This is a genomic window from Ectothiorhodospira sp. PHS-1 (genome assembly GCF_000225005.1).
Classification (GTDB): Bacteria; Pseudomonadota; Gammaproteobacteria; order Ectothiorhodospirales; family Ectothiorhodospiraceae; genus Ectothiorhodospira.
The window spans coordinates 55,309-142,643 of record NZ_AGBG01000004.1; the positions used below are offsets into that span (position 1 = coordinate 55,309).

The 87,335-nt window shown below is 65.4% G+C and carries 75 protein-coding genes, 1 tRNA gene and 1 pseudogene (1 of these 77 running past the window's edge); 22 read left to right on the top strand and 55 right to left on the bottom strand.

All coding sequences use genetic code 11. The annotated features are described in order from the left end of the window. The 3 genes from ECTPHS_RS02690 to ECTPHS_RS02700 form a co-directional block, all read left to right on the top strand. Positions 1 to 377: the 3' portion of a 5-formyltetrahydrofolate cyclo-ligase gene (locus tag ECTPHS_RS02690; RefSeq protein WP_008931140.1), read on the top strand. The gene continues 256 nt to the left of window position 1, outside the view; 377 of the gene's 633 nt are visible here — the last part of the coding sequence; the start codon falls outside the window, past its left edge; the stop codon is at positions 375 to 377. Next, positions 362 to 817 (top strand): EVE domain-containing protein, encoded by a 456-nt coding sequence (locus ECTPHS_RS02695; protein ID WP_008931141.1) that lies wholly within the window; start codon positions 362 to 364, stop codon positions 815 to 817. The genes ECTPHS_RS02690 and ECTPHS_RS02695 overlap by 16 nt, the downstream gene beginning before the upstream one ends. A 102-nt stretch (positions 818 to 919) precedes the next feature. Then, complete coding sequence (locus tag ECTPHS_RS02700; protein ID WP_008931142.1) at positions 920 to 1,249, top strand: hypothetical protein; 330 nt, start codon at positions 920 to 922, stop codon at positions 1,247 to 1,249. Between the two features lie 15 nt (positions 1,250 to 1,264). Here the strand turns inward: ECTPHS_RS02700 and ilvA are convergent, their stop codons facing one another. Beyond that, positions 1,265 to 2,782 carry a threonine ammonia-lyase, biosynthetic gene (gene ilvA, locus ECTPHS_RS02705; RefSeq protein ID WP_008931143.1) on the bottom strand — a complete coding sequence of 506 codons (1,518 nt, stop codon included), beginning with the start codon at positions 2,780 to 2,782 and terminating at the stop codon, positions 1,265 to 1,267. A 105-nt stretch (positions 2,783 to 2,887) separates the two neighbouring features. Here ilvA and rpiA point away from each other — a divergent pair, with 105 nt between their 5' ends. After that, positions 2,888 to 3,547: a ribose-5-phosphate isomerase RpiA gene (gene rpiA, locus ECTPHS_RS02710; RefSeq protein WP_008931144.1), complete on the top strand. Its 660-nt coding sequence runs from the start codon at positions 2,888 to 2,890 to the stop codon at positions 3,545 to 3,547. 62 nt (positions 3,548 to 3,609) lie between these two features. Here the strand turns inward: rpiA and ECTPHS_RS02715 are convergent, their stop codons facing one another. The 8 genes from ECTPHS_RS02715 to ECTPHS_RS02750 form a co-directional block, all read right to left on the bottom strand. Then, on the bottom strand, positions 3,610 to 7,452 hold the full coding sequence (locus ECTPHS_RS02715) for a DUF3683 domain-containing protein (protein ID WP_008931145.1): 3,843 nt from the start codon (positions 7,450 to 7,452) through the stop codon (positions 3,610 to 3,612). A 175-nt stretch (positions 7,453 to 7,627) separates the two neighbouring features. Next, positions 7,628 to 8,731: a porin gene (locus ECTPHS_RS02720; RefSeq protein WP_008931146.1), complete on the bottom strand. Its 1,104-nt coding sequence runs from the start codon at positions 8,729 to 8,731 to the stop codon at positions 7,628 to 7,630. Between the two features lie 236 nt (positions 8,732 to 8,967). After that, positions 8,968 to 10,287, bottom strand: coding sequence for a sigma-54-dependent Fis family transcriptional regulator (locus ECTPHS_RS02725; RefSeq protein WP_008931147.1), 1,320 nt, complete (start codon positions 10,285 to 10,287; stop codon positions 8,968 to 8,970). Positions 10,288 to 10,617: 330 nt separating this feature from the next. After that, a tRNA-Gln gene (locus tag ECTPHS_RS02730) sits at positions 10,618 to 10,691 on the bottom strand. A 137-nt stretch (positions 10,692 to 10,828) separates the two neighbouring features. Continuing rightward, positions 10,829 to 11,221 carry a 30S ribosomal protein S9 gene (gene rpsI, locus ECTPHS_RS02735; protein WP_008931148.1) on the bottom strand — a complete coding sequence of 131 codons (393 nt, stop codon included), beginning with the start codon at positions 11,219 to 11,221 and terminating at the stop codon, positions 10,829 to 10,831. A 58-nt stretch (positions 11,222 to 11,279) separates the two neighbouring features. Further along, a complete protein-coding gene (gene rplM, locus ECTPHS_RS02740; protein ID WP_008931149.1) occupies positions 11,280 to 11,708 on the bottom strand; it encodes a 50S ribosomal protein L13 in 429 nt (142 codons plus the stop codon). 84 nt (positions 11,709 to 11,792) lie between these two features. After that, positions 11,793 to 12,434, bottom strand: a complete 642-nt coding sequence (gene coq7 / locus ECTPHS_RS02745) for a 2-polyprenyl-3-methyl-6-methoxy-1,4-benzoquinone monooxygenase (protein WP_008931150.1) — start codon at positions 12,432 to 12,434, stop codon at positions 11,793 to 11,795. A gap of 101 nt (positions 12,435 to 12,535) precedes the next feature. Further along, positions 12,536 to 13,765 (bottom strand): (Fe-S)-binding protein, encoded by a 1,230-nt coding sequence (locus ECTPHS_RS02750; RefSeq protein ID WP_008931151.1) that lies wholly within the window; start codon positions 13,763 to 13,765, stop codon positions 12,536 to 12,538. Between the two features lie 107 nt (positions 13,766 to 13,872). On the opposite strand from ECTPHS_RS02750, the gene ECTPHS_RS02755 reads away from it, so the two are divergent. From ECTPHS_RS02755 to ECTPHS_RS02775, 5 genes are all read left to right on the top strand, one after another. Continuing rightward, positions 13,873 to 14,598 (top strand): YdiY family protein, encoded by a 726-nt coding sequence (locus ECTPHS_RS02755; RefSeq protein WP_008931152.1) that lies wholly within the window; start codon positions 13,873 to 13,875, stop codon positions 14,596 to 14,598. Between the two features lie 44 nt (positions 14,599 to 14,642). After that, positions 14,643 to 14,948 carry a ferredoxin gene (locus tag ECTPHS_RS02760; protein WP_040404944.1) on the top strand — a complete coding sequence of 102 codons (306 nt, stop codon included), beginning with the start codon at positions 14,643 to 14,645 and terminating at the stop codon, positions 14,946 to 14,948. Positions 14,949 to 15,232: 284 nt separating this feature from the next. Continuing rightward, positions 15,233 to 16,810, top strand: a complete 1,578-nt coding sequence (gene purH / locus ECTPHS_RS02765; RefSeq protein WP_040404888.1) for a bifunctional phosphoribosylaminoimidazolecarboxamide formyltransferase/IMP cyclohydrolase — start codon at positions 15,233 to 15,235, stop codon at positions 16,808 to 16,810. Between the two features lie 26 nt (positions 16,811 to 16,836). Next, positions 16,837 to 18,117: a phosphoribosylamine--glycine ligase gene (gene purD / locus ECTPHS_RS02770; RefSeq protein ID WP_008931155.1), complete on the top strand. Its 1,281-nt coding sequence runs from the start codon at positions 16,837 to 16,839 to the stop codon at positions 18,115 to 18,117. 167 nt (positions 18,118 to 18,284) lie between these two features. After that, positions 18,285 to 20,756, top strand: a complete 2,472-nt coding sequence (locus ECTPHS_RS02775) for a glycogen/starch/alpha-glucan phosphorylase (RefSeq protein ID WP_008931156.1) — start codon at positions 18,285 to 18,287, stop codon at positions 20,754 to 20,756. A 123-nt stretch (positions 20,757 to 20,879) separates the two neighbouring features. On the opposite strand, the gene rho is transcribed toward ECTPHS_RS02775, so the two are convergent. Further along, positions 20,880 to 22,139, bottom strand: coding sequence for a transcription termination factor Rho (gene rho, locus ECTPHS_RS02780; protein WP_008931157.1), 1,260 nt, complete (start codon positions 22,137 to 22,139; stop codon positions 20,880 to 20,882). Positions 22,140 to 22,369: 230 nt separating this feature from the next. Continuing rightward, positions 22,370 to 22,696, bottom strand: coding sequence for a thioredoxin TrxA (gene trxA / locus ECTPHS_RS02785; RefSeq protein WP_008931158.1), 327 nt, complete (start codon positions 22,694 to 22,696; stop codon positions 22,370 to 22,372). A gap of 144 nt (positions 22,697 to 22,840) precedes the next feature. Between trxA and rhlB the strand changes: the two genes are divergently transcribed. After that, positions 22,841 to 24,292 carry an ATP-dependent RNA helicase RhlB gene (rhlB, locus tag ECTPHS_RS02790; RefSeq protein ID WP_008931159.1) on the top strand — a complete coding sequence of 484 codons (1,452 nt, stop codon included), beginning with the start codon at positions 22,841 to 22,843 and terminating at the stop codon, positions 24,290 to 24,292. A 43-nt stretch (positions 24,293 to 24,335) separates the two neighbouring features. Here rhlB and ECTPHS_RS02795 read toward each other — a convergent pair whose 3' ends face one another. The 6 genes from ECTPHS_RS02795 to ECTPHS_RS02820 all read right to left on the bottom strand — a co-directional run bounded on the left by ECTPHS_RS02795 (position 24,336) and on the right by ECTPHS_RS02820 (position 31,871). After that, positions 24,336 to 25,274 carry a DmsC/YnfH family molybdoenzyme membrane anchor subunit gene (locus ECTPHS_RS02795; RefSeq protein ID WP_008931160.1) on the bottom strand — a complete coding sequence of 313 codons (939 nt, stop codon included), beginning with the start codon at positions 25,272 to 25,274 and terminating at the stop codon, positions 24,336 to 24,338. A 6-nt stretch (positions 25,275 to 25,280) separates the two neighbouring features. Continuing rightward, the gene (locus tag ECTPHS_RS02800) at positions 25,281 to 25,976 is read right to left on the bottom strand and encodes a 4Fe-4S dicluster domain-containing protein (RefSeq protein WP_008931161.1); all 696 of its coding nucleotides are present in this window, start codon (positions 25,974 to 25,976) and stop codon (positions 25,281 to 25,283) included. Positions 25,977 to 26,012: 36 nt separating this feature from the next. Beyond that, positions 26,013 to 28,913 carry a molybdopterin oxidoreductase family protein gene (locus tag ECTPHS_RS02805; RefSeq protein WP_040404893.1) on the bottom strand — a complete coding sequence of 967 codons (2,901 nt, stop codon included), beginning with the start codon at positions 28,911 to 28,913 and terminating at the stop codon, positions 26,013 to 26,015. Between the two features lie 149 nt (positions 28,914 to 29,062). Continuing rightward, on the bottom strand, positions 29,063 to 30,841 hold the full coding sequence (gene aspS, locus ECTPHS_RS02810) for an aspartate--tRNA ligase (protein ID WP_008931163.1): 1,779 nt from the start codon (positions 30,839 to 30,841) through the stop codon (positions 29,063 to 29,065). A gap of 91 nt (positions 30,842 to 30,932) precedes the next feature. Further along, on the bottom strand, positions 30,933 to 31,577 hold the full coding sequence (locus ECTPHS_RS02815; RefSeq protein ID WP_008931164.1) for a DUF502 domain-containing protein: 645 nt from the start codon (positions 31,575 to 31,577) through the stop codon (positions 30,933 to 30,935). A 6-nt stretch (positions 31,578 to 31,583) separates the two neighbouring features. Next, entirely contained in the window at positions 31,584 to 31,871 is a 288-nt protein-coding gene (locus ECTPHS_RS02820) for an FmdB family zinc ribbon protein (protein ID WP_008931165.1), read from the bottom strand. A 143-nt stretch (positions 31,872 to 32,014) separates the two neighbouring features. On the opposite strand from ECTPHS_RS02820, the gene ECTPHS_RS02825 reads away from it, so the two are divergent. Both ECTPHS_RS02825 and ECTPHS_RS02830 read left to right on the top strand, forming a co-directional pair. Then, positions 32,015 to 32,392, top strand: a complete 378-nt coding sequence (locus ECTPHS_RS02825) for a DsrE family protein (RefSeq protein ID WP_008931166.1) — start codon at positions 32,015 to 32,017, stop codon at positions 32,390 to 32,392. A gap of 10 nt (positions 32,393 to 32,402) precedes the next feature. After that, positions 32,403 to 33,254, top strand: a complete 852-nt coding sequence (locus tag ECTPHS_RS02830) for an SDR family oxidoreductase (protein WP_040404896.1) — start codon at positions 32,403 to 32,405, stop codon at positions 33,252 to 33,254. Positions 33,255 to 33,283: 29 nt separating this feature from the next. Here the strand turns inward: ECTPHS_RS02830 and ECTPHS_RS02835 are convergent, their stop codons facing one another. Then, positions 33,284 to 36,553, bottom strand: coding sequence for an efflux RND transporter permease subunit (locus ECTPHS_RS02835; protein ID WP_008931168.1), 3,270 nt, complete (start codon positions 36,551 to 36,553; stop codon positions 33,284 to 33,286). After that, positions 36,550 to 37,599 (bottom strand): efflux RND transporter periplasmic adaptor subunit, encoded by a 1,050-nt coding sequence (locus ECTPHS_RS02840; RefSeq protein ID WP_040404948.1) that lies wholly within the window; start codon positions 37,597 to 37,599, stop codon positions 36,550 to 36,552. Before ECTPHS_RS02840 ends, ECTPHS_RS02835 begins: the two co-directional genes overlap by 4 nt. 209 nt (positions 37,600 to 37,808) lie before the next feature. On the opposite strand from ECTPHS_RS02840, the gene ECTPHS_RS02845 reads away from it, so the two are divergent. Continuing rightward, the gene (locus ECTPHS_RS02845; RefSeq protein WP_008931170.1) at positions 37,809 to 39,527 is read left to right on the top strand and encodes a proline--tRNA ligase; all 1,719 of its coding nucleotides are present in this window, start codon (positions 37,809 to 37,811) and stop codon (positions 39,525 to 39,527) included. A 192-nt stretch (positions 39,528 to 39,719) separates the two neighbouring features. Here ECTPHS_RS02845 and ECTPHS_RS15355 read toward each other — a convergent pair whose 3' ends face one another. From ECTPHS_RS15355 to ECTPHS_RS02875, 7 genes and pseudogenes are all read right to left on the bottom strand, one after another. Then, complete coding sequence (locus ECTPHS_RS15355) at positions 39,720 to 40,424, bottom strand: ABC transporter ATP-binding protein (RefSeq protein ID WP_040404950.1); 705 nt, start codon at positions 40,422 to 40,424, stop codon at positions 39,720 to 39,722. A gap of 210 nt (positions 40,425 to 40,634) precedes the next feature. After that, positions 40,635 to 41,066 (bottom strand): annotated as a pseudogene (locus ECTPHS_RS15360) (hemerythrin domain-containing protein); the annotation flags it as partial. 37 nt (positions 41,067 to 41,103) lie between these two features. Continuing rightward, entirely contained in the window at positions 41,104 to 41,913 is an 810-nt protein-coding gene (locus ECTPHS_RS02855; RefSeq protein ID WP_008931172.1) for an ABC transporter ATP-binding protein, read from the bottom strand. A gap of 4 nt (positions 41,914 to 41,917) precedes the next feature. Continuing rightward, positions 41,918 to 42,934, bottom strand: a complete 1,017-nt coding sequence (locus ECTPHS_RS02860; protein WP_008931173.1) for a branched-chain amino acid ABC transporter permease — start codon at positions 42,932 to 42,934, stop codon at positions 41,918 to 41,920. Further along, positions 42,934 to 43,809, bottom strand: coding sequence for a branched-chain amino acid ABC transporter permease (locus ECTPHS_RS02865; RefSeq protein ID WP_008931174.1), 876 nt, complete (start codon positions 43,807 to 43,809; stop codon positions 42,934 to 42,936). The genes ECTPHS_RS02860 and ECTPHS_RS02865 overlap by 1 nt, the downstream gene beginning before the upstream one ends. A 76-nt stretch (positions 43,810 to 43,885) precedes the next feature. Next, positions 43,886 to 45,046, bottom strand: coding sequence for an ABC transporter substrate-binding protein (locus tag ECTPHS_RS02870; RefSeq protein WP_008931175.1), 1,161 nt, complete (start codon positions 45,044 to 45,046; stop codon positions 43,886 to 43,888). 98 nt (positions 45,047 to 45,144) lie between these two features. After that, complete coding sequence (locus ECTPHS_RS02875; RefSeq protein WP_008931176.1) at positions 45,145 to 47,514, bottom strand: DUF1631 domain-containing protein; 2,370 nt, start codon at positions 47,512 to 47,514, stop codon at positions 45,145 to 45,147. Positions 47,515 to 47,648: 134 nt separating this feature from the next. On the opposite strand from ECTPHS_RS02875, the gene ECTPHS_RS02880 reads away from it, so the two are divergent. Next, positions 47,649 to 48,530, top strand: a complete 882-nt coding sequence (locus ECTPHS_RS02880; RefSeq protein ID WP_008931177.1) for an HDOD domain-containing protein — start codon at positions 47,649 to 47,651, stop codon at positions 48,528 to 48,530. Positions 48,531 to 48,533: 3 nt separating this feature from the next. On the opposite strand, the gene ECTPHS_RS02885 is transcribed toward ECTPHS_RS02880, so the two are convergent. The 3 genes from ECTPHS_RS02885 to ECTPHS_RS02900 form a co-directional block, all read right to left on the bottom strand. Next, complete coding sequence (locus tag ECTPHS_RS02885; RefSeq protein WP_008931178.1) at positions 48,534 to 48,821, bottom strand: acylphosphatase; 288 nt, start codon at positions 48,819 to 48,821, stop codon at positions 48,534 to 48,536. A gap of 76 nt (positions 48,822 to 48,897) precedes the next feature. After that, the gene (locus tag ECTPHS_RS15070; protein ID WP_008931179.1) at positions 48,898 to 49,485 is read right to left on the bottom strand and encodes a LysM peptidoglycan-binding domain-containing protein; all 588 of its coding nucleotides are present in this window, start codon (positions 49,483 to 49,485) and stop codon (positions 48,898 to 48,900) included. Positions 49,486 to 49,614: 129 nt separating this feature from the next. Continuing rightward, the gene (locus ECTPHS_RS02900) at positions 49,615 to 49,920 is read right to left on the bottom strand and encodes a DUF4398 domain-containing protein (RefSeq protein ID WP_246828299.1); all 306 of its coding nucleotides are present in this window, start codon (positions 49,918 to 49,920) and stop codon (positions 49,615 to 49,617) included. A 142-nt stretch (positions 49,921 to 50,062) separates the two neighbouring features. Between ECTPHS_RS02900 and wrbA the strand changes: the two genes are divergently transcribed. Both wrbA and ECTPHS_RS02910 read left to right on the top strand, forming a co-directional pair. Beyond that, positions 50,063 to 50,683 (top strand): NAD(P)H:quinone oxidoreductase, encoded by a 621-nt coding sequence (gene wrbA / locus ECTPHS_RS02905; protein ID WP_008931181.1) that lies wholly within the window; start codon positions 50,063 to 50,065, stop codon positions 50,681 to 50,683. Then, positions 50,680 to 51,021 (top strand): DUF2069 domain-containing protein, encoded by a 342-nt coding sequence (locus ECTPHS_RS02910; RefSeq protein ID WP_008931182.1) that lies wholly within the window; start codon positions 50,680 to 50,682, stop codon positions 51,019 to 51,021. The genes wrbA and ECTPHS_RS02910 overlap by 4 nt, the downstream gene beginning before the upstream one ends. A 9-nt stretch (positions 51,022 to 51,030) precedes the next feature. Here the strand turns inward: ECTPHS_RS02910 and hda are convergent, their stop codons facing one another. Genes hda through ECTPHS_RS02925 form a run of 3 tightly spaced genes read right to left on the bottom strand, consistent with a single transcriptional unit; the run spans position 51,031 to position 53,358 of the window. Continuing rightward, on the bottom strand, positions 51,031 to 51,726 hold the full coding sequence (gene hda, locus ECTPHS_RS02915) for a DnaA regulatory inactivator Hda (protein WP_008931183.1): 696 nt from the start codon (positions 51,724 to 51,726) through the stop codon (positions 51,031 to 51,033). 34 nt (positions 51,727 to 51,760) lie between these two features. Beyond that, on the bottom strand, positions 51,761 to 52,318 hold the full coding sequence (locus tag ECTPHS_RS02920; RefSeq protein WP_008931184.1) for a CDP-alcohol phosphatidyltransferase family protein: 558 nt from the start codon (positions 52,316 to 52,318) through the stop codon (positions 51,761 to 51,763). Further along, positions 52,315 to 53,358: a DUF2066 domain-containing protein gene (locus ECTPHS_RS02925; protein ID WP_008931185.1), complete on the bottom strand. Its 1,044-nt coding sequence runs from the start codon at positions 53,356 to 53,358 to the stop codon at positions 52,315 to 52,317. The genes ECTPHS_RS02920 and ECTPHS_RS02925 overlap by 4 nt, the downstream gene beginning before the upstream one ends. A 279-nt stretch (positions 53,359 to 53,637) precedes the next feature. On the opposite strand from ECTPHS_RS02925, the gene purM reads away from it, so the two are divergent. From purM to ECTPHS_RS02945, 4 genes are read left to right on the top strand one after another with little or no spacing between them, the layout of a single operon-like run. Next, positions 53,638 to 54,693, top strand: coding sequence for a phosphoribosylformylglycinamidine cyclo-ligase (gene purM / locus ECTPHS_RS02930; RefSeq protein WP_008931186.1), 1,056 nt, complete (start codon positions 53,638 to 53,640; stop codon positions 54,691 to 54,693). Then, positions 54,693 to 55,355, top strand: a complete 663-nt coding sequence (purN, locus tag ECTPHS_RS02935; protein WP_008931187.1) for a phosphoribosylglycinamide formyltransferase — start codon at positions 54,693 to 54,695, stop codon at positions 55,353 to 55,355. The genes purM and purN overlap by 1 nt, the downstream gene beginning before the upstream one ends. After that, positions 55,306 to 56,103 carry a DUF3108 domain-containing protein gene (locus ECTPHS_RS02940; RefSeq protein ID WP_008931188.1) on the top strand — a complete coding sequence of 266 codons (798 nt, stop codon included), beginning with the start codon at positions 55,306 to 55,308 and terminating at the stop codon, positions 56,101 to 56,103. The genes purN and ECTPHS_RS02940 overlap by 50 nt, the downstream gene beginning before the upstream one ends. Next, positions 56,090 to 57,514, top strand: coding sequence for an NAD(P)/FAD-dependent oxidoreductase (locus tag ECTPHS_RS02945; protein WP_008931189.1), 1,425 nt, complete (start codon positions 56,090 to 56,092; stop codon positions 57,512 to 57,514). The genes ECTPHS_RS02940 and ECTPHS_RS02945 overlap by 14 nt, the downstream gene beginning before the upstream one ends. A gap of 24 nt (positions 57,515 to 57,538) precedes the next feature. On the opposite strand, the gene ECTPHS_RS02950 is transcribed toward ECTPHS_RS02945, so the two are convergent. The 3 genes from ECTPHS_RS02950 to pmbA all read right to left on the bottom strand — a co-directional run bounded on the left by ECTPHS_RS02950 (position 57,539) and on the right by pmbA (position 61,244). Beyond that, positions 57,539 to 58,555 carry a peptidoglycan -binding protein gene (locus ECTPHS_RS02950; RefSeq protein WP_008931190.1) on the bottom strand — a complete coding sequence of 339 codons (1,017 nt, stop codon included), beginning with the start codon at positions 58,553 to 58,555 and terminating at the stop codon, positions 57,539 to 57,541. Positions 58,556 to 58,599: 44 nt separating this feature from the next. Continuing rightward, entirely contained in the window at positions 58,600 to 59,751 is a 1,152-nt protein-coding gene (locus tag ECTPHS_RS02955; RefSeq protein WP_008931191.1) for a flagellar motor protein MotA, read from the bottom strand. A 149-nt stretch (positions 59,752 to 59,900) separates the two neighbouring features. Further along, positions 59,901 to 61,244: a metalloprotease PmbA gene (gene pmbA / locus ECTPHS_RS02960; protein WP_008931192.1), complete on the bottom strand. Its 1,344-nt coding sequence runs from the start codon at positions 61,242 to 61,244 to the stop codon at positions 59,901 to 59,903. 68 nt (positions 61,245 to 61,312) lie between these two features. On the opposite strand from pmbA, the gene yjgA reads away from it, so the two are divergent. Further along, positions 61,313 to 61,828, top strand: coding sequence for a ribosome biogenesis factor YjgA (gene yjgA / locus ECTPHS_RS02965; protein WP_008931193.1), 516 nt, complete (start codon positions 61,313 to 61,315; stop codon positions 61,826 to 61,828). Here yjgA and tldD read toward each other — a convergent pair. The 13 genes from tldD to leuS are packed head-to-tail and all read right to left on the bottom strand — an operon-like array spanning position 61,822 to position 77,370. Next, positions 61,822 to 63,267 carry a metalloprotease TldD gene (gene tldD, locus ECTPHS_RS02970; RefSeq protein WP_008931194.1) on the bottom strand — a complete coding sequence of 482 codons (1,446 nt, stop codon included), beginning with the start codon at positions 63,265 to 63,267 and terminating at the stop codon, positions 61,822 to 61,824. The genes yjgA and tldD overlap by 7 nt on opposite strands. A gap of 26 nt (positions 63,268 to 63,293) precedes the next feature. After that, positions 63,294 to 64,115, bottom strand: a complete 822-nt coding sequence (locus tag ECTPHS_RS02975) for a carbon-nitrogen hydrolase family protein (protein ID WP_040404900.1) — start codon at positions 64,113 to 64,115, stop codon at positions 63,294 to 63,296. A gap of 24 nt (positions 64,116 to 64,139) precedes the next feature. After that, positions 64,140 to 64,487 (bottom strand): hypothetical protein, encoded by a 348-nt coding sequence (locus ECTPHS_RS02980; RefSeq protein WP_008931196.1) that lies wholly within the window; start codon positions 64,485 to 64,487, stop codon positions 64,140 to 64,142. 43 nt (positions 64,488 to 64,530) lie between these two features. Beyond that, positions 64,531 to 68,364 carry a YhdP family protein gene (locus ECTPHS_RS02985; RefSeq protein ID WP_008931197.1) on the bottom strand — a complete coding sequence of 1,278 codons (3,834 nt, stop codon included), beginning with the start codon at positions 68,362 to 68,364 and terminating at the stop codon, positions 64,531 to 64,533. Between the two features lie 37 nt (positions 68,365 to 68,401). Further along, entirely contained in the window at positions 68,402 to 69,880 is a 1,479-nt protein-coding gene (gene rng, locus ECTPHS_RS02990; RefSeq protein ID WP_040404905.1) for a ribonuclease G, read from the bottom strand. 10 nt (positions 69,881 to 69,890) lie between these two features. Continuing rightward, a complete protein-coding gene (locus ECTPHS_RS02995) occupies positions 69,891 to 70,472 on the bottom strand; it encodes a nucleoside triphosphate pyrophosphatase (RefSeq protein WP_008931199.1) in 582 nt (193 codons plus the stop codon). A gap of 59 nt (positions 70,473 to 70,531) precedes the next feature. After that, positions 70,532 to 71,002 carry a 23S rRNA (pseudouridine(1915)-N(3))-methyltransferase RlmH gene (gene rlmH, locus ECTPHS_RS03000; protein WP_008931200.1) on the bottom strand — a complete coding sequence of 157 codons (471 nt, stop codon included), beginning with the start codon at positions 71,000 to 71,002 and terminating at the stop codon, positions 70,532 to 70,534. A gap of 6 nt (positions 71,003 to 71,008) precedes the next feature. Beyond that, entirely contained in the window at positions 71,009 to 71,407 is a 399-nt protein-coding gene (rsfS, locus tag ECTPHS_RS03005; protein ID WP_008931201.1) for a ribosome silencing factor, read from the bottom strand. Beyond that, on the bottom strand, positions 71,389 to 72,051 hold the full coding sequence (gene nadD / locus ECTPHS_RS03010; protein WP_008931202.1) for a nicotinate-nucleotide adenylyltransferase: 663 nt from the start codon (positions 72,049 to 72,051) through the stop codon (positions 71,389 to 71,391). The genes rsfS and nadD overlap by 19 nt, the downstream gene beginning before the upstream one ends. 18 nt (positions 72,052 to 72,069) lie before the next feature. Continuing rightward, positions 72,070 to 73,344, bottom strand: coding sequence for a glutamate-5-semialdehyde dehydrogenase (locus ECTPHS_RS03015; protein WP_008931203.1), 1,275 nt, complete (start codon positions 73,342 to 73,344; stop codon positions 72,070 to 72,072). Positions 73,345 to 73,349: 5 nt separating this feature from the next. Continuing rightward, positions 73,350 to 74,381 carry a DNA polymerase III subunit delta gene (holA, locus tag ECTPHS_RS03020; RefSeq protein ID WP_008931204.1) on the bottom strand — a complete coding sequence of 344 codons (1,032 nt, stop codon included), beginning with the start codon at positions 74,379 to 74,381 and terminating at the stop codon, positions 73,350 to 73,352. Further along, on the bottom strand, positions 74,378 to 74,854 hold the full coding sequence (lptE, locus tag ECTPHS_RS03025; RefSeq protein WP_141565247.1) for an LPS assembly lipoprotein LptE: 477 nt from the start codon (positions 74,852 to 74,854) through the stop codon (positions 74,378 to 74,380). Before lptE ends, holA begins: the two co-directional genes overlap by 4 nt. A 59-nt stretch (positions 74,855 to 74,913) precedes the next feature. After that, the gene (gene leuS / locus ECTPHS_RS03030) at positions 74,914 to 77,370 is read right to left on the bottom strand and encodes a leucine--tRNA ligase (protein WP_008931206.1); all 2,457 of its coding nucleotides are present in this window, start codon (positions 77,368 to 77,370) and stop codon (positions 74,914 to 74,916) included. 295 nt (positions 77,371 to 77,665) lie between these two features. Here leuS and ECTPHS_RS03035 point away from each other — a divergent pair, with 295 nt between their 5' ends. Beyond that, a complete protein-coding gene (locus ECTPHS_RS03035) occupies positions 77,666 to 78,190 on the top strand; it encodes a zinc ribbon-containing protein (RefSeq protein ID WP_008931207.1) in 525 nt (174 codons plus the stop codon). Here ECTPHS_RS03035 and lnt read toward each other — a convergent pair. From lnt to uvrA, 7 genes are all read right to left on the bottom strand, one after another. Beyond that, entirely contained in the window at positions 78,187 to 79,749 is a 1,563-nt protein-coding gene (gene lnt / locus ECTPHS_RS03040) for an apolipoprotein N-acyltransferase (RefSeq protein WP_008931208.1), read from the bottom strand. The two genes, ECTPHS_RS03035 and lnt, sit on opposite strands and share 4 nt — an antisense overlap. A 4-nt stretch (positions 79,750 to 79,753) precedes the next feature. After that, on the bottom strand, positions 79,754 to 80,632 hold the full coding sequence (locus ECTPHS_RS03045) for an HlyC/CorC family transporter (protein WP_008931209.1): 879 nt from the start codon (positions 80,630 to 80,632) through the stop codon (positions 79,754 to 79,756). A 21-nt stretch (positions 80,633 to 80,653) separates the two neighbouring features. Beyond that, on the bottom strand, positions 80,654 to 81,100 hold the full coding sequence (gene ybeY, locus ECTPHS_RS03050) for an rRNA maturation RNase YbeY (protein ID WP_008931210.1): 447 nt from the start codon (positions 81,098 to 81,100) through the stop codon (positions 80,654 to 80,656). Further along, positions 81,100 to 82,086: a PhoH family protein gene (locus ECTPHS_RS03055; RefSeq protein ID WP_008931211.1), complete on the bottom strand. Its 987-nt coding sequence runs from the start codon at positions 82,084 to 82,086 to the stop codon at positions 81,100 to 81,102. The genes ybeY and ECTPHS_RS03055 overlap by 1 nt, the downstream gene beginning before the upstream one ends. Before the next feature lie 78 nt (positions 82,087 to 82,164). Then, on the bottom strand, positions 82,165 to 83,535 hold the full coding sequence (gene miaB / locus ECTPHS_RS03060) for a tRNA (N6-isopentenyl adenosine(37)-C2)-methylthiotransferase MiaB (protein WP_008931212.1): 1,371 nt from the start codon (positions 83,533 to 83,535) through the stop codon (positions 82,165 to 82,167). Between the two features lie 181 nt (positions 83,536 to 83,716). Then, positions 83,717 to 84,202 carry a single-stranded DNA-binding protein gene (gene ssb / locus ECTPHS_RS03065; RefSeq protein WP_008931213.1) on the bottom strand — a complete coding sequence of 162 codons (486 nt, stop codon included), beginning with the start codon at positions 84,200 to 84,202 and terminating at the stop codon, positions 83,717 to 83,719. Positions 84,203 to 84,302: 100 nt separating this feature from the next. Beyond that, entirely contained in the window at positions 84,303 to 87,137 is a 2,835-nt protein-coding gene (uvrA, locus tag ECTPHS_RS03070; protein ID WP_008931214.1) for an excinuclease ABC subunit UvrA, read from the bottom strand. Positions 87,138 to 87,335: the final 198 nt, after the last annotated feature.

Here is an 87,335-nt window from a genome sequence, read left to right on the forward strand (position 1 = left end):
TCGTGGCCTGGGAACCCCATACGCCCCTGATTCCCAATCGCTTCGGCATTCCCGAACCCCCCGTTCGCCGCCGCCGCTGCCTGCCGGCCCGTCACCTGGATCTGGTCATCACCCCCCTGGTGGGCTTCGATCGCCGGGGAAACCGGCTGGGCATGGGTGGCGGCTTCTATGACACCACCTTCCGCCATCTCAACCGCCACCGTCACTGGCGCCGCCCCCATTTGGTGGGAATGGCCTATGCTTTTCAGGAAGTGACGGCGCTGCCCCATGCGTCCTGGGACGTGCCCCTGCACGCGGTGGTGACCGAACAGGGCCTGATCACCTGCCGGCCCCACCCCGAATTGAACACTAAGGATTGCCCATGTCCTACTGGCTGATGAAGTCCGAACCGGATGTCTTCGGTATCGACGACCTGGAACGGGTGCGGGTGGAACCCTGGGAAGGGGTGCGCAACTACCAGGCCCGCAACATGATGCGGGACGAGATGCAAGAAGGCGACCTGGCCTTTTTCTACCATTCCAACTGCAAGGTCCCCGGCATCGTCGGCATCCTGAGGATCGTGCGGGCCGGCTATCCGGACGACAGCGCCTGGGACCCGGAACACACCTACCATGACCCGCGCAGTACCCCGGACAACCCCCGCTGGTATCGGGTGGACGTGGGCTTTGAACGCAAGTTCAGGGACGTCATTCCCCTGGCGGACCTGAAGGCGGCCCCCGCGCTGAGCGACATGCCCCTGGTCAGGCGGGGCAACCGGCTCTCCATCATGCCGGTGACCGAGGCGCAGTGGGAATTCATTCTGTCCATGGCGGACTAACATCCTGCTGTTCTCACAACCTGCTTGCCCTCTCGTCCCCGGCCCTTCTTTCTCCCCCGGGAAACAGAAGATCGACATGACCCATTCAGGAGGCCGATGCCCATGACCCTGAACGAACTCATCATCTACCTGGACGCCCACGCGGGATTCGATCTGCTGGACGGCATGCCCGAGGACACCCTGGAGCGGGCGCGGCGCGGGACGCACAGGCACGCCATCGCCGGGGAGATCATCGCCGCCCTGGGCACCCTGGACGCGGCGGGCACGGGACAGGGGGAGGTGGAACGCAGCGCCGCCGTGAAGGTGCTCAGCCCCCTGCGCCTGAAATACATGGCCGACGACGCCCCGGTGGCGGGCTTTCGCATGGTGGAGAAGATCATCACCACCATCGATGAGGCCTTCAACGAGGAGGCCCTGGGCAAGCGCGGGTAAGACCCGGCCGGCGGATCAGCCCAGGAACAGCCGGTAGACCGGGTTATCGGTCTCCTCCCAGTGGACATACCCCAAGTCCTTGAGGAACCCCTCAAGCCGGGCCTTGTCCTGGTCCGGCACCTGCATGCCCACCAGCACCCGGCCGTAGGCGGCGCCATGGTTGCGATAATGGAAAAGACTGATGTTCCAGTCCTGCCCCATGTGGGCGAGGAAGTTCATCAGTGCCCCCGGGCGCTCGGGAAACTCGAAGCGGTAGACGATCTCGTCCCCTGCCCGGGCCGAGTGCCCGCCCACCATGTGGCGCAGATGGACCTTGGCCACCTCGTTGTCGCTCAGATCCTCGATGGGGTAGCCCTTGTCGCGCAGATCCTGCAGCAGGGTCCGGCGTTCCGTCTCGCCGCCGCTGAGTTGGACCCCGACGAAAATGTGGGCCTGCTCGGTATCCGCGTAGCGGTAGTTGAACTCGGTGATCCCGCGCTTGCCGATGGCCTTGCAAAAGGCCCGGAAACTGCCCGGCCGCTCCGGAATGGTGGCGGCGAACAGGGCTTCCCGCTGCTCCCCCAGTTCGGCCCGTTCGGTCACGTGACGCAGGCGATCGAAGTTGATGTTGGCGCCGCTGAGCACCCCGGCCAGACAGACGCCCCTGAGCCCTTCCCGTTCCACATATTTCTTGATGCCCGCGATGGCCAGGGCACCGGCCGGCTCGGCCATCACCCGGGTGTCATCGAAGATGTCCTTGATGGCGGCACAGATCTCGTCGGTGGAGACCAGCAGGATCTCGTCCACATGGTCCCGGGCCAGGCGATAGTTCTCCTCACCCGCCTGACGCACGGCCACCCCGTCGGCGAAGATGCCCACCTGGTCCAGCACCACCCGCTGCTGCTTTTCCAGGGCCTGCTGCATGCAGGCGGCATCCTGGGGCTCGACCCCGATCACCCGGATATCGGGCCGCAGGGCCTTGATATAGGTCGCCATGCCGGCGATCAGGCCGCCGCCGCCCACGCTGACGAACACCGCCTCCAGGGGGTCGGGATGCTGACGCAGCAGTTCCATGGCGATGGTGCCCTGGCCGGCGATCACATCGGGATCATCGAAGGGATGGACGAAGGTGTAGCCATGCTTCTCGATCAGTTCCAGGGCATGGGCATAGGCATCGTCGTAGGAATCCCCGTGGAGGATGGCCTTGGCCCCCAGGGCGCGGACCGAGTCCACCTTGATGGAGGGAGTGGTGGCGGGCATGACGATCACCGCCTTGATGCCCAGGGTCTTGGCCGACAGGGCCACCCCCTGGGCATGGTTGCCGGCGGAGGCGGCGATGACCCCCTTGCGGCGGGCTTCCTCGGACAACTGGACGATCTTGTTATGGGCGCCGCGCAACTTGAAGGAGAAGACCGGTTGCAGGTCCTCGCGCTTGAGCAGGATGCGGTTGCCCAGGCGCCGGGAGAGCGTGGGCATCAGGTCCAGTGGGGTTTCTCGCGCCACGTCGTAGACCCGGGCGGTGAGTATCTTCTGCAGGTAGGGATAGGCTGACATCATCTGAAGATACAGGGGCGAGTCCATCCCCGGCAAGATGCCCGCGGGGGCGCGGTGCCGGCCCACTCATGTAGAATCCCCCCCGACAACCAAGGAGGCATCCTCATGAGCAATCAAGATCAGATGAAGAAGGCCGCCGCCGAAGCGGCCCTGGAATACGTGGAAGACGGCATGGTCGTCGGCATCGGCACCGGCTCCACCGCCAATCATTTCATCGACCTGCTGGCGAAGATGAAGGGCCGCATCGACGGCACCGTGGCCTCCTCCGAGGCCAGCGCCGAGCGCCTGCGCGGTCACGGCATCCCGGTGCTGGACCTGAACGCCGTCGGCCCCATTCCCCTGTACGTGGACGGCGCCGACGAGGCCACCCGGCACCTGCACCTGATCAAGGGGGGCGGCGGCGCCCTCACCCGGGAAAAGATCGTGGCGGCCGCCAGCGAGCGCTTCGTCTGCATCGCCGACGACTCCAAGCTGGTGAACGTGCTGGGCACCTTCCCCCTGCCGGTGGAGGTCATTCCCATGGCCCGCAGCCACGTGGGCCGGGCCATGCTCAAGCTGGGCGGGCAACCGGAACTGCGTCACGGCTTCACCACCGACAACGGCAACCTGATCCTGGATGTGTTCAACCTGGACATGACCGATCCGGTGGCCCTGGAGACGGAGATCAACCAGATTGCCGGCGTGGTCACCGTGGGCATCTTTGCCCGGCGCCCGGCGGATGTGCTGATTCTGGGCGGCAAGGACGGGGTGAAAACCCTGACCTGAGGGGGTTTTCCGTTTTCCCCTCACCCCAACCCCTCTCCCGCAAGGGGAGAGGGGCTTTTTTGTCAGAGCAGTACCTTCTCGATACCCCCGCTGCGGGCCTGCTCGATGAAGCGGGCCTGCCACTGGTCTCCCAGCAGGGCATTGGCCATCTCCACCACGATATAGTCCACCTCGGTCCCGGTATCTTCCCGGTAGCGGGACAACCCCTGCTGACAGGCCGGGCAGGAAGTCAGCAACTTCACATTGCCGCCGGCGGCCACCGGCGCGCCGGTCAGCGACGTGATGCCCTTGTGGATTTCCTCCTGCTTGCGGAACCGCACCTGGGTGGCCACATCCGGGCGACTCACCGCAAAGGTCCCCGCCTCGCCGCAGCAGCGGTCCGACAGGGTCACCGGCCGGCCCAGCAGATTCCCCGCCACCTGCAGCGGCGCGTGGGTCTTCATGGGGGAATGGCAGGGATCGTGATACAGGTATTCCACCCCCGGCGCGGCTTCCAGCGTCACCCCCTTCTCCATCAGATACTCATGGATGTCCAGCAACCGGCAACCGGGGAAGATGCGCTCGAACTCGTATTTCAGCAGCTGATCCATGCAGGTGCCGCAGGACACCACCACCGTCTTGATGTCCAGATAGTTCAGGGTGTTGGCCACCCGATGGAACAGTACCCGATTCTCGGTGGTGATCGCCCTGCCCTTGGCCTCCTCGCCGGCGGATTCCTGGGGGTAGCCGCAGCACAGATACCCCGGCGGCAGCACCGTCTGGGCACCGGTGCGGTAGAGCATGGCCAGGGTGGCCAGGCTCACCTGGCTGAACAGGCGCTCCGAGCCGCAGCCGGGGAAATAGAACACCGCCTCGCTCTGCTCCGGCGCCACCGCCGGGTCCCGTACGATGGCCACGTGACTGGGGTCTTCCAGCCCCAGCATGGCCCGGGTGGTGCGCGAGGGCAGACCCGCCGGCAGGGGCTTTCTCACCATGTGGATGACCCGGGCGGGGATCGGTGCCGGTCCCGTGGTGGCGGCGGGCCGACCATCGTCCAGCAGGCCCAGGCGCTGGAACATCCGGTGCCCCAGGCGCTGTCCGGCAAAGCCCCACTGGGCCAGGGCCGTGCGCATCAGCTTGATGGTGGCCGGGTCCTTGATGTTGAGGAAGGCCATGGAGACCTTGGCCGCCAGACTGGTCCGGCGCTGGCCGCGGGCCTTGAGGATGCGTCGCATGCGGGCCGTCACGTCCCCGAAATCGATATTCACCGGACAGGGCTTGAGGCAGCGGTGACAGATGGTGCAGTGGTCCGCCACGTCGTTGAGTTCATCGAAATGACGCAGGGACAGGCCGCGACGGGTCTGCTCCTCGTAGAGGAAGGCCTCGATGATCAGGCCCGTGGCCAGGATCTTGTTGCGGGGCGAGTACAGCAGGTTGGCCCGGGGCACATGGGTGGTGCAGACGGGCTTGCACTTGCCGCAGCGCAGGCAGTCGCGGATGTCGTCGTTGAGTGCCCCCAGTTCGCTCTGCTCCAGGATCAGGGCCTCCTCCTGCACCAGGCGCAGGGAGGGGGTATAGGCCCGGGACAGCCCGGAACCGGCCTGCAGCTTGCCCCGGTTGAAGCGGTCCATGGGGTCCACCCGGCGCTTGTAGTCGGCAAAGGCCTTGAGCTCTGGTTCCCCCAGGTACTGGATCTTGGTCAGGCCGATGCCGTGCTCCCCGGAGATGACGCCGCCCAGCTCCCGGGCCAGGGCCATCACCTGATCCACGATGCGCTCGGCCTCGTGCATCATGGCGTAGTCGTTGGAATTGACCGGGATGTTGGTGTGCACGTTGCCGTCACCGGCATGCATGTGCAGGGCCACGAACAGCCGGCTGGTGAGCACCCGGTCGTGGATGGCCTGGATGCTCCGGCGCACCGGTTCCAGGTCCCGACCGTCGAAGATCTCCCACAACCGAGCCTCGATCTCCCGCCGGTAGGAGATCACCAGACTGCGACGCAACAGCAGCTGGATCAGCCGGTCGCCGGGGCGGCGGTCCGCCCGGGACGGCGCGTCCAGCAGGTCGTCCATGGCCACGGCGTCGCTCTCCAGGTGGTCCAGGATGGCCTGCCAGCGCCCCCGCACCGCCTGCACATGGTCTTCCGCGGCCCGGCGCAGCCCCTCGAACCAGCCCCGGGCCTCCTCGCTGCCCAGGGCCAGGGATTCCAGCAGTGCGCGGTGATCCTTGCCCAGGCAGGCCAGGATCTCGTCGGCCATGCGCAGCTTGTTGGTGAGGGACTGGTGGATGTTGATGCGCTCGATCCCCTCGCTGTACTCCGCCAGCCGGTCCAGGGGGATCACCACGTCCTCGTTGATCTTGAAGGCGTTGGTATGGGCGGCAATGGCGGCGGTCCGGCTACGGTCGGCCCAGAACCGCTGGCGGGCCTCGGGGCTCACGGCGATGAAGCCGTCGCCGTTGCGGGCATTGGCCAGACGCACCATCTTCGAGGCGGCCAGGCCCACCGCCTCCTCGTCATCACTGGCGATGTCCGCCAGGAGCACCATCTTGGGCCGCTCCCGGCGCGCCCCCTTCGGGGTATAGCCCACGGCGCGCACATAGCGCTCGTCCAGGTGTTCAAGCCCGGCCAGCTGCACCTTGGGGTCGGCCTCCAGGGCGTCCTTGATCTCGACGATGGCGGGCACCGCCTCGTGCAGATCGGTGCCGTAGAACTCCAGGCTGATGGTGCGCATGTGGGCCGCCATGCGATGGACCACGAACACGGCGGAGGTGATCAGGCCGTCGCAGCCTTCCTTCTGAATCCCCGGCAGATCCTGCAGGCGCTTGTCGGTGACGTCCTTGCCCAGCCCCACCTTGCGGCAGGCCCGGCCCGGGAAGGAGATGACCTGGGGTTCTCCGTCGGGGGTCACGCCGTCGGCCTGGAACCGGGTGATGCGAAAGCTCACGGTCTCCTGATCGTGGATCTTGCCCAGGTTGTGGTTGAGGCGTTCCACCTGGATCCAGCGGGCCTCCGGGGTGACCATGCGCCAGGACACCAGGTTGTCCAGGGCCGTGCCCCAGAGCACCGCCTTCTTGCCGCCGGCGTTCATGGCGATGTTGCCGCCGATGGTGCAGGCATCCTGGGAGGTGGGGTCCACGGCAAACACATGGGCGGCGCGCCCCGCGGCCTCGGACACCCGGCGGGTCACCACCCCGGCCTCGGCGCGGAGGGTGGCCACGGGGCCTTCCACCCCGGGCAGCTCCACGAACTCCACCTCGCTGAGGGCTTCGAGCTTTTCCGTGTTGACGACCGCGGCATCGGCGGTCAGGGGCACGGCGCCGCCGTTGTAGCCGGTGCCGCCCCCCCGGGGAATGACGGTCAGACCCAGTTCAAAGCAGGTCTGGATGACCCCGGCCATCTCCGCCTCGGAATCCGGGGTGATGACCACGAAGGGCAGTTCCACGCGCCAGTCGGTGGCGTCGGTGACATGGGAGACCCGGGCCAGGCCGTCGAAGTGGATGTTGTCCTTGCGGGTGACCTTGCCCAGCAGGCGGCGGGCACGGGCGCGCAGGGCCTTTTGTTCCGGGAACCAGGCCTCGAAGCGGCGTACCGCCTGACGGGCCTGTTCCGCCAGGTCCAGGGCCAGCTGATTGCCCTCGGCCCGGGCGATGATCTGGTCCACCCGGTGATCCAGGGCGTGGATCAGGGCGGTGAGTCGCTTCTGGTTACCCAGCAGGTCGTCCTGGATATAGGGGTTGCGGGTGACCACCCACATGTCCCCCAGCACCTCGAACAGCATCCGGGCGGAGACGCCGGTGCGCCGGCGGGCGCGCAGTTCGTTGAGCACGTCCCACATGCCTTCGCCGAGGAAGCGGATGACGATCTCGCGGTCGGAGTAGGAGGTGTAGTTATAGGGGATTTCGCGGATGCGGGTACTTGCGGTCATGGCTGGCGGGGATCACTGCGGGAGGGGCACCTATTCTAGCACCCCGGCCGGGATGAGGTGAGAGGCGGGGAAAAGCAAAAAGGGTGCGGAGGTTTCCCTCCGCACCCTTTGAACTTCCAGTGCATGCCTTCCGGTCAGGCGACCTTGGGCAATGCCATCGGTATGGGACCGATGATTAGAAGTTGTGGGTCACGCCGACCTGGAAGCCCCAGGCGTTTTCACCAGCAGCGGCAGGCACCACACCCTTACTCTTGCCGGTGGCGTTGCCACCCAGCTCGTACACAGCATTGTCATCATTGCGCACGGTGGCGTAGGTGGCATACAGGCCGGTGCGGCGGGTCAGATCGTAGCCGGCGCCGATGGCGAACAGCTGAGCGCCGCTATCGTCACGATCGTCGTCGCCCGCATTGGCGTAGGTGCCCATCACATAGGCCTGACCGAACTGGTACTTGGCGCTCAGGAAGAAGGCGTCACGATCACCCAGCCCAGTGATACCGGAGTCGATGTTTTCATACATGGCGCTCAGGGTCAGGGCGTCGATGGTGTAGGCGCCGCCGACCTTCCAGGCCTTGCCGTCATCGCCGGTGCCGGCCCAGTCATTCAGCTGCTCATAGGCCACGGCCACGTACATCGGACCCTGGGTGAAGGTACCGGCCAAGGAGAAGGCGTTTTGCTCGTTGGCTTCATCAGCAAGAACGCCGGTAACAGGATTACCAGCCGGGTCCAATCCGATGACTCCAGTGTTACCAAAACGGGTATCGCCATTAGCGCGAGTATCCGTGGTGTAGGAAGCCATGAACTGCAGGCCGTCGAAGTTGGGGCTCAGGTAAATCGCGGTGTTACGATGGCGATTTTCAAAGGCCGTGGGGGCGCCATTGAAGGAACCCATGATGGAGTTGTAGTCACCCAGGGTATCGGCGAAGGGGTCCAGACGCAGGGTGGAGATCTTGTAGGGGGTGTCGTGACGGCCCAGGCGCACTTCACCGAACTCGCTGGCCACACCCAGATAGGTATTACGGGTAGCCAGTTCACCACCACCGTTGGCGGCATCAAAGCCAGCTTCCATCTGGAACACGCCGCGCAGGCCCGCGCCCAGGTCCTCGGAACCGCGCACACCGATGCGGGAGGCGTTGGAGGCAATCTGGTGGCTGGAGGCGTCACCATCGTTGACCCGGTCCATGGACACATTCAGACGGCCGTACAGGGTGGTGTCGGCCATGGCGGCGGCGGGCAGGCCCATGGCCGCGGCTACTGCGAATACGAGCACTTTCTTTTGCATGTTTACGTTCCTCTGCAGAGCTTTGTTGTATAAGGGTCTGACCGTGTCAGCCGATTACCACTAAGCAGAAGCCGTGCCAAACACTAACCCACTGATTTTAATAGTGTAAAAAAACAACACACCATGACATAGCGCATGACAATGTCATGACACGTCATGACAGAAATGGAGATTGTTGTTTTTTTGAAACATCCAAGCGGATGCCCCCGGTCGCGGACGCCGCCCGTGCCCCCCCCCTACACCCGGATCTGAAATTTTTCCAGATAGCGATAGAGGGTGCGCTCACTGACGCCCAGGTGCCGGGCGGCTTCCGCACGGTGGCCACCGGTGGCCGCCAGCGCCGCGCGGACACCGGCTTCGGTGCAGACGCCACGGGAACCACGACGCGGGGAGGCCACCGACACCGCTTCGCCGGCCTGAGACTGGAAAGCGATGTGTTCGGGCAGCAACGGCCCGGTACCAGCCAGGATCGCCGCCCGGGTCATGATGTTCTTCAGCTCGCGCACATTGCCCGGGTAGTGATAGGACACCAGCAGATCGGCCACCGGCACGGACAGGGGCAGATGCAGTGCCCCACCGTCCGCCTGCCGCAGAAAATGTTCCGCCAGGGCGATGACGTCTTCCCGCCGCTCCCGCAGGGGGGGAATGAAGACCGGAAAGGCGGACAGGCGGTAATAGAGGTCTTCCCGGAACCCACCCTGGGCCACCATGGCCGCCAGGTCCCGGTGGGTGGCGGCCACCACCCGGGCATCCACCGGGATGTAATCGGTGCCGCCCACCCGGCGGATACGGGAGGTTTCCAGCACCCGCAACAGCTTGCTCTGCATGGACAGGGGTAACTCCCCCACCTCGTCGATGAACAGCGTCCCCCCCTGGGCCGCCTCGAACAGGCCGACCTTGCGCCGGTCCGCGCCGGTGAAGGCGCCCTTTTCATAGCCGAACAGCTCCGCCTCGATGATCTGTTCCCCCAGAGTGGAACAGTCCACCACCACCAACGGCCCCTGGGCGCGACCGGAACAGTGGTGCAGATAATCCGCCACCCGCTCCTTGCCCACGCCGCTCTCCCCCAGCAGCAATACGGTGGCACTGGTGGGTGCCACCCGCTCCACCATCCGCATCAGCTCCAGCATGGGGAGGGACTGCCCCACCAGGCGCGCCCCCTCCGGTGATGCGGGGGCCGCTTCCGGGTCGGGATGCAGCAGCAGACCGAAAAAGTCGCCGTGCTCGCCCCGCCCCCGGGAAATCCGGACGCTCAGACGCCGGCGCCCCCGTCCGCCCGGGATCTGCACCGAAAGAGGCTCCGTCGCGGATCCCGCGGTGATCAGTGGACAGTCCCCCTCCCCGGCACAGTCACCCGGCACCCCCTGAAAGAATTCATGACAGCCCATCCCCCGCAGATCCTCGCGGGAGAGGGACAGACAGCGCAGGGCCGCCGCATTGGCGGCCAGCAGGCGATGGTCGCCGTCGAAGATTACGAAAGCATCGGGGATCAGTTCGACCACTTGGTCGAGGGTGGGCGCGGCAGCGGGGTTGGGGCGGTTATTCAGGGTCAGCATGCGGGGTTTTGTTCCATCGGATGCCCGGGTATCGGGCAGTCTATCATCCACGGCCAATGTTCAGACGGCATCGGCAGCAGAGGACGCGTCCCTTGGACTTCGTCTCTTGAGCTTCGTCGTTCCCCCGTAGGCGGGAATCCAGTTCCCGGGCTGCGTCCATGGACTCCCGCTTTCGCGGGAGTGACGGAATAGCGCTATTCCGTCCGCCGCGCTCCGCGCGACGTTCGGTGCGGCTGCGCCGCACACGTCGAACCTTCCAGACTCGAACCTGGTGACGCCCTGAATCACATCCACGAAAAAGGCCCCGCATGGGGGCCTTTTTCGTGGATATGGCTGGGGGACCAGGATTCGAACCTGGGTTGACGGAGTCAGAGTCCGTAGTCCTACCGCTAGACGATCCCCCAATAAAACCGAGGCGTAAATCTACAGCATGACGGGGTGTTGAATCAAGCCCCGAAATAAAAACCGAAAAACCATCCCCCACGAGACTATCCTGATGGATAGCCCCGGGGTGACTGCAAGCCGTTCCCGTCGTCGGGGATCAGCGCTTGCTGAACTGAGTCGCGCGACGTGCCTTGCGCAGACCGACCTTCTTACGCTCGACCTGACGGGCGTCGCGGGTCATGAAGCCGTGGGTGCGCATGGCGCCGCGCAGCTTCTCGTCGTATTCCACCAGAGCGCGGGCAATACCCAGACGGATGGCACCGGCCTGACCGTTGGCACCGCCGCCCTTCACCGTGGCCACGATATCGAAACGATCCAGGCTTTCGGCCACTTCCAGCGGCTGACGGACCACCATGCGGGAGGTCTCACGCCCGAAGTAGACGTCCAGGGGCTTGTTGTTGACGGTGATCTCGCCCTTGCCGGGGCGCAGAAAAACCCGCGCAGAAGCCTCTTTGCGGCGTCCGGTTCCGTAGTTCTGGGTTGTTGCCATCTCTTGACCTGCTCTATGTGCTGCCCGGCCACGCAAGGCGGCCGGATCAGGGTGTTGTTCAGATTTCCAGCGGCTGGGGCTGCTGGGCGGCGTGGCTGTGCTCGGCTCCGGCATACACCTTGAGCTTCTTGAACATGGCCCGGCCCAGGGGATTCTTGGGCAGCATGCCCTTCACCGCGATCTCAATGAGGCGCTCGGGGGCGTTCTCACGGATCTGCTGCGCGCTGGCGGACTTCATGTGACCGACGTAACCGGTGTGCCGGTAGTACATCTTGTCGGTTTCCTTGTTGCCGCTGAGGCGCACCTTGGAGGCATTCACGATCACGATGTAGTCACCGGTATCCACGTGCGGGGTATACACGGGCTTGTGCTTGCCGCGCAGGCGGCGAGCCACTTCGCTGGCGAGCCGGCCGAGGGTCTTGCCGGAGGCATCAACCACGTACCAGTCGCGGGTGACTTCAGCGGGCTTGGCGCTAAAGGTCTTCATTCCTGAACTCCAGGGTGCACATGAATCACGGAAAGCGCGCAATGATAACGGGGAAGTGCCCGGGTGACAAGGGGTGTTTCCGTTTCAAATCCACCAGGTCGTCCCGGTCATCACCTTGGCGGTCACCGGCATCACCAGCTTGCGCAGGGGCCAGGGCAGGACTGCCCCGCCCAGGGACATGGCCAGCTCGCCATGATGGGCCTCGTCGATCTTCATCTGCTCCAGTACCGCCCGGGTCGGCGCGTCCTCGGGGACGACCCGGGCCAGATGTTCATCCAGATGACGGATCACCTGCTGCTCCGTCTCGTGCACGAAACCCAGGCTCCACTTGTCGCCCGCCACTCCGGCCAGGGCGCCGATGGTGAAGGCGCCGCCATACCACAGGGGGTTGAGGAAGCTCTTGTGGGTGCCCAGGGCCGCCAGACGGCGTTCGCACCAGAGCAGATGATCGTTTTCTTCCCGGGCGGAGCGTTCCATGCGCTCGCGCACTTCGCCGCTACGGGCAGTGAGGGCCTGCCCCTGGTAGAGCCCCTGGGCGGCCACCTCCCCCGCATGATTGATGCGCATGAGGCGACCGGAGAGGACGCGGGCGTTGTCATCCAGTTCCGGTTCCACCACCGACCGGGCCGGGTCCGGGCGCTCGGTGGCGCGGGGACGGCCGAACAGGGTGCACAAACCTTCATCGATGGCGGACAGCAGACGGTCGGCGGGGCTCAGTTGGCGCATGGCGGGCTGACATGGACGATGGGCATGATGATGAAGATACTGGAAGTACGGCAATCTTCAAACCCGGTAAATATCAGGGGTTTTCAGGATGGGAGCGGGCGTTATGCACCGGGCGGCGATGCACAGCGACTGTCGATGAGCCGGGCCAGGCTCATGACCGATATCGCCAGCCCCCGGCGCCGGATACCGGCCGCCAGGTGCAGGCCGCAACCCACATTGGCGGTGACGAGCACGGCCGGCGCCAGCGCCGCAAGGGCATCCAGCTTGGGAGCCAGCAGCCGGTCGGCCATCCGTGGATGGGTCAGCATGTGACTGCCGGAACCGCCGCAACAAAAGGCGTTGTCCGGCAAGGGAGTCAGTTCCACACCGGGCAGGCGCCGCAGCAGGGCCTCCATCCATCCGTGCTCGCGCAACCCGTACCGCAAGGTACAGGGCGTATGGAAGACCACCTTGAGGGGAGTCTCGATCAGTTGCAACGGCGCCAGGTCCACGTCCGCCAGCAACCGACACAGGCCGGTCACCCGCTCACCGAATCCGTCGCCGCCGCCGGCCCGCAGATGGACACGACAGCCGCTGTTCAGACTCAGGACAGGCCCCTCACGCCCGGCGAAGACCGCCCGATTGCGGCCCGCAAGCTCCGCCGCGTCCCCGGCACGACCGGCATGATGATCCAGCGCCCCGCAGCATACCTGCCCTTCCGGCAGCACGACCCGGTAACCCAGGCGCCCGAGCAACCGGGCGGCGGCCTCCAGCGAAGGCCCGTCAAAGGTCTCCGCGGTACAGCCGGCGAACAGGAACACCGTGCCCCGCACGTCGTCCACCGCAGCATCCGCCGCGGCCGAACGCCCCACCAAAGACGGCCGCGGCGGGAGCGCCACATCCGGTAGAAAGGACGCCGCGCGGGCCGCGCCCGGCCGATCATCCGCGCCCAGGCGGGCGGCCAGCCTGCCCAGACCCAGGCGCCCGGCCACCCGCAGCCCCCCGGATGCCGCGCGTCTGGCACCCCCATGGCGCAGCAGATACCCACCCACCAGACCGGCCCCTCGCGGCGGCGGGATCAGGCTCGCCCGCGTCGCATCCATCAAACTGCCGAAGGGCACGCCGGAAGGACAGACCGCCTCGCAGGCACGACAGCCCACACACCCTTCCAGGTGTCGGCGCACTGCCGCGTCATCTCTCAGGGCGCCGCTCATCAGCCCCTGCATGAGGGTGATGCGGCCACGGGGGGAGTCGCCCTCATCCCGGGTGACCCGGTACGTGGGGCAATGGGGCAGGCACAGACCGCATTTCACGCAGCGGTCGGTATCCCGCAGGATATCGTCATGGTTCATGGCGGAGCGCACTTGAAAAGCGGCGGCATCAGGGCCGTCCTCCAGTGGGTGAGGCGGGATCTGTTAGAGTGTCCGGCCAGATTCACCCACGGACACTCCGATCAATCATGTTTTTCAGAACACTGTCGCCCTATTGTATCAGCCTGCTCCTGTTCACCCTGCCGCTCCAGGCTGGAGAATGGGGTGACAACGAGGGCTGGAGTGGACAGGCGGAACTGGGGGCGATCCTGACCAGCGGCAATACCGACTCCGACAGCTTCAACGCCCGCACCAGGATTCGTCACGAGCAGATGCTGTGGCGCCACACCCTGCAACTGGAGGGACACCTGGCCTCGGAGGACGGCACCACCACCAAGGAGCGCTATCTGGGGGCCTTCCAGAGCGATCACAAGGTCTCGGACCGGGATTACCTGTTCGGTGCCCTCAGGGCGGAACGGGACCGTTTCAGCGGCTACGAGTATCAACGCAGCCTGGCCGCCGGCTATGGCCGCCAGGTGTTGGATTCCCCGCGCACGCGCCTGAATCTGGAGGCCGGCGCCGGTCTGCGTCAGGACAAGTTGGAGGACGGCAGACAGGAAGACGAAGCCATCCTGCGCCTGGTGGGCGCGCTGGACCATCGCATCGGCGACAATACCCGCCTCACCGAAGACCTGCTGATCCAGGCCGGCGACGACAATACGGAAATCGAATCCGTGGCCGCCCTGCGCATGCGCATCAATGCCAAGTTTTCCATGCGCCTGTCCCTGACGGTCAGGCACAATACGAACGTACCGGAAGACCGCAAGAATACCGACACCACCACGGCGGTGAATCTGGTCTATGACCTGTGGTAGGAATCCCGTTGACCGTCCCTCCTGATATGGAACCGGAAAACAAGATGAGCCATTTCAAACGACACATCTTCTTTTGCACCAACTGCCGCGAAGACGGCAACTGCTGCGAACATTTCGAGGCCTCCCGACTGCGCGATCATGCCAAGAAGCGGGCCAAGGCCCTGGGCATCCATGGCCAGGGCGGCGTGCGGGTGAACGCCGCCGGCTGTCTGGATCGTTGCAATGAGGGGCCGGTGGCCGTGGTCTATCCGGAAGGGGTCTGGTACACCTTTGTCGATGAAAAGGATATCGACGAAATCGTGGACGAGCACCTGCAACATGGTCGGGTGGTGGAACGCCTGCGAATCTAGATCCCGCCGGTCGGACCGAGACTTAAACCATTGGTCCTCGACGGAACACCGCCCGTCGTCCTGCATGAAAAAAATGTCCGTCCGCCTTGACATGTGCAGTGCAGCATACGATATTAGAACCATATCGTCTCGCGGATCCCTCCGCATTCGGTATACTCCTCCATCCTCCTTTGGTGGTTTTGGCGCGGCCCCCTCAAGCCGCGCTTTTTTTTGCCGGTGGCCTTGGGTTCCCGCGGGCGCGTATAATTCCCAGTCTTTTTGTCATCACCAGACTGGCCGAGCCCATGACCCAAGCAATTTCCCGACCCGTGACCCGCGCGCTCATCAGCGTTTCCGACAAGACCGGCCTGCTGCCCTTTGCCCAGGCGCTGGCGACGCGGGGCATCGAGATCCTCTCCACCGGCGGCACCGCGAAACTCCTCATGGAAGAAGGCATCCCGGTCAAGGAGGTCTCCGCCCATACCGGTTTTCCCGAGATGATGGACGGCCGGGTCAAGACCCTGCACCCGAAGATCCACGGCGGTATCCTGGGGCGTCGGGGCATGGACGACGAGGCCATGCAGACCCACGACATCCCCCCCATCGACCTGGTGGTGGTAAACCTCTACCCCTTTGAAGCCACCGTGGCCCGCCCCGGCTGCAGCCTGGAAGACGCCATCGAGAACATCGACATCGGCGGCCCGGCCATGGTACGTGCCTCGGCCAAGAACCATGCCCATGTGGGCATTGTGGTGGACCCATCCGACTACGACCGGGTGCTGGAAGCCCTGACCGCCGGTGACGGCAACCTGCCCCATGCCCTGCGCTTTGAACTGGCGGCCAAGGCCTTTGCCCATACCGCCCGCTATGACGGCGCCATCGCCAACTACCTGACCGGCGTGCAGGGCGAAAAGACCCAGGCCCCCTTCCCCGGCACCCTGTCCCTGCAATTTGAAAAAAGCCTGGACCTGCGCTACGGCGAGAATCCCCATCAGTCCGCCGCCTTCTACCGGGAACGTCATCCCGCCGAGGCCGGCGTGGCCACCGCCCGCCAGATCCAGGGCAAGGCCCTGTCCTTCAACAACATCGCCGACACCGATGCCGCCCTGGAATGCGTGAAGCAGTTCGAGGCCCCGGCCTGCGTCATCGTCAAGCACGCCAACCCCTGCGGCGTGGCCGTGGCCGCCGACATCCTGGCCGCCTATGACCTGGCGTTTGCCACCGACCCCACCTCCGCCTTCGGCGGCATCATCGCCTTCAACCGCCCCCTGGACGGCAAGACCGCCGAGGCCATCGTGGCGCGTCAGTTCGTGGAGGTGATCATCGCCCCCGAGGTCTCCCCGGAGGCCGTCAAGGCCGTTTCCGGCAAGCCCAACGTGCGTCTGCTGGCCTGCGGCCAGTGGGGTGAAGCCGGCGGTGGCTGGGACTTCAAGCGGGTCAACGGCGGCCTGCTGGTTCAGGACCGGGACCTGGGCCAGGTCAGCGAATCCGACCTGAAGCTGGTTTCGGAACGCGCCCCCACCGACCAGGAGAAGGCGGATCTGCTGTTCGCCTGGCGGGTGGCCAAGTTCGTCAAGTCCAACGCCATCGTCTACGCCCGGGACGGCCGTACCATCGGCGTCGGCGCCGGCCAGATGAGCCGGGTGTACTCCGCCCGCATCGCCGGTATCAAGGCCGCCGACGAGAACCTGCAAGTCTCCGGCTCGGTGATGGCCTCGGACGCCTTTTTCCCGTTCCGCGACGGCATCGACGCCGCCCACGAGGCCGGTATCACCGCCGTGATCCAGCCCGGCGGCTCCATGCGGGACGAGGAAGTGATTCAGGCGGCCAATGAGCACGGCATGGCTATGCTGTTCACGGGCATGCGACATTTTCGGCATTGATTCTTGGGGCTAACGAGGTGAACACGATGAAAATTCTCATCATCGGCGGCGGTGGCCGCGAACATGCCCTGGCCTGGAAGGCGGCCCGGTCGCCCCGGGTGGACACGGTCTTCGTGGCCCCCGGCAATGCGGGCACGGCCCGGGAAGCGGGCTGCCGCAACCTGGACATCGGCGCCGAGGACATCCCCGGTCTGCTGGCCTTTGCCCGGACGGAAGGCATCGACCTGACCATCGTCGGCCCCGAGGCCCCTCTGGTGGCCGGGGTCGTGGACGCCTTCAGGGCCGAGGGCCTGGCCATTTTCGGCCCGACGAAGGACGCCGCCCGCCTGGAAGGCTCCAAGGCCTTCTCCAAGGACTTTCTCGCCCGCCACCGGATCCCCACGGCCGCCTACGGCAGCTTCACGGATCTGGACGAGGCGCTGGCCTACCTGCGCGCCCAGGGCGCGCCCATCGTGGTCAAGGCTGATGGACTGGCCGCCGGCAAGGGCGTGATACTGGCCCGGACCCTGGAGGAAGCGGAGGCCGCGGTGCGCGACATGCTGGCGGGCAACGCCTTCGGCGAGGCCGGTCACCGGGTGGTGATCGAGGAATTCCTCACCGGCGAGGAGGCCAGCTTCATCTGCATGGTGGACGGCGAGCATGTGCTGCCCATGGCCACTTCCCAGGATCACAAGGCCCGGGACAACGGCGACCAGGGTCCCAATACCGGCGGCATGGGTGCCTATTCCCCGGCCCCGGTGGTCACCCCCGAGATCCATGAGCGCATCATGGACCAGGTGATCCTGCCCACGGTGCGGGGCATGGCGGCCGAAGGCACCCCCTACACCGGTTTTCTCTATGCCGGGGTGATGATCGATGCCCAGGGCATCCCCAAGGTGCTGGAATTCAATTGCCGCTTCGGCGATCCGGAAACCCAGCCCATCATGATGCGGCTACGTTCGGACCTGATCGAACTGGTGGAGGCCGCCCTGGCGGGTCGCCTGGACCGGACAGAGGCCGACTGGGATCCCCGCGCCGCCCTGGGCGTGGTGCTGGCGGCCGGCGGCTATCCCGCCGATTACCGCAAGGGGGACGTGATCCGGGGCCTGCCGGACACCGATGCCGAAGACGCCAAGGTGTTCCACGCGGGCACAGCCCTGAAGGACGGCCAGGTAGTCACCCAGGGCGGACGGGTACTGTGCGCCGTGGGACTGGGCGAGCGGGTCAGTGATGCCCAGGCCCGGGCCTACGCGCTGACGAAGCAGCTGAACTGGGATGACGTCTACTACCGGACCGATATCGGGTATCGGGCCGTGGCCCGGGAGTGATGCCGTAACCTCCACACACCACCTCCGTCGGCCAGACCCAATCTGGCCGGCCGGGGTGCCCGGCGGCGATCGGCCCGTTCGCGATTTTATTTTTTACTCAGAATGGGTTACTAAATAGGAATACCAGACAGATCGATCAAAGCTTCAGCTCAGGAACAGGATCCCCGATGAAAACCCTGGAAATGGTCCACGAATACGACCCCCGCCCCCTGCCCTGCGACAAGGACTCGCTCAAGGAGTCCATTCGTGACGCCCTGATCCACATCGTCGGCAAGGACCCCCTCACCGCCACCCCACGGGACTGGCTACACGCCGTCTCCTTCGCCGTCCGGGAACGCATCATCGAGCGGCGCATGTTTACCGAGCGCCTGTTCGACCAGGAACAGGTCAAGCGGGTCTACTACCTGTCCATGGAATACCTCATCGGCCGCATGCTGGTGAACAGCCTCATGAACCTGGGTTTCTACGAAGCCTGCTGCGAGGCCCTGGAAGAGATGGGGGTGAGTCTGCACGAAATCATCGACATGGAGTCCGACGCGGCCCTGGGCAACGGCGGCCTGGGCCGGCTGGCCGCCTGCATCCTGGACTCCATGGCCAGCCAGTGCCTGCCCGGGTACGGCTACGGCATCCGCTATGAGTTCGGCATGTTCCACCAGGGCATCGAGAACGGCGAGCAGGTGGAGCATCCGGACAACTGGCTGCGCTACGGCAACCCCTGGGAATTCCCCCGGCCGGAAAAGATCTTCCCCGTGCATTTCTACGGCTATGTGGTGGAACACCGGGAGCGGGGACAAACCCGCTATCACTGGGAGGACGGCGAAGAGGTCATCGCCATGGCCTATGACTACCCGACCCCCGGCTTCGGCAACAAGAACGCGAACAACCTGCGGCTCTGGGCCGCCAAGGCCACCCGGGACTTCGATCTGGACTATTTCAACGAAGGCGACTACATCCGCGCCGTGCGGGAGAAGATCGAGTCCGAGACCATCTCCATGGTGCTCTACCCCAATGACGCCACCGCCATCGGCCGGGAACTGCGCCTGAAGCAGGAGTACTTCTTCGTCTCCGCCTCCATCCAGGACATCCTGCACCGACACGCTGAACTGGGCTATCCCATCGAGTCACTGCCGGACAAGGTGGCCATTCAGCTCAACGACACCCACCCCGCCATCGCCATCGCCGAACTCATGCGACTGCTGGTGGACAGCCATCAGCTTCCCTGGCAAAAGGCCTGGGAGCTGACCCGGGGCGTGTTCTCCTACACCAACCACACCCTGATGCCCGAGGCCCTGGAAACCTGGCCGGTGACGCTCATGGAGCGGGTCTTGCCGCGCCACATGCAGATCATCTACGACATCAATTTCCACTTCCTCAACGAGGTCCGTCACAACTTCCCCGGAGACAACGACATCGTCCGTCGCTTGTCCATCATTGATGAAAACCATGGTCGCCAGGTACGCATGGCCCATCTGGCCGTCGTCGGCAGTCACATGGTCAACGGCGTGGCGGCCCTGCATACGGAACTGCTGAAAAAGCACCTGTTCAACGACTTCTACCGTCTGTGGCCGGACCGATTCGTCAACATCACCAACGGCATCACACCCCGGCTCTGGCTGAATCAGGCCAACCCGGCGCTGGCGGACCTGATCACCCGGCATATCGGCAACGACTGGACCATGGATCTGGAACAGCTCAGGAGGCTGGAACCCCTGGTGGACAACAGGGACTTCCGCCGCGAATTCCAGCAGGTGAAACGACGCAACAAGGAACGTCTGGCGGAACTGGTGAAGCGGCAGATGGACATCACCATCAGCCCGGACGCCCTGTTCGACATCCAGATCAAGCGGATCCACGAGTACAAGCGGCAGCTGCTCAACGTGCTGCATGTGATCACCTTCTACAACCGGATACGGGAAGGGCGCGCCGAGGAGCAAGTACCGAGGGTCACCCTGTTCGCCGGCAAGGCGGCCCCTTCATATACCCGGGCCAAGCAGATCATCCGGCTGATCAATGACGTGGCCGACGTGGTGAATCATGACCCCATGAACCCCAAGCAGCAGGTGGTCTTCCTGCCCAATTACGACGTGAGTACCGCCGCCGTGATCATCCCGGCAGCCGATCTTTCGGAGCAGATCTCCACCGCGGGCACCGAGGCATCCGGCACCGGCAACATGAAACTGGCCCTGAACGGCGCCATGACCATCGGTACCCTGGACGGGGCCAATATCGAGATCCGGGAAGCGGTGGGCGAGGAGAACATCTTCATCTTCGGCATGAATGCCGAGGAAGTGGAGCAGCTCAAGCGGGAAGGCTACCGACCCCGGGATTTCTACGAATCCAACGACGAACTGCGTCGGGCCCTGGACATGATCCGTGACGGTTTCTTCTCACCCCAGGAGCCGGGGCGTTACCGGGATCTGGTCAATAATCTGCTGACCGAGGACCAGTACATGGTGCTGGCGGATTATGCGGACTATGTCCGCGCCCATGAGGCGGTGGATGCCCTGTACCGCGATCCGGAGGCCTGGATGCGCAAGGCGATGCTGAACACGGCACGGATGGGGTATTTCTCCATCGACCGCACGGTGATGCAGTATGCCCAGGAGGTCTGGGGCATCTCCCCGGAGGGGTGGGTCTGAGGGGATGCTTCACTGGATCCCCGCTTGCGCGGGGATGACCACATCCGTCACTCCCGCGAAAGCGGGAGTCCAGAGCGGGCCGCCCAGGAAGCACGGAGGCGGCAACAGCCCTGAAGTGCAGCCTCAGCTGCGCTTCATCATGTCGAAGAATTCGTTGTTGGTCTTGGTGGACTGCAGACGACCCAACAGGAAATCCATCGCTTCCAGTTCGTCCATCGGGTGCAGGAACTTGCGCAGGATCCACAGCTTCTGCAACTCTTCCGGATCGGTGAGCAACTCTTCGCGACGGGTGCCGGAGCGGTTGATGTTGATGGCCGGGTAGACACGCTTCTCGGCAATCCGGCGGTCCAGATGGACTTCCATGTTGCCGGTGCCCTTGAACTCCTCATAGATCACCTCGTCCATCTTGGAGCCGGTATCGATCAGGGCGGTGGCCAGGATGGTCAGGCTGCCCCCTTCCTCGATATTGCGGGCGGCACCGAAGAAACGCTTGGGACGATGCAGGGCATTGGCATCCACGCCGCCGGTGAGCACCTTGCCGGAAGACGGCACCACGGTGTTGTAGGCCCGGGCCAGGCGGGTGATGGAGTCCAGCAATATCACCACGTCCATCTTGTGCTCCACCAGGCGCTTGGCCTTCTCGATGACCATCTCGGCCACCTGCACATGACGACTGGCGGGCTCATCGAAGGTGGAGGACACCACCTCGCCCTGCACCATGCGCGACATCTCCGTCACTTCCTCGGGACGTTCGTCGATCAGCAGGACAATGAGATAACATTCGGGATGATTGGTGGTGATGCTCTGGGCAATGTTCTGCAGCATCAGGGTCTTGCCGGCCTTGGGCGGGGAGACGATCAGACCGCGCTGGCCCTTGCCGAAAGGCGCCACGATGTCGATGACACGGGCGGTGATGTCTTCGGTGGAGCCGTTGCCCCGCTCCATGCGCATGCGTCGAGAGGCATGCAGAGGGGTCAGATTCTCAAACAGAACCTTGTGCTTGGCGGCTTCCGGCGGCTCGAAATTGATCTTGTCCACCTTCAGCAGGGCAAAATAGCGCTCGCCTTCCTTGGGTGGGCGGATCTTGCCGGAGATGGTGTCGCCGGTGCGCAGGCTGAAGCGGCGGATCTGACTGGGGGAGACATAGATGTCATCCGGCCCGGCCAGGTAGGAACTGTCCGCCCCCCGCAGAAACCCGAAACCGTCCTGAAGGATCTCCAATACCCCGTCCCCGAAGATGTCCTCGCCGCTCTTGGCGTGGGACTTCAGGATCGCAAAGATGATGTCCTGTTTTCGTGCCCGCGCCATCCCTTCAAGTTCCATGGACTGCGCGAGTTCTATCAGCTCGGAGGCCGATTTACGCTTGAGTTCGGTGAGGTTCATATAGAGGTTCGAGGGAGGGGTTGTCTATGAAAGTTTTCAGGCGGACAGGGCGGACCCACAAGGAATGGCCTGGGAAACCGGTTTCAGGTTCGGTCGGATCTGAATTCGAGAAGGGATGCCACCCGAGCGGGCGGCCGGCAAGACATGAATGACTTTTTATGTCCGTTACGTTAACACGCAATCCACAGGGCGTCCAGCCCGTTTTATACGGGTTGGACGCCGGGGGGCTCTCAGATATTCTGGTCGATGAAGGCGGTGAGCTGGGACTTGGACAATGCCCCCACCTTGGTCGCCTCCACATTGCCGCCCTTGAACAGCATCAGGGTCGGAATGCCACGAATGCCGAACTTGGGAGGGGTGGCCGGATTTTCGTCAATGTTCAGCTTGGCCACCTTGAGCTTGCCGTCGTACTCCGCGGCAATCTCGTCCAGAATCGGGGCGATCATCTTGCAGGGACCGCACCACTCCGCCCAGTAGTCCACAAGTACCGGTTGCTCGGACTTGAGGACATCGTCCTCGAAGCTTGCGTCCGTGACATAGGTGATGTTTTCACTCACTACAATTGACCTCCGGTTAGAATGTCGGCGTCGTCCCACGGGGTATCAGGTTCCGGACGGCACGACGCGCCGCTAAATTGAATCCCATTCGGATCGGCATTTCAAGTCTACTTCAATGATATCGCGAGGAAAGGCCCCATCTCCATGACGGACCAACATCTTTCCGAGACCAGTTTCTCAAAACTCGATCTTCCCGAGCCGGTACGCCAGGGCCTGGAAGACGCCGGGTTCTCCCATTGCACCCCCATCCAGGCCCTCGCCCTGCCCCACGCCCTGACGGGCAAGGACGTGGCCGGCCAGGCCCAGACCGGCACCGGCAAGACCGCGGCCTTCCTGATCACCGTCCTGACCCATCTGATCCGGCATCCCGCCCCGGCGGACCGACGCCCGAATCAGGTCAGGGCCCTGATCCTGGCCCCCACCCGGGAACTGGCCATCCAGATTCACAAGGATGCCCAGGTGCTGGGCGCTCATACCGGCCTGACCCTGGGACTGGCCTACGGCGGCACCGATTACGACAAGCAACGCAAGCAACTGGCCGACGGCGTGGACATCCTCATCGGCACCCCCGGGCGCATCATCGACTACTTCAAGCAGAAGGTCTTCGATCTCAGACGCTCCCAGGTCCTGGTGCTTGACGAGGCCGACCGCATGTTCGATCTGGGCTTCATCAAGGACGTGCGTTTCCTGCTGCGCCGCATGACTCCGGCCACCGAGCGCCAGTCCATGCTGTTTTCCGCCACCCTGTCCTGGCGGGTGATGGAACTGGCCTACGAGCACATGAACAACCCGGTGAAGGTGCAGACCCGGGATGAGCAGGTCACCGCCGAACGGGTGCGCCAAGTGATCTACTACCCCGGTAACGAGGAGAAGATCCCCCTGCTGCTGGGGATCATGAAGCGCTCCAGCCCGGACCGTTCCATGGTGTTCGTCAATACCAAGCACATGGCGGAAAAGGTCACGGCCTGGCTGCAGGGCAACGGCATCCGCGCCGCCCTGCTGTCCGGCGATGTCCCCCAGCGCAAGCGCCAACGGTTGCTGGCCCAGTTCGAGACCAGCGAATTCCAGGTCCTGGTGGCTACCGACGTGGCGGCCCGCGGGCTGCACATCCCCGATGTGTCCCATGTGTTCAATTTCGATCTGCCCCAGTCCGGCGAAGACTATGTCCACCGCATCGGCCGTACCGGCCGGGCCGGGGCGGAAGGCGACGCCGTCAGCTTTGCCTGTGAAGACTCGGCCTTCTACCTGCCGGAGATCGAATCGTATATCGGCTTCAAGATCGTCTCCGAGGCGGTGGATCCCGACCTGCTGCTCAAGGACCTGCAGCCGCCGGCGAAGATCGAGCGCAAGCGCGGCGGTCCGGGCGACCGGGGCAAGGACGGCGGCCGCGGCGAGCGCCGCCCCCGTTCCGATGCCGGCAAGTCCAGGGGTGGCGGACGCCGCAAACCCGGACCGAAAACCGAAGGCGACACACCGGCATCTTCCACGAGGACCGAGGACGCACCCGCGCCAACCACCCCGGCGGCGGAACCCCCCCGCAAGCCCAGGCGCCACAGACGGCGCACGCCGGCCGGGGAAGGCACCCCGGAGCGTTGAGAGGCTGAGGGAGGCTCGTGGCCGAGCCTCCCTCGAGCTTGCCTCAAGTCCGCTGCAACCCGTGATACAACATCACCCCATGGCGGGCCTCGGCAAAGAACAGCCATCGCTCCAGCCCGATCCCGCCCAGGGCCGATACCAGCGCCAGGGCCAGCCAAAGGGATGACCCACCCGCCAGCACCATCCCCATCAGCAACAACGGCAGCAGGAAACCGAAGCCGAATACCCCCAGTCGTACCCGGAAAATACGCCGCGCCCCCGGATCAAAACCGAATTCACGGGTCAGGAACGTGCCCGCCGTATGCCCCTGGTCCAGCAGCCGGACCCGCGCCTGGGTAAACCCGGTGGCGGTATTGAGGCTGGGACCGGTCACCTCCCGAATCCACAGGTAATACAGCCCCTTCATCACCCCGGCCAGCAGCAGGAGCCCCAGGGCCAGCAGCACCAGACCCTCGCTGCGCCCGCCGAAACCGGCATGGACCGCCGCCAGGGCCGTCGCCCCCAGGGCCAGCCCCAGCAGCAGGTAATTCGCCGGTGTCAGGGCGGTATTCCACTGACGGATGGTCTTGAGGCTGGCGTAGATCATGCCGGTGGTGAACACGGTCAGCAGGGCCAGGAACAGGGCCATGCCGCCGACCACTACCGTCAGGGCACTGACCTCCACGCCGGCCCGCAGGATCTGCCACAGATAGAGCAGGGCAAAAGGATAGAAGCTCAGGGCGCAGACCGCCTCCCGCGACAGCCAGGAGGTGCGCACCCGCATCACGGCGCGCCAGGCGTTCTTCGGGTTGTGCAGATGCAACGTGGACGAAAACAGGCCGAAGGTGATCAGGGCCAGGGCCAGCCCCAGCTGGGTCATCAGTTCACCATGCCCCGGCACGGGATACAGACCGGTGAGGTGCAGCAGCGTCACCAGACTGAACAGGCCGTACCCGGCCCCGGAGAGAACGGTGAAGAAGATCACTGAAAGTGCGGGATGCATGGGGGTTCACCTGGCAATGGCCTTGTTGACCCAGTCCTTCACGCTGGACATGAGACTGCCGCGCCGGACATCCGCCGTGGGCACGGCCGGGGCGCTGCGGGGCGGCAGATAGGTATTGGTGGGCTCGTAGCCCAGTTCCGGCATCAGTTTGCGCCCGCCCCGCTCCCGGGACAGACGGCTCACGGTGGAGTCCGGGTCATCGAAGTCACCGAAGTGTCGGGCATGGGCCGGACAGGTGATGACGCAGGCGGGCTGACGGTCCTCCGGCGCCAGGGCGTCATCGTAGATGCGGTCGATGCACAGGGTGCACTTCTTCATCACCCCGTCCCGGGGATCCAGTTCCCGGGCGCCGTAGGGGCAGGCCCAGGCGCAGAGGCTGCAACCCATGCATTTGTCCTGATCCACCAGCACGATGCCGTCTTCCCCGCGCTTGTAGGAGGCCCCGGTGGGACAGACCGTGACGCAGGCGGCATCGTCGCAGTGCATGCAGGAGAGGGGCATGTTGACGGTCTTGGTATGGGGGTAGTCGCCCACTTCATAGTGACGCACCCGGTTGAACCATACGCCGCTGGGGGCGGCTCCGTAGGGGGACTCATCGGTCAACGGCCCCGTGGTGCCGGAGGTGTTCCACTGTTTGCAGGCCACGGCGCAGGCATGACAGCCCACGCAGGTGTCCAGGTCAATCACCAGGCCGAGTCGCATGTATCGGGTACTCCTGAACAAAATCGCACAACACAATCACGCCCTTCCCTTCCCACGGGTCAGCACATCCCACAGACTGCGCCGCAGGTTCACCCGCCGATGGGTCTGATATCGCACCTGATCCGGTGAATCGGGCATCCCCGGCAGCGGTCTGACCGGCTCGAACTGGGGCCAGGCACCGACCTCTCCCGGCTTGGCCGGCGTGATCCTGACCCGCAGGTCATACCAGGCGGCCTGCCCGGTGATCGGGTCCGAGTTGGTCACGTTGTCCAGCCCGTCCCCCCGTTGCGGGAGCAGCTCCGAGATCAGGTGATTGAGCAGGAAACCCTTGCGGGATTCGTCCGCATCCCTCGCCAGTCCCCAGGCCCCGGACTGCTTGCCCAGGGCGTTCCAGGTCCAGACCGTATCCGGCTCCACCCCCTCCATCAGCTTCACCTGCACCCGGATGCGCCCATGGTGGGATTCCACCCACACCCAGGACTGGTCCGCGATGCCCATGGACGCCGCCCGGCCCCGGTTCATATAGAGAAAATTCTGGGCACAGATCTGGCGCAGCCAGGCATTCTGGGAGTCCCAGGAGTGGTACATGAACATGGGACGCTGGGTGATGGCATGGAAGGGATAGGCCTCCAGGTCCACCCTGCCCTGCTCCAGCGGGGCGTACCAGATGGGGAGCGGATCGAAATGGTTCACCAGACGGGCCTTGTGCTCCGGCCGCTTCGGCATGGGGCCGTCATACAACCCCTGCCCCGCCAGCTTGAAACGCTGCTGGGTCTCGGAATAGAGCTCCAGGACAATGGGGTCGGTGGATCCCACCCAGCCCGCGTGGCGGGCCAGTTCGAGATAGTCCCGGTTACAGAATCGGTAGTATTTCTGACTGTCTTCCAGGTGATGGACAAAGAAGCACTGATGATCCGCGTACTCCTGCCACTGGTTCGGGTTGGGGTCGCCCCGCAGGCTGTTCTGACCCTGGGCACCGCGCCAGCCGGCCAGAAAACCGATGCCCGGCTCTTTCTGGAAATTGACGATGAAGTCCTGGTAGGACGTGTAGCGGCGGGCGCCGTCCCCGGTGGTGAAGGCAGGGAAACCCAACCGACCCGCCAGTTCCACCAGCACTTCCTGCCAGGGACGCACGTCCCGGTCCGGCTCCAGGATGGGCTGGCGGATGGAATCCGCCGCCGCGTGGGGTTCGGAGATGGGCCGATCCAGCATGGAAATGGTGTCGTGGCGCTCCAGATAGGTGGTGTCCGGCAGCACCAGATCGGCGAAATTGACGATCTCCGCGTGGAAGGCGTCGGAGACCACCAGAAACGGAATCCTGTATTCCCCGTCCTCCCCCTTCTCCCGCAGCATGTCCATCACCTGGGCGGTGTTCATGGTGGAATTCCAGGACATGTTGGCCATATAGAGCATGAGGGTGTCGATGGGATAGGGATCCCCCTTCACCGCGTTGGTGATGACCATGTGCATGAGGCCGTGATTGGCCATGGGGGCGTCCCAGGAATAGGCCTTGTCCAGACGCAGGGGATTACCCTCGGCATCGATCACCAGATCCTCGGGGCCGGTGGGAAAACCCAGGGGCGGACGCTTGAGAGGTGTGTTGGGTGCCATGTCCCGGGCCGGCTTGATGCCCGGGGGGATGTGCTTGGGATAGGGCGGTTTGGACAGATGGCCGCCGGGCACGTCGATGGTCCCCAGCAGGATCTGCAGCAGGTGGATGGCCCGGCAGGTCTGGAAGCCGTTGGAATGGGCGGAGATGCCACGCATCGCGTGCATGGACACGGGACGACCCACAAAACGATCATGGGTGCGACCGTAGGCATCGGTCCATTGGCATTCGATCTCGATGCTTTCCTTGAAAGCCACATGGGCCATTTCCAGGGCCAGTCGCTCGATCTGCTCGGCGGGCACGCCGCAACGTGGGGCGATGTTTTCCGGGGCGTATTCGTCGTCCAGATAGCGCTCCGCCAGCAGGCTCATGACGGTGCGCACGGGACGGCCGTCGGGCGCGATGTAGTCGCCGAACAGGGCCGGCTGGATCTCCGGCAGGGAGGCGTCCACCACATCCCCCAGTTCCAGGTCCCAGGCCAGGGGGTTGCCGTCCTGGTCCCGCAGGATCAGGCCGTGGCCCTTCTGGCCCGGGGTGTCCACCACCAGCCAGGGGGCGTTGGTGTAGCGCACCAGGTAGTCCCAGTCGAAGCGGTCATGGCGCAGCAGGACGTGGACCATGGACAGGGCCAGCAGGCCATCGGTACCGGGACGGATGGGCACCCATTCATCCGCCACCGCCTGATAGCCGGTACGCACCGGGTTGATGGAAACGAACTTGGCGCCCCGGCGCTTGAGGGTGTCGATACCAGCCTTGATGGGGTTGGAGGCATGATCTTCGGCCACGCCCCAGAGCATGAAGTATTTGGTGCGCTCCCAGTCCGGGTCGCCGAACTCCCAGAAGGCATGGCCCATGGTATAGAGGCCGGCGGCGGCCATGTTGACGGAGCAGAAACCGCCGTGGGCGGCCCAATTGATGGTGCCGAACTGGGCCGCCCACAGGCCGGTGAGGGCCTGCATCTGATCCCGCCCGGTGAAGAAGGCCAGCTTTTTGGGATCGGTGGCGCGGATGCGGGCCAGACGTTCGGTGAGCTGATCGAGGGCTTCGTCCCAGGAGATGGGTTCGAACTCGCCGCTGCCCCGCTCGCTACCCGGCTTGCGGCGCAGGGGTTGGCGCAGGCGGGCGGGAGACTGCTGCTTCATGATGCCCGCATTGCCCTTGGCGCAGAGCACCCCCTTGTTGACCGGGTGGTTGCGGTTACCCTGGATGAAGCGGACCTGATTATTTTCCACCGTGACCTTGATCCCGCAGCGGCAGGCGCACATGTAGCAGGTGGTGTACCGGGTCTGCTGCCGGTCGTGGTCTTCGAACGCGGGTAATGCGGTCATGCCCGTCACCTGTCTTGAGTGAATCTTCATGGATTCCTTTTAGCAGGAACCCGGACAGTGTGCGGTTTTGAGGGGGTCAACTCAAAGGGAAGTTTTTGATTCGGGTATAAGCCCGTGGGAGCCGGCAGGCCGGCTCCCACGGGAAATGCTTACACCGGTTTTTCGGTCTGCCGCAACCGGATACCCAGTTCCCGCAGTTGGGCCTCGCTGACCGGGGCCGGGGCCTGGGTCAGGGGGCAGGCGGCGGTCTGGGTCTTGGGGAAGGCCATGACGTCACGGATGGACTGGGCACCGGTCATGAGCATGACCAGACGGTCCAGACCGAAGGCGATGCCGCCGTGGGGCGGGCAGCCGTACTTGAGGGCATCCAGCAGGAAGCCGAACTTCTCCCGGGCCTCGTCTTCGCCGATACCCAGCAGACCGAACACCGCCTGCTGCATGGCCATGTTGTGGATACGCACGGAACCGCCGCCCACCTCGGTACCGTTGAGCACCATGTCGTAGGCGCGGGAGACCAGCTGGCCCGGATTCTCGGACAGGGCCGCCATATCGTCGGTGCGCGGCGCGGTGAAGGGATGATGCAGGGCCACCCAGCGGCCTTCCTTCTCGTCCAGCTCGAACATGGGGAAATCCACCACCCACAGGGGCCGCCAGCCCCGCTCCACCAGGCCCCGGTCGTGGCCCAGCTTGACCCGCAGCGCCCCCAGGGACTCGTTCACCACCCGGGTCTTGTCGGCACCGAAGAAGATCAGGTCGCCGTCCTCGGCACCGGTGCGGTTGAGGATCTCCACCACCACCGTATCCGGCAGGAACTTGAGGATGGGGGACTGCAAACCCTCGCGCCCGGCGTTGATGTCGTTGACCTTGATATAGGCCAGCCCCTTGGCACCGTAACGACCGACGAAGCTGGTGTAGTCGTCGATCTCCTTGCGGGACACCTCGCCGCCCTTGGGCAGGCGCAGGGCGGCCACCCGACCGTTGGGATCCTTGGCCGGGCCGGAGAAGACCTTGAACTCCACCTCGGCCATCACGTCGGTGAGATCCACCAGCTCCAGGGGAATGCGCAGATCCGGCTTGTCGGAACCGTAGCGGTGCATGGCCTCGGCATAGGTCATGCGCTGGAAGGGAGTGTGCAGGGGCACTTCCAGCACCTGGGCGAAGAGTTCGCGCACCATCTCTTCCATGAGGGTCATGATGGCCTCTTCATCCATGAAGGAGGTCTCGATATCCAGCTGGGTGAATTCCGGCTGGCGGTCGGCGCGCAGGTCCTCGTCGCGGAAGCAGCGCACGATCTGGTAGTAGCGGTCCAGGCCGGACATCATCAGCAGCTGCTTGAACAGCTGGGGCGACTGGGGCAGCGCAAAAAAGCTGCCGGGGTGGGTGCGGCTGGGCACCAGGTAGTCGCGGGCACCCTCGGGGGTGGCCTTGGTGAGCATGGGGGTCTCGATGTCCAGGAAGCCGTGGGATTCCAGGAAGCGGCGCAGTACCCCGGTCACCTGGGCGCGCATGCGCAGGCGGGTCTGCATGATTGGACGGCGCAGGTCCATGTAGCGGTAGCGCAGGCGGGTTTCCTCGCCCACTTCGTCCTCGTCCAGCTGGAAGGGCGGTGTCTCGGCGGCGTTGAGCACGGTCAGCTCCGTACCCAGCACCTCGATGGCGCCAGTGCGCAGGTCGGTGTTGACCGTGCCCTCCGGACGACGGCGGACCTTGCCGCGCACCTGCAGCACGTATTCACTGCGAATCCGCTCGGCGGTCCGGAACACCTCGGCCCGATCCGGATCGAACACCACCTGCACCAGACCCTCCCGGTCCCGCAGATCGACGAAGATGACACCCCCATGGTCACGGCGACGGTTGACCCACCCGCACAGGGTCACCTCCTGGTCGAGCAGGGATTCATCGACGGTGCCGCAATAATGAGTACGCATGTCTTGCCTTCGCTGGTTGATTCGGTTCTGGGGAAAACGGCTAATGGTAAGGGGTACGATGCGCCGGAGTAAACGCCCGGGCGGCGGGCCTTCAGCCCGACTTCCCCTTGGGAGGATAACGGGGCACCACCACCCCCAGGGACATGACGAACTTGAGGCCGTCCTCCACGCTCATGTCCAGTTCGATCACCTCGTCCCTGGGCACCAGAATGATGAAACCCGAGGTGGGGTTGGGGGTGGTGGGCACGAACACGCTCACCACCTGCCGCTCGGTGCGGGCCTGTACCTCGCCCAGGCCGCTACCGGTCTGGAAACCCAGGGTCCAGATCCCCTTGCGGGGATATTCGATCAGCAGCACCTTGCGGAAGGAGTCCCCGCCGGCGCCGAACAGGGTCTCCATCACCTGTTTCACCGCCGAGTAGATGGTGCTCACCAGGGGAATCCGGGCCAGGATGGCCTCCCAGAGATCCACCAGCTTGCGCCCCACCAGGTTCGCCACCACCAGACCGGTGAGAAAGACGATCACCAGCGCAACGACGATGCCGAAGCCCGGGATGGTGAAGCCCAGCAGGTTTTCCGGTCGCCAGGGCGGCGGCAGCAGCAGCAGGGTGCGATCCATCATGTCGACGATGAACTTGATCACCACCACGGTGGTGATCAAGGGCACCCAGACCACCAGTCCGGCGATCAGATAGCGCCGGAAGGTGTGCAGCGGCCCTGTGGGAATGGGATGCAAGACGGATCAGCTCGCGGCCTTGCAGGCGGCGCAGGCGTCGGCGCCACCGCCGGACTTGCCGTCGGCGCCGCAGGCCGGAGCCTTGCCGTCATCCTTGAGGTTCTTCTTGTTGCCGTTCTTGAAGTCGGTCTCGTACCAGCCGCTGCCGCCCAGACGGAAGGCGGGGGCCGAAACCTGCTTCTGCAGGGTGGCACCGTGGCATTCGGGGCAATCCACCAGGGGGGCGTCGGAGAACTTCTGGATGGCCTCCAGGCGGTGGCCACAGGCATTGCATTCGTATTCGTAGATCGGCATGGTCAATACCCCAGGGGCAGAAATCTGGACAGGTCCGGATTATATCCGCAAAGTGTTTCACGGCACCGGAGAAATGGTGCCTGGTTGCATATGGGGACGTTCGGAAAAATTTCCAGCCCCCATTTTCACGAGGCAAGGACACCATGGCAGACAAGGTCATCATCATGCTTCTCAACACCAGCCTCAAGGCCCCCGGCACCCTGGGGGCGCCGTTCTTCCAGGCCGCCGTGGCGGCGGCCATGGATCTGGAGGTGGAGATCTATTTCGCGGCCGAGACCACCCAGCTGCTCAAGCAGGGAGTGGCGGAGAACCTCTACACCGGCAAGCAGCGGACGAAGTCCGTCTATGACTTCATGCGGGACGCCCACGAGGCAGGGGTGAAGTTCTATGCCTGTGCCGGCGCCATGGAAGAGCATGAACTGAACGACGACAATGCCATCCCGGAGCTGGACGGCAAGCGCGGCGGCGGGGCCTTCATCGGCGAAGCGGTAGAGGATGGGGTCGTGGTGCTGACGTATTAGGAGATCCGCCTTGAATCCATCCCCTAAATCCGTGCTCATCACCGGCTGTTCCTCCGGCATCGGCCATTGCGCCGCCCGAATGCTGCGGGAACGAGGTTTTCGGGTGTTTGCCACCGCCCGGCGAGCGGAAGACGTGGAACGGCTGCAACAGGAGGGCTTCGAGGCCCTGCCCCTGGACCTGGATGATCCGGAGTCCATCGCCGCCGCCGTGGAGGCGGTCCTCGCCGCCACCGGCGGACGACTCCATGGTCTGTTCAACAACGGCGCCTACGGTCAACCGGGGGCGGTGGAGGATCTGTCCCGGGAGGTGTTGCGCAAACAGCTGGAGACCAACGTGCTGGGCTGGCTGGACCTGACCAACCGGGTGATCCCGGTGATGCGGGCCCAGGGCGAGGGGCGCATCGTGCAGAACAGCTCGGTGATGGGCCTGATTGCCCTGCCCTTTCGCGGTGCCTACACCTGCTCCAAGTTTGCCATGGAAGGACTCACCGACACCCTGCGCATGGAACTCCACGGTAGCGGCGTACACGTCTCCCTGATCGAACCCGGTCCCATCACCAGCCGCTTTCGGGCCAATGCCCATCAGGCCTTCCTGGCCCACATCGACCGGGACAACAGCGTCTTCCGGGACAAATACCAGGCGGCGGAACGGCGTCTGACCAAGCCGGGGCCGGCCGCTCCCTTCACCCTGCCCCCGGAGGCGGTGGTGAAAAAACTGATCCATGCCCTGGAAAGCCCCCGCCCCCGGGCCAGGTACTACGTGACGGTACCCACGTATTTGTTCGGCACCCTGCGGCGTATCCTGCCGACGCGCTGGCTGGACCGGATATTGATGGCAGTGTCCAGAGGCGAGAACCGTTAGGGTTCCGGGAGGGGCGGTGGGGCCCCGCTTCAGCCCGTGCGTCCTCTCAGATAGCTGTAGTACAGCACCGGGATCACCAGCAGGGTGAGCACCGTGGAGACCAGTACCCCAAAGATCAGGGAGATGGCCAGGCCGTTGAAGATGGAATCGGTCAGGATGAACCCGGCGCCGATCATGGCCGCCAGACCGGTGAGCACGATGGGCTTGGTGCGTACCGCCCCCGCCCGGATCACCGCCGCCTCCAGGGCCACGCCCCGAGCCACTTCCTGGTTGATGAAATCCACCAGCAAAATGGAGTTGCGCACGATGATCCCCGCCAGGGCGATCATGCCGATCATGGAGGTGGCCGTGAATTTGGCGTCCATGAACAGTCCATCCAGCAGGGCGTGACCGGGCATGACACCAATCACCGTCAACGGGATCGGCGCCATGATGATCAGCGGCACCACGTAGGAACGGAACTGGGCCACCACCAGCAGGTAGATGAGCACCAGCCCCACCGAATAGGCCAGACCCATGTCGCGGAAGGTCTCATAGGTGATCTGCCACTCCCCGTCCCACTTCAGACTGTAGACGTAAGGGTCCTCCGGCTGACTGATGAAGTACTGATCCAGAGGACGGTCCAGGGCCAGGGGCTGGTCACGCAACTGGAAGAACAGGTCGAACATGCCGTACAAAGGACTGTCCAGACGCCCGGCCATGTCGCCGGTGACATAGACCACCGGCAGCAGGTCCTTGTGATGAATGGACCGCTCCCGGGTGGTCTCCACCACGTTGACCAGCTCCGACAGAGGCACCAGAGCACCGTCCCTGGCCCGTACCCGCAACGCCAGCAAGGTGTCCAGCTCCGCCTTGTCGGCGGCGTCGAACTCCAGCCGAATGGGTACGGCGTACTTGACCCCGGCACCGAACAGGAAAGTCACGTCCTCGCCCCGGATCACTGTATCCACGGCGCGGGCGATCTGGTCCTGGGCCACCCCCAGCCGGGCCGCCTTTTCCCGGTCCACTTCCAGGATCAGGCGCGGACCGGGATATTCCACCGAGTCGTCCACATCCACCACACCCTCGGTGGACTCGAACAATGCCCGCACCTGTCGGGCCACCCGGATCTGACCTTCGTAATCGGGGCCGTAGATTTCCGCCACGATGGGGGCACGCACCGGCGGCCCCGGCGGCACCTCCACCACCTTCAGGGCGGCGCCGTGGCGCATGGCAATCTCCTGCAGGGGGCCGCGCACGTCCAGGGCGATCTCGTGACTCTGGCGACGACGCTCCTTCTGATCCACCAGATTCACCTGGATATCCCCCAGATGTCCGCCCTCCCGCAGGTAGTACTGGCGCACCAGACCATTGAAGTTGATGGGCGAGGCGGTGCCCGCATACACCTGGTAGTCCCGCACTTCCGGCACCGTGGCCAGGTATTCGCCCATTTCCCGCAGCACCCAGGCGGTGCGCTCCAGGCTGGTGCCTTCAGGCATGTCCACCACCACCTGGAATTCGGACTTGTCATCAAAGGGCAGCATCTTGAGCACCACCACCTGGAAATAGGCCAGGGAAACGGAACCCAGGATCAACAGCACCATGCTCCCGTAGAGGCCCCAACGGCGCATCCGCGCCCCCTTGCCCCGCAGGAAGGGCCCAAGGATGGCCTCGGAACCCCGCTGCATCCAGCCGGCGGCGGCCTCACCGCCGTCATGCCCCTTGCCCCCGTGTGCCGGGGGTTGCTGTTCCGCCTGACGCCGCAATAGCTTGTAGGTCATCCAGGGCGTCACCACATAGGCCACCGCCAGGGACAGCAGCATGCCCATGCTGGCATTGATGGGAATCGGGCTCATGTAAGGCCCCATCAGCCCGGAGACGAAGGCCATGGGCAACAGGGCCGCGATCACCGCAAAGGTGGCCAGGATGGTGGGACCGCCCACCTCGTCCACCGCCAGGGGAATGGCCTCCAGCAGCTTCTTCTTGCCCATCTGCATGTGGCGATGGATGTTCTCCACCACCACGATGGCGTCATCCACCAGGATGCCGATGGAGAAGATGAGGGCAAACAGGGACACCCGGTTGAGGGTGAAGCCGTAAGCCCAGGAGGCGAACAGGGTCAGGGCCAGGGTGATGACCACCGCGGTGCCGACGATAAAGGCCTCCCGCCAGCCCAGGGCCAGCCACACCAGGATCACCACCGAGGCAGTGGCAAGGATCAGCTTCTGGATCAGGGTCCGGGCCTTGGCGTCGGCGGTCTCGCCGTAGTTGCGGGTGACGGTGACCTCCACCCCTTCGGGGATATGGGTACCCCGGAGCTGCTCCATGCGGGTCATGAGCCGGTCGGCGATATCCACCGCGTTGGTCCCCGGCTGCTTGGCCACGGCAATGGTCACCGCGGGTTCGGTCAGGCCCGGCACGAAGTCGTTGCCGGCGCCCACGCCCCAGCCGAAGCGCACGTAATTGTCCGGCGTGGCCGGCCCTTGACGCACCTGGGCCACGTCCGACAGGTAGACGGGACTACCCTCGTGGACGCCCACCACCAGGGCGGCGACCTCCGCCTCGCTGGACAGGAACCGACCGGCCTGCAGGGGGATCTCCAGGTCATCCCGCACCAGCGCCCCGGCATCCCGGGAGACATTGCCGGCCCGCAGGGCATGACGCAGGTCCTCCAGGCTCAGGCCGAAACCGGCCACCCGCTGGGGGTCCAGCCGCACCTGGACCACATGGTCGGGACCGCCGATGGTGTAGATGTCCCGGGTGCCCGACACCCGCTTGAGTTCGGTTTCCAGGCTGTGGGCCACCCGCAGCAGCTCATGGGCACCCCGGGCAGGGTCTTTGGTCCAGAGGGTGAAGGCCAGGATGGGCACATCATCGATCCCCTTGGGCTTGATGATGGGTTGCCCCACCCCCAACCCCTGGGGCAACCAGTCCTGATTGGAAAAAACCTGATTGTAGAGCCGCACGATGGCATCGGTGCGGGGTTCCCCCACCTGGTACTGGACCGTGATCACCGACAGGCCGGGCTGGGATACCGAGTAGACATGCTCCAGGCCCTCGATCTCGGACAGCACCTGCTGGGCCGGGATGCTCACCAGCTGCTCCACCTCCTCCACCGAGGCACCGGGGAAGGGAATGAACACGTTGGCCATGGTGACATTGATCTGGGGTTCTTCCTCGCGGGGGGTCACCAGAATGGCGAACAGCCCCATCAGCAGTGCCACCAGCGCCAGCAGGGGCGTGATCTGGGAGGTCAGGAAGGCCTTGGCGATACGCCCGGAGATCCCCATGGCGCCGGCGTCCTTTGCAGTCTCGTTCATCGTGCCGCCTCCCGCTGCCGGGTCTTGAGGGCCACGCCAGCGGCGACGGGATCCAGGGCCACCTGCTCGCCTTCGGAGAGGCCGGCCAGGATGGCCACCTGCCCGTCACCTTCCGTTCTCCCCGTGCGCACCTGGCGCAGGCTGATACGGCCCTGATCATCCACCACATAGACAGCGGAGACCTCGCTGCGCTGCACCACCGCCGAGGCGGGTACCAGCAGGGTCTCACGCTCGCCCACGGTGAAGGCCACCTTCACGAACATGCCGGGAAACAGGCCCGGTGTTCGATCGGGCAACTCGGCCCGGACCCGGAACGCGGCCGTGGCCGGATCGGCATAGGGGAAGAAGGTGAGCTGGCTGACGGTCACCGGCGACCGGTCCTCCAGCAGGATGCGGGCGCTCTGATACCGACGCACCGGGTTGATGAAGCGCTGGGGTACTTCCGTGGTCACCCGCAGAAACTCCAGGGAGATGCCCGACAGCAGCGGCTGACCGGGACTGACGCTCTCGCCCACTTCCACATGACGCCGGGTGACGATGCCCGCGTAGGGGGCGCGCACCTGGGTATGGTCCAGTTGCTCCAGGGCGCCGTCGCGGGCGGCGCGGGCGGACTCCAGGCGGGCGCGGGCCGCCTCCAGCCCAGCAGTGGCCCGGTCCATCTCGGACCGGGAAATGAGCTGACGCTCGAAGATACCCTGTACCCGTTCAAATTCAGCCCGGGCCTCGTTGAAACGGGCCTGAGCCTCCCGCAGCCCGGCTTCGGCCTGATCCAGACGGGCGCGCTGTTCGGTGTCCCGCAGACGGATGATGGTCGACCCCGCTTCCACAAAGTCGTCCACATCATAGAGAACCTCCATCACACGACCGCTGGTCTGGGCCGACACCGTGGCCTGCTGAATAGCTTCCACCCGGCCATCGAAGACCTGCTCGGCGGGCAACAGGTGACGGGTGGCGGGGACGGTGGCCAGATCAGGGGCGGCCAGGGCGGACGCGGCCCAGATGAGAAGCATGCCGGTGAACAACCGGCGCAGGCCTGAGTGGATCATGACGCGGATCTCCGTGAGGATCGTGCCTTCGGACATCTTGCCGAGGGCCCATGGAATATTAGTTTTCGCTAATCTAGCATGGATTGCGCGTCATCAAAAGGCGGCCATCCCGGAACGGCACCCGTGGCCCGGGAAAATCATCCCCACCGCCCGTTCATGGTAAATTTATCCCATTCCCTTTCCACAGATCATGATCCGGACACCCCCGCATGCGAGTATCCCAGTTTCCCCTGGCCACCCTGAAAGAGACCCCCGCCGACGCCGAGGTCATCAGCCACCAGCTCATGCTGCGGGCCGGCTACGTTCGCCGCCTGGCCTCCGGCCTGTATACCTGGATGCCCCTGGGGCTGCGGGTACTGCGCAAGGTGGAGGCCATCGTGCGCGAGGAGATGAACCGGGCCGGTGCCCTGGAGGTGCTGATGCCGGCGGTGCAGCCGGCGGAGCTGTGGCAGGAGTCGGGGCGCTGGGAGCAGTACGGACATGAACTGCTGCGCTTGCGGGATCGCCATGACCGGGAGTTCTGCTTCGGCCCCACCCACGAAGAGGTGATCACCGACCTGGTGCGGCGGGAGGTGAACAGCTATCGCCAGCTGCCGGTGAACTATTACCAGATCCAGACCAAGTTCCGGGACGAGATCCGTCCCCGCTTCGGCATCATGCGGGCACGGGAATTCCTGATGAAGGATGCCTACTCCTTCCATGCCGATGCCGAGAGCCTGCAACAGACCTACGACCTGATGCATGCCGCCTACTCCCGCATCTTCCAGCGCTGCGGCCTGGATTTTCGGGCCGTGCATGCGGATACCGGCGCCATCGGCGGCAGCAAGTCCCACGAATTCCACGTCCTGGCCGCCTCCGGCGAGGATGCCATCGCCTTCTCCGACAGCAGCGACTATGCCGCCAACGTGGAACTGGCCGAAGCCGTGGCCCCGACCGAGGCGCGGCCCGCCCCCACCGAGGACATGCGCATGGTGGACACCCCCAACGTGCGTACCATCCAGGAACTGGTCGACGGCCATGACCTGCCCGTCGAACGGACCATCAAGACCCTGGTGGTGGCCGCCTCGGAAGAAACCGCCACTCAGCTCATCGCCCTGGTGGTGCGCGGCGACCATGAACTCAATGCCCTCAAGGCGGAAAAACTGCCCCAGGTGGCTTCCCCCCTGCGCATGGCCGGGGAGGCGGAGATCCGCGCGGTGATCGGTGCCGGCCCCGGCTCCCTGGGTCCCGTCAACCTGCCCATCCCCTGCATCGTCGACCGGTCGGTAGCGATGATGAGCGACTTTGCCGCCGGCGCCAACCAGGACGGCAAGCATCTGTTCGGCATCAACTGGGAACGGGACGTGCCCCTGCCCACGGTGGCGGATCTGCGCAACGTGGTGGCCGGCGACCCCAGCCCGGACGGCCAGGGCACCCTGGAGATCCGCCGCGGCATCGAGGTGGGCCACATCTTCCAGCTGGGGGACAAGTACAGCAAGGCCATGAATGCCACGGTACTGGACGAGCAGGGCCGCTCCCTGGTGGTCACCATGGGCTGCTACGGCATCGGTGTCTCCCGGGTGGTGGCCGCGGCCATCGAGCAGAACCATGACGAGCGGGGCATCATCTGGCCCGCCGCCCTGGCCCCCTTCCAGGTGGCCCTGTGCCCCATCAACGCTCACAAGTCCCAGCGGCTGCGGGAAGCCGCCGAGGACCTGTACCAGCGCCTGCAGGCGGCCGGTATCGAAGTACTCATGGACGACCGCAACGCCCGGCCCGGGGTCATGTTCGCGGACATGGAGCTGATCGGCATCCCGCACCGGATCGTGCTGGGCGAACGGGGTCTGGATGCGGGCGAGGTGGAGTACAAGGGCCGCCGGGACGCGGAGGCCACCATGGTCCCCATGGCGGCGCTGGAACCGTTCCTTCTGGAGCGGCTGGGGCGGTGACATCAGCCGTCCCCCTCGCCCGGCGGGAGCCCAGGGTTTTCTGGCCTGTCCCTGGATTCCCGCGAAAGCGGGAATCCAGGGATCAAATATCTGGATAGGTAGCAACCTCGCCAATCATGATGACAGCCTGCTGATTCTTCACGTCTTTATGAGCTTGCATCCATGCAAGACGCGGCCTGATCCTCAACGGCATCAGATGCCCAGATACGCCGCCTTGACCTTGTCGTCCTCCAGCAGGTCGCGGCCGGCGCCTTCCAGCACCACCCTGCCCGCTTCCAGGACATAGGCCCGGTCGGAGATGGCCAGGGCCTGGGAGGCGTTCTGCTCCACCAGAAATACGGTGATCCCTTCGCCGTTGAGCTCGCGAATGATGTCGAAGATCTCTTCCACGATCAGGGGTGCCAGCCCCATGCTCGGTTCGTCCAGCAGCAACAGCCGGGGCCGGGCCATCAGGGCCCGCCCCATGGCCAGCATCTGCTGCTGCCCGCCGGAGAGCATCCCCGCCAGCTGATGGCGCTTCTGCCGCAGGATGGGGAAGCGGTTGTAGATCCGCTCCAGATCCTCGTTCACCTCCGCCCCGCCCTTGCGGGTGAAGGCCCCCAGGCGCAGGTTGTCGTGCACGCTCAGATCCCGGAACACCTGCCGCCCCTCGGGCACCTGCACAATGCCCATGGCCACCCGCCGATGGGCCGGCAGGCGGGTCAGGTCCGCTCCGGCATAGGTCAGTCCGCCCCGGTCCACCGGCTGCAGACCGGACAGGGTCATGAGCAGGGTGCTCTTGCCCGCGCCGTTGGCCCCCACCAGGGAGACGATCTCGCCCCGGCAGATGGTCAGGTCCACTTCATGCAGCACCTCGATACGACCATAGGAGGTGACCAGGCCCCGCACCTCCAGCAGGGCCTCCCGGGCCGGTGCCGGGTCCAGGCGCCGGGGGTGATCGATACCCAGCCCGCCCACGTGCTCGGGGGCCATGTTGATGATGCGGTGGCGCAGTTCCTTGAACTCCTCCCGCACCCGCTCGCCGAACAGGGGATCGTCGTACTGATCCTTGGCCTGGGCGATCCGCTCCCAGTCCGACTCGTCCAGCAATGCCCGGGCCTGGGGGATGAGCACCCGTTCCTCCTGCAGAACGTGGCGACGCAGGGTCTGGGTGAACCGAAACATGGCCTGGATGAAGGGCTCCCTGCCCCGCGGCCAGTCGTCCAGGCTCTCGTGCAACAGGGTGCGCAGACGCTGCAGGGCGTCATGGGCGGTGAGGTAGTCCTGTTCCAGCTCGTCCAACGCGGGAATGCCCTCGGGGGCCCGTGCCCGCAGGCACTGGAACAGCAGGATCTCGTTGGGGCGACTCTGCACCCGTTCGGAGAAGTGCTCGAAATAGTCCAGGATGGCGTTGATCAGGACCTCGTCCGGGGCCTGGGCCTCATCATCGATATCCTTTTGCAGACGCTCCAGCAACAGGATGATGCGCCACAGGTTCAGATGTTCCCGGGTGATGATGTGGACGGCCTGTTCGCGGGGATCGTGGCGATGCTCGGTCATGGGATTCCGGCTGGCAATGAGGGGTACGTGGTCGGAACTAGCCGCCCAGGTAGGCGGCGATCACGTCCGGGTTGTCGCGGATTTCCCGGGGCGTGCCCTCGGCCAGCTTGCGGCCGTAGTCCAGCACCAGCACCCGGTCGGAAATCGACATCACCAGTTTCATGTCGTGCTCCACCAGGACCACGGTGATGCCGCCGGCCGCCACCTTGCGGATGAGTTGCTCCAGGGCGGCGGTCTCGGTGGAGTTCAACCCCGCCGCCGGTTCGTCCAGCAGCAGGATGGAGGGCTGGGTGGCCAGGGCGCGGGCGATCTCCAGGCGCTTGAGGGCACCGTAGGGCATGGCGGCGGCATCGGCATCCACATAGTCGCCGCAGCCGACGAACCGGATCAGCTCCTCCGCCTGCGCCCGGCAGGTCCGCTCACTGGCCCGCAGACTGGGCCAGCGCAGCAGGGCCGCCAGGAAATTGCGCTTGAGATGCAGATGCCGGCCCAGCATGACGTTTTCCAGGGCGGTCATGTTCATGCAAATCTGCAGGTTCTGGAAGGTCCGGGACATGCCCAGCCGCGCCAGGCACTCCGGTGGCAATCCCTGCACCGCTTCACCTTTAAGGGAGATTTCCCCCTGATCAGGCTGGTACAGGCTGGTGATGAGATTGAACAGGGTGGTCTTGCCGGCCCCGTTGGGTCCGATCACCGCATAGACTTCTCCGGGCAGGATCCGGAAGCTCAGGTCATCCACCGCATGAACGCCGCCAAAGGCCTTGCCAAGGCCACGGACTTCCAGCAGAGGGGTCAGCCGGGCGGTGTCGTCACGGGACGTTTCGGTCTGTTGCACGCTCTGATTCATGACCCTACTCCTGCCCGGGCGCCGGGGCGGAGGCCGGCCGCGGTCGCAGACGCCTGACGGCCTCGCTCAGGGTGGGCAACAGCCCCTTGGGCATGAAGATCATGGTCAGCATCAGGATCAGGCCGAACATCATCATCTCGTAGTCCTGAAAATCCGTCAGCAACTGGGGCAGCAGCATCAGCAGCACCGCGCCCAGGATGACGCCGTAGGTGGAGGCCATGCCTCCCAGCACCACCATGGTGATGAGTTCGATGGAATGCTCGAAGGAGGCCACCTGGGGGGTGATGAAACCGGTGTAATGGGCATAGAAACTGCCCATGACGCTGGCATAGACCGCGGAGATCACGAAGATCAGCAGCTTGTAATGGGAAGTATCCACCCCCACCACCCGGGCCGCCACCTCGGAACCGTGCACTGCCCGCAGGGCCCGCCCGATGGGTGAATCCACCAGGTTCTGGGCGATCCAGACCGCCAGCAGCAGCAACAGGGCCGCCAGGCCGTACCAGAGCAGCGCCCCGGAGACTTCCAGACCCAGCAGGGAGTAATGATCGAAAATGCTCAGCTCGGCGCCCATCACCGTGAGGGGCTCCACCGCCAGGCCGTCGGGTCCGCCGGTGAGCCAGCCCTCATTATTGATGACGATGGCGATGATGATACCCATGCCCAGGGTGGCCATGGACAGATAGTGTCCCTTGAGCCGCAGGATGGGACGTCCCAGGGTCCAGGCCAGGACCGCCACCAGCAGCGCGCCGCAAAGCAGCGCCGGGATCGAGGTCCAGCCATAGGTGCCGGTGAGAATGGCACTGGCATAGGCCCCCATGCCGAAGAAGGCCGCATGACCCAGGCTCACCTGACCACCGTAGCCCACCAGCAGGTTCAGGCCCACCACGGTGGCGGCGATCAGGGCGATCTGGGTGGCGATGTCCAGGTGAAACTCGTTACCCAAAAACAGGGGCAACAGCAACAGCACCAAGGCCAGCACCGGCAGGCCCGGCACGCGTTCAGGCAGTCGCAACGCCATCAGACACGCTCCGCCACACGAGCACCGAACAGACCGCGGGGCATGAAGAACAGGATCAACAGGATCAACAGGAAGGCCACCGCATCCTTGTAGTCGGAGGAGATGTAGCCCGCGGTCATGGCCTCGGCGATCCCCAGTAGCAGACCGCCCACCACGGCCCCCACGCCGCTACCCATGCCGCCGATGGCCGCGGCCACGAAACCCTTGAGCCCCAGCATGATGCCGATGTCATAGGCGGTCAGGGTGACGGGAGCCACCATGATCCCGGCCATGGCCCCCAGAACCGCCGCCAGCATGAAGGCCAGCATGAGCACGAACTGGGTGCGGATCCCCATCAGGCGGGCCGCCCCGGGGTTCATGGAAGTGGCCAGGATGGCCTTGCCCATCAGGGTACGGGTAAAGAACAGGGCCAGCAGCAGGACCAGGACACCGGCCACCGCCAGCACCCACAGGCTCTGGGTGTACATGACGGCACCCAGCACGTTCACCGACTCCGTGGCACTGAAGCTGGGCATGGCATGAAATTCCTTGCCCCAGATGATCTGCGCCAGCCCGCGCAGGAAGATGGAAGCCCCGATGGTGATGATGATCAGGGTGATCACGTCCGCCTTGCGGGCGGGGGCGATGGCCAGTTTGTGCAGCGCCACCCCCAGCACGGCCGCCAGGGCCACGGCCATGGCGATGGCCAGCGGCAGGGGCACCCCCATGGCCAGCAGGGAGACCGTGGACATGCCGCCGATCATGAGGAACTCACCCTGGGCGAAATTGATCACATGGCTGGCGTTGTAGACCAGGGTGAAACCCAGGGCCACCAGGGCATAGGTGGCGCCGATGGTGACGCCCGAAAAGAGGTACTGGAGAAACTCGGCAAACATGAATGAACCAGAGTGGATGTTGTGTCGGGAAAGTGAGTCACGGGGAGGGGCGGCACGCGTCCGCCCCCCCGGACGATCAGTCAACCAGTACCCACTGTCCGTCACGGACTTCCAGCAGGCGGAAGGACTCGGGCGCCAGGCCGTTGTGGTCATCCGGTGACATGTTGAATATGCCGGTGACCCCCACATGGCCCTGGATCTGCTCCAGGGCGGAACGGACCGCCTCGGGCTCGGTGGTGCCGGCGGCCTCGATGGCGGCCACCGCCAGCATCAGGGCGTCGTAGGCATAGCCGCCGAAAGTGGACACCGACAGGTTCCAGCGGGCCTCGTAGGCGGCCTTGTAATCCTGCACCACCTGCTTTTGCGGGTCATCATCGGGCAGGGCGTCGGGGACCAGCAGGGCGGAAGCCGGCAGGCGCACCCCTTCGGCGGCGGAACCGGCCAGATCCAGGAAGCGGTCGGAGGCCACGCCATGGGACTGATAGAAGGGCAGTTCGATCCCCAGATGGGCATAGTTGCGGGTGACGATGGCGGGCCCCTGACCGAAACCGAAGTTGAATACGGCCTGCACGCCCGGGGTGTTGCGGATCCGGGTGAGCTGAGCGGTCATGTCCGTGTCCTGGGGACCATAGGTCTGATCCGCCAGCACCTGAATGCCGAAATCGGCAGCCACCGCCAGGGTCTGCTCCCGGCCGGAACGACCGAAACCGTCGGTGCCCGAAATGAGGCCGATACCGGTGATACCGCGGGACTGCATGTCGGCCAGCACCCGTTCGGCGGCCATGCGGTCGGACTGCGGGGTCTTGAAGATCCAGGGGCGGACCGGCTCGGTGATCACCAGGGCGCCGGCCATGGAGATCATGGGACGACCGGCCCGTTCCACCAGGGGCACGGCGGCCATGGTGGTGCCGGTGGTACTGCCGCCGATGATCAGGTCCACCCGGTCGGAACGCAGCAGGCGATTGGCGAAGTTGCGGGCCTCGTTGGCGTTGCCGCCGTCATCGTAGTGGAACAGACGCAGGGGCCTGCCGATCACGCCGCCCGATGCGTTGATGCGCTCCACATACATTTCCAGGGTCTTGAGTTCGGGGTCCCCCAGAAAGGAGGCCGGCCCGGTGGCGGACACCAGGGCGCCGATCCGGATCGGTTCGGCGGCCATCGCGGGGGCCACCATCCCGCAGATCAACACGAGGATCAGCAGTACGGCGCGGTACGGAGAACGGTTCTTGGTCACCATGATTCCGGACACTCTTGTGGTTGCGAGGGAAAAATCCGCCTATAAAACCACAATAGCGCCGGGGGCGCCACCGACGAACGGCGCCCGGGGACCGAAGATCAACCCGGGTTCTCTTTCAGCTGCGCCATCAACCGACTGATGGCCCGGTCGAACACAGGCACGTCTTCGATGACGCGGGCACGACCGGCACGAAATTCCGCCGCCAGGGCATCCACCGTCATTTCCCGCACCTTGAGTTCCTGCTGATTGACGAAGAAGTACTTGCCGCTGATCAGGCTCTTCCAGGACAGCTTCATGCGCCGGGTCTTGCCCAGTTCCTCATCCTCGACCTCCAGCCAGGTACCGTCGCTGAGCTCCCGGGCCGTGAGCAGGTGCAGATCATCCACGGTCGCGGACTCGGCATCCCCCCCGGCGGGGGATTCATCGGGAAAGACCTGGAAACACCCCTCGGCGATGCGCTGATTGATTTCCGCCACCTTGCGGGCCATGAAACTGCGCCCATCCGTGGGGACAGGATCCGCCGTGACGGGGGAAGATTCGGCGACAATTTCGGCGGAGGCCTCATCGGAGACGACAGGCACCGTCGATGCACTCCCCCCGGACATCTTCTCCTTCACCATGCGCGTATGCTCGGCGGCCAGCATCCCGAGGATCTCCTGCTGCTCGGCCTGCGGCAGGGACATCCGGTTCATGCCCCCCTGAAGGGACTTGAGCAGGGAAGGCAACAACCGGGTCAACTGCTCCCGTTCCTCCTCGCCCTGCTTGGGAATCAGGCTCCAGACCAGCAGTGACGCCACGTTCAGGGCCTTCTGCCAGAGGGGACCGTGTTCCCCGTGCCTGAGATGGATCAGCACCAACAAGTCCTTCCAGGTACCCTCCAGCAGGCGGTGGACGGCCGGCGGCAAGCTCTGGCCGTCCAGAACATGCTCGATAGCCTCGCCGGCCACGGCCTTGGCCACCAGTAACTGTTCGCGCCCCTGGGCGACCTGAGCCGTTTCCTCCTCCCGACGGCCGGCCCGTTCGGCCTGGGAGGCACAAAAGGACTGGAAGTCCGCCAAGACCTCTTCGAACAGACCCACGTCATCCTCAAACTCATCCAGCAGACGCTCCACCACCGACTCGATCCTGGCTCGCGGCTCACCCCCCTCATCGGACGACTCGGACCAGCCCACGCCGGCTCGGGACAGCTCACTGAGGAGGCGACGGGCGGGATGGCGCTTGCGGCTGAAGAAACTCTTGTCGAGGATGGCCACTTTCAGTAGGGGGATCTGCAGGCGACCGATCAGCTCCTTGATGGGCGCGGGCAGTGCCGGGTCATCGAAGACGAACTCGAACAGCATGGAGACGATGTCGATGGCCGATTCGTCGGTCCGGTTGATGGCCACCGCCTGGCCGCCGTCGGGGTTGAGCGCGGTGATCACCGCCCCCTTGAGATCCGCAACGGGAACGCTGCGTCCCTCGACGGCAAGCTGATTCAGGGGAATGGCGGACAGTGCCGACAGCAGGGCTCCGGCGTCCGCCGTGGTGATGGCGGTCCCGGCGCCGGCACCGGGCCCCGAAACCGGCCTACCGACCACAGTACCGCCCGGGTGATGACCGGTTGCCGACGGGTAGCCTCCCCCACCACGGGCCAACCTTTCCAGCAGCAGCAAGAGATCTCCCTCCTCGCCGGAAGTCCCGCCGGCAGGCTCCTGTTCCGGTGCCGACCACCCGCCTCTTTCGGCCACATCGTCCCGCGCGGTACCACCGGTTGCGGCGGGCGCGGAGAACCGGCCCTCCGGCCGCAGATCCGGCAGGATCCCCATCTCCTGTAGATAGCGATTGACCTCCTGATACAGAGGCGGCAGATGGCCGATCACGAACTGGTCGAACAACTTGTAGATGATCAGCCTGATCCGGATATCCACATCCAGCACGTGCATCGCATCCCGAAAGGCATGACAGAAAGCCTTGGGGTCGAGGGGATTGTCGTCTTCCCCGAGGCCGGGGCGGTCCATCACCGCTCCCAGACGCCGACGCACCGCGTGGAGCTCGGCCTCGCTGACGCGACGCACCTTCGCCACCATGCCCTCGATGGCCAGATTCTCCTCCAACTCATCGGAGGCCACCAGGGAGAGTTCATCCGTGGAGGCCGGGGCCGTTTTCCAGCCACCGGGACCTGGACGCATGCAGACATCGAATACCCGCGCAATCTGGGTCACATACTCGCTTTCCATGGTGGAACGCTGACGACGCAGGGCGCGCATGGCATCAAAGAAAGTGGTCTGGGAGCGATTGTCCTCGGCCTTTTCCGCCAGCCTGAACAGCGCATCGTCGGCACCGTCCAGCATCTCCTTGAGCAGAGGTTCCACATGACGGGAGGCCAGGTTCCGGCAACGGCCGAGAATCTGGAAGGGAGCGGCCTGCTGGCCGCCGCGCCGCGCCGCGGCGTTGAAGGCGATCACATTCTCACGGGCTTTCTCATTCATGGCTGGCACCTGGGCAGGCGGATCGTACCGGCCGGCGTAGGGCGACGGACTGCGGTTGACTTGTGAGCCTTATAGTTCATATTACTCCTGTCAGACCCGTATCCACTTCAAAATTTCCATGGATGATCAGTGACATGGGCAATCTTCCCGACAGACGGTGCGACCTGGACGACCTGCTCGAGGATGTCTCCGGTCTGGTTTCGCCGCCGGAGATCATCATTCGCCTGCGCTCAGCCCTGGATGCACCCGGCAGTACCGCAAGTTCCCTGGCGGCCATTGTGGCACAGGATCCGAACCTGAGCGCACAGATCCTGCGCCTGGCCAATTCGGCCATGTACGGCCTGCCTCAGCGCGTGGAGACCGTCAGCCGGGCCATCGCCGTGATCGGCACCCGGGCCCTCTATCATCTGGCACTGGCGGTCACCGCCACCCATACCTTTTCCCGTCTACCCTGCGAACTGGTCAACATGGCCGTGTTTTGGAGACACAGTGTGTTCACCGCCCTGATCGCCCATGATCTGGCCCAGCGCTGCAACGTGCTGCATCCGGAACGGCTGTTCGTGGCCGGATTGCTCCATGACGTGGGCAGCCTGGTCCTGTATGGGCGCCACCCCGACCTGCTGCGGGAAACCATGCTGATCACCCGGGGATGCGAGCCGCTGCTGGCAAGCCACGAAAGGGAAATCCTAGGTTTTGATCATGCCGACGTGGGGGCGGAACTGCTGACCCGATGGGGTCTGCCGGAAAGCCTGCGAACAGCCATCAGACTGCACCACCAACCCGACAGGGCGCTAGGAACCGGGCTGGAGGCCACCCTGGTGCATCTGGCGGACATGCTGAGCAATCGCACCGAACAGGGTTGTTTCAGTGAATTCGGCCCCCGGGACGAGGAGATTCCCGATGCGATCTGGGAGCGTTTGGGCCTGGACCCGGAAGATGGGGAGGACTGCCGCGCCAACGTGGGCTGGCGCTTCATGGAAACCCTCACCGTCATCCTGCCCCAGGCCAGATACTGAAAATCAACCGGTGATGAAGCCTTCCGCCACCGGCCCCGTCAAGGGCTCGCAGGACACCTGATCCACCCGCGCCTGAGCAGGCCCCTCATGCAGCCATGCCTTGAGCCGGTCCACCTTGTCCGCAGGTCCGGCAACCACGACTTCCACCCGTCCGTCAGGCAGATTGATTGCGTGGCCACGCAATCCCAACGACACGGCCTGATGCTGGGTGGAGACACGGAAATAGACACCCTGCACCTTGCCGGACACCCGGCAAAGACAGGCCACTTCGTCATGGGACTTCACGGACACGAATGATGACTCCTCTGCAAAAAAAGGCCCGCGCAAGCGGGCCTTTTCAAGGCTTTCAGCAAGACGGCGCCGGCTATCAGCGCTTGGGGGTCAGACCGTACTGATCCAGGTAACGCAGGTCGGAACGCTCCACCGGACCGACGGCCCAGGCACCGCGGGTACGGGCATGGTGCACGGCGGCGTCCACATCCGCGGCGGACGGACGCAGCTCGATCTTCAGGCGCTGACCGGGGAAGATAAGGTCCGCATCACGGATCTGATCCGCATTGGCCCGGTAGATCAGCGGCCACTGATAGGGGTTGCCGTAGACGGAACTGCGACCGGAGATCTTCCAGAGGCTGTCACCGCGAACCACTTCATAGGTCATGTGGGTGGGTTCGGCCGCGGGGGCCGGTGCCGGTGCGGGGGCCGGCGCGGGAGCCGGAGCCGGCGCGGGGGCCGGTGCCCGGACGAACAGGTCCGGATCACAGACTTCGTTGGCGGCATCGCGGGTCCAGTAACCGGTGCGGACGCACTCCCCGGAGGCGGCGCTACGTGCGTAGGCCCCGCTGCCGTCCACCACATAGGCAGTGCCGACGGGAACCTCGGACACACTGGCGCAGCCCGCCATCAGAGCCGCCGAAGCCAGACCGGCGAGCAGAATCATGTTCTTTTTGGTATTCACGGCTAGAGCTCCATTTGAGACGTGTGCGAGGGGTGACCCTTCGAGGGCCTTTACCATGATTTTATACGATGGAAGCGGACATGGCGAATGGACGGTGGCCCGTCCGGCACAAGCACCCCTGTTCCAGAATCACTCGGCGGCGCGGATGCGTGCCTCGATGGCCAGTGCCCTGGCCTCCCTGGCCTGGCGGCGGGCCGCCTGGAACTCCCCGGCGGAGAGACTGCTCTCGGCCTGCTCCAGCAGACTCCTGGACCGCCCATAGGTCTCGGAGGCACGCACGGGCGCCCCCACTTCCTCGGCCGCCCTTAAGGCCTGCCGGGCATCGCTCATTTCCTGTACCGGTGCCATGGTGGCACATCCCGTGACCAGCAACGTCACGTATACTGCGATCAACAGGTGCCGGAACAAGGGTCGATGGCGGGATCTGGTGGGCACGATGCGGTGACACACTGCCTGGGTGTAAAAAAGACACTAGCACCTGACCCAAAAAACGTCAAGACAACAACCACCTACAGTCAAAACCTGTTGTAATTTCGTGAACTTCCTCAATGTACCTCCGACCCGCGAGGCCTTTTCCATGAGTCAGACTCCCGACATCGAGATCCTGGTGCTGTATTACAGTCGGTTCGGTGCCACCGCCCAGATGGCGCGCCATGTGGCCCGTGGCGTCGAAGAAGTGAAGCACTGCACCGCCCGCCTGCGCACCGTGCCACCCGTATCGGCCACCTGCGAAGCCGTCGACGAGGACATTCCCGCCGAAGGCCCCCCCTACGCCACCCTGGACGACCTGAGGGAATGTCGGGGTCTGGCCCTGGGTTCCCCCACCCGCTTCGGCAACATGGCCGCCCCCATGAAGTACTTTCTGGACCAGAGCAGCAGCCTGTGGCTGGCGGGCACACTGGTGGGCAAGCCGGCGGGGGTGTTCACTTCCACCGCCACCCAGCATGGCGGCCAGGAGTCCACCCTGCTCAACATGATCATTCCCCTGCTCCACCACGGCATGCTGATCACCGGTATTCCGTATACCGAGCCGGCCCTGAGCGAAACCACCTCGGGCGGTACCCCTTACGGCGCCAGCCACGTGGCCGGCGCCCAAGGCAACAATCCGCTGACGGACCATGAACGAATCCTGTGCCACGCCCTGGGGCGGCGCCTGGCACGAACAGCCCTGAGCCTTGCGCAAGGAAGCCGGGAATGAAGCGGAACGGATATCACCGGCTGGCCCTGGCCGGCCACCTGGGGCTGTTCGGCCTGATCTTCATCTGGACCCTCTGGATCGCCCCGCCGGAACAGTTCCCCCGGGCGATCCTGCTGGTGCTGCTGCTGGGGCCGCTGCTGCTGCCCCTGCGGGGGCTGCTCCATGCCCGTCCTCAAACCCATATCTGGACGAGCCTGCTGAGCCTGCCCTACATCCTGATCGGCAGTGCCCTGGCGGCAGCCGGCGAGCAGCGCCTTTACGGGGTGCTCATGGTCCTGCTCAGCCTGGCCCTGTTCGCGGGATGCGTCGGGTTTGCACAGACCATGAAAAAACGCTGATCCGGTGCGCTAGACACCCCCCAGAATATGCTTGACGAACCGCACCGTCACCCGGCGCCGGGTGGCCAGGGACTCCCTGTCCAGTTGGTCCAGCAGGGCGATCAGGGAAGGCAGGTCCCGACGATGGTGGCGCAGCAGATAGTCACAGACCTCTGGAGACAGATCGAATCCGCGCCGCCGGGCCCGCGCCATCAGGGCCTCGCATTTATGCGCATCACCCAGCACGCGCAACTGAAAGACCGCCCCCCACAGCAGGCGTGAACGGAGGTCCGGCAACGTGACCGGCAGGGACTGAGGCGCGGTACGCGACGCCATCAGAAGGCGCCCGCCGGTGTCGCGCACGCTGTTGATCAGATTGAACAGGGCCTGCTCCAGATCGGGCTCCCAGGGCATCCGGTCCAGGTCGTCCAGAGCGATCAGGTCCACGCCCTGCCAGCCCTCCAGCAGGTCCGGGCCGGCACCGGCGGTGATACCCATGGGCAGGTAGGCCACCCGCCCGCCCCATTCCGCCACCTCATGGCAGGCGGCATGCAGCAAGTGGGTCTTGCCCGCACCAGGATCACCAAACAGGTACAGCTGCCGCTCTCCCGTGCCCCGCGCCAGCCCCCTGACCGCTTCGGGCACGAGGGCCTGCCCCCCCGGGTGAAAGGTCTCGAAGTCCGTACCGTCACGGAGGGTGACGTCCAGGGTCAGCTGACGGGCCATGAACCCCTCGGCAACAGGACCGGATGCGCCTGAATCATGCCGTCGAACGCCAGTGCAGGTAGGCCTTGCGCCCCCAGGTAAAGACATAGGCCAGACCGCTGCTGATGGTGGTGAACAGGACCAGCATCAACATGCCGTCCAGATACCAGGCCGGCAGCGCCAGCACGCCGGCATTGACGATCACCGACAGCACCAGCACGATCTGAAAAAAGGTGTTGGCCTTACTGATGAACAGCGGCTGCATTTCCAGGCTGCGGGTCACCGCCCGAAAGGCCATGGCCCCCAGCACGATCACGGCATCCCTCGCCACCACCAGCCCGACCAGCCACCAGGGCAGCAACCCGGTCCAGGCAACGGTGAAATAGGTCCCCATCATGAGGATCTTGTCCGCCAGGGGGTCCAGATACCCCCCCAGCTTGGTATACCAGCCGTAGCGCCGGACCAGCCAGCCATCCAGGCCGTCGGACAGACCGGCGATGAGCAGCAGCCACAGCACCAGCACGTACTGATGAGTGGCCAGGGCCCAGATGATGGGTCCCGTCAGCGCGATCCGCATCAGGGTGATGGCATTGGGTAGCTGGCGCAAGTTCACCGCAATAACCTGAAGCCGATGGTTTCAATACCGTCCACCGCCGCCTCCGCGGCCTCCGGTACCAGGGTGGAGCCCAGCAGGGCGGCACGTTCCAGATCGCGCACGCCACCCCGCACCTGGACCAGGAACAGGGCCCGGTCCGGCGTCAGGCCATGGGGCCGCAAACGGGACACGACGGCCATGTCACCCAGGTAGTTGACCACCCGAAGATAGTCGGCCAGGGAGTCCACGCCGCCGACACTGACCATGACCCCGCCCCGCTCCACCTGCAGGCCGGCAACGGCCAGGCGCCGCCCCAGATGATCCGCCGCCTGATGCATGACCGAGGCAATTGCGGCATCCTGATCCTCGCCCTCGCTCTGCCACTGGGCGGATTCCTCGCCGGCATAGAGCTGCATTCGAGCCAGCCAGCGGCTGCCGGAAGGTTGTACCCGGGCCACCAGAACACCGCCGGGACCGTAACGACGGGATGCCCCCATCACGGGCTCATGGAATCCCCCCATCACGTCGGCCAGAGTCACGCGACCCTGGTCTTCCAGGTCCATGAGCGGAAACAGCAGCGGCAACCCCCGTTCCCGGGCGGTCCGCTCCAGAGCGGATCTTGCGGGGTGATCATCGGCCGATGACACCAGGCGGCGCTCCTGTCGATCCTGAACTCCCAGCCATACCAGCAGGGCGGGTCGATCCCCGGACCAGACCGGCAGTCCCGCCTCCAGCAGATGCCGTTCCACCGCACCGACATCGAAACGCACCCAGAGCAGACTGGTGGCCTCGTCGGGACCGTCAAGATAACGATATTGCTGGACGTGACGGGGTGCCTGCTCAAGCAAGGCAAGGACCCGGGAATCATCGAGCATGTCGCGACGCCCGGTCAGCCGGACGACCACCTGAGCCAGGGCCCGGTTGAAACCTTCCATGCGTTCGGGGCGGTCCCGGGAGGCCACGCTCACCTCGGCTTCCCCAAGAACTGGAGCGGTGTCCGCAATCCCGACCACCGGGGCGGCCGCCAGGGCCGACAACAGGAACAGCGTAGCAAGCAAGCGAAGTGAAACCAGGGTTCTCATCATTGTGCTCGGGACTGGGGCTACGGGCGTCGGACCCGTTAAAATAGCACAAATGACCTGAGGCCAAGCCTGTCGGTCGCGGTTTTCACCCTTGAACCGACCCGCGAAGATGGCTTGCCCCGCCCTCCCTTGGTAACATCGACGCACTGCGGGCCGAAAACGCCGCTGGGTATATCCTGCCCGGCGATTGCCTCCCATGGCGACCCGGCCCACAATCAGCGCATTGCACCCTCCCACGCAAGGTCAGAGTTTTCCATGGTCCAGAAAAACACTCCTCCCACCCAGGGCATCAGCTACCGTGATGCCGGCGTGGACATCGACGCGGGCAACGCCCTGGTGGAACGCATCAAGCCCCATGCGCAACGTACCCGCCGCCCCGGTGTCATGGCGGGCCTGGGCAGTTTCGGCGCCCTGTTCGAACTGCCCATCGCGGATTACAAGGAGCCGGTCCTGGTTTCCGGCACCGACGGCGTGGGCACCAAGCTCAAGCTGGCCCAGCAACTGGGCCGCCACGACACCATCGGCATCGATCTGGTGGGCATGTGCGTGAACGACATCATCGTTCAGGGTGCCGAGCCCCTGTTCTTCCTCGACTACTACGCCACCGGCAGCCTGGACGTGGATACCGCGGCGGACGTGGTCAAGGGCATCGCCGATGGCTGCGCCGAGAGCGGCTGCGCCCTGGTGGGTGGCGAGACCGCGGAGATGCCCGGCATGTACGCACCCGGCGAATACGACCTGGCCGGCTTTGCCGTGGGCATCGTGGAAAAGGCCCGCATCATCGACGGCAGCCAGGTCCGCCCGGGTGACGTCCTGCTGGGCCTGGCCTCCTCCGGCCCCCACTCCAACGGCTATTCACTGATCCGCCGCCTGCTGGAAATCACCGGCGCGGACCTGGACAGCCCCTGCGGCGAGGTCACCCTGGGTGACGCCCTGATGGCCCCCACCCGCATCTATGTCAAGCCTCTGCTGGAGCTGCTGCGCCAGCAGCCCGTCCACGCCCTGGCCCATATCACCGGCGGGGGCATTCTGGAGAACCTGCCCCGGGTGATGCCCGCCGGCACCGTGGCAACAGTGGATCCCCAGGCCTGGCCAAGGCCCCCGGTGTTCCAGTGGCTGCAGCAGGCCGGCGGCATCGAGGAACGGGAGATGCTGCGCACCTTCAACTGCGGTGTGGGCATGATCCTGGTGCTGCCGGAGGCTGCCGTGGCCGCCACCGAGGCCCTGATGACCCAGGCCGGCATCGACTGCTGGCGCCTGGGCGGCATCGCGGCCGCTGAAGGCGAAGCCTGCGTGGAGCTGACCCGCTGATGCGTCGGAGTCCGTTACCCGGTATCGTCGTCCTCATCTCCGGTTCCGGCACCAACCTGCAGGCCCTCATCGATGCCGCGGCCGACGGCCGCATTCACGGCGAGATCCGGGCCGTGATCAGCAACCGTCCCGAGGTGGCCGGACTGGACCGGGCCCGTCGCGCCGACATCCCGGCCCAGGTGATCAATCACCGGGACTTCCCCGACAGGGGCGCCTTCGATCAGGCCCTGATGGCGGCAATAGACCGCCATCAGCCTGATCTGGTGGTGCTCGCCGGCTTCATGCGCGTGCTCACCCCGGCCTTCGTGGCCCATTACGAAGGCCGCCTGATCAATATCCATCCCTCCCTGTTGCCGGACTTTCGTGGTCTTCACACCCATGAACGCGCCCTGGAGGCCGGTGTCCAACAGCATGGCTGCAGCATCCACTTCGTCAACACGGAACTGGACGGCGGGCCGGTCATCCTGCAGGCGAGCGTACCCGTACTGCCCGATGACACCCCGCAGACCCTGGCGGCACGGGTACAGCAACAGGAGCACCAGGCCTATCCCCAGGTGGTCCGGTGGTTCTGCCAGGGTCGGCTGACACTTCGCAACGGACAGGTATGGTTTGATGAACAACCCTTGCAGGCTCCCCTTCAATCACCCGCCGCGAACGACTGATCGGCACCGCATCCGGCGACATCGACCGCTGATCGCGCTGGCGCTGGCCGCCCTGCTGGCGGCCGCGCTGGTCCCGGCGGCCCAGGCCCAGACCCTGCCCTTTGTCCCGCCCTCCTACACGGCGGAATACCGGGCGCAGAAGATGGGGCTGACGGTGGTGGCCAGGATCACCCTGACCCGGGAGGGGGATCGCCTGCGCTATCGGGCCCGGGTCCGGCCCACCGGCATGCTGTCCTGGGTGCGCAACGACGAGATCATCGAGCAAAGCATCCTGCGACTGACCCCCGCCGGGCTACGCAGCGAGGAATACCTCTACAGTCATACCGGCGCCAGCCGGGACCGGCGCACCGAGATCCACTTCGACTGGGAGACCCTCAAGGCCAGCGGCACCCACAATGGCCGGGCCTTCGAGCTGGACATTCCCGACCGGGCCATCGACCGCTTCGCCCTGCAGCTCTCCATGATCCACGATGTCTGGAGCGGACAGCGTGAATTCACGGAAACCATCGTCGAGCGCAACCGCATCCGGACCTACGAATTCACGGTGGGAGCCCCCGAAACCATCGACACCCCCATGGGTGCGGTGGAAGCCATCCCGGTCACCCGCTACAACCAGGAACGGGATACCACCGTCAGTACCTGGTTCGCCCCCCGCCTCAACTATCTGCCGGTCCGCCTGGAACAGCTGGAGGACGGTGAGCGGCTGGTCCTGACCATCCAGTCGGTGGAGTGGCATGACAACCGCTGACCCGGTTCTGGCCTGTGATCTGGCCGTCATCGGCTCCGGCCCCGGCGGCTACCGGGCGGCGGTGCTGGGGGCCTTGCGGGGACTGTCCGTGGTCATCATCGAAAAGGCCGACTGGGGCGGATGCTGCCTGAACCGGGGCTGCGTGCCCAAGAAGGACTGGTATCACACCGCCCGCCTGATGGCGGCCCAGACGCACTTTGCCGGGCGCGGCCTTGATGGGCCACTGCGGGCGGACCTGGGCCGGGCCTGGGAACATCAGCGCCGGGTGGTCGACGGCATCCGGACTCGCTACCTGGACTACCTGCATCACCTGAAGGTGACCCGGCTCGACGGCCATGCCCGCTTCCTGGATCCGCAACACCTGTCGGTGGCGCATCCCGACCGACCGGCCCAGCGGGTCCGGGCCGACCATGTCATCATCGCCACCGGCGGACAGGCGCAGATACCGGCCCCCTTCAAGGCCATCCCCGGCAAGGTGCTCACCACGGACATGCTGTTCGACGCCCCGCCGCCGCCGGGCGAGCGGGTGGCGGTGATCGGCAGCGGCGTGGTGGCCACCGAATTTGCCTATATTTTCAGTCAATTGGGGAGACAGGTCACCTGGCTGGCCCGTTCCCCCATGCTGCGTCGCCTGCCCCTGAGCCGGCCGGCCCGGGATGCCCTGACCCAGGCCCTGGCACGGCAGGGGCTGCACCTGCGCAACGGGATCGGATTCGAGGCGATCACGGTGACCGATGACGACGTCCGGCTACACCTGACAGGGGATGAGACCCTTGCCGTGGACTGGGTTTGCCTGGGGACGGGACGCCGCCCCCATACCGAGGGGCTGGCGCTGGAGCAGGCCGGGATTCGCACCGACGACCGGGGATTCATCCGCCGCAACGGACAGCTGCAAACCGATGTCCCTCACATCTACGCCATTGGCGACGTGGCCTGTGAATGGATGACCGCCAATCATGCCTTGGCCGAGGCCACCACCGTCATCGGCCACATCCGGGACGGGCAGGCACGACACCTGGACCCGCTGCGGGTGCCCATGGTGGTCTACAGCGCCCTGGAACTGGCCCGCCTGGGGATGGATGAAACCATGGCGGAAGACACCGGACACGAACCGGCGGTGGGTTTTGCCGCCTTCGCGACGTCCCCCAGCGCCCTGGGCCAGGATGACACCGAAGGCTTTGTGCGCCTGATCGCGGACATGGACACCGGCGCCCTGCTGGGGGGCGAGATTCTGGGTGCCCAGGCCGGAGAATTGATCCATCTGCTGTCCCTGGCTCCGGACCGGGACACGGCCCTGGCGTGGATCGCCCGGGGGGCTTTCAACCACCCCTCGAGAACGGAAGAGATACTCAATGCGGCGGAAACCCTGGCCGGCAAATGGGGGCTGGAAGACCGGGTCTTCGGTCTCTGAAACCCGCCGGCCCGCGCCATCGGGTCACTGTTCCGGCGCGCTGGTCAGGCGCATCTCGATGCGCCGGTTGCGGGCCAGTGCCGCCGGCGTATCCGCCGGGTCCAGGGGGTGAAACTCTCCATACCCCGCCGCCGCCAGGCGCCGGGGCGCCACCCCGCGATCGATCAGGTAGTCCACGATGCGCTGCGCCCGGGCGGTGGAAAGCTGCCAGTTGGACGGAAACTGCTCGGTGCGGATGGGGCGCCGATCCGTATGCCCCTCCACCATCAGCACCCAATCGATATCCGCGGGGATGCGCTGCTCGATCTCCCGCACCAGCACCGCCACCCGGTCCAGCCGCGCCTGCCCCGCCGCCTCCAGATCGGCGGAACCCGAGGCAAAGAACAACTCCGACTGGAACCGGAAACGGTCGCCGACGATCTGGATATCCTCCACGTCCGCCAGTGACTCCCGCAAACGCCCGAAAAATTCCGAGCGATACCGGGCCAGTTCCTGCACCCGGTCCGCCAGGGCGAGGTTCAGGCGCTCACCCAGGTTCTCCACCTGCAGCCGCTGGGCCACGATCACCGCCTCCCGCGCCTCCAGGGCCTGATTGAGGGCGGTCAGCTGCAGTTGCACCTGCTCCAGCTGCCACTGCAACTGCGCCAGGTCCGTCTGGGCTTCCATCCCCAGGACCCGTTCCCGGGTCAGGTCTTCCTGGACCTGCATCAGCAGCCGACGGTCCGCGTCCCGTGCCTGCAAGGCGGCCTCCCGCTCCTCGAAGGTGGTCTGCAGGGTGGCGGTGAGGGCGTGGATACGCCCTTCCAGGCGCGCGTTGTCCGCCTCCTTCAGGGCCAGGGTCCGGGACAACTCGCCGATGCGCTGGTGCAGGGTTTCCACGGTCTGGTCCCGCTGGAGCAGGACATCGGAGAGATGGAACTGGGATACCACGAACAGCATGAGCAGGAAGACGAAGACCAGCACCACGGTGGCCAGCACGTCCACGAACCCGGGCCAGATGTCCAGGGAGGCACGACTGCGGCGGCGACTGGAGGGCAGCATGGGGGGTCAGCAGGCTCCGGAGGGTGTCGCTGGACAGTGCATCATCATTCCCGCTCCCGCCCCCCTTCCCCCAGGCGGGCCGCCGTGCGGGTCATCAGGCGGACCTCGTCACGCAGCACGCTGATGAAATGCCCTCGGTCCTCGCCCAGCTGCACCCGCAGCTCCGACAGGGTATCGGCCACCCCGGACAGGTGCCGGCTCATCTCCTGCTCACTGTCGGAACGGGCACCGGTGGCTTCGGCCAATCGCTCCAGCACCCCCTGCAGCTCCGACTGGGTGCGGGCCAGCCCGAGCATGGCCTTCTGCTCGCCGCGCACCAACTGGGCCACCTCCGCCACTTCCTGGGTCAGGGCGATCAGCCGCTGGTCCGTGAGCCGGCGCTCCTCCTCCCCCCGGGCCATCAGGCGCTGGAGCTTGTCCAGGCTGTCGGAAGTCTGTTCCAGCAGGGCCTGGATATAGGCCGGGACCGTCCCCTCCCCCTCCGACACCAGGGCGCCGGTGGAGAGGCGGGTGAGGCCCGAAAGCCATTCCTCCAGTTCGTTGTAGAAGCGATTCTGGGCATGACCCGCCTGCAGGTCCACAAAGCCCAGCACCAGGGCGCCGGCCAGCCCGAACAGGGAAGAGCTGAAGGCGGTCCCCAGCCCCGAGAGGGGTTTCTCCAGACCGCTCTGCAGGGCGGCAAAGGCCCCGCTCATGTCCTCGCCGCCGATACCCATGTCCGAGATCACTGCACTCACGCCCCGCAGGGTATCCAGCAGGCCCCAGAAGGTTCCCAAAAGCCCCAGGAAAACCAGCAGACCGATGAAATAGCGGGACAGATCGCGGGACTCGTCCAGGCGCATCCGGATCCCGTCCAGCAGGGTGCGCATGGAGACGGTGGACAGGGTGAACTGGTCGCCGCGCCGCCCGGTCAGCAGGCGGGCCATGGCCCCCAGCAGCCGGGTACGGGGGAGCTGGGCGGCCTCCGGGGCATCACTGGCGCGGAAGGCCTCGATCCAGCGCACCTCGGGATTGAGGATCAGCACCTGCCGGTAGTTCACCACCAGTCCCACCAGCAGCACGAACAGGATCATGCCATTGAAGGCTGGATTGGCCAGAAAGGCTGCCAGCAGGGGACCGGACAGCAGCAACGCGGCCGCCATGACCGCGAGCAGAAAGACGCTCATCCAGATGATGCTGTCCCTGGTCTTGCGCATGCGATGGCTCCCCCGGCCGGATGATCGCGAAATGGAGAGGGTAACCCGGCAACCACGGCCGCCCCTCACCTCCCCTCTCCCACAAGGGGAGAAGGGCTTATGGTAACAAGACCGTGGGTGGGATTGCTGTGGAACCGGTCGGGTTCAGGTCAGTCGCCGGCGACGGTGAGCCCGTCGATCAGCAGGGAACCGGTCCGGATATTGGCGCGCAAGTCCACGTCCGAACCCACGGCCACCAGATTCATGAACATGTCCTTGAGATTGCCCGCCACGGTGATCTCCGAGACCGGGTACAGGATCTCGCCGTTTTCCACCCAGAATCCGGCCGCGCCCCGGGAATAGTCGCCGTTGACCATGTTGATGCCGTGACCGATCAGTTCGGTCACCAGCAGCCCCGTGCCCATCTCCCGCAGCAGGGCCCGGGCATCCCCGGTGCCCGGGTCAATGGTGAGATTGCGCACGCCGCCAGCGTTCCCCGTGGTTTCCATCCCCAGTTTGCGGCCAGAGTAGCTGTCCAGGGCATAGGATTCCAGATGGCCGTCACGGACCAGATCCCTGGCCCGGGTGGCCACCCCCTCGCCGTCGAAGGGGGCACTGCCCAGGGCGCGGGGGATGTGGGGCTGCTCGTGGATGTGCACGAACTCAGGAAAGATGCGCTCCCCCAGCCGGTCCACCAGGAACGAGGACTTGCGATACAGGGCGCTGCCGCGGATGGCGGCGACGAAATGCCCCAGCATGGAACGGGCCACATCCGGGGCATAGAGCACGGGAACGCGGCGGGTGGAAAGACGCCGGGCATTGAGACGGCGCACCGCCCGGCGGGCGGCCTCGACACCCACGGACTCGGGGGTTTCCAGGGCACCGGCCTCGCGGGCCACGGTGTACCAGTAATCCCGCTCCATGGTGCCGCCGTCCCCCGCCAGCACGGAGCAACTCAGGGAATGCCGGGTGGCGGCGTAGCCGCCGACGAAGCCATGGGTGTTGCCGTAGATGGCGGTGCCCCGAAAGGTGTTCACGCTGCCGCCTTCCGAATTGACGATCCGGGCATCCTCGGCGCGGGCCGCGGCCTCGCAGCGTCGGGCGATCTCGATGGCGTCATCGGCCTCCAGGTCCCAGGGATGATCCAGATCCAGGGCGGGATAGTCCCGGGCCATGAGCCCGGCGTCGGCCAGGCCGGCACAGGGATCCTCGGCGGTATAGCGGGCGATCCGGCAGGCGGCCTCGGCCACCTCCCGCAGGGATCGGGCACGCAGATCGGAACTGCTGGCGGAACCCTTGCGCCGGCCGATGTAGACGGTGACGCCCACAACCTGGTCACGATGAAACTCCAGGGTTTCCACCTCGCCCAGGCGGACATTGACCGACAGGCCGGTATCGTGGCTGACTGCCACCTCGGCGGCCGTGGCCCCGGCGCGACGGGCCTCGTCCAGGACCTGCCCGACGAGCTGTTCCAGCGCCTGCGCATCGAGAACCGGGGTCTGGGGTTCGGACATGAGATCTCCTTTGGTCATGGGTGTGGGTGATACTCGTTGAAGGGCGTCTTCGGGATACACTATGCCCCATGACGACCCATGATGAACTGGATGAATTCGACCGCCCCAGCCGCGGTGCCCGCAAACGGGAGGCTCAGGCCGCCAAGGACCTGGGCGAGGCCCTGCTTGAGCTTTCCGAGGCGGACCTCAAGGCCCTGGACCTGCCGGAACGCCTGCTGGACGCCCTCCGCCACTGCCGCGGCCTGCGCAAGGAGGCCCTGCGACGACAGCGCCAGTATATCGGCAAGCTGATGCGTCAGGTGGACACCGGCCCCATCCAGGCGGCCATCGAGGCCAGGGAGGCGGCTCGCCGTGCCCAGGCCCGACGGTTCCACCAGATGGAGCAGTGGCGGGACCGCCTGATCGCCGAGGGGGAAACGGCGCTGGCCACCTTCTGCGACGAGTATCCCCGGGTGAACCGCAAGCGCCTGGCGGCACTGGCCGCCGACGCCCGCTCGCAACGTCCCGGGGCATCCCGGGCCCTGTTCCGCCTGGTGTCCGACACGATGCAGACATCGGACGGCCCGTCGCCAGAGGGTCAGTGACTGGTGCCGCCCACCGTCAGGCCGTCTACCCGAAGGGTCGGCTGTCCGACCCCCACCGGCACGCTTTGACCTTCCTTGCCGCAGGTGCCCACGCCGGTATCCAGGGCCAGGTCATTGCCCACCATGGAAATCCGGCTCATGACCTCGGGGCCGTTGCCGATCAGGGTGGCGCCCCGTACCGGCCGGGTCACCTTGCCGCCTTCGATCAGATAGGCCTCCGAGGCGGAGAAGACGAACTTGCCGGAGGTGATGTCCACCTGACCACCGCCGAAATTCACCGCATAGAGCCCCTTGTCCACCGAGGCGATGATCTCGCCCGGGTCATGGGCGCCCGCCAGCATGTAGGTATTGGTCATGCGGGGCATGGGCAGATGGGCATAGGACTCGCGGCGACCGTTGCCCGTGGGCGCCAGCCCCATCAGCCCGGCATTGAGCCGGTCCTGCATGTAACCCTTGAGGATGCCGTCCTCAATCAGCACCGTGGACTGGGTGGGGATGCCTTCATCATCCACGTTCAGTGAACCGCGCCGCCCGGCCAGGGTGCCGTCATCCACCACCGTCACCCCGGATGCCGCCACCTTCTGCCCCAGCCGGTTGCTGAAGGCCGAGGTACCCTTGCGGTTGAAGTCACCTTCCAGGCCGTGGCCCACGGCTTCGTGGAGCAGCACGCCGGGCCAGCCGGACCCCAGCACCACGGTCATGGTGCCCGCCGGGGCCTCGTCCGCCTCCAGGTTCACCAAGGCCTGACGCACCGCTTCCCGGGCGTAGCCCAGGCCCCGATCCTGATCCAGGAAGAATTCGTAGCCACTACGCCCGCCGCCGCCGCTGGAGCCCTGCTCCCGGCGCCCCTTGTCGTCCTCGGCAATCACATGGACATTCAGGCGCACCAGGGGCCGCACATCCGCCGCCACGGTACCGTCGGTGTGCATCACCATCACCACCTCATGGACCCCGGCCAGACTGACGATCACCTGGCTCACCCGGGGATCCTGACGCCGGGCCTCCGCGTCCAGGCGCTGCAACAGATCGATCTTGGCATTCTCGTCCAGGGTCCCCAGGGGGTCCACCGGCAGATACAGGCGGTGTCCCGCCTCCCGCCGACGCACCGGCACCGTGCCGTCACGATGATCCCGGCCGATGGCCCGGGCGGCGCGCCCCGCCTCCATCAGGGAGGGCAGCAGAATCTCGTCGGAATAGGCAAAACCGGTCTTGTCGCCGGACAGGGCGCGTACCCCCACCCCTTGCTCGATGTTGTAGCCGGCATCCTTGACGATGCCGTCCTCCAGCATCCAGGACTCATGGCGGGAAAGCTGAAAATACAGGTCGCCCCCATCCAGCCCGGGACCGCACAGGGTCCCGAGCACCCGGTCCAGGTCGGCCTCGGTGAGGCCGGCGGGTTCCAGCAGATGCAGGCGGGCGGTATCCAGGGCTTGGGTCATGAACAGGGCCTTTGGTCAGTGTCTCGTTAGAGGTTGCAGGACAGTCGGCGATGGTAGATGGACGGGAAACTGCGTCGGATGGACTGTTGCCGCTCCCGGTCCAGGGTGCCGGTCACGACCCCTGAACCGCGGGGCAGACGATCCAGCACATTGCCCCAGGGATCGACCACCATGCTGTCTCCGTGGGTCTCGCGACCGTTGACGTGATAACCGCCCTGGGCCGCGGCCACCACATAGACCTGGTTCTCGATGGCCCGCGCGCGCACCAGGGCTTCCCAGTGGGCGCGGCCGGTCACGGCGGTGAAGGCCGCCGGCAGCACCACGATCTCCGCGCCCTGGTCCAGCAAACCCCGGTACAGTTCCGGGAACCGCAGGTCATAGCAGACCGACAGCCCCATCACCCCGAAGGGGGTCTCCACCACCACCACCCGGTCACCGGCGACGATGGTCTCGGATTCCTCGTAGTGCTCGTCGTTGTCCGGCAGATGCACGTCGAACAGGTGGATCTTGTCGTAACGGCCCACCACCCGTCCCTGATCGTCGTAAACCAGGCAGGCGGCGTACACCTTGCCCGGATCCGGGCATTCCATGGGAACCGTCCCCCCCACCAGCCAGATCCCGTGACGGCGGGCCTGCTCCGCCAGGAAATCCTGGATCGGCCCTTGGCCCGGTGCCTCCCGCACACCCACCTTGTCATGTTCGGACATCCCCATGAGGGCGAAGTTCTCCGGCAGGACCACCAGGCGGGCACCGGCCTGGGCGGCCTGGGCAATCAGGCGTCCGGCTTCCTGAAGATTGGCACTCAGGTTGGTCCCCGAGGCCATTTGAATGGCAGCGGCAATCGTCACGTTAATTCCCTTGGCTATTGCGGTTCAGGGTAGGGGTTGCAGAGACAGTTCCATCCGGCCGGTCAGGCCCTCCCCCGCGATCCGAATGATATCGGCGGAAGGGATGCCCAACGCCACCAGCCAGTCCTGCAGTTCGGCGGCCCACAGCCGGCCCTGCTCCCCCGGAGGATGACGCAGGATCACCTGCCCGCCACCCCGGGACTCGTAGCGGGACAGCAGGCTGCGCAGGGCCGGTTCGGCCACCAGGGAACCGGCATCCCGGGGGCGGGTCCAGACATCGGCATCGAGGGTAAAGACGGGCTCGCCCGCCGGCAGGAGAAGGGGAAAACACAGCAGGATCAGGGTCAGGCCCCGGCGCAGGATCGGCAACATGGCGCTACTATAGCAACAGTCGGCTCAAAATGACGACAGTCCCTCAGGAGCCCCGTCCGTCGGGGACCCGGGCCACCGCTTCCACCCGAGGTGACGACCAGTCTCCCGTCACCCGGTACTCCACCCGGGCTGCCTCGTCGATGCGCTCCCCGACCCCCAGCACCCGGTCGAAAACGAAGACCGCCAGGCCCGCCACCGGACCACCGAGCAGGGCACCGGCCAGGGGCAGCGTACTCTTCACGCTGGGGGTCACGGTAATGGTCTGGTCATAATCCCTGGCCTCCACCCCGGTCCGACCTTGAATGCGGATGCGGGCCGCCGGTCCCTGGATACTCAGGTCCTGGGTACGCACATTGCCCTGTCCGAGCTGGAATGCCCCTTCCAGATGATCAAAGGCAAACCCGCGTTGGAAAAAGTCCCGGAAATCCAGGGCCAATCGCCGGGGCAGCAGGTCAAGGCTGAACAGCCCCAGCAGTCGGCCCGCACCGGGGTCCACCTCGGTCAGACGTCCGTCCTCCACCCGCACCCGTCCCTCGCCTTCCAGGGTGGACCAGTCCGGGTGGGCGGGCGTATCAGGCCATTGCAGCCGTGCCTGCAGCCCGGCCTTGCCGCCACGGAAGACGGGCTGGAAACCCAGCAGGCCCAGGCTGCGTCCCAGATCCTCGCTTTCCAGGTCTACCCGCAGCAGGGTCTCGTGGGCGTCATCGTCCCGTCTGAGCCAGTGTCCCTCCGCCCGCCCCCGGGTCAGGCCCTCGCCATCGACGAGTGATAGGACGCGGATGCCAAGACCGTCGGGGCGGGGCTCGGTTTCCAGCCGTAGGTCCTTGAGCCGATGTCCCTGCAGCACCAGCCACTGGGCGGACAGGCGCAGGGGCGGCAAATTTCCCGGATCCGGCCGGACCCGATCCTCGGCGGCCTGCACGGCCGGCCCCTCCAGCCGGTCCAGATCCAGCCACTCCAGGTCCATGAGCAGGGCATCTCCATCCTGAAGGGGCCACTGAATGGTCCCCAGCACCATGGGAGACGCCACCTGCGCCTGCCAGTAGCGCGACTCACGGCGGGCATGCAGGCTCAGGTCATCGATGCGCCGCCCCGCGACCTGCAGACGGTCCAGATGCAGGTCCAGTTCCCGCAGCCCACCCTCGCCGCCGGCGGGAACCCAATCGCCGATGTCATCCAGCACCGTCATCCAGTCATCCAGGGACAACCCGGAGAGATGGCCCCTGACCCGCAAACCCTGCGCGGGCAGGGCGGCGGCCTGACCGCCCAGGCGCAACTCGCCCCGTCGCACCTGCCCCGCCTCGTCCAGAGTGAACAGGGCGCGCAGATCCTCGCCCAGCGTCACCCGAAACGGCGGCGCGCCCTCATCCCGTCCCAGGGGAATCCTTACCGCCAGGGGACGGAGCGCCTCCGGCGTCTTGGCCAGCGGCAGGGGCAGGCTGGAACGGACCCCCACCAGGTCCGACGACAGGTTGAGCACGCCCCGGGACACCCCCTCGGGCGGCACGGTCAGACGCGCCTCCCAGCGGGCGCTGCCTTCCACCCAGTCCAGCCAGGGTTCGGAAACGATGCCCCCCAGCAACCCCCGGATCGGCTGCGGACCGACGGCCCGAACCTCCAGGGCACCGGCGGGACTGCGATCCATCCGCATCTCGATACGGGCCTCGTTGAGCCGGGCGGACACATCCCTGGCCCGGGCGCTGCGCTCGGTGAAATCCACCACGCCCCGCACCGCGTCCAGCACCAGCGGCGGGTCCGCCAGGGACAGCCGGTTGCCGTCCAGGGTCAGGCGCCCCCGGACCGTGTCAGGCCGTACCAGGGCTTCCCGGTCCTCCAGGGGGATGTCGATGCGTATCTCCAGCCCCGCCTCGCCCCGGGCCGAAACGCCGGCCAGCAGGGTCTCCAGCCCTTCCCCCAAGGGGCTTTCGCCGACGAAACGCAGATAATCCCGAGCGGGTCCCCTCGCCTGTCCCTCGATAGTGAGCACGGGGCTTTCAAGATCCTCGATCCGCACCCGGGCATCGCGTATGCGGGCATCGAAGACCCTTGCCTCTCCGTCATGAATCCGCATGCCCTGGTTACGAAATTCCAGGGTGGCCGAAATCGCTTCCAGGCGTGGCCAGCCGTCTTCGTAGTCCAGCACCCCCTCCTCCACCCGGGCGATGACCTGGAACACCCCCTCATCCTCGCGGAAGGGAAAGTCACTGAACCGCCCCCGGAACAGCAGGCCGCCCTCGACCACACGGCCATCGAGGATGCCGCGACTCAGCCACTGATACGTTTTCTCGGGCAGGATTCCCCGGGGCAGGTAATGTGCCGTCCGGGCACCCTCACCCTCGGCAAAGGACAGCTGCAGGTCCATGCCGGGTTCTTCCCCCAGGTGGATCATCCCCTGCCCCCGGGCCTGCAGATCGGCATTGGCCAGCACCAGTCCTTCCAGATGCAGTCTGGGTACATCGGGTCCCGGCAACCAACGTACCAGCCCCTGCAGGGTATCGGCCCGCAACTCGTGGTCGAACAGGGTCGGCAGCGCCATCCCCAGACCGGCGCTGTCCAGCCAGAGCTCCCCCCCCTCCTCGGTGAAGGCAAAGGCACCGTCCGCCCCCTCGATCCCCGGCAACACCGACCAGGGGGCCATGCCCGCCCCCTGGAACCGTCCGTCGGTCACGAAGCGGGGGCTGCCGTCACTGGGTAGGGTCAGGGCCAGGCGGGTTTCCGTCAACGTCCCCCTGGGGGAGAGCGACGCCAGCAGGGACTGGAAGGGATTGTCCACCCAGGGTTGATGCAGAACCAGGGGCAACAGGTCCTCCAGACGCAGGTAGTCCAGCCAGACATTCACCTGAAGGCCCCCGGCATCCTCCACCAGGCTCAGGTCCAGGCCGCCATCGGGCCAGTGATCTCCCTCCTGGCGCGATAGCCTCAGCCCGTCCACCCGCAGGTCCCAGCCCCCTTCACGGGCATACCAAAGCCATCGCCCTTCCAGGGCTTCCAGCATCGGCACGGGCAGATCGTCTTGCGCCAAGGAAGCCATCTCCAACCGGCGCAACGCCAACTCCAGGTAGGCCCGCTGCAGGTTGCCGCGACGCCAGTGCAGCCACAGCCGGCCATCCAGGTTGCCCGTGCGCAGCCCCAGGGCGCCCCGGGCGTCCTCGGGCAGGCCCGCCAGTTCCAGCCCGTCGGCCTGGATGAAGGCCTTGCCGCTCCAGTCATCCCAGTGGCCGGCATGGTTCATGTCCATGCCCACCCGAAGCGAGCGGCCCAGCTCATCGGGCAGAAAGACCTCCCCGGCCATGCGTACGCGACGGGACTCCAGCGAGATGTCCAGGTTCAGGTCGTCGAACTGATAATCGATGCCCAGTCGCCGATCCTCCCAGCGCAGACGGCTTTCACTCAGAGTGAAGGCCCGGCCCACCAGCAGGGCCAGCACGTCCGGTGATGGCGCGGATGCCGGGGTATCGGGGCGCGGGGGCAACGGGTCCACGCCTCGTACCTGCACTCGCCCGTCTGCGTCCCGCAGCAGGTGCAGATCGGCGCCCCGCACTTCCACATGCCCCAGTACCGGTCGGCCCTGCCGCAGGCTGCGCCACAGGGCCAGGCCCAGATCCAGATGCGCCAGCACCAGGATCGGCTCAGCCGCGTCGGCACCATGGACCTGAACATCGGACACGGTGACCCGGGGTGACAGGATGCGCCATCGGGCGTGGAATGCCCCCACCGTGACCCGCTGGCCGGACTGTTCGGAGAGGAACCGCTCCAGCGGTGTGCGTAGCCCATCCAGTTGCGGCGCGATCAGCCGCAGACCCGCCACCAGGGTTGCCGCCACCAGCAGGCTGATGACCAGAATACGCAGACTGACGGCCAGGGCGGGTCTGAGCAAGCGGCGGACTCCTCAAGGTCCGGGGCGAAACGCGGGGTTACAGGAGCACGACGTCGAACTGCTCCTGGGTATAGAGACTTTCCACCTGGAAACGGATGGGGATGCCGATGAATTCCTGCAGTTGGGCAACGCTGGCGGACTCCTCGTCCAGCAGAAGGTCCACCACCGGCTGGGAGGCCAGCACCAGCAATTCCCGGGCGTCGAACTGACGGGCCTCGCGCAGGATCTCCCGGAACATCTCGTAGCAGACGGTCTCGGCGGACTTTACGTAACCGCGCCCCATGCAGGTGGGACAGGGTTCGCAGAGCAGATGTTCCAGGCTTTCGCGGGTACGCTTGCGGGTCATCTCCACCAGTCCCAGGGGCGAGACATCACAGATCTGACTCTTGGCATAGTCCTTTTCCATCGCCTTTTCCAGGGAGCGCAGCACCTGACGCTTGTGATCCTCCTGGGTCATGTCGATGAAGTCGACGATGATGATGCCCCCCAGATTGCGCAGGCGCAGCTGCCGGGCAATGGCCTGGGCCGCCTCCAGATTGGTCTTGAAGATGGTCTCTTCCAGGTTGCGATGGCCCACGAAGGCGCCGGTGTTGATGTCGATGGTGGTCATCGCCTCGGTCTGATCGAAGATCAGATAACCACCGGACTTGAGCTCCACCTTGCGTTCCAGGGCCTTCTGGATCTCGTCCTCCACGTTGTAGAGATCGAAGATGGGACGCTCGCCGGGGTAATGTTCGATCCGGTCCAGCAGCTCGGGCACATACTGGGCGGCGAACTCGCTGACCCGCTGCACCGTCTCCCGGGAATCGATGCGGATCTTTTCCAGTTCCACCCCCACCATGTCCCGCAGGATCCGCAGGGTCAGCGGCAGGTCCATGTAGACCTCGGAACCGGCCCGTGCCTTCTGTACCGCCTGCTGTATGGTCTGCCAGAGCTTGACCAGGAAGATCATGTCGTTGCGCAGGGCCTCCAGGGGCGCGGCCTCGGCGGCGGTGCGCACGATGAAACCGTGACTGCACCCGAGTTCCGCCTGCAGGCCTTCCACCGTGCCCTTGAGCCGGGTGCGCTCGGTGTCCGCCTCGATGCGGGTGGAAATGCCCACGGTGGTATTGCCGGGCATGAGCACCAGATACCGGGAGGGCACGGTGATGTAGGTGGTCAGGCGTGCCCCCTTGGTGCCCAGGGGGTCCTTGATCACCTGTACCAGGATATCCTGCCCTTCCCGCAGCAGGCGCTGGATGGGCTCGGTGCGTTCCCTCTCGCCGCCCTGCAGCTCTTCCCGTTCTACCGGGGCCACGTCGGAAGCGTGCAGAAAGGCGGCCCGCTCCAGGCCGATGTCCACGAAAGCGGCATCCATGCCCGGCAGCACCCGGCTGACCCGCCCCTTGTAGATGTTGCCCACCAGCCCCCGACGCCGGGCCCGCTCCATGCTGAGTTCCATCAGCACACCGTTTTCCACCAGGGCCACGCGGGTCTCCTGGGGGGTGACGTTCATTAGGATTTCCGTGCCCATCATCGAGGTGCCTTCAGGTTTGATTATCAATGCCGGATATTAGACCGCAGCGCCGCAGAAGTTCCCCGGTCTCGAACAGGGGCAGTCCCACCACGCCGGAATAACTGCCCTCGATATGGGCCACGAACAGGGCGCCCAGGCCCTGGATCCCGTAGGCGCCCGCCTTGTCGGCCGGTTCTCCCGACGCCCAATAGGCGCGCCTGTCATCGGGACTCAGGTCGCGAAAGCGTACCCGGGTGGTGGACAGGGCCTGATGACAGCATCCCTGGTGCAGCAGGGCCACGGCGGAAAGGACCGTATGGGTCCGGCCGGAAAGACGGCCGAGCATGTCCAGGGCATCTTCCCGGTCCCTGGGCTTGCCCAGGATATCACCATCGATACTGACCACGGTGTCCGCGCCCAGTACCGGGAGGTGCCCGGGAACGGCGTCATGGGCTGCCCGGGCCTTGGTAACCGCCATGCGCAGGGCAAAGTCCTCGGGGGACTCACCGGCCCGGGGGATCTCTTCCACGTCCACCGGATGCGCCCGCCAGGCCACACCGATCTGATCCAGCAGTTCACGACGGCGGGGCGAGGCGGAGGCAAGGACGAGCATGGGCGAATCTCCGGGTGAGACATCGGGGTGGACGCCTGGCACGGAAGCCGTGCCGATGGTCACGCCCGATGATAGGGGTGATTGCGCAACAGACTCCAGCCGCGGTAGATCTGTTCCGCCAGGATCACCCGCACCAGGGGATGGGGAAAGGTCAGCGGCGACAGGGACCACTTGAAGTCCGCCCGGGCGCGGCAGGCGTCGGACAGACCGTCGGCGCCCCCCACCAACAGGGCCACGTCCCGGCCCGACTGCATCCACTGATCCAGCTGCCGGGACAGGCCGGCGGTATCCAGACCGCGGCCCTTCTCGTCCAGGGCCACCACCCAGCAGTCCCGGGGCACCGCCGCCAGCAGACGCTCACCCTCCTCTTCCCGCAGACGCTCCACCGGGGCGTTGCGGCCCCGTCGGGGCGAAGGGATCTCCCGCAGCTCCAGACTGCATTCGGCGGGCAGACGCCCGGCATACTCACGATAGGCCTCGGTCACCCAGCCGGGCATGCGGGTGCCCACCGCCAGTAGATGGATGCGCACGCCGGCCTAGCGGCGCAGGCGGCGCAGGGCCGCGGCCGGAGAGTCCTCGTCCGATTCCTCATCCGGGGCCGCCGACAGGGATTCATCCGTCAGCCACAGCTTCTCCAGATTGTAGAAGTCGCGGACCTGGGGCAGCATCACGTGGACCACCACATCGTCCAGATCCACCAGCACCCACTCCCCTTCACGCTCGCCCTCGGCGCCCAGGGGCTGGATACCGGCTTCCTTCGCCTTGATGATGACGTTGTCGGCCAGGGATTTCACATGACGGTTGGAAGAGCCGGACGCGATCACCATGGTGTCGGTGATGGCGGTCTTGCCCCGTACGTCAATGCATTTGACGTCCTGGGCTTTCATGTCTTCCAGGGCCTGGAGGACGATCTGGGTCAGTTGTTCTGTCTGCATGCATCCCTCTGGGAAAGCGTTGAAAGGTAAAGCCCGTATCGTTGAATGTAGGTCAGCACCGGTTCCGGCAACAGGAATCTCGGACTGCGCCCCCGGGCCACCAGATCACGGATGGCGGTGGCGGAAATGTCCAGCTGGGTCACCGGCATGAACAGGATACGCCCCGCCGGCGCGGCGCGCAGGTCGGCGGGGCTTGCGGCCTGCCGGGATGCCGCCCAGGCTTCCCGTGCCCGGGGGGCGTCGCTGCCCGGCCGGTGGGCCACCACGATATGGGCCAGACCGAACAGGTCCTGCCAGCGATGCCAGGAAGACAATCCGGCAAAGGCATCCATGCCCAACAGCAGGCACAGGGGCACATGGGGACCCAGCTCCCGGCGCAGGCTCTCCAGGGTATCCACGCTGTAGGAAGGTCCGTCCCGCTCCAGCTCACGACGATCCACGCTGAAACCGGAATGAAGGGCCACCGCCTGTTCCACCATGGCCAGACGGTGCGACATGTCGGCCTGGGGCCGGCGCCGGTGCGGCGGCAGGCCGCAGGGGATGAAGCGTAGCTCATCCAGATCCAGACATTCCTGGATCTCCAGCGCCGGACGCAGGTGTCCGAAATGGATGGGATCGAAGGTGCCGCCCAGGATGCCGATCATGGCTCCCCGAGCCCGCGCTCACCCGCGCACATGACCGTCTCCCAGAACCACGTATTTCAGGGTGGTGAGACCGTCCAGCCCCACCGGGCCACGGGCATGGAGCTTGTCGGTGCTGATGCCGATCTCGGCCCCCAGGCCGTATTCGAAACCGTCGGCAAAACGGGTGGAGGCATTCACCATCACCGAGCTGGAATCCACTTCCCGCAGGAACCGCCGGGCACGGGTATAGTTTTCCGTGACGATGGTATCGGTGTGGCGGGAGCCGTAGTGATTGATGTGCTCGATGGCCTCGTCCAGGCCGGGCACCACCCGGATGCTCAGGATCGGCGCCAGGTATTCCGTCTGCCAGTCCGCCTCGGTGGCCTCGCCGATATCCGGCAGGAAGGCGCGGGTACGGGCACAGCCCCGCAGTTCCACGCCCTTGTCGTCGAACAGGGGCTTGAGGGCGGTCAGGGCCCTGGGGGCGATGGATTCGGCCACCAGCAGGGTTTCCAGGGTGTTACAGGTGCCGTAGCGCTGGGTCTTGGCATTGAGGGTGACCCTGACGGCCTTGTCCAGGTCCGCGTGATCGTCGATGTAGACATGACAGATGCCGTCCAGGTGCTTGATCACCGGAATCAGGGATTCCTCGCTGACCCGGGCGATGAGTCCCTTGCCGCCCCGGGGCACGATCACGTCCACATGATCCTTCAGGCGCAGCAGGGCGCCTACCGCGGCCCGGTCGGTGGTCCCCACCACCTGCACCGCGTCGGCGGGCAGACCGGCCCGGTCCAGACCCTCGCGGATGCAGTCGGCCAGGGCCCGGTTGGAATGGAACACCTCGGAACCGCCGCGCAGGATGGCGGCATTGCCGGATTTGAGGCACAGGCCGGCGGCATCCACGGTCACGTTGGGCCGGGACTCGAAGATGATGCCGATGACCCCCAGGGGGACGCGCATGCGGCCCACCTGAATGCCGCTGGGGCGGTAATTGAGATCGGAGATGGCGCCCACCGGATCCGGCAGGGCGGCGATCTGGCACAGCCCCTCGGCCATGGTGCCCAGACGCTCGGGATTGAAGGCCAGACGATCCAGCATGGCGGCATCCAGGCCATTCCTTTCACCGGCCTCCAGATCCTTGCGGTTTTCCGCCATCAGGGTGTCGGCCCGGGCCTCGATCAGTTCCGCCATGGCCAGCAGGGCGGCATTCTTGGCGGCGGTGTCGGCGCGCAGCAGGACCCGGGAAGCGGCACGGGCCTGCCGGCCCAGCTGCAGCATGTAGTCGTTGATGTTCTCGATCACGGTGTCTGCCATCTTTTTCAATGTGAGTGGTTGCGGATCAAGGAAGACGGATGTCCTGCCAATCCCAGGGTCAAGTCTAACAATTCATCCCAGGGGCTGCCCGGCTTCTGCCCCTTGGCCACCTGATCCGCCCGCGCGCCCTCTCGCAGCAATTGCCCCAGGGCATGCAGGGACAGGCGTCGCAGGGCCTGGCGCACCACCGGCTGGCGCTGGGGCGGCCAGACCGACTTGAGCACCACCTGGGGCGGGGTGCCGGCGGCGGCCTGTTCCGCCAGCCGGTTGAGGGTGCGGATCTCCCGCGCCAGGGCCCAGCTCACCAGCACCGGCGCGATGCCCTCGGCCCGCAGGCCGGACAGGATCCGCACCGCCCTGCCCGCCTCCCCGGCCAGGGCGGCGTCGGTCAGGTCATAGACACTGAAACGGGCACTGTCGGCCACCGCGGCCATCACCGCAGCCTCGTCCACCGGGCCGTCCCCCTGCAGCAGCATCAGCTTGTCGATCTCCTGGGCGGCCGCCAGCAGGTTGCCTTCCACCCGCTCCGCCAGTAACCGGGCCGCCCCGGCGGTGGGTTGCAGCCCGCGACGGCTCATGCGACGGGTGATCCAGGCCTCGGTCCCCGCCAGATCCAGGGGCCAGACCTGGATCATCACCCCGGCCTGCTCCAGGGCCTGACACCAGCGGGACTTCTGCTCCTGTCGTTCCAGCTTGCCGCACTGAATGATCAACACCGTATCCGCGGACGGCTGTCCGGCACAGGCCTCCAGTACCTTGCCGCCCTGGACGCCGGGCTTGCCGGACGGCATGCGCAGTTCCAGTACCCGGCGCTGGGCGAACAGGGACAGGCTCTCGGCGGCGGTCTGGACCTGGCCCCAGTCAAACCCCTTGTCCACGGTGAAGACCTCCCGGTCCTCGAACCCCTCGGCCCGTGCCCGCGCCCTGATCGCATCGGCGGCCTCCATCAGCTGCAGCGGCTCCTCGCCGCTGAGCAGATAGATCGGCGCCAGCCCCTTTTGCAGGTGGCTCTCCAGTTGCTCCGGCTTGAGTTTCATGGCAACGCTGAATGGTTCCCCGCCGCCTGCAGTCGCAGCAGGATCAGCTGGACCAGGTCGCGGCGCATGGACTCGCGCAGACTCTGTTCCTGCTCGGCCTGTCCCAGCACGCCTTCCGGATCGAAGAGATAGTCCCGGGTCAGGGTCAGACTCTGCTCGGGGATCTCGAAGTCATTCCCCCGCCCTCTCACCGAATAGGTCAGGCGGGTGAAGACCTCATACTCGGAGACCTGGGCGTCTCGCCCCACGGACAGGGCCCGGCGGCCGGTCCTCAGATCATGGATGCGCAGCTCGGCCGTGGCCTTGGACAGGGGCACCGGTTCCACCCCGGCGGCGCGCAGGGCCAGCTGCAGGTCGATGACCAGGGGGTCGAAGGCCCCCAGGCCGGTGATGGCGGTACGGGCCATCTCCGGCGGCAGGCCCGCCGCCCCCCGCAACTGAAAGCCGCAGGCAGCCAGCAGCAGGCACAGCATCAGCACCAGGGCTGTCCGCCCCGGTCCCGACCGCCACGGCCTGACGCCTCGACCGTGCATCACCTGGCAACCACGTTCACCAGCTTGCCCGGGACCACGATGATCTTGGCCACGGTCTTGCCGTCGATGTGTCGCCTGACGTTCTCGTCGGCCAGGGCCTGGGCCTCGATGGCGGCGCGTTCGGCACCGGTGGGCACCCGCAGATGGCCGCGCAGCTTGCCGTTCACCTGGATCACCAGTTCCTGGGTGTCACTCTCCAGGGCGGCGGGGTCCACCTGGGGCCAGGGGCGATCCACCAGGGCATCCGGATGTCCCAACTCGGCCCACAGGCGATGGGTGATGTGGGGCACGATGGGCGAGAGCATCAGCACGATGGCCTCCAGGGCCTCCTGCATCAGGGCGCGTCCCTGGGGCGTGGCGTCTTCGAAACGGCTCAGGTCATTGAGCAGTTCCATGCAGGCGGCGATGGCGGTGTTGAAGGTATGGCGCCGGCCCATGTCATCGCTCACCTTGGCGATGGTCTGATGCAGCTTGCGGCGCAGATCCGCCTGAGCCTCGGTCAGCGAAGGAGCATCCAGGGCCGGTGCGGGTCCGGCACCGAGATGGTCGTGGGCCTGTTTCCACAGTCGCTTGAGGAAACGGGAAGCCCCCTCCACCCCGGAATCGGACCATTCCAGGGACATTTCCGGCGGCGCGGCGAACATCATGAACAGGCGCACGGTATCGGCACCGTACCGCTGGATCAGTTCCTGGGGATCCACCGTGTTGCCCTTGGACTTGGACATCTTGGCCCCGTCCTTGAGCACCATGCCCTGGGTCAGCAGGTTGGCGAAGGGTTCATCCCCCGGCACCAGCCCCTCGTCCCGCATCAGCTTGTGGAAAAAGCGGGCATAGAGCAGGTGCAGCACCGCATGCTCGATGCCGCCCACATACTGATTCACGGGCAGCCAGTGACGGGCCCGCTCGTCCATCATGGCACGGTCGTTGTCCGGGCAGGCGTAGCGGGCGTAATACCAGGAGGACTCGAAGAAGGTGTCGAAGGTGTCCGTTTCCCGCTCCGCCTCGCCGCCGCAGCGGGGACAGGGGGTGCGGTAGAATTCGGGCATTTTCTTGATCGGGGAACCCACGCCGTCGAAGGCCACCGCTTCCGGCAGCACCACCGGCAGCTGATCTTCGGGGACGGGAACCGGACCGCAGTCCGGACAGTTGATGATGGGAATCGGGCAACCCCAGTAACGCTGCCGGGAGACACCCCAGTCCCGCAGCCGGTAATTGACCCGGCGCCGCCCCCGGCCCTCGGCTTCCAGCTGATCGGCGATGGCATTGAAGGCCTGGTCGAAGTCCATGTCGTCAAACCGGCCGGAGGCCAGCAGAATGCCCTTCTCGGTGAAGGCTTCCTTGTCCAGGTCGATGGCGGCGGCCCCGTCGGCTGGACGGATCACCTGCCGGATGGGCAGGCCGTAGGCCCGGGCAAACTCCCAGTCCCGCTGGTCGTGGGCGGGCACCGCCATCACGGCGCCGGTGCCGTATTCCATGAGCACGAAGTTGGCGGCCCACACGGGCACCTTTTCCCCGGTGATGGGGTGGATGGCCTTGAGACCGGTGGCCACGCCCCGCTTCTTCATGGTGGCCATGTCGGCCTCGGACACCTTGGTGTGGCTGCATTCCTCGATGAAACCGGCCAGGGCCTGGTTGTCCTCGGCGGCCAGGGCGGCCAGGGGGTGTTCCGGCGCCACCGCCAGATAGCTCACCCCCATCAGGGTGTCGGGACGGGTGGTATAGACGGTCAGGGGGGTGTCGTGACCGTCTACCTGGAAGACCACCTCCACCCCTTCGGAGCGGCCGATCCAGTTGCGCTGCATGGTGCGTACCTGCTCCGGCCAGCCGGTCAGGGTATCCAGGCCATTGAGCAGTTCTTCGGCGTAGTCGGTGATACGCAGGAACCACTGGGGGATCTCCCGGCGTTCCACCGGGGCACCGGAACGCCACCCCAGGCCGTCAATGACCTGCTCATTGGCCAGCACGGTCTGGTCCACCGGGTCCCAGTTGACCACGGCGGTCTTCTTGTAGACCAGTCCCTTTTCAAACAGGCGGGTGAACAGCCACTGCTCCCAGCGGTAATACTCGGGCCGGCAGGTGGCAATTTCCCGGGACCAGTCGTAGGCAAACCCCAGGCGCTTGAGCTGGCCACGCATGTAGTCGATGTTCTCGTAGGTCCACTTGGCCGGGGGCACGCCGTGCTTGAGGGCGGCATTCTCGGCGGGCAGACCGAAGGCATCCCAGCCCATGGGCTGGAGCACGTTGCGCCCCTGCATGCGCTGGTGGCGGGCGATGACGTCGCCGATGGTGTAGTTGCGCACATGGCCCATGTGGAGCCGCCCACTGGGGTACGGGAACATGGAAAGGCAGTAGAAGGGTTCCCGGCCGTCATCCTCCCGGGCACGGAAGCAGTCATTGGCTTCCCACCAGGCCTGGGCATCGGTTTCGACGACTTCGGGTTCGTAGTGTTCTTGCATGGGGTTCCACCGGCTGAATCTGGGAATGCACGGGCCAGGGGCGCGGACCGCCGCTGCGTTGTCCATGGCTCCGGGAAGACCGGCAAGGATAGCGTGACTGCCGGGGGGTCACAACTTCCGGCATATTGACCTGAGCCGGGGCATGGGTGGAACGCGTGAAACCTGGTGTACTCTTGGAAGCATGGTGGAAGACAGGGGTAGGCCTTGGTCCCGTCGGCGGGACGCCGTGAATACGTCCCCGTTCTGCAACACCGATCCTTTTTATGACCCATGTGCAATGCTGGAGGTTGGAATCATGTCGGACAAACAGAGCGAACATCCCATCCGGGACGGACTGGTCCATGCCTATGACCGAATGCTGGAACGGGTGCGGCATGCCGTGGAAGTGGCAGAGGAAAAGACCGGCCCGACCCTGGAACATGCCATCGAGGACGCCCGTCACAAGGCGGTGGAACTGGGCGAGGCCACCCGCGAGGAGGCCCACGAAGTGGCCGAATACATCCGCCGGGATCTACATGACATCGGCGACTATTTGAACGAGTCGAGCCGGGATTTTCGCACCTGGTTCCGTATGGACCTGCAGCTCATCGAGGCCCGGATCCTGGACCTGCTGTCCTCCATCGCCGACCGCACCCGGGTGGAACTGGCGGAACTGGAGGCCCGCGCCCGGGCGGTGGGAGTCTGGCACACCGGTGAGGTGGCGGCGCCAGGGGTGCTGGCCTGCAAGCGGTGTGACACCGAACTGCATTTCACCGAGAGCGGTCGGATCCCGCCCTGCCCGAAGTGCCACGGCACCGAGTATCGAAGGGCTCGGGACTAGGAGCGAGGCACCGGTGATGAAGGGGACGCCGGGCCGCGTCGCCCGGCCAGCACCAGCCCCGCCACCAGCAACGTCAGCCCCGTGACCACCGGCCAGTTCCCCCACAGGGCATAGGGGGTGCGCCCTTCCCGGGGCTGCGCCCGGGTGGTCAGCACGTGGGTCTCGAACTGGGGCGAACGATCCCGGATCCGGCCCCGATGATCGATCACCGCCGAGATCCCCGTATTGGTGGCCCGGAGCATTTCCCGCCCCGCTTCCAGTGACCGCACCCGGGCGATTTCCAGGTGCTGATGGGGGGCGATGGAATCCCCGAACCAGGCATCGTTGGTCACGTTCACCAGCATCTGCGCCCGCGGCAGGGCACGGATGATCAGATGTCCGAAGGCATCCTCGTAGCAGATGGAGGCTCCCAGCACGATCCCGGCCGCCTCAAGGGTGAAGCCTCCGTGCCCCCTGGACAGGTCCGCCATGGGCAGCTCGATATAGCCGTCCAGCCACTCCAGCAGTCCCCGTAGCGGCAGGTATTCACCAAAGGGCACCCGCTTGCGCTTGTGATAGAACTGAGGGCGCTCGGCATCCACCTTGGCGATGCTGTTGAACATGCGCCGGGTTTCGGGTTCGTAGGTGAAGATGCCGGCCAGCAGTTCGCTGCCATGGGCGCGCGCCTCCGCCACCAGGGGCAGGAGGAAATCCTCTTCCAGGTAGTGATAGAAACTGGGCACCGCCGTCTCGGGCCAGAGGATCAGATCGCTGCCGAAGGCCTCTTCGGTCAGGTAGGCATACAGGCCCATGGCCGTCACCAGCTCCTCCGGACGCAGCTTGTCCTCCTGGGCCATGTTCCCCTGCAACAGGCTGACCTGCAACGGCTCGCCCACGGGGCGGGTCCATTCCACCTGTTTGAGTCCCAGCCCCCCCAGCCACAGCAATCCCACCAATCCCAGCGCCGCCGCCAGCCGACGATGCCCGCTCACGACACCCCAGGCCAGGGCGCCGGCCATCATCGCCGCCACCATGCCGGTGCCGAAGACTCCCAGCACCGGCATATAGCCGGCCAGGGCCGTATCCAGTTGGGCCGTCCCCAGCAGCAGCCAGGGGAATCCGGTGAGAAACCAGCCACGCCACCACTCGAACAGGACCCACAGGGCCGGCACCAGCAACACCAGATGCACGAAGGGGGTCGTCCGCCCCCGCAGGCGGGCGGCCAGATAGCCGAGCAGGGCCGGGAACAGGGCCAGCAGCATGACGAAACCGGCCGTGATCAGGGCCGCCAGGGGGGCAATGGCCGCGCCGAACAGGTGCAGGCTGTAATACACCCAGTAGACGCCGGCCCCGAACATGCCAAGGCCGAAGGCATAGCCCCGCCAAGCCGCCTGGCGGGGTTGCGCCCCGGCCCAGAGCACGAACAGCAGGGCCGGCGCCAGCACACCCAGCACACGCAGTTCAAAGGGGGCAAAGGCCGGCACCAGGGCGGCGCCGGCCAACAGGGCCAGCCATAGGGCCCAACGGGGGTGCCGTTCCAGCGTCCGGATCAGGGGCACAGCCGCAAGCGCGTGGGTCATGGGATCAGAGCGGGGTGGGCTCCGCCTCGGCGGGCGGAGTTTCACGGTAACTGAGTTCCAGCAGATGCACCCGGCGGTTATCGGCCCGCAACACCCGGACATGGAAACGATCGAAGCTCAGTTCCTCACCGCGTTTGGGGACATGGCCGAAGCGATGGATCACGAATCCGCCGATGGTGTCGAACTCGTCATCGCTGTAATCAGTATTGAAATAGGCGTTGAACTCCTCGATGGGCGTGAGGGCCTTCACCGTGAAGCGGCCATTGGCGTGGCGCAGGATGTGAGTGAGGAAGTCCTCGATATCATGCTCGTCGTCGATCTCGCCGACGATCTGCTCCAGCACATCTTCGATGGTCACCAGCCCCGCCACTCCGCCGTACTCATCCACCACGATGGCCATGTGATTACGGCTGTTACGGAACTCCTTGAGCAGCACGTTCAGGCGCTTGCTCTCGGGCACGAAGACGGCGGGACGCAGGATGTCCTGCATGTCGAAGACCTCCTGACCGTCCTTCACGAAATAACGCAGCATGTCCTTGGCCAGCAGGATGCCCACCACCTCGTCCCGGTCGTCACCGATCACCGGAAAGCGGGAATGGGCCGAATCGGCCAGGATGGCGACGATGTCGTCCAGGGCGGCATCCCGCCGCACCACATCCATCTGCGCGCGGGGGATCATGATATCCCGCACCTGCATCTCGGAGACCTGCATCACCCCCTCGATCATGCCCAGGGCATCGGGATCGATGATCTGGCGCTGATGGGCACCGCGCAGCAGTTCCACCAGTTGGGCGCGGTCCCTGGGCTCGGCCCCGGACAGGGCCAGGGTGAGACGTTCCACCCAACTACGGGCGGGAGGTTCGCTGGAGCGATCGGTATTCATGGAATGAGAGGTCGGAAGGATTCAGTACGCATAGGGGTCTGCATGGCCCAATTCTGCCATGAGCAGTGTTTCAATCGTCTCCATCACCTCGGCCTCGGCCTCGGACAGGTGATCGAAGCCGCGCAGGTGCAGTACACCGTGGATCACCATGTGCGCCCAATGGCTCTGCACCGGCTTGCTCTGCTCCGCTGCCTCCCGGGCCACCACCGGGGCGCAGATCACCAGGTCTCCCAGGTGGGCCATCGGCACGCCCGCCGGGGCCTCGAAGGGGAATGACAGCACATTGGTGGGACCGGACTTGCCCCGATACTGATGATTGAGCTGCGCACTTTCCGTCTCATCGGTGATGCGGATCAGCACCGACCCCTCGCAGCCCTGGCAGGCCAGATCCACCCAGCGACGAAAGCTCGCCGGTCCGGGTACCCCCTTGCGCGGCACCGCGTATTGCAATTGCACATCCCGGGACATCAGCGGTCCTTGCGAGACGATTCGCTCGCGTCATAGGCCTCGACGATGCGCTGCACCAGGGGATGGCGCACCACGTCCCGGGAGGTGAAGAAGGTGAAGCTGATGCCCTTCACATCCTGCAGGATCTCGATCACATGGCGCAGCCCCGACTGCCGGGGATTGGGCAGGTCCGTCTGGGTCACGTCACCGTTCACCACCGCGGTGGAACCAAAGCCGATGCGTGTCAGGAACATCTTCATCTGTTCCGAGGTGGTGTTCTGGGCCTCGTCCAGTATCACGAAGGCATCATTCAGGGTGCGGCCACGCATGTAGGCCAGAGGCGCCACCTCGATGACATTGCGCTCCATCAGCTTGGCCACCTTTTCAAAACCCAGCATCTCGTAGAGGGCGTCGTACATGGGCCGCAGATAGGGGTCGATCTTCTGAGCCAGATCCCCGGGCAAAAATCCCAGCCGCTCCCCGGCCTCCACCGCCGGACGCACCAGCACCAGGCGTCGCACCCGCTCCGTTTCCAGGGCCTCGCAGGCGGCGGCCACGGCCAGGTAGGTCTTGCCCGTGCCCGCCGGCCCGATGCCGAAGTTCAGGTCATGGGTGCGGATGTTGCGCAGGTAGCGGAGCTGGTTGGCCCCGCGACCGCGGATCACGCCCCGCTTGAGATGCAGCGGCGTTTCATCCTCGTCCGCCTTTTCCTCCCGTCGGGCCAGCAGGCGGTCAATCCCCGACGCCTGCAGATGCAGGTGGACGCGGGCGGGGTTGAGGGTCTCCTTCGCGGTGGCCCGGTAGAGATCCCGCAACAGCTCGGCGCCGGCCTGGGCCGGTTGCGGGTCACCGATCACGTTGAAGCGGGCACCCCGGTTGTTGATTTCCACGCCCAGGCGCTGCTCCATGAGCCGCAGATGCTCATCGAACTGACCACAGAGATTTGCCAGGCGCAGGTTGTCGGCGGGCTCCAGGGACAGTTCCACTGTCACCGGGGAGGCCGCCACTTGAGAATCGGCAGGAGTTTCAGTCAAGGCAGGTTCAGGCCATCAAGGCGGGTTGTGTGTCCACGGAGTATAGCCTGATCAGCCGCTCGCGGCGGCCTTCGGCATCGGTTCGGGTTGTTGCTCGTCAGGCACCCGTTCGCCCCGCAGTGAATGACTCAGGGCCTCGGTAATGCGCACCGGAACGAAATGTCCGATGCAGTCCGGATCCGCCGGGAAGTTCACTACCCGGTTGTTGCCGGTGCGTCCCGCCATCCAGCGCGGATCCTTGCGGGACGGGCCTTCCACCAGTACCGACTCCACCTGCCCCACCATGGCTTCACTGATGGCCTGGGCGGAGGCATTGATGGTGTCCTGCAGGTGCTGCAGGCGTTGCTTCTTCACCGACAGGGGCACGTCATCCTCCATCACCGCCGCCGGGGTGCCGGGACGGCGACTGTAGATGAAGCTGAAGGACTGGTCAAAGCCGATATCATGAATCAGTGTCATGGTGGCCTGGAAATCCGCCTCCGTTTCACCGGGGAAGCCGACGATAAAATCCGAAGACAGGCAGATGTCCGGCCGGGCCTCGCGGATGCGCCGGATCTTGGACTTGTACTCCAGGGCCGTGTGCCCACGCTTCATGGCCGCCAGTATCCGGTCCGAACCGCTTTGTACCGGCAGGTGCAGATGGCCGGCCAACTGGGGCACCTCGGCGAAGGCGCGGATCAGGCTGTCGGAAAACTCCACCGGATGGGACGTGGTGAAGCGAATGCGATCGATCCCGTCCACCGCCGCCACATAGTGGATCAGCAGGGCCAGGTCGGCGATCTCGCCATCGTGCATGCGGCCCCGGTAGGCGTTCACGTTCTGCCCCAGCAGGTTCACCTCCCGCACCCCCTGGGCCGCCAGCTGGGCCACTTCGGCCAGGACGTCGTCGAAGGGCCGGCTGATCTCCTCGCCCCGGGTATAGGGGACGACACAGTAGGTGCAGTATTTGCTGCACCCTTCCATGATGGACACAAACGCCGTGGGGCCGTCGGCCCGGGGTTCGGGCAAGGCATCGAACTTCTCGATCTCGGGGAAGGACACGTCCACCACCGGATAGCGGCCATCCCGGGCGCTTTCCAGCATCTGGGGCAGTCGGTGCAGGGTTTGGGGACCAAAGACCATGTCCACGAAGGGGGCGCGCTCCCGCAACAATTCCCCTTCCTGGCTGGCCACGCACCCGCCGACACCGATCACCACGCCGGGGCGCTGTTCCTTGATAGCCCGCCAACGCCCCAACAGGGAAAAGACCTTTTCCTGGGCCTTTTCCCGGATGGAACAGGTGTTGAGCAGGAGCACATCCGCGTCCATGGGATCATCCGTCAGCTCGCCCCCGTGGGATTCACGCAGCACGTCCAGCATCTTGCCCGAGTCGTACTCGTTCATCTGGCAGCCGTGGGTCTGGATATAGATCTTGGTACGCATGGGGTGAGTCTTGGAAGTCCGGTCAGGCAAAGCGAAAGCGATATGCATGTTGCAGAACAAGCCCCTCTCCCCCTGATGTGAGAGGGGTTGGAGTGAGGGGCAGCGTGCTCCGGCATCACGCCGGGGTCTGGTCGCCCCTCATCCCCGGCCCTTCTCCCCCGAGGGAGAAGGAAGGTAAATCCTAGAACGGAATATCGTCCTCGAAATCATCCTGCATCGGACGACTGGAAGACGCCGCCGGGGCCGGTGCCTGCCGAGGCGCAGGTCTGCCGCCGTCACCGGCGTCATGGCTGCTGCCGCGACCACTGTCGAAATCGCCGGAACCACCGCCGCTGCGACCGCCCAGCATCTGCATTTCATTGACCACGATCTCGGTGGTATAGCGCTTGATGCCGTCCTTTTCCCATTCACGGGTCTGCAGGCGCCCTTCCACATAGACCTGGGAGCCCTTGCGCAGGTATTCACCGGCGATCTCCGCCAGACGCCCGAAGAACACCAGGCGGTGCCACTCGGTGCGCTCGGTCCAGTCATTGGTCTGCTTGTCCTTCCAGCGTTCCGCGGTAGCCAGGTTCACGTTGGCCACGGCGGCCCCACTGGGCATGTATTTCACATCCGGGTCATTGCCCAGATTGCCGATGAGGATGACCTTGTTGATGCCTTTAGCCATGAGACCGCTCCCGAAAACAGAAATCGTCCATTGTATCTTGATTCAGGTGGTGGGACCGCATTTTATCCGGCCGCCCGGCAGAGCATAGACCATTCCCGGATCATGGGGAAACCGGCACCAGCATCGGCGCCAGAAACCGTCCCGTATGTGAGCGAGGCTCGGCGGCGATCTGCTCCGGCGTCCCCGTGGCGATGATCTCGCCGCCACCGGAACCGCCTTCCGGCCCCAGATCGATGAGCCAGTCCGCCGTCTTGATCACGTCCAGATTATGCTCGATCACCACCACCGTGTTGCCATGGTCGCGCAGGCGGTGCAGCACCTTGAGCAATTGTTCCACATCGTGAAAATGCAGCCCGGTGGTGGGCTCGTCGAGGATATACAGGGTACGACCGGTATCCCGCTTTGACAGTTCCCGCGCGAGTTTCACCCGCTGGGCCTCGCCGCCGGACAAGGTGGTGGCATTCTGCCCCAACTGGATGTAGGACAGCCCCACATCCATCAGTGTTTCCAGCTTGCGCCGCAGGGCCGGCACCGCCTGGAAAAACGCCAGGGCGTCCTCCACGGTCATTTCCAGCACTTCATGGATGGTTTTGCCTTTGTAACGAATCTCCAGGGTCTCCCGGTTGTAGCGCTTGCCCTTGCAGACATCGCAGGGCACATAGACATCCGGCAGAAAATGCATCTCCACCTTGATGACGCCGTCGCCCTGACAGGCCTCGCAACGGCCGCCCTTCACGTTGAATGAAAAGCGCCCCGGGGCATAGCCCCGCGAGCGGGCCTCCGGCACCCCGGAAAACAGTTCGCGGATGGGCGTGAACAGGCCGGTGTAGGTGGCCGGATTGGAGCGGGGCGTGCGACCAATAGGGCTCTGGTCGATGTCCACCACCTTGTCGAAAAACTCCGCCCCTTCCAGCGAGGCATAAGGGGCCGGTTGTTCACCGGCACGATTGATACGCAGGGCCATGAGGCGATACAGGGTATCGTTGATCAGAGTGGACTTGCCGGAACCGGACACACCGGTGACACAGGTGAACAGCCCCACCGGGACGGACAGATCCACATCGCGCAGATTATTGCCGCTGGCGCCCCGGATGACCAGTTGGCGCGCCGGGTCCACAGGATGCCGGCGGGCAGGCACATCGATCCGGCGCTGCCCGGACAGGTACTGGCCGGTGAGAGACTCCGCAGTATGGCTGACCGCCTCCGGGGTCCCCTGGGCCACGATGCGCCCCCCGTGACGACCGGCCCCCGGACCGATGTCCACCACATGATCCGCCCGACGGATGGCGTCTTCATCGTGCTCCACCACGATCACCGTATTGCCCAGATCCCGCAGATAGGTCAGGGTATTGAGCAGGCGTTCGTTATCCCGCTGATGCAGGCCGATGGAAGGCTCGTCCAGGATGTACATGACCCCCACCAGCCCGGCACCGATCTGAGAGGCCAACCGGATACGCTGGGCCTCGCCGCCGGAAAGGGTATCCGCTGACCGATCCAGGGTGAGGTAGTCCAGCCCCACGTTCACCAGAAAATCCAGCCTGGCGACGATTTCCTTGAGGATCTTCTCCGCAATCCTGCCCTGCTTGCCGGGCAGGGACAGATCCTGGAAAAAGTGTCGGGCCGTTCCGATGGGCAGACGGGTCAGCTCCGGCAACGTGTGGCTCCCGATGAACACATGACGGGCCGCCCGATTCAGGCGCGTTCCCTGGCAATCCGGACAGGGATGCATGGAGCGGTACTTGGCCAACTCCTCGCGCACGGCACTGGAATCCGTCTCCCGGTAGCGTCGCTCCAGGTTGGGAATGATTCCTTCAAAGGGCTGGGTGGAGCGGGCGATCCGCCCCCGTTCATTTTGATACTCGAACTCGATCCGCGTGCGGCCGCTACCGTGGAGCACCACCTGGCGAATCGATGCATCCAGGGACTGGAAGGGCACCTCGATATCGAAATCATAATGCCGCGCCAGACTCTGGATCATCTGGAAATAATAGGTGTTGCGACGATCCCAGCCTCGCACCGCCCCACCGGCCAGACTCAGTTCCGGATGGGCCACCACCCGCTCGGGGTCGAAGAACTGCTGCACACCCAGACCGTCACAGGTGGGACAGGCGCCTACCGGATTGTTGAAGGAAAACAGCCGTGGCTCCAGCTCCTGAATGGCATAACCGCAGACAGGGCAGGCAAACCGGGAGGAAAACACCATCGGCTCCCGCTCCGGCGCATCCAGCCAGGTCACCAGGGCGATGCCCTCGGAGAGATTCAGGGCGGTTTCCAGGGATTCCGCCAGGCGCACCCGGACATCATCCCGCACCCGGAAACGGTCCACCACCACCTCAATGGTGTGCTTGCGGCGGGGTTCCAGCTTGGGGGGATCATCCAGTTCCACCAGTTCGCCATCGATACGGGCCCGCAGATAACCCTGGGCTCTCAACCCTTCAAGTACGTTCTGATGCTCTCCCTTGCGCTCCTGAATCACGGGGGCCAGCAGCATGAGCTTCTCGCCTTCGGGAAGCGCCAGGACCTGATCCACCATCTGACTCACGGTCTGGGCTTCGAGACTGGTGTCGTGATCGGGGCAGCGGGGCACTCCCGCGCGGGCAAACAGCAGGCGCAGGTAGTCATAGATCTCGGTGATCGTCCCCACGGTGGAGCGCGGGTTATGAGATGTGGTCTTCTGTTCGATGGAAATCGCGGGGGACAGTCCCTCGATATGATCCACATCCGGCTTTTCCATCACCGACAGAAACTGCCGGGCATAGGCGGACAGGGATTCCACATAGCGGCGCTGTCCTTCGGCAAAGAGGGTGTCGAAGGCCAGGGAGGACTTGCCGGAACCGGATACCCCGGTGATGACGATCAGCCGATCCCGCGGCAGCGTCAGATCCACGCTCTGCAGGTTGTGGGTGCGGGCACCGCGGATGAGGATATTTTCCATGGAACAGAGGCTCCCGAGTGGGTTGCCGGCGGGCAAACGGGTATTTTAGCACTGAAAGTAAAGCCCTTGCCGTGAAAGCAAAATCTCATCGTCACTCCCGTATCCTTTCGTCACTCCCGCGCAAGCGGGAGTCCAGGGTTTCTGTCCTGTCACTGTATTCCCGCGTTCGCGGGAATGACGGAGGGGTGGCGGGAATGG

Excerpts from the sequence above, each read along its gene's own strand:
- ECTPHS_RS02695 (WP_008931141.1), top strand. The coding sequence starts at position 362 with ATGTCCTACTGGCTGATGAAGTCCGAACCGGATGTCTTCGGTATCGAC.
- ECTPHS_RS02700 (WP_008931142.1), top strand. The coding sequence starts at position 920 with ATGACCCTGAACGAACTCATCATCTACCTGGACGCCCACGCGGGATTC.
- ilvA (WP_008931143.1), bottom strand. The coding sequence starts at position 2,782 with ATGTCAGCCTATCCCTACCTGCAGAAGATACTCACCGCCCGGGTCTAC.
- rpiA (WP_008931144.1), top strand. The coding sequence starts at position 2,888 with ATGAGCAATCAAGATCAGATGAAGAAGGCCGCCGCCGAAGCGGCCCTG.
- ECTPHS_RS02715 (WP_008931145.1), bottom strand. The coding sequence starts at position 7,452 with ATGACCGCAAGTACCCGCATCCGCGAAATCCCCTATAACTACACCTCC.
- ECTPHS_RS02720 (WP_008931146.1), bottom strand. The coding sequence starts at position 8,731 with ATGCAAAAGAAAGTGCTCGTATTCGCAGTAGCCGCGGCCATGGGCCTG.
- ECTPHS_RS02725 (WP_008931147.1), bottom strand. The coding sequence starts at position 10,287 with ATGCTGACCCTGAATAACCGCCCCAACCCCGCTGCCGCGCCCACCCTC.
- rpsI (WP_008931148.1), bottom strand. The coding sequence starts at position 11,221 with ATGGCAACAACCCAGAACTACGGAACCGGACGCCGCAAAGAGGCTTCT.
- rplM (WP_008931149.1), bottom strand. The coding sequence starts at position 11,708 with ATGAAGACCTTTAGCGCCAAGCCCGCTGAAGTCACCCGCGACTGGTAC.
- coq7 (WP_008931150.1), bottom strand. The coding sequence starts at position 12,434 with ATGCGCCAACTGAGCCCCGCCGACCGTCTGCTGTCCGCCATCGATGAA.
- ECTPHS_RS02750 (WP_008931151.1), bottom strand. The coding sequence starts at position 13,765 with ATGAACCATGACGATATCCTGCGGGATACCGACCGCTGCGTGAAATGC.
- ECTPHS_RS02755 (WP_008931152.1), top strand. The coding sequence starts at position 13,873 with ATGTTTTTCAGAACACTGTCGCCCTATTGTATCAGCCTGCTCCTGTTC.
- ECTPHS_RS02760 (WP_040404944.1), top strand. The coding sequence starts at position 14,643 with ATGAGCCATTTCAAACGACACATCTTCTTTTGCACCAACTGCCGCGAA.
- purH (WP_040404888.1), top strand. The coding sequence starts at position 15,233 with ATGACCCAAGCAATTTCCCGACCCGTGACCCGCGCGCTCATCAGCGTT.
- purD (WP_008931155.1), top strand. The coding sequence starts at position 16,837 with ATGAAAATTCTCATCATCGGCGGCGGTGGCCGCGAACATGCCCTGGCC.
- ECTPHS_RS02775 (WP_008931156.1), top strand. The coding sequence starts at position 18,285 with ATGAAAACCCTGGAAATGGTCCACGAATACGACCCCCGCCCCCTGCCC.
- rho (WP_008931157.1), bottom strand. The coding sequence starts at position 22,139 with ATGAACCTCACCGAACTCAAGCGTAAATCGGCCTCCGAGCTGATAGAA.
- rhlB (WP_008931159.1), top strand. The coding sequence starts at position 22,841 with ATGACGGACCAACATCTTTCCGAGACCAGTTTCTCAAAACTCGATCTT.
- ECTPHS_RS02795 (WP_008931160.1), bottom strand. The coding sequence starts at position 25,274 with ATGCATCCCGCACTTTCAGTGATCTTCTTCACCGTTCTCTCCGGGGCC.
- ECTPHS_RS02800 (WP_008931161.1), bottom strand. The coding sequence starts at position 25,976 with ATGCGACTCGGCCTGGTGATTGACCTGGACACCTGCGTGGGCTGTCAT.
- ECTPHS_RS02805 (WP_040404893.1), bottom strand. The coding sequence starts at position 28,913 with ATGACCGCATTACCCGCGTTCGAAGACCACGACCGGCAGCAGACCCGG.
- aspS (WP_008931163.1), bottom strand. The coding sequence starts at position 30,841 with ATGCGTACTCATTATTGCGGCACCGTCGATGAATCCCTGCTCGACCAG.
- ECTPHS_RS02820 (WP_008931165.1), bottom strand. The coding sequence starts at position 31,871 with ATGCCGATCTACGAATACGAATGCAATGCCTGTGGCCACCGCCTGGAG.
- ECTPHS_RS02825 (WP_008931166.1), top strand. The coding sequence starts at position 32,015 with ATGGCAGACAAGGTCATCATCATGCTTCTCAACACCAGCCTCAAGGCC.
- ECTPHS_RS02835 (WP_008931168.1), bottom strand. The coding sequence starts at position 36,553 with ATGAACGAGACTGCAAAGGACGCCGGCGCCATGGGGATCTCCGGGCGT.
- ECTPHS_RS02840 (WP_040404948.1), bottom strand. The coding sequence starts at position 37,599 with ATGATCCACTCAGGCCTGCGCCGGTTGTTCACCGGCATGCTTCTCATC.
- ECTPHS_RS02845 (WP_008931170.1), top strand. The coding sequence starts at position 37,809 with ATGCGAGTATCCCAGTTTCCCCTGGCCACCCTGAAAGAGACCCCCGCC.
- ECTPHS_RS02855 (WP_008931172.1), bottom strand. The coding sequence starts at position 41,913 with ATGAATCAGAGCGTGCAACAGACCGAAACGTCCCGTGACGACACCGCC.
- ECTPHS_RS02860 (WP_008931173.1), bottom strand. The coding sequence starts at position 42,934 with ATGGCGTTGCGACTGCCTGAACGCGTGCCGGGCCTGCCGGTGCTGGCC.
- ECTPHS_RS02865 (WP_008931174.1), bottom strand. The coding sequence starts at position 43,809 with ATGTTTGCCGAGTTTCTCCAGTACCTCTTTTCGGGCGTCACCATCGGC.
- ECTPHS_RS02870 (WP_008931175.1), bottom strand. The coding sequence starts at position 45,046 with ATGGTGACCAAGAACCGTTCTCCGTACCGCGCCGTACTGCTGATCCTC.
- ECTPHS_RS02875 (WP_008931176.1), bottom strand. The coding sequence starts at position 47,514 with ATGAATGAGAAAGCCCGTGAGAATGTGATCGCCTTCAACGCCGCGGCG.
- ECTPHS_RS02880 (WP_008931177.1), top strand. The coding sequence starts at position 47,649 with ATGGGCAATCTTCCCGACAGACGGTGCGACCTGGACGACCTGCTCGAG.
- wrbA (WP_008931181.1), top strand. The coding sequence starts at position 50,063 with ATGAGTCAGACTCCCGACATCGAGATCCTGGTGCTGTATTACAGTCGG.
- ECTPHS_RS02910 (WP_008931182.1), top strand. The coding sequence starts at position 50,680 with ATGAAGCGGAACGGATATCACCGGCTGGCCCTGGCCGGCCACCTGGGG.
- hda (WP_008931183.1), bottom strand. The coding sequence starts at position 51,726 with ATGGCCCGTCAGCTGACCCTGGACGTCACCCTCCGTGACGGTACGGAC.
- purM (WP_008931186.1), top strand. The coding sequence starts at position 53,638 with ATGGTCCAGAAAAACACTCCTCCCACCCAGGGCATCAGCTACCGTGAT.
- purN (WP_008931187.1), top strand. The coding sequence starts at position 54,693 with ATGCGTCGGAGTCCGTTACCCGGTATCGTCGTCCTCATCTCCGGTTCC.
- ECTPHS_RS02940 (WP_008931188.1), top strand. The coding sequence starts at position 55,306 with ATGAACAACCCTTGCAGGCTCCCCTTCAATCACCCGCCGCGAACGACT.
- ECTPHS_RS02945 (WP_008931189.1), top strand. The coding sequence starts at position 56,090 with ATGACAACCGCTGACCCGGTTCTGGCCTGTGATCTGGCCGTCATCGGC.
- ECTPHS_RS02950 (WP_008931190.1), bottom strand. The coding sequence starts at position 58,555 with ATGCTGCCCTCCAGTCGCCGCCGCAGTCGTGCCTCCCTGGACATCTGG.
- ECTPHS_RS02955 (WP_008931191.1), bottom strand. The coding sequence starts at position 59,751 with ATGCGCAAGACCAGGGACAGCATCATCTGGATGAGCGTCTTTCTGCTC.
- pmbA (WP_008931192.1), bottom strand. The coding sequence starts at position 61,244 with ATGTCCGAACCCCAGACCCCGGTTCTCGATGCGCAGGCGCTGGAACAG.
- yjgA (WP_008931193.1), top strand. The coding sequence starts at position 61,313 with ATGACGACCCATGATGAACTGGATGAATTCGACCGCCCCAGCCGCGGT.
- tldD (WP_008931194.1), bottom strand. The coding sequence starts at position 63,267 with ATGACCCAAGCCCTGGATACCGCCCGCCTGCATCTGCTGGAACCCGCC.
- ECTPHS_RS02980 (WP_008931196.1), bottom strand. The coding sequence starts at position 64,487 with ATGTTGCCGATCCTGCGCCGGGGCCTGACCCTGATCCTGCTGTGTTTT.
- rng (WP_040404905.1), bottom strand. The coding sequence starts at position 69,880 with ATGATGGGCACGGAAATCCTAATGAACGTCACCCCCCAGGAGACCCGC.
- ECTPHS_RS02995 (WP_008931199.1), bottom strand. The coding sequence starts at position 70,472 with ATGCTCGTCCTTGCCTCCGCCTCGCCCCGCCGTCGTGAACTGCTGGAT.
- rsfS (WP_008931201.1), bottom strand. The coding sequence starts at position 71,407 with ATGCAGACAGAACAACTGACCCAGATCGTCCTCCAGGCCCTGGAAGAC.
- nadD (WP_008931202.1), bottom strand. The coding sequence starts at position 72,051 with ATGATCGGCATCCTGGGCGGCACCTTCGATCCCATCCATTTCGGACAC.
- ECTPHS_RS03015 (WP_008931203.1), bottom strand. The coding sequence starts at position 73,344 with ATGGCAGACACCGTGATCGAGAACATCAACGACTACATGCTGCAGCTG.
- holA (WP_008931204.1), bottom strand. The coding sequence starts at position 74,381 with ATGAAACTCAAGCCGGAGCAACTGGAGAGCCACCTGCAAAAGGGGCTG.
- lptE (WP_141565247.1), bottom strand. The coding sequence starts at position 74,854 with ATGCTGTGCCTGCTGCTGGCTGCCTGCGGCTTTCAGTTGCGGGGGGCG.
- leuS (WP_008931206.1), bottom strand. The coding sequence starts at position 77,370 with ATGCAAGAACACTACGAACCCGAAGTCGTCGAAACCGATGCCCAGGCC.
- ECTPHS_RS03035 (WP_008931207.1), top strand. The coding sequence starts at position 77,666 with ATGTCGGACAAACAGAGCGAACATCCCATCCGGGACGGACTGGTCCAT.
- lnt (WP_008931208.1), bottom strand. The coding sequence starts at position 79,749 with ATGACCCACGCGCTTGCGGCTGTGCCCCTGATCCGGACGCTGGAACGG.
- ECTPHS_RS03045 (WP_008931209.1), bottom strand. The coding sequence starts at position 80,632 with ATGAATACCGATCGCTCCAGCGAACCTCCCGCCCGTAGTTGGGTGGAA.
- ybeY (WP_008931210.1), bottom strand. The coding sequence starts at position 81,100 with ATGTCCCGGGATGTGCAATTGCAATACGCGGTGCCGCGCAAGGGGGTA.
- miaB (WP_008931212.1), bottom strand. The coding sequence starts at position 83,535 with ATGCGTACCAAGATCTATATCCAGACCCACGGCTGCCAGATGAACGAG.
- ssb (WP_008931213.1), bottom strand. The coding sequence starts at position 84,202 with ATGGCTAAAGGCATCAACAAGGTCATCCTCATCGGCAATCTGGGCAAT.
- uvrA (WP_008931214.1), bottom strand. The coding sequence starts at position 87,137 with ATGGAAAATATCCTCATCCGCGGTGCCCGCACCCACAACCTGCAGAGC.